This window comes from Enterobacter sp. 118C5, from assembly GCF_034107645.1.
GTDB classification, from domain to species: domain Bacteria; phylum Pseudomonadota; class Gammaproteobacteria; order Enterobacterales; family Enterobacteriaceae; genus Enterobacter; species Enterobacter nematophilus.
Map to the genome: position 1 here is coordinate 1 of NZ_JAWNEU010000002.1, position 115,343 is coordinate 115,343.

104 protein-coding genes, 5 tRNA genes and 1 pseudogene (1 of these 110 running past the window's edge) are annotated in these 115,343 nt (G+C 58.8%); 56 read left to right on the forward strand and 54 right to left on the reverse strand.

The features are described 5' to 3' along the window. Positions 1-128 precede the first annotated feature (128 nt). A pseudogene (locus UTO39_RS22320) lies at positions 129-236 on the forward strand (hypothetical protein); the annotation flags it as partial. 434 nt (positions 237-670) lie between these two features. Here the strand turns inward: UTO39_RS22320 and UTO39_RS05240 are convergent. From UTO39_RS05240 to UTO39_RS05250, 3 genes are all read right to left on the reverse strand, one after another. Continuing rightward, the gene (locus UTO39_RS05240) at positions 671-1,717 is read right to left on the reverse strand and encodes a methylated-DNA--[protein]-cysteine S-methyltransferase (protein ID WP_320726867.1); all 1,047 of its coding nucleotides are present in this window, start codon (positions 1,715-1,717) and stop codon (positions 671-673) included. After that, positions 1,701-2,477 (reverse strand): isocitrate lyase/phosphoenolpyruvate mutase family protein, encoded by a 777-nt coding sequence (locus tag UTO39_RS05245; RefSeq protein ID WP_266179967.1) that lies wholly within the window; start codon positions 2,475-2,477, stop codon positions 1,701-1,703. Before UTO39_RS05245 ends, UTO39_RS05240 begins: the two co-directional genes overlap by 17 nt. A gap of 254 nt (positions 2,478-2,731) precedes the next feature. Then, positions 2,732-3,493 carry a LysR family transcriptional regulator gene (locus UTO39_RS05250; RefSeq protein ID WP_320726658.1) on the reverse strand — a complete coding sequence of 254 codons (762 nt, stop codon included), beginning with the start codon at positions 3,491-3,493 and terminating at the stop codon, positions 2,732-2,734. A 59-nt stretch (positions 3,494-3,552) separates the two neighbouring features. Between UTO39_RS05250 and UTO39_RS05255 the strand changes: the two genes are divergently transcribed. The 3 genes from UTO39_RS05255 (at position 3,553) to UTO39_RS05265 (ending at position 5,966) form a co-directional block, all read left to right on the forward strand. Continuing rightward, the gene (locus UTO39_RS05255) at positions 3,553-4,218 is read left to right on the forward strand and encodes an NADPH-dependent F420 reductase (protein ID WP_266180008.1); all 666 of its coding nucleotides are present in this window, start codon (positions 3,553-3,555) and stop codon (positions 4,216-4,218) included. A gap of 18 nt (positions 4,219-4,236) precedes the next feature. Then, entirely contained in the window at positions 4,237-5,118 is an 882-nt protein-coding gene (locus tag UTO39_RS05260) for a helix-turn-helix domain-containing protein (protein WP_061097332.1), read from the forward strand. Positions 5,119-5,219: 101 nt separating this feature from the next. After that, positions 5,220-5,966, forward strand: coding sequence for an SDR family oxidoreductase (locus tag UTO39_RS05265; protein WP_320726659.1), 747 nt, complete (start codon positions 5,220-5,222; stop codon positions 5,964-5,966). Positions 5,967-6,018: 52 nt separating this feature from the next. Here UTO39_RS05265 and UTO39_RS05270 read toward each other — a convergent pair whose 3' ends face one another. After that, a complete protein-coding gene (locus UTO39_RS05270) occupies positions 6,019-6,741 on the reverse strand; it encodes an SDR family oxidoreductase (protein WP_061097330.1) in 723 nt (240 codons plus the stop codon). A 98-nt stretch (positions 6,742-6,839) separates the two neighbouring features. On the opposite strand from UTO39_RS05270, the gene UTO39_RS05275 reads away from it, so the two are divergent. The 7 genes from UTO39_RS05275 to UTO39_RS05305 all read left to right on the forward strand — a co-directional run bounded on the left by UTO39_RS05275 (position 6,840) and on the right by UTO39_RS05305 (position 24,814). Then, positions 6,840-7,757 carry a LysR family transcriptional regulator gene (locus UTO39_RS05275; protein WP_320726660.1) on the forward strand — a complete coding sequence of 306 codons (918 nt, stop codon included), beginning with the start codon at positions 6,840-6,842 and terminating at the stop codon, positions 7,755-7,757. Positions 7,758-7,961: 204 nt separating this feature from the next. Then, positions 7,962-8,318 carry a hypothetical protein gene (locus UTO39_RS05280; protein WP_028014145.1) on the forward strand — a complete coding sequence of 119 codons (357 nt, stop codon included), beginning with the start codon at positions 7,962-7,964 and terminating at the stop codon, positions 8,316-8,318. Positions 8,319-9,084: 766 nt separating this feature from the next. Then, positions 9,085-19,191, forward strand: coding sequence for a BapA/Bap/LapF family large adhesin (locus UTO39_RS05285; RefSeq protein ID WP_320726661.1), 10,107 nt, complete (start codon positions 9,085-9,087; stop codon positions 19,189-19,191). A gap of 82 nt (positions 19,192-19,273) precedes the next feature. Beyond that, positions 19,274-20,677 carry a TolC family outer membrane protein gene (locus tag UTO39_RS05290; protein ID WP_253543121.1) on the forward strand — a complete coding sequence of 468 codons (1,404 nt, stop codon included), beginning with the start codon at positions 19,274-19,276 and terminating at the stop codon, positions 20,675-20,677. After that, positions 20,674-22,869: a type I secretion system permease/ATPase gene (locus UTO39_RS05295; protein WP_320726662.1), complete on the forward strand. Its 2,196-nt coding sequence runs from the start codon at positions 20,674-20,676 to the stop codon at positions 22,867-22,869. The genes UTO39_RS05290 and UTO39_RS05295 overlap by 4 nt, the downstream gene beginning before the upstream one ends. 10 nt (positions 22,870-22,879) lie before the next feature. Further along, positions 22,880-24,049: an HlyD family efflux transporter periplasmic adaptor subunit gene (locus tag UTO39_RS05300; protein WP_151412901.1), complete on the forward strand. Its 1,170-nt coding sequence runs from the start codon at positions 22,880-22,882 to the stop codon at positions 24,047-24,049. Positions 24,050-24,376: 327 nt separating this feature from the next. Beyond that, positions 24,377-24,814, forward strand: a complete 438-nt coding sequence (locus tag UTO39_RS05305) for a hypothetical protein (protein WP_061097324.1) — start codon at positions 24,377-24,379, stop codon at positions 24,812-24,814. Positions 24,815-24,952: 138 nt separating this feature from the next. On the opposite strand, the gene UTO39_RS05310 is transcribed toward UTO39_RS05305, so the two are convergent. Continuing rightward, positions 24,953-26,134, reverse strand: a complete 1,182-nt coding sequence (locus tag UTO39_RS05310; protein WP_266179977.1) for a PLP-dependent aminotransferase family protein — start codon at positions 26,132-26,134, stop codon at positions 24,953-24,955. A gap of 20 nt (positions 26,135-26,154) precedes the next feature. Continuing rightward, positions 26,155-27,042 carry a LysR family transcriptional regulator gene (locus UTO39_RS05315; RefSeq protein WP_320726663.1) on the reverse strand — a complete coding sequence of 296 codons (888 nt, stop codon included), beginning with the start codon at positions 27,040-27,042 and terminating at the stop codon, positions 26,155-26,157. Between the two features lie 97 nt (positions 27,043-27,139). Between UTO39_RS05315 and UTO39_RS05320 the strand changes: the two genes are divergently transcribed. Then, on the forward strand, positions 27,140-27,742 hold the full coding sequence (locus UTO39_RS05320) for a short chain dehydrogenase (protein ID WP_266179980.1): 603 nt from the start codon (positions 27,140-27,142) through the stop codon (positions 27,740-27,742). Here the strand turns inward: UTO39_RS05320 and UTO39_RS05325 are convergent. The 5 genes from UTO39_RS05325 to UTO39_RS05345 all read right to left on the reverse strand — a co-directional run bounded on the left by UTO39_RS05325 (position 27,736) and on the right by UTO39_RS05345 (position 32,519). Then, positions 27,736-28,470 (reverse strand): class I SAM-dependent methyltransferase, encoded by a 735-nt coding sequence (locus tag UTO39_RS05325; protein WP_320726664.1) that lies wholly within the window; start codon positions 28,468-28,470, stop codon positions 27,736-27,738. The genes UTO39_RS05320 and UTO39_RS05325 overlap by 7 nt on opposite strands. A 75-nt stretch (positions 28,471-28,545) precedes the next feature. Next, positions 28,546-29,544 (reverse strand): transketolase family protein, encoded by a 999-nt coding sequence (locus UTO39_RS05330; protein ID WP_151412877.1) that lies wholly within the window; start codon positions 29,542-29,544, stop codon positions 28,546-28,548. Continuing rightward, positions 29,544-30,389, reverse strand: a complete 846-nt coding sequence (locus UTO39_RS05335) for a transketolase (protein ID WP_048957980.1) — start codon at positions 30,387-30,389, stop codon at positions 29,544-29,546. The genes UTO39_RS05330 and UTO39_RS05335 overlap by 1 nt, the downstream gene beginning before the upstream one ends. A 12-nt stretch (positions 30,390-30,401) precedes the next feature. Next, the gene (locus UTO39_RS05340) at positions 30,402-31,151 is read right to left on the reverse strand and encodes a glucose 1-dehydrogenase (protein WP_253543136.1); all 750 of its coding nucleotides are present in this window, start codon (positions 31,149-31,151) and stop codon (positions 30,402-30,404) included. Between the two features lie 36 nt (positions 31,152-31,187). Continuing rightward, on the reverse strand, positions 31,188-32,519 hold the full coding sequence (locus UTO39_RS05345; RefSeq protein WP_320726665.1) for an MFS transporter: 1,332 nt from the start codon (positions 32,517-32,519) through the stop codon (positions 31,188-31,190). Between the two features lie 215 nt (positions 32,520-32,734). On the opposite strand from UTO39_RS05345, the gene UTO39_RS05350 reads away from it, so the two are divergent. Then, on the forward strand, positions 32,735-33,655 hold the full coding sequence (locus UTO39_RS05350) for a LysR substrate-binding domain-containing protein (protein ID WP_151412879.1): 921 nt from the start codon (positions 32,735-32,737) through the stop codon (positions 33,653-33,655). Positions 33,656-33,673: 18 nt separating this feature from the next. Here the strand turns inward: UTO39_RS05350 and UTO39_RS05355 are convergent, their stop codons facing one another. From UTO39_RS05355 to UTO39_RS05380, 6 genes are all read right to left on the reverse strand, one after another. Then, on the reverse strand, positions 33,674-35,053 hold the full coding sequence (locus tag UTO39_RS05355; RefSeq protein WP_320726666.1) for an amidohydrolase family protein: 1,380 nt from the start codon (positions 35,051-35,053) through the stop codon (positions 33,674-33,676). A 1-nt stretch (position 35,054) separates the two neighbouring features. Continuing rightward, positions 35,055-36,011 (reverse strand): carbamate kinase family protein, encoded by a 957-nt coding sequence (locus tag UTO39_RS05360; protein ID WP_320726667.1) that lies wholly within the window; start codon positions 36,009-36,011, stop codon positions 35,055-35,057. Beyond that, positions 36,008-37,558 carry a xanthine permease gene (locus tag UTO39_RS05365; RefSeq protein WP_320726668.1) on the reverse strand — a complete coding sequence of 517 codons (1,551 nt, stop codon included), beginning with the start codon at positions 37,556-37,558 and terminating at the stop codon, positions 36,008-36,010. Before UTO39_RS05365 ends, UTO39_RS05360 begins: the two co-directional genes overlap by 4 nt. A gap of 11 nt (positions 37,559-37,569) precedes the next feature. Further along, a complete protein-coding gene (locus tag UTO39_RS05370) occupies positions 37,570-38,985 on the reverse strand; it encodes a DUF1116 domain-containing protein (protein WP_061097311.1) in 1,416 nt (471 codons plus the stop codon). Next, the gene (gene fdrA, locus UTO39_RS05375; protein ID WP_320726669.1) at positions 38,985-40,526 is read right to left on the reverse strand and encodes an acyl-CoA synthetase FdrA; all 1,542 of its coding nucleotides are present in this window, start codon (positions 40,524-40,526) and stop codon (positions 38,985-38,987) included. Before fdrA ends, UTO39_RS05370 begins: the two co-directional genes overlap by 1 nt. 108 nt (positions 40,527-40,634) lie before the next feature. Next, positions 40,635-41,240 (reverse strand): ankyrin repeat domain-containing protein, encoded by a 606-nt coding sequence (locus UTO39_RS05380; RefSeq protein WP_041908539.1) that lies wholly within the window; start codon positions 41,238-41,240, stop codon positions 40,635-40,637. A gap of 319 nt (positions 41,241-41,559) precedes the next feature. Here UTO39_RS05380 and UTO39_RS05385 point away from each other — a divergent pair, with 319 nt between their 5' ends. Next, positions 41,560-42,489, forward strand: a complete 930-nt coding sequence (locus UTO39_RS05385) for a LysR substrate-binding domain-containing protein (RefSeq protein ID WP_320726670.1) — start codon at positions 41,560-41,562, stop codon at positions 42,487-42,489. Here UTO39_RS05385 and UTO39_RS05390 read toward each other — a convergent pair. Then, complete coding sequence (locus UTO39_RS05390; RefSeq protein WP_014884952.1) at positions 42,486-42,644, reverse strand: YqaE/Pmp3 family membrane protein; 159 nt, start codon at positions 42,642-42,644, stop codon at positions 42,486-42,488. The genes UTO39_RS05385 and UTO39_RS05390 overlap by 4 nt on opposite strands. Positions 42,645-42,823: 179 nt before the next feature. Here UTO39_RS05390 and UTO39_RS05395 point away from each other — a divergent pair, with 179 nt between their 5' ends. The 3 genes from UTO39_RS05395 (at position 42,824) to UTO39_RS05405 (ending at position 43,913) form a co-directional block, all read left to right on the forward strand. After that, the gene (locus UTO39_RS05395; RefSeq protein ID WP_320726671.1) at positions 42,824-43,123 is read left to right on the forward strand and encodes a metalloregulator ArsR/SmtB family transcription factor; all 300 of its coding nucleotides are present in this window, start codon (positions 42,824-42,826) and stop codon (positions 43,121-43,123) included. A gap of 9 nt (positions 43,124-43,132) precedes the next feature. Continuing rightward, positions 43,133-43,654: a rhodanese family protein gene (locus UTO39_RS05400; RefSeq protein WP_320726672.1), complete on the forward strand. Its 522-nt coding sequence runs from the start codon at positions 43,133-43,135 to the stop codon at positions 43,652-43,654. Between the two features lie 79 nt (positions 43,655-43,733). After that, on the forward strand, positions 43,734-43,913 hold the full coding sequence (locus UTO39_RS05405) for a hypothetical protein (protein WP_320726673.1): 180 nt from the start codon (positions 43,734-43,736) through the stop codon (positions 43,911-43,913). 38 nt (positions 43,914-43,951) lie between these two features. Here UTO39_RS05405 and stpA read toward each other — a convergent pair whose 3' ends face one another. Then, positions 43,952-44,356, reverse strand: a complete 405-nt coding sequence (gene stpA, locus UTO39_RS05410) for a DNA-binding protein StpA (RefSeq protein WP_061099627.1) — start codon at positions 44,354-44,356, stop codon at positions 43,952-43,954. 493 nt (positions 44,357-44,849) lie between these two features. On the opposite strand from stpA, the gene alaE reads away from it, so the two are divergent. Then, the gene (alaE, locus tag UTO39_RS05415; RefSeq protein ID WP_028014172.1) at positions 44,850-45,299 is read left to right on the forward strand and encodes an L-alanine exporter AlaE; all 450 of its coding nucleotides are present in this window, start codon (positions 44,850-44,852) and stop codon (positions 45,297-45,299) included. Between the two features lie 32 nt (positions 45,300-45,331). Here alaE and UTO39_RS05420 read toward each other — a convergent pair whose 3' ends face one another. Further along, a complete protein-coding gene (locus tag UTO39_RS05420; protein ID WP_023308923.1) occupies positions 45,332-45,676 on the reverse strand; it encodes a DUF2002 family protein in 345 nt (114 codons plus the stop codon). A 160-nt stretch (positions 45,677-45,836) separates the two neighbouring features. Here UTO39_RS05420 and UTO39_RS05425 point away from each other — a divergent pair, with 160 nt between their 5' ends. The 13 genes from UTO39_RS05425 to leuA all read left to right on the forward strand — a co-directional run bounded on the left by UTO39_RS05425 (position 45,837) and on the right by leuA (position 60,573). Further along, on the forward strand, positions 45,837-46,163 hold the full coding sequence (locus tag UTO39_RS05425; RefSeq protein WP_023308924.1) for a DUF883 domain-containing protein: 327 nt from the start codon (positions 45,837-45,839) through the stop codon (positions 46,161-46,163). Between the two features lie 243 nt (positions 46,164-46,406). Continuing rightward, a complete protein-coding gene (gene nrdH, locus UTO39_RS05430) occupies positions 46,407-46,646 on the forward strand; it encodes a glutaredoxin-like protein NrdH (RefSeq protein ID WP_080441995.1) in 240 nt (79 codons plus the stop codon). Continuing rightward, positions 46,643-47,053, forward strand: coding sequence for a class Ib ribonucleoside-diphosphate reductase assembly flavoprotein NrdI (gene nrdI / locus UTO39_RS05435; RefSeq protein WP_151412882.1), 411 nt, complete (start codon positions 46,643-46,645; stop codon positions 47,051-47,053). Before nrdH ends, nrdI begins: the two co-directional genes overlap by 4 nt. Next, positions 47,026-49,170, forward strand: a complete 2,145-nt coding sequence (gene nrdE / locus UTO39_RS05440; protein ID WP_320726674.1) for a class 1b ribonucleoside-diphosphate reductase subunit alpha — start codon at positions 47,026-47,028, stop codon at positions 49,168-49,170. Before nrdI ends, nrdE begins: the two co-directional genes overlap by 28 nt. Positions 49,171-49,179: 9 nt before the next feature. Continuing rightward, positions 49,180-50,139: a class 1b ribonucleoside-diphosphate reductase subunit beta gene (gene nrdF, locus UTO39_RS05445; RefSeq protein WP_320726675.1), complete on the forward strand. Its 960-nt coding sequence runs from the start codon at positions 49,180-49,182 to the stop codon at positions 50,137-50,139. Between the two features lie 332 nt (positions 50,140-50,471). Further along, positions 50,472-51,674 carry a glycine betaine/L-proline ABC transporter ATP-binding protein ProV gene (gene proV / locus UTO39_RS05450; RefSeq protein ID WP_320726676.1) on the forward strand — a complete coding sequence of 401 codons (1,203 nt, stop codon included), beginning with the start codon at positions 50,472-50,474 and terminating at the stop codon, positions 51,672-51,674. Then, entirely contained in the window at positions 51,667-52,728 is a 1,062-nt protein-coding gene (gene proW, locus UTO39_RS05455) for a glycine betaine/L-proline ABC transporter permease ProW (RefSeq protein WP_320726677.1), read from the forward strand. Before proV ends, proW begins: the two co-directional genes overlap by 8 nt. A 9-nt stretch (positions 52,729-52,737) precedes the next feature. After that, the gene (gene proX, locus UTO39_RS05460) at positions 52,738-53,733 is read left to right on the forward strand and encodes a glycine betaine/L-proline ABC transporter substrate-binding protein ProX (protein WP_320726678.1); all 996 of its coding nucleotides are present in this window, start codon (positions 52,738-52,740) and stop codon (positions 53,731-53,733) included. 192 nt (positions 53,734-53,925) lie between these two features. Beyond that, complete coding sequence (locus UTO39_RS05465) at positions 53,926-55,110, forward strand: MFS transporter (protein ID WP_151412884.1); 1,185 nt, start codon at positions 53,926-53,928, stop codon at positions 55,108-55,110. A gap of 315 nt (positions 55,111-55,425) precedes the next feature. Next, positions 55,426-55,956, forward strand: coding sequence for a transcriptional repressor MprA (gene mprA, locus UTO39_RS05470; RefSeq protein WP_061099626.1), 531 nt, complete (start codon positions 55,426-55,428; stop codon positions 55,954-55,956). Positions 55,957-56,084: 128 nt separating this feature from the next. Beyond that, the gene (gene emrA / locus UTO39_RS05475; RefSeq protein ID WP_061097297.1) at positions 56,085-57,257 is read left to right on the forward strand and encodes a multidrug efflux MFS transporter periplasmic adaptor subunit EmrA; all 1,173 of its coding nucleotides are present in this window, start codon (positions 56,085-56,087) and stop codon (positions 57,255-57,257) included. A gap of 16 nt (positions 57,258-57,273) precedes the next feature. Beyond that, positions 57,274-58,821: a multidrug efflux MFS transporter permease subunit EmrB gene (gene emrB, locus UTO39_RS05480; protein ID WP_028014182.1), complete on the forward strand. Its 1,548-nt coding sequence runs from the start codon at positions 57,274-57,276 to the stop codon at positions 58,819-58,821. Positions 58,822-58,917: 96 nt separating this feature from the next. Continuing rightward, positions 58,918-60,573, forward strand: a complete 1,656-nt coding sequence (gene leuA / locus UTO39_RS05485; protein ID WP_320726679.1) for a 2-isopropylmalate synthase — start codon at positions 58,918-58,920, stop codon at positions 60,571-60,573. Here the strand turns inward: leuA and UTO39_RS05490 are convergent. From UTO39_RS05490 to mltB, 19 genes are all read right to left on the reverse strand, one after another. Then, complete coding sequence (locus tag UTO39_RS05490) at positions 60,560-61,324, reverse strand: helix-turn-helix transcriptional regulator (protein WP_320726680.1); 765 nt, start codon at positions 61,322-61,324, stop codon at positions 60,560-60,562. The two genes, leuA and UTO39_RS05490, sit on opposite strands and share 14 nt — an antisense overlap. Positions 61,325-61,378: 54 nt before the next feature. Next, positions 61,379-61,894 carry an S-ribosylhomocysteine lyase gene (gene luxS / locus UTO39_RS05495; protein ID WP_008499539.1) on the reverse strand — a complete coding sequence of 172 codons (516 nt, stop codon included), beginning with the start codon at positions 61,892-61,894 and terminating at the stop codon, positions 61,379-61,381. A gap of 153 nt (positions 61,895-62,047) precedes the next feature. Then, on the reverse strand, positions 62,048-63,592 hold the full coding sequence (gene gshA / locus UTO39_RS05500) for a glutamate--cysteine ligase (RefSeq protein WP_320726681.1): 1,545 nt from the start codon (positions 63,590-63,592) through the stop codon (positions 62,048-62,050). 83 nt (positions 63,593-63,675) lie between these two features. Then, entirely contained in the window at positions 63,676-64,104 is a 429-nt protein-coding gene (locus UTO39_RS05505; protein ID WP_008499541.1) for a YqaA family protein, read from the reverse strand. Beyond that, positions 64,101-64,667: a fructose-1-phosphate/6-phosphogluconate phosphatase gene (gene yqaB / locus UTO39_RS05510; protein WP_320726682.1), complete on the reverse strand. Its 567-nt coding sequence runs from the start codon at positions 64,665-64,667 to the stop codon at positions 64,101-64,103. Before yqaB ends, UTO39_RS05505 begins: the two co-directional genes overlap by 4 nt. 125 nt (positions 64,668-64,792) lie before the next feature. Beyond that, positions 64,793-64,869 (reverse strand) — tRNA-Arg (locus UTO39_RS05515). 160 nt (positions 64,870-65,029) lie between these two features. Then, positions 65,030-65,106 (reverse strand) — tRNA-Arg (locus UTO39_RS05520). A 64-nt stretch (positions 65,107-65,170) separates the two neighbouring features. After that, positions 65,171-65,247: transfer RNA gene (locus UTO39_RS05525), tRNA-Arg, on the reverse strand. 64 nt (positions 65,248-65,311) lie between these two features. Continuing rightward, positions 65,312-65,388: transfer RNA gene (locus tag UTO39_RS05530), tRNA-Arg, on the reverse strand. A 4-nt stretch (positions 65,389-65,392) separates the two neighbouring features. After that, positions 65,393-65,485 (reverse strand) — tRNA-Ser (locus tag UTO39_RS05535). Between the two features lie 342 nt (positions 65,486-65,827). After that, positions 65,828-66,013, reverse strand: a complete 186-nt coding sequence (gene csrA / locus UTO39_RS05540; RefSeq protein WP_000906486.1) for a carbon storage regulator CsrA — start codon at positions 66,011-66,013, stop codon at positions 65,828-65,830. A 241-nt stretch (positions 66,014-66,254) separates the two neighbouring features. Then, the gene (gene alaS / locus UTO39_RS05545) at positions 66,255-68,882 is read right to left on the reverse strand and encodes an alanine--tRNA ligase (protein WP_048957171.1); all 2,628 of its coding nucleotides are present in this window, start codon (positions 68,880-68,882) and stop codon (positions 66,255-66,257) included. A gap of 131 nt (positions 68,883-69,013) precedes the next feature. Continuing rightward, positions 69,014-69,514 (reverse strand): recombination regulator RecX, encoded by a 501-nt coding sequence (gene recX / locus UTO39_RS05550; RefSeq protein ID WP_028014188.1) that lies wholly within the window; start codon positions 69,512-69,514, stop codon positions 69,014-69,016. Between the two features lie 68 nt (positions 69,515-69,582). Beyond that, complete coding sequence (recA, locus tag UTO39_RS05555; RefSeq protein WP_028014189.1) at positions 69,583-70,641, reverse strand: recombinase RecA; 1,059 nt, start codon at positions 70,639-70,641, stop codon at positions 69,583-69,585. Between the two features lie 89 nt (positions 70,642-70,730). Continuing rightward, positions 70,731-71,228 carry a nicotinamide-nucleotide amidase gene (gene pncC, locus UTO39_RS05560; protein ID WP_061097290.1) on the reverse strand — a complete coding sequence of 166 codons (498 nt, stop codon included), beginning with the start codon at positions 71,226-71,228 and terminating at the stop codon, positions 70,731-70,733. A 129-nt stretch (positions 71,229-71,357) separates the two neighbouring features. Then, positions 71,358-72,236, reverse strand: coding sequence for a metal ABC transporter substrate-binding protein (locus UTO39_RS05565; protein ID WP_061097289.1), 879 nt, complete (start codon positions 72,234-72,236; stop codon positions 71,358-71,360). A 14-nt stretch (positions 72,237-72,250) separates the two neighbouring features. Continuing rightward, entirely contained in the window at positions 72,251-73,111 is an 861-nt protein-coding gene (locus tag UTO39_RS05570) for a metal ABC transporter permease (protein ID WP_151412891.1), read from the reverse strand. Then, positions 73,108-73,761, reverse strand: a complete 654-nt coding sequence (locus UTO39_RS05575; RefSeq protein WP_320726683.1) for an ATP-binding cassette domain-containing protein — start codon at positions 73,759-73,761, stop codon at positions 73,108-73,110. The genes UTO39_RS05570 and UTO39_RS05575 overlap by 4 nt, the downstream gene beginning before the upstream one ends. A 256-nt stretch (positions 73,762-74,017) precedes the next feature. Next, positions 74,018-75,118, reverse strand: coding sequence for a lytic murein transglycosylase B (gene mltB, locus UTO39_RS05580; RefSeq protein WP_266179204.1), 1,101 nt, complete (start codon positions 75,116-75,118; stop codon positions 74,018-74,020). A 253-nt stretch (positions 75,119-75,371) separates the two neighbouring features. Here mltB and srlA point away from each other — a divergent pair, with 253 nt between their 5' ends. The 7 genes from srlA (at position 75,372) to gutQ (ending at position 80,300) form a co-directional block, all read left to right on the forward strand. Beyond that, positions 75,372-75,935: a PTS glucitol/sorbitol transporter subunit IIC gene (gene srlA / locus UTO39_RS05585; RefSeq protein WP_032648017.1), complete on the forward strand. Its 564-nt coding sequence runs from the start codon at positions 75,372-75,374 to the stop codon at positions 75,933-75,935. Further along, positions 75,932-76,891 (forward strand): PTS glucitol/sorbitol transporter subunit IIB, encoded by a 960-nt coding sequence (locus tag UTO39_RS05590; protein WP_320726684.1) that lies wholly within the window; start codon positions 75,932-75,934, stop codon positions 76,889-76,891. The genes srlA and UTO39_RS05590 overlap by 4 nt, the downstream gene beginning before the upstream one ends. Before the next feature lie 12 nt (positions 76,892-76,903). After that, positions 76,904-77,266, forward strand: a complete 363-nt coding sequence (srlB, locus tag UTO39_RS05595) for a PTS glucitol/sorbitol transporter subunit IIA (protein WP_045261263.1) — start codon at positions 76,904-76,906, stop codon at positions 77,264-77,266. 14 nt (positions 77,267-77,280) lie between these two features. Beyond that, positions 77,281-78,060 carry a sorbitol-6-phosphate dehydrogenase gene (gene srlD / locus UTO39_RS05600; protein ID WP_320726685.1) on the forward strand — a complete coding sequence of 260 codons (780 nt, stop codon included), beginning with the start codon at positions 77,281-77,283 and terminating at the stop codon, positions 78,058-78,060. A gap of 85 nt (positions 78,061-78,145) precedes the next feature. Further along, entirely contained in the window at positions 78,146-78,505 is a 360-nt protein-coding gene (gene gutM / locus UTO39_RS05605) for a transcriptional regulator GutM (RefSeq protein WP_320726686.1), read from the forward strand. Between the two features lie 63 nt (positions 78,506-78,568). Continuing rightward, positions 78,569-79,342: a DNA-binding transcriptional repressor gene (locus UTO39_RS05610; protein WP_010434430.1), complete on the forward strand. Its 774-nt coding sequence runs from the start codon at positions 78,569-78,571 to the stop codon at positions 79,340-79,342. Then, a complete protein-coding gene (gene gutQ / locus UTO39_RS05615; RefSeq protein WP_151412896.1) occupies positions 79,335-80,300 on the forward strand; it encodes an arabinose-5-phosphate isomerase GutQ in 966 nt (321 codons plus the stop codon). Before UTO39_RS05610 ends, gutQ begins: the two co-directional genes overlap by 8 nt. Here gutQ and norR read toward each other — a convergent pair. Then, positions 80,297-81,811 (reverse strand): nitric oxide reductase transcriptional regulator NorR, encoded by a 1,515-nt coding sequence (gene norR, locus UTO39_RS05620; protein ID WP_320726687.1) that lies wholly within the window; start codon positions 81,809-81,811, stop codon positions 80,297-80,299. The genes gutQ and norR overlap by 4 nt on opposite strands. 187 nt (positions 81,812-81,998) lie before the next feature. Here norR and norV point away from each other — a divergent pair, with 187 nt between their 5' ends. The 4 genes from norV to UTO39_RS05640 all read left to right on the forward strand — a co-directional run bounded on the left by norV (position 81,999) and on the right by UTO39_RS05640 (position 86,738). Further along, positions 81,999-83,441: an anaerobic nitric oxide reductase flavorubredoxin gene (gene norV / locus UTO39_RS05625; RefSeq protein ID WP_320726688.1), complete on the forward strand. Its 1,443-nt coding sequence runs from the start codon at positions 81,999-82,001 to the stop codon at positions 83,439-83,441. Then, the gene (gene norW, locus UTO39_RS05630) at positions 83,438-84,571 is read left to right on the forward strand and encodes an NADH:flavorubredoxin reductase NorW (protein ID WP_061097279.1); all 1,134 of its coding nucleotides are present in this window, start codon (positions 83,438-83,440) and stop codon (positions 84,569-84,571) included. Before norV ends, norW begins: the two co-directional genes overlap by 4 nt. Before the next feature lie 245 nt (positions 84,572-84,816). Beyond that, on the forward strand, positions 84,817-84,975 hold the full coding sequence (locus UTO39_RS05635) for a hypothetical protein (RefSeq protein WP_320726689.1): 159 nt from the start codon (positions 84,817-84,819) through the stop codon (positions 84,973-84,975). Between the two features lie 98 nt (positions 84,976-85,073). Then, positions 85,074-86,738, forward strand: coding sequence for an SgrR family transcriptional regulator (locus tag UTO39_RS05640; protein WP_320726690.1), 1,665 nt, complete (start codon positions 85,074-85,076; stop codon positions 86,736-86,738). Here UTO39_RS05640 and UTO39_RS05645 read toward each other — a convergent pair. From UTO39_RS05645 to UTO39_RS05660, 4 genes are all read right to left on the reverse strand, one after another. Beyond that, on the reverse strand, positions 86,711-87,733 hold the full coding sequence (locus UTO39_RS05645; protein ID WP_320726691.1) for a HoxN/HupN/NixA family nickel/cobalt transporter: 1,023 nt from the start codon (positions 87,731-87,733) through the stop codon (positions 86,711-86,713). The two genes, UTO39_RS05640 and UTO39_RS05645, sit on opposite strands and share 28 nt — an antisense overlap. Position 87,734: 1 nt before the next feature. Beyond that, the gene (gene hypF, locus UTO39_RS05650) at positions 87,735-89,951 is read right to left on the reverse strand and encodes a carbamoyltransferase HypF (RefSeq protein ID WP_320726692.1); all 2,217 of its coding nucleotides are present in this window, start codon (positions 89,949-89,951) and stop codon (positions 87,735-87,737) included. Positions 89,952-89,957: 6 nt separating this feature from the next. Then, positions 89,958-90,503 (reverse strand): electron transport protein HydN, encoded by a 546-nt coding sequence (hydN, locus tag UTO39_RS05655; RefSeq protein WP_008499565.1) that lies wholly within the window; start codon positions 90,501-90,503, stop codon positions 89,958-89,960. 132 nt (positions 90,504-90,635) lie between these two features. Continuing rightward, positions 90,636-91,649, reverse strand: coding sequence for a LacI family DNA-binding transcriptional regulator (locus UTO39_RS05660; RefSeq protein WP_320726693.1), 1,014 nt, complete (start codon positions 91,647-91,649; stop codon positions 90,636-90,638). 213 nt (positions 91,650-91,862) lie between these two features. Here UTO39_RS05660 and ascF point away from each other — a divergent pair, with 213 nt between their 5' ends. Together ascF and UTO39_RS05670 are read left to right on the forward strand one after the other, a co-directional pair. Continuing rightward, complete coding sequence (ascF, locus tag UTO39_RS05665) at positions 91,863-93,314, forward strand: PTS cellobiose/arbutin/salicin transporter subunit IIBC (RefSeq protein WP_320726694.1); 1,452 nt, start codon at positions 91,863-91,865, stop codon at positions 93,312-93,314. An 18-nt stretch (positions 93,315-93,332) separates the two neighbouring features. After that, positions 93,333-94,757, forward strand: coding sequence for a 6-phospho-beta-glucosidase (locus tag UTO39_RS05670; RefSeq protein ID WP_320726695.1), 1,425 nt, complete (start codon positions 93,333-93,335; stop codon positions 94,755-94,757). Between the two features lie 55 nt (positions 94,758-94,812). On the opposite strand, the gene hycI is transcribed toward UTO39_RS05670, so the two are convergent. The 9 genes from hycI to hycA form a co-directional block, all read right to left on the reverse strand. Continuing rightward, the gene (gene hycI, locus UTO39_RS05675; RefSeq protein ID WP_266179192.1) at positions 94,813-95,286 is read right to left on the reverse strand and encodes a hydrogenase maturation peptidase HycI; all 474 of its coding nucleotides are present in this window, start codon (positions 95,284-95,286) and stop codon (positions 94,813-94,815) included. Then, positions 95,279-95,689, reverse strand: a complete 411-nt coding sequence (locus UTO39_RS05680; protein WP_320726696.1) for a formate hydrogenlyase maturation HycH family protein — start codon at positions 95,687-95,689, stop codon at positions 95,279-95,281. The genes hycI and UTO39_RS05680 overlap by 8 nt, the downstream gene beginning before the upstream one ends. After that, positions 95,686-96,453, reverse strand: coding sequence for an NADH-quinone oxidoreductase subunit B family protein (locus UTO39_RS05685; RefSeq protein ID WP_320726697.1), 768 nt, complete (start codon positions 96,451-96,453; stop codon positions 95,686-95,688). Before UTO39_RS05685 ends, UTO39_RS05680 begins: the two co-directional genes overlap by 4 nt. Beyond that, on the reverse strand, positions 96,453-96,995 hold the full coding sequence (locus tag UTO39_RS05690) for a formate hydrogenlyase complex iron-sulfur subunit (protein WP_061097268.1): 543 nt from the start codon (positions 96,993-96,995) through the stop codon (positions 96,453-96,455). The genes UTO39_RS05685 and UTO39_RS05690 overlap by 1 nt, the downstream gene beginning before the upstream one ends. A 9-nt stretch (positions 96,996-97,004) precedes the next feature. After that, complete coding sequence (gene hycE / locus UTO39_RS05695; RefSeq protein ID WP_061097267.1) at positions 97,005-98,714, reverse strand: formate hydrogenlyase subunit HycE; 1,710 nt, start codon at positions 98,712-98,714, stop codon at positions 97,005-97,007. Between the two features lie 15 nt (positions 98,715-98,729). Next, entirely contained in the window at positions 98,730-99,653 is a 924-nt protein-coding gene (locus UTO39_RS05700) for a respiratory chain complex I subunit 1 family protein (protein WP_266179187.1), read from the reverse strand. 1 nt (position 99,654) lies between these two features. Then, positions 99,655-101,469, reverse strand: a complete 1,815-nt coding sequence (gene hycC / locus UTO39_RS05705; protein WP_266179186.1) for a formate hydrogenlyase subunit 3 — start codon at positions 101,467-101,469, stop codon at positions 99,655-99,657. Then, positions 101,466-102,074, reverse strand: coding sequence for a 4Fe-4S dicluster domain-containing protein (locus tag UTO39_RS05710; protein WP_151412407.1), 609 nt, complete (start codon positions 102,072-102,074; stop codon positions 101,466-101,468). The genes hycC and UTO39_RS05710 overlap by 4 nt, the downstream gene beginning before the upstream one ends. 73 nt (positions 102,075-102,147) lie before the next feature. Then, on the reverse strand, positions 102,148-102,612 hold the full coding sequence (hycA, locus tag UTO39_RS05715) for a formate hydrogenlyase regulator HycA (RefSeq protein ID WP_151412406.1): 465 nt from the start codon (positions 102,610-102,612) through the stop codon (positions 102,148-102,150). Positions 102,613-102,823: 211 nt separating this feature from the next. Between hycA and hypA the strand changes: the two genes are divergently transcribed. From hypA to UTO39_RS05765, 10 genes are all read left to right on the forward strand, one after another. After that, positions 102,824-103,174 carry a hydrogenase maturation nickel metallochaperone HypA gene (gene hypA / locus UTO39_RS05720; RefSeq protein WP_080330160.1) on the forward strand — a complete coding sequence of 117 codons (351 nt, stop codon included), beginning with the start codon at positions 102,824-102,826 and terminating at the stop codon, positions 103,172-103,174. Between the two features lie 3 nt (positions 103,175-103,177). Next, the gene (gene hypB / locus UTO39_RS05725; protein WP_320726698.1) at positions 103,178-104,041 is read left to right on the forward strand and encodes a hydrogenase nickel incorporation protein HypB; all 864 of its coding nucleotides are present in this window, start codon (positions 103,178-103,180) and stop codon (positions 104,039-104,041) included. Further along, the gene (locus tag UTO39_RS05730; RefSeq protein ID WP_061097260.1) at positions 104,032-104,304 is read left to right on the forward strand and encodes a HypC/HybG/HupF family hydrogenase formation chaperone; all 273 of its coding nucleotides are present in this window, start codon (positions 104,032-104,034) and stop codon (positions 104,302-104,304) included. Before hypB ends, UTO39_RS05730 begins: the two co-directional genes overlap by 10 nt. Positions 104,305-104,307: 3 nt before the next feature. Further along, a complete protein-coding gene (hypD, locus tag UTO39_RS05735) occupies positions 104,308-105,429 on the forward strand; it encodes a hydrogenase formation protein HypD (RefSeq protein WP_320726699.1) in 1,122 nt (373 codons plus the stop codon). Continuing rightward, positions 105,426-106,436 carry a hydrogenase expression/formation protein HypE gene (gene hypE / locus UTO39_RS05740; protein WP_320726700.1) on the forward strand — a complete coding sequence of 337 codons (1,011 nt, stop codon included), beginning with the start codon at positions 105,426-105,428 and terminating at the stop codon, positions 106,434-106,436. The genes hypD and hypE overlap by 4 nt, the downstream gene beginning before the upstream one ends. 64 nt (positions 106,437-106,500) lie before the next feature. Beyond that, positions 106,501-108,573 carry a formate hydrogenlyase transcriptional activator FlhA gene (flhA, locus tag UTO39_RS05745; protein WP_061097257.1) on the forward strand — a complete coding sequence of 691 codons (2,073 nt, stop codon included), beginning with the start codon at positions 106,501-106,503 and terminating at the stop codon, positions 108,571-108,573. Positions 108,574-108,723: 150 nt separating this feature from the next. Further along, the gene (locus UTO39_RS05750; protein ID WP_061097256.1) at positions 108,724-109,722 is read left to right on the forward strand and encodes an ABC transporter substrate-binding protein; all 999 of its coding nucleotides are present in this window, start codon (positions 108,724-108,726) and stop codon (positions 109,720-109,722) included. After that, positions 109,722-110,759: an iron ABC transporter permease gene (locus UTO39_RS05755; protein ID WP_061097255.1), complete on the forward strand. Its 1,038-nt coding sequence runs from the start codon at positions 109,722-109,724 to the stop codon at positions 110,757-110,759. Before UTO39_RS05750 ends, UTO39_RS05755 begins: the two co-directional genes overlap by 1 nt. Further along, the gene (locus UTO39_RS05760) at positions 110,759-111,520 is read left to right on the forward strand and encodes an ABC transporter ATP-binding protein (RefSeq protein ID WP_320726701.1); all 762 of its coding nucleotides are present in this window, start codon (positions 110,759-110,761) and stop codon (positions 111,518-111,520) included. Before UTO39_RS05755 ends, UTO39_RS05760 begins: the two co-directional genes overlap by 1 nt. 16 nt (positions 111,521-111,536) lie before the next feature. Next, on the forward strand, positions 111,537-112,757 hold the full coding sequence (locus tag UTO39_RS05765) for an MFS transporter (RefSeq protein ID WP_320726702.1): 1,221 nt from the start codon (positions 111,537-111,539) through the stop codon (positions 112,755-112,757). Between the two features lie 5 nt (positions 112,758-112,762). Here UTO39_RS05765 and UTO39_RS05770 read toward each other — a convergent pair whose 3' ends face one another. Then, positions 112,763-113,107 carry a nitrous oxide-stimulated promoter family protein gene (locus tag UTO39_RS05770; RefSeq protein WP_061097252.1) on the reverse strand — a complete coding sequence of 115 codons (345 nt, stop codon included), beginning with the start codon at positions 113,105-113,107 and terminating at the stop codon, positions 112,763-112,765. 175 nt (positions 113,108-113,282) lie between these two features. On the opposite strand from UTO39_RS05770, the gene UTO39_RS05775 reads away from it, so the two are divergent. Further along, positions 113,283-113,513 carry a SymE family type I addiction module toxin gene (locus UTO39_RS05775; protein WP_061097251.1) on the forward strand — a complete coding sequence of 77 codons (231 nt, stop codon included), beginning with the start codon at positions 113,283-113,285 and terminating at the stop codon, positions 113,511-113,513. Positions 113,514-113,626: 113 nt separating this feature from the next. Beyond that, on the forward strand, positions 113,627-115,343 hold the 5' portion of the coding sequence (gene mutS / locus UTO39_RS05780; RefSeq protein WP_320726703.1) for a DNA mismatch repair protein MutS. The gene runs 845 nt beyond the window's last position; only the first 1,717 of its 2,562 coding nucleotides appear in the window; the start codon lies at positions 113,627-113,629; its stop codon lies beyond the right edge, outside the window.

Genomic DNA, 115,343 nt, shown 5'->3' on the forward strand with positions numbered 1-115,343 from the left:
GTACTGTATTTATATACAGAAAAAATCAATCCAATTTAATAACTACTAAAACTCAACAGGACTTTTCTCATTATTAATACCTGTCTACATCTTTTGCAATCTTTGTTTCTAGCTATTCCGCACGCCAGCAGTACGAGAAGCAGCGGACTAATCAGGGAATGCAGATTAACCTAGCCCTCAGTGAGGAAAGCAATTCTGACTGGCTTCCCAAATGTGGGGATATTGGAGATAAGTAGATGCAATCAGCCCGGCCTTCGCCGGTTTTTTTTCATTTAGTACAGCAATGTAGACTTTACTATTTACTCTTCACAAAGAGATAACTTAACAACATACTGATTTTATTAAATAAACCGTGAGCGACCACTGTGAACCATAATCCAAATAAAAGTATTTTCTGGGCTTTATGAGATAACCTGACAGTTGTTGTTAATTCATGTTCTAGTTTTTGGGGATTAACATCAGCAATTGGTATACGCCCAACAACGAAAATAAAAATTAACAATAAAAATCAATAGATTAAAAAAAGACAGACTCCGCCAACCCAAAATTCTCCATCAGTGATTACTAGAGTCATCCGATGAAGTCCTGAAAGCCCTGCGGGCTTTTTTGTGCCTGCAATTTCCCCCGCGAAGTTCGTAAAATATTCCGGCTACACTGGAACATTACGCCATCAAACATTGTTTCGCTCATGCTCAATGAGCCATTCTTTGCGCGAAATACCGCCGCCGTAACCCGTCATCTTTCCATCTTTGCCAATTATCCTGTGGCAAGGGATCACAATGGCAATCCGGTTTGCGCCATTTGCAGCAGCGACGGCGCGCACAGCATTGGGCTTATTCATCCCTAGCGAAATGGCCTGATAGTGCGAAGTCTGTCCATAGGGAACTGCACGCAACTCATGCCAGACGGATTGCTGAAAATCACTGCCCGGGGCATCCACAGAGAGATCAAACTGTCGGCGAGTTCCAGCAAAATACTCGCTGATTTCTTTTACTGCTTGTCGGGTATGGCTGTTTTCACCGGTGACAATTCTGGCGTTAAACAAACGCTGGATATCGCGGAATTCTGTTTCTAACATCCGGCGATCGGTAAACTCCAGCAGACAGACTCCCCGCTCTGTCGCACAGACAAACATAGGCCCAAGCGTAGTGGTAAACCGATGAATGACAATCACCTCGGTTGCCTGAGTTGGCGCTGCGCCAGTAATCCGCTTGTAGGTGTAACCAAACCCGCTCAGGGATTCATAGCCATTGTCCAGCGCAACGTCAGTAGCCGCTCGCCCGCTTTTCAGCTCCTGCAAGGCTACGTTCACCCGCTGCATTCGCTGGAAAGCCTGAAAAGTGATGCCGTGATGTTGCAGGAACCAACGCCTTACCCGCTCCGGACCGATCCCCTGCTGACGAAGTTCCGCGTCTGTTACGCGGGATTTTATATCGCGCCTGACAAGCGCAAGCGCCTGTTCAACAAATAATGGCGCGCTGTGCGCATTTTCAGCGGGTCTGCAGACCTTACAGGGACGAAAGCCGTCCGCCAGGGCAGATTTGGCATCTTTATAAAATTCAACATTTTCGCGTCTGGGCTTTCGCGCCCGGCATACCGAAATGCAGAATACGCCAGTGGTTTTGACGCCAACAAAAAATACGCCGGTATATTCTGAATCTCGTTCGAGTAATGCCTGATACCAGATATCACACAAATTCTTATCGGTTATTTTCATCGCTAAAAAGTCCTGCAAACGTCTGACGAGTTCGAATCGCATGCATTACATCACTCAGCGTTGACTGCATGGCTGAATGAACAAAATTGCCCATTGAAATGCGGTTTACCCCGGCCCGTTTCAGCCTGTCGAACGACGGAAGATCGGGCATACACATGACGTTCAGGGGCAGACCCGTTGCCTCTGCAATGAGGCTGATGTCTTTCTCTGACGTCAGACAGGGAACAAAAAGGCCATCGGCACCTGCAGCTTTATAGCGCTGACCCCGCAATATCGTCTGCTGCAATGCATCTTCATGCCCGAGCAGGTAAGCGTCAGTCCGGATGTTCAGAAACAGGCTGCAGTTTTCTCTTCTCAGCGCATTGCTTACTGTTCTCAGATTACGGGAAAAATCAGAGACATCGTCAAGCTGACGCCCCCCGTTAATGACTCTGCTGTCTTCGAGGTTGACGCCTGATACGCCTGTCTGAGCAAGGCGTCTGAGATGGGCGACTATCTCTTCGGCTGAATCGCCATATCCTGCTTCCATATCAACGCTCAATGGCAGGCTGCTGACAGCCCGGATACGGGTGACCACATAAAATAATTCGTTAAACGGCATTCCCTGCCCGTCTTCATATCCCAGCGTGGACGCTATTGCCGCGCTGGACGTTCCCAGTGCCTGATAGCCTGCTTCTTGCGCTGCGACAGCGCTGGCGGCGTCCCAAACGTTGGCGATCAGCAGGGGCTCATGCTGGTTGTGGAGTTCTGCAAAATTCATATTCATTTCCTCTCAACAGATTGAAAATGAATCTAAGCATTCAGTAAAAACGTCACAACCGAAATTCAGACGACCATTTTTTAGCAAGCGTAGTCTGGATTCGCAGACCGGTCAGATCTGTTGTAAACCAGACGCGCCAGCCTGCATTTTGAGCTTATTAATGAACCAGCGTCCGGCCGGACCCGGAGGATGTTCTTCTAAATGCACGGCCTGCATGGCAAAACCCGGTCCGACGTCAGGCTGTATCTGCAAATTCAACGCGACCAGCTTACCCGTCGCAAGGTCCTCCTCCACCACTGCAGCGGCATATAGCCCCAACCAAGCCCGGCGCGCAGGAAGGCGTGCTTCGCGCCCATATCGGCCAAATGCCAGGTTTTTGACGACATCACGCCAAAGCTCCGGCCCACGGTAAGCGACGAACGATCGGCCAGCACCAGCTGAACGTGTTCCGCTAAAAGCGAGCGGAGGATCGGCCCTGGCAGGTTAGCCAGCGGATGTTCAGGTGAGACAACGGCCACGGCCGGCACGCTGAGAAGAAATTCTGAGGTGCATCCAGCCGGAATATGCGGCAGCGAGCCGATAATCGCCACCCGACAGTGGCCGTCCAGCAGAGGCTGGAGCACCGCCCCTAACGCTTCCACATACAAACGCAGCGGCGTGTCGGGAAATACCTGATGAAACGCCTGCACCGCAGCGGTGAGCTGCGCAACGGGAAACATCACATCGACGGAGACCGCCAGTTCAGGCTCAAGGCCTTCGGCTAAGGTGCGCGCCTTAGCCTTAAAGGCGTCCATTCCGGCAGCGGCAAGGCGCGCCGCTTCCAGCATCGCGACGCCCGCCTCCGTCAGTTTCGGATATCGCCCGGAGCGATCGAATAATGGAAATCCGACCTGCGCCTCAAGATTGGCCAGCGTCGCGCTGACAACCGACTGCGCGCGCCGCAGTTTACGACCGGCGGCCGAAAAACTTCCCTCATCAACGGCGGCAATGAATGTGCGCAGTTGATCAACAGACATACCGTCCAGCATGTATCGCTCCGGCAGATGGAACCCATCTAATTATATAGGCTATTCAGATAGGTCGAAGATTACTACTCTCTACGCATGTTCACTACTCTTCCAGAAGGAAATTAAGCATGAAAACAAAAACTGTAGGTATTATCGGCGCTGGTGCAATCGGGCAAGCCTTTGCGAAACAGCTGGTAAATGCGGGCATGAACGTTATTCTGAGCAACAGCCGCGGGCCGGAAAGCCTGTCTGACGTGGTTGAAGGATTGGGCCGCGGGGCTCGCGCCGGCACCGCACAGCAGGCCGCTGAAGCCGACATCGTTTTTGTCAGCACTAACTGGGACAAAACCGAAGCCGCGTTAAGCGGAATTACCTGGAATGGACGCATCCTGATTGACGCCACAAACCCGGTACTTTTGCCAGGCTATAAGCTGGCAGAACTGGGCGGAAAAAACTCAAGCCAGGTGGTGACCCAGTGGGCGCCGGGGGCTCGCGTCGTCAAAGCCTTCAATACCCTTCTTGCAGGGGTGCTGGCTCAGGATCCGGCGCAAGCGGGTGGCCGTCGTGTCGTCTTTATCTCCGGAGACGATGCAGATGCGAAGGCGGAAGTGAAAGCGTTAGCCGGGCAGCTGGGCTTCGCAAGCATTGATTTAGGCAGTCTTGAGATCGGCGGGACGCTCCAACAATTCCCTGGAGGGCCTCTTCCGGCGGTTAATCTGGTGCAACTGGCATAGCAAAAGGCAACGATAACGATGACTCAGCGAACTTCCGCAGAGACGTTTGAAGAATACCTTCCCGGCAAGCTGCTCCGGGAGCATCGGGCACAATCTTCCCGGGATGTATTCGTTCAAATTCTGGCCCGCAGACAAGTCCAGGAAAACGTCATTATTCCGGCGGTTCCGGAGCCCTTTATCGTCTGGATCCTCTCTGGTCAAGCCGTTGTTGAGGAGCGTTCCCCCGGCGAGGCGTGGTTAGCAAACCGCGTTACCGCAGGCGATTTCTTTCTCACGACGGCGCCCTCTCCCACTGAAATGCGGTGGCAAGCCGAGCCAGATATACCGTTCATCGTCATGCATGTGTATATCGGCGTGGCCATGATGCAGGAGTGTGAACTGCGGGAGGTCTCCGGCGCGCGCGACGAAACGCTATCCGCCCTGCTGGAACAGATACGCCAGGAGCTGTATCTGCATACTCCCCCAAGCGGCCCCTTTATCCAGGGGATTGCCCAGGCGCTGGCGGTACACCTGGTTCGCACCTACGGCACGCACACGAAACGACACCGTGGTGGGCTACAGGCATTTAAACTGCACCGGGTCTTCACGGCAATGCGAGAAGGGTTGGCCCAGCCGTTTGACCTGGCACGGCTGGCTAAGCTGACCGATCTCAGCGAATACCATTTTAGCCGTGCCTTCAAACAGTCGACCGGGCTTTCGCCCTCCCACTATTTTATCCGGCTACGCATGGAGGAAGCGCGCCGCATGCTGTCGGAAACCAATGATTCCATTATCAATATTGCCCTGAACGTGGGATACACCAGCCCCAGCCACTTTGCTGCCGTCTTCCTCAGGCATAACGGCGTGACGCCCTCGCACTATCGCAGCGATATCGTTCGCAGCAAAAGTCCGACAGTTTGAGCAAAAGCCCGCGCGAAGCCACCGCCTGAAACATCCATTATTGACCCGTACTTCAGACGTTCTTTCTGAAGCGTTGAAATTAACTCTCACGAGGATCAGTTATGGAACTTAAAGATAAAGTCGCTCTCATCACCGGTGCTTCAAGCGGGATTGGTGCCGCCACGGCAAAAAAATTAGCGGAACAGGGCGTCAGGGTCGGTCTCGCCGCTCGCCGCCTGGATCGCCTGCAGGCGCTGGTCTCTGAAATTGAGGCTGACGGCGGTGAAGCCATGGCGCTGGTTATGGACGTCACTGACCCGGCCTCGGTTAATGAAGGGGTCGCGACACTGCACAAACGCTATGGCCATATTGATATAGCCTTCAATAACGCCGGGCTGATGCCGATCTCGGATATTGCCAGCCTCAAAGTCGATGAATGGCACCGAATGGTAGACGTGAACGTAAAAGGCCTGTTTAACACCGTAGCGGCCGTGCTGCCGATTATGCAGTCGCAGCGGTCTGGTCACATCATCAATACCTCGTCGATCGCCGGGCGCAAAACGTTCCCCGGGCTTGGGGTGTACTGTGCAACGAAGCACGCCGTTGCCGCCTTCTCGGATATTTTGCGTATGGAGCTGGCGCCGCAGTTCAACATTCGCGTCACCTCGCTCCAGCCGGGAGCCGTAGAAAGTGAATTATTCGAGCATATCAGTGACGACAATTATCGCGCGCAGATGGAACAGCTGAAGGAGAAGATGACGTTCCTGAAAGCCGACGATATCGCCGACTCGATTGTTTACGTGCTGCAGGCACCGGAACATGTGGACATGGCAGAGCTGTTTATTATGCCGACCGAGCAGCCCTGGTAAGAAAGTAAAGCGGGTCAGGCAATGCCTGACCCGCTAATTTTCATCCGCGACGTTAGTTCGCAGATGCCGTCGGTCTGATCGTGATTTCTGTTGTATCGACACTCTCAGGCGCCTCGATGATGTGGCGCACGGCGCGGGCGATATCAGCAGGTTTGAGGGCAATAGCACGATACGCGTCCATCGCCGCCATGGTTTCCGGGTGCGTAATGGTCGAGGCCAGTTCGCTTTCCACTACTCCAGGGTTAACGCAGGTCACGCGGATATTCGAACTTTCCTGACGTAAACCATCCGAAATCGCCCGTACGGCGAATTTGGTCGCACAGTAGACGGCAGCCGTGGGCACAACGGACAAGGCACCAATCGAGCCGATATTAATGATTTGTCCCGAGCCCTGGGCTTCCATAATCGGCAGAACGGCGCCTATTCCCCACAGCACGCCCTTGATATTGACGTCAATGGTGCGCTCCCACTCATCCTGCTTGCCTGCCGAAAGCGGAGAAAGGGGCATGATGCCCGCGTTGTTAATCAGCACGTCAATGCGGCCCCATTTTTCACGCGCTGCCTGCACGAAGTCAGCCATCGACTGGCGGCTGGTAACGTCTAAGACTGCGGCCTCTGCTTCCCCCCCTGCACTGCGGATTTCAGCAGCCAGGGCGTTGATGCGATCCAGCCTGCGAGCGCCCAGGAAAACCTTCGCGCCTGCCTTGCCCAGCTCTCTGGCAATACCTTCTCCGATACCGCTTGATGCACCGGTAATTAAGATGACTTTGTTCATGTTTTGCTCCTTCAGTTGAGTTCAACGAGATAATAGATACTCATCATTGTTTCTTGTATCCTGCCTTTACTGGACTCACTGGTTAGCCATGTTAAACAATGAAAATCGATCTCAATCTGTTACCCGTTTTTCTGGCGGTCGCCGAGGAGCGCAGCTTCAGCGCTGCCGCCGTGCGGCTGGGCATAACCCGCTCCGCTGTCAGTCAGGGGATTAGGCGCCTTGAAGATGGTTTTCAAACCCTGCTGGTGATGCGCACCACGCGCTCGGTAAGCCTCACTGAAGCAGGTGAACGGCTGCGTAAATCGTTGCAGGGCCCCGTCGCCAATATTGAAGCGGCCTTTGAAGACGTCGCGTCGGACACCACACCGCGCGGCCAGCTCAGAATCGCGGTCACCTCAATTGCGGAAGCGTTTCTCTCTGGCCCGCTGCTCGCGTCGTTTGCGGCTGCGCATCCTGCAGTATCGCTTGATATCTTCGTGTCGGATGAGGAGTTCGATATCGTGGCGGCGGGCTATGACGCTGGGGTAAGGCTGGGTGAAGTTATCGAAAAAGACATGATCGCCGTTCCCCTTACGGGCCAGCAGCGTGAGAGGGTGGTGGCTTCGCCGTCCTATCTGGCGGCTCACGGCATACCTGAGCACCCCCGGGAGCTGGTTACTCACCGGTGTATCGGCTGGCGCCCTGCCCCGGACGTTGCCCCCTATCGTTGGGAATTTGTGGAGGCGGGCGTTCCCTTCGATGTGGCGATTGAACCGCAGATCACCACCAACGATCTGCGCCTCATGCTCAGCCTGGCACTGGCCGGCGGTGGCATAACCCTGGCCACGGAGGATACATTCACACCGTATATTGAAACGGGGCAGCTTGTTGCCCTGCTGGATACGTTTCTTCCCTCTTTTCCCGGCTTTTATCTCTATTTTCCCCAGCGTCACAATATGGCACCCAAGCTAAGAGCCCTGATCGAGCACGTCCGTCAGTGGCGACAGCCAGCGGCAGCGCAAACTGTTCAAAGCTAACAGGGCGCAGACCCTTCCGTGCAGATTTTCCTTACCCTGCCACCGCCGTTTGATAAACATCAACGACACCGCCCTCCTCCCATGGAAAAGTAAAAACGGACACAAGATACTTTGATCTCATTACAGTTTTTTCCTAAAGCCACCCCGCTTCGTCTGTGCCATGCTGAATCACGCTCATAACCGATAACGTTAAATGAGGATATTATGAAAAAAACAATTATCGCATTATCTGCCGTTCTGCTGGCTTCCCCAGTATTTGCTGCGACCACACATGCAACTGACGATACCGTCGCTGCGGCGAACGCAAACGCCAACGAAGCGAAGCAAAAACTGCACGAAGAGCAGAACAAAGGCGAAGAGCTGAAGCTGAAACAGCAGCATGCTGCGGAAGGCAAGAGCGAAAGCTTTGGCAGCAAAGTCAGCGAAGATTCCCAGAAAGCCTGGCATAAAACCAAAGAAGGCACCGAGAAAGGGTGGGATGCCACTAAAGAAGGCGCTGAGAAAGGCTGGAACAAAACCAAAGAAGGTGCCAGCGAGCTGGAAAAGAAAGTCACTGAATAACCGACACACTCACCTCAGGGCCGCGCTAGCGGCCCTTTTTATTGCTTCGAACAAAGGGTCTTATTGCAAACGTCCGGTTGCCCATCCCCGTGGTCATATTTTTTCGACCTCAGCATCAGGTTAATGAATGAACCGCATTGAAAATAAAGCAGGTTATTATATTTCCGTTCGCAGTAGCAGAATTCCAACGCCCTATAAGAATATATTTTAAATTACTATTAATATAATATATCCTACATCAAAAATGTTACCCTAACTTAAACGACGTTTAAGCAGATTTAAATAATAACATTTTTAATTACGTCAATAAACGTCACTACCAATTATTGAATTACATCTAAAGCATAAATAAAAAACGTAAATCTAAAACAGAAAAGGCAATAAAAACAATAATATAATAAAAGCAACACATAATTCCCATCAATAAATTAATGCCCTCTTTACGACTTACCCCTTTATTTACGAAAGCTTAATTTGCACATTCACCGTTTTCTGGCTATATCATTTTTATATCCTCAAAACCAAATCCTCTATTAATTACAGGGTTTTATAAGGCACAAAATACGCATAGCAAACATTCTTTTTGATAAGTAATTACATTCGCTCTGATGTTGCCACTCTGAATCCTGGCGGGCATCGTTCGCTCTAAAAAAGACGGTGAGTACTGTTTAATAAACAGCAACTCCGCCGGGGGCGCCCTTTACCTTCTCCAGAGATGGCTCGTCTTGCTCGTCGTTCACGATAACTCTGCTGGAGTAATACCTAAATGAGCCAAATCTCTGTTATATCAAAACTCACTGGCGTGGAAACGACCACGGAAGGCACACAGGTTACGCTGAGCCATTCCTCTATCGTTGAGCTTCATGTAGAGCGAGCCGATGTCTCCCACTTCGCGCGAAGCGGTAACGATCTGGTGGTGACCCTGCACTCAGGGGAAGTGATCACTCTTAAAAATTTCTACGTCACCGATGCGCAGGGCGTGAGCCAGCTGGTGCTCCAGGAGAGTGACGGTGCGTTATGGTGGATTGAAGATCCAACCGGGGCCGCCACGTACGAGTCCATCGCGTCTACGGACGCGTTGCTGGCCGCATCCGGGAGTGATGCCGGTGGTGCCGCCATCTGGCCATGGGCGCTGGGCGGCATTGTCGCGGCTGGCGCCATCGCGGCGGTGGCGAGCTCCAGTGGCGGCGGCGGTGGGGATGACGACGACGATGGAGATAACAGCAGCCCTCCTCCCGGCACGCCGGTCGATCCGTCCAACCCGGATACAACACCGCCGAATGCACCATCCAGCCTTCAGTTCTCGTCGGACGGTAAAAGCGTCACCGGTACCGCCGAGCCCGGCAGTACCATCACGCTGAAAGACGCGAACGGCAACGTCATTGGCACCGGGAAAACCGGCAGTGACGGCAACTTTACCGTGTCTCTCGGCACTCCGCTGACCAACGGCGAACAGGTGACCGCCACCGCGACGGATGCGGCCGGGAATACCAGCCAGGGCACAACGATTACGGCGCCGGATCTCACCGCACCCGATGCTCCGACAATCGGCAGCGTGACGGACGATGTCGCCCCACTAACGGGGTCGGTCACTAACGGCGGCAGCACCAACGATCCACGCCCGCAGCTCAGCGGCACCGCGGAGGCGGGGTCCACCGTGACCATCTATGACGGCGGAGTCGCAATCGGTACGGCGCTCGTCGCCAGCAACGGCACCTGGACATTCACGCCGTCAGCTGACCTGACTGAAAGCACCCACCAGATTACCGTGCGGGCAACCGACGCCGCCGGCAATCTCGGACCGGCCTCGCCGGTATTTACCCTCACCGTGGATCTGACCCCGCCGACCACGCCAACCGCGATTGTGCTGACCGACGACACGGGTGCGATCAGAGGGACCATAACCGCAGGCACGCCTACCGACGCTTCAAAGCCAATCCTGGCGGGAACGGGCGAGCCAGGTGGCACAATCACTATCTACGATAACGGTGTGGTGGTTGGCACCACGACGGTGCTGCCGAACGGCACCTGGAGCGTCACGCCGAACGGCCCGCTCCCGGACGGGACGCACTCGATAACCGTCGTTGAAACCGATGCCGCCGGAAACCAGAGTGCGGCCTCAGAGCCGATCATCTTCACCGTGGACACCACGCCGCCGCTGGCCCCCGGCGACCTCGTCGTGTCGAACGATGGCGGCACCATCACCGGCACCGCCGAGCCTGGCAGCACGGTAACCATCCGTGAAGGCGACGCTATCCTGGGCACCCCGGTGGCCGACAGCGAGGGCAACTTTAGCCTGACGCTGACCCCGCCTAAGCTCAACGGCGAAGTCCTGACCGCAGTCGCCACCGACGCGGCGGGCAACACGGGGCCAGCAACCTCCGCGGCGGCGCCGGATGTCACCCCGCCGCAGGCTCCGGTTATCGTGTCGGTGATTGACGACGTGCTGAACACAACCGGTCCCGTGGACCAGAATGGGCTGACCAACGACCGGGCGCCAACCCTGAACGGCACGGGCGAACCCGGTTCGACCATCACGATTTTCAACGGCAGCGATATTATCGGCACGGTGGCCGTCCCCTCATCCGGCCTGTGGAGCTTTACGCCGCCCTCACCGCTGGCCGATGGTACGTACGTGCTGACGGCGACGGCAACGGATGCCGCCGGTAACCCGAGCGGACAATCGAACGCGTGGACCATTATCGTCGACGGGACTGCGCCGGAAGCCCCGGTCATTACGCAGGTCGTTGACGATGTTCCCGGACGTACCGGCTCCCTCGACCTCAATGAGACCACCAATGATTCAACCCCGACGCTCAGCGGCACCGCCGCCGCAAATGCCACGGTGACCATCCGCGTGGACGGCGTTGATATTGGTACGACCGTCGCCGATGGCCTCGGCGCGTGGAGCTTTACTCCGGATACCCCCATCGCCGAGGGCCCGCATACTCTGACCGCCGTCGCGACTGACGCGGCGGGCAACATCAGCGGCGTCTCCAACAGCTGGGGCATCATCATTGACAGCGTTGCCCCGGATGCGCCGGTCATTACCCAGGTAGTGGATGATGTGCCAGAGCGCCTCGGCGCGCTCAATCCTGGCGACAGCACCAACGACACCACGCCGACGATCAACGGCACCGCTGAGCCGGGCTCAACCGTCACCATCCGCCAGGACGGCGTCGATCTCATCACGGTTCCGGTCGACAGCAACGGCACGTGGACCTTTACCCCCGCCACGCCGCTTGGCAACGGGACCTATACCTTTACCGCCGTCACCACCGACGGAGCGGGTAATACCAGCCAGGCATCAGGCAGCTTTACCCTTACCGTCGATACCACGCCGCCAGCGGCGGCCACTATCGCCACCGTAACCGATGACGTCGGCGGCGTTAACGGGCCGCTCACCAGCGGCGACACCACCGACGACACCCAGCCGCTGCTGCAGGGCACCGCGCCGGCAGATACGGTGATCACCGTCTATGACGGCACCACCCTGCTCGGCACCGCGACCCTCGACGGCAGCGGCGGCTGGAGCTTTACCCCCGTTATTCCGCTCACCGACGGGCAGCACACGCTGACGGTGCATGCCACGGATGCCGCAGGCAATACCACCATCTCAACGCCGTTTGAACTGACGGTAGATACCGTTCCGCCAGCCACGCCGGATATTCCGGCAATCACCGTCAATCCTGACGGCACAGAAACGCCGCTGAACCCGGGAGAAACCACCCGCGACACCACGCCAACCCTGAGCGGCACCGGCAATCCGGGCGATACCGTGACCATCTACAACGGCGGCACCAAGCTTGATGATGTGCTCGTGGACGGCACCGGCAACTGGACCTGGACGCCCGCCACCCCGCTGCCTAACGGCACCTATGACATTACCCTGACCGTCACCAACATGGACGGCACGGGCAACGAAAGCGCCCCGTCCCAGCCGGTCACCATCACCATTGATACCGATGCGCCAGTCGCACCTGCAGCACCGGTGATTACCGACAGCGTCAGCCAGATAACCGGCCCCGTTCCCGACGGCGGAACCACCAACGATCCGCGCCCGGTCCTCAGCGGCACCGGTACGGCGAATGACGTTATCAACATCACTGATACCGTTAACGGCACCCCGACCATCGTGGGCACCGTCACGGTAGACAGCAACGGCAACTGGAGCTGGCGTCCTGACAGTAATATTGGCGATGGCAGCCACGTCTATACCGCCACCGCCACCGATGAAGCGGGCAACGTCTCTGACGCTTCGCCGGCGATTACGATCAATGTGGATACCGTTGCACCGGTTACGCCAGTATTTGACGCCGTCGGAGGTCAGCCAAACGGTGGCGTTATCACCGATGCGACGCCAACTGTCGGAGGAACCGGCACGACTGGCGACACGGTCATCGTCTACAACAACGGCGTTGAGTTGGGCCGTGTCGATGTCGTTAACGGAGAATGGAGTTTTGTTCTGCCACAACAAACGGATGGCCTGCTGAACATCACCGTTGCGGGCGTAGACGCGGCGGGTAACGTCAGCGCGCCGAGCCCGGTCATTAGCGTCACGCTCGATACCGTTGCGCCTGAAATCCCCGTCATTAACGCCGTTGCTGACAGCCTGCTGTCCAACAACGTGCTGTATACGAAGGACGGCACGCCGACCCTTACCGGCACCGGTGAACCGGGCACTACCGTTATCGTCTCCGTAGACGGCACGCCATCTGCCGTGCCGGTAACGGTGCAGTCAGATGGCACCTGGAGCTGGACTGCCGACGCGACGCTGGCGGAGGGTCCGCATAGCTTCACCGTCTCCTCCAGCGATCCGGCGGGTAATTCCTCCGGGGATTCAGCGCCGCTGAGCGTGACGGTCGATACCGTTGCACCGGCCGATCCGGGCAACATGAGCCTGCCTGAAACAGGAACACCGCTGACCGGTACCGGCGAAGAGGGAAGTACCATCACCGTGAAAGACAGCGGTGGCACGGTCATTGGTACCGGCGTTGTCGGCAGCGACGGCAGCTTCTCCATTGCGCTGAGCCCGGCGCAGCTGGATCCAACCACGCTGACCGTGACCGCCACGGACGCCGCAGGCAATCCAAGCGCCGATGTGCCTTTTATCGTCACCGACTCGCCGCTTGAGCTGCCGCAGGTGCCCGTCATTACGGCCATCGTCGATGACGTGGACCCGGTCATTGGCGATGTGAAAGGCAAAACCACCAACGACACCACGCCAACGCTTACCGGTACGGCCGAAGCGGGCAGCGTGATTACTATCTATCAGGACGGTAGCACGACGCCATTGACAACGGTGACCGCCGACGGCAGCGGCAGCTGGAGCTATACGCCAGCCGCGCTTGGCGAAGGGCTGCACACCTTCGAGGTGACCGCGACCCTCAACGGTGCCACCAGCGGCCGCTCTCCGGCGGCCAGCGTCACCGTCGACCTTACCGCCCCGGGTACGCCAACCATTGGCTCGGTCATTGACGACGTTGGTCCTGTCACCGGGCCGCTGACCAGCGGCCAGACCACCAACGACAGCCAGCCGACCCTCTCCGGCACCGGCGCGGTGGGGGATACCATCTCCATCTACAACAACGGCGTGCTGCTGGACAGCGTGGTGGTCGGCAATACCGGCACCTGGAGCTACACCACGCCCGTCCTGCCAGAAGGCAATAACGTTCTGACCATCCGCGAGACCGATCCGGCCGGGAACCAGAGCGGTCTTTCGGCGGACTTCACCCTCGTGGTGGATTCCGTTTCCACCACGCCGGTCATCACCAGCGTAACGGATAATGTAGGCAATGCTGCGACCCCGGTAGCCAGCGGCAGCGAAACGAACGACGCCACGCCAACCCTTTCGGGGACGGCGGACGCGAACAGCGTGGTGACCATTTTCGATGGCGCTACCCAGATTGGCGTGGTTACGGCTGATGGCACCGGCGCGTGGAGCTTTACGCCAGAGACCGCTCTTGTCGAAGGGCCACACGCGTTCACGGTTCAGGCAACCGATCCGCAGGGTAACCTGAGCCTGGTCTCAGCCCCGTGGAGCGTGGTGGTTGACCTGACGGCGCCGACGGTTCCAACGCTGGATACGGTGAGTGATAACGTCCCTGGCGGCGCCACGGGCAACCTCACCAGCGGGCAGGCGACCAACGACACCACCCCAACGATTAGCGGCACCGGACAGGCAGGCAGCACCATCTACATCATGAATAACGGTACGCAGTTGGGTACGGCGATCGTCGACGGAACCGGCAACTGGTCCTTCACCCCGACCACGCCGCTGGACGACGGCAGCTACTCCCTGCGCGCGTACGCAACGGATGCCGCGGGCAATGCCTCGGCTAACTCGTCGGTCTTCGCCTTCACCGTCGATACCGCAGGCCCCGGCGTGCCGGTGGTGACCAGCGTGATTGACGATGTCGCACCGACCACGGGAACGCTCGCGTCGGGTAACAGCACCAACGACGCGCGTCCGACCTTCAACGGCACGGGCGACGTGGGCTCTACGGTGCACGTGATTGTTGATGGCAACGAAATTGGCACCGCCGTGGTCAATGCCCAGGGCATCTGGACCTTCACGCCGGGTACCGATCTGCCCGACGGACCGCACGCCATCACCTTCAACGCCACCGACGCGGCGGGCAACGCGGGCACCGCAACGGCACCGTTTAACCTGACGGTGGATACGGGCGTGCCGTCTGCGCCGGTCATTTCAGCCGCGGCAGATAACGTGGGCAGTATCCAGACCCCGCTCACTTCCGGGCAGAGCACCGACGACACCACGCCAACGCTGAGCGGCACCGCGACGGCCAACGCCACGGTCACTATCTATGAAAACGGTCAGCCGGTCGGCACCGCGCTGGCGGACGGTACCGGCGCATGGAGCTTTACGCCGTCCACGCCGCTGGCCGCGGGCAGCCACACCTGGACCGCCACGGTGACCGATGAGGCAGGGAACATCAGCCCCGCCTCGCCCGGCTTTACGCTGGTTGTCGATACCACGGCCCCTACCGCGCCGGTTATCAGCCAGGCGATTGACGATGTGGGAACCCTTACCGGGCCGCTCACGTCCGGGCAGACGACCGACGACACCGTACCGCGGCTGGTCGGCACCAGCGAACCGTTTGCCACCGTGAATATCTATGAGGGAACCACGCTGGTCGGAACGGGCACCGCTGACGGCAGCGGCAGCTGGAATATCTTACTCAATACCACGCTGACAGAGGGGGCGCACAGCTTCACCGCGCAGGCCACGGATGCCGCAGGCAACATCAGCACGTCGTCCGCAAGCTTCAGCCTGACGATTGACACCGCGCCGCCAGCGCTGCCGGTGCTCACCAGCATCCTGGATGACGTCGGCAACGCGGCAACGCCAGTCGCCGACGGTGGAACAACCAACGACGCGCAGCCAACCCTCAGCGGTACGGCAGAAGCCGGTTCGACGGTGAAAATCTTCGATAACGGCGTGCAGATCGGCAGCGTGACGGCCACCGGTGGGGCATGGAGCTTTACGCCTTCTCCGGCGCTGGGCAACGGCCCGCACACGTTGACCTTTACCGCCACCGATACCGCAGGCAATGCCAGCGCGCCAACCGCCGGGTACACGATTAACGTCGATACCCTTGCCCCGGCAGCGCCAGTCATCAGCTCGGTAATTGATGATGTCGGCAGCGTCATCGGCCCGGTAACCGGCGCCAACCCGACCAACGACACGCGTCCAGCGCTGAGCGGAACCGCCGAAGCGAATGCGACGGTACGGATCTACGATGGCATCACGCTGGTGGGCACCGTCACCGCCGATGCCAACGGCAACTGGACGCTGCCAGAAACCACCACGCTGACGCAGGGCACACACAACTTCACCGCCACGGCCACCGATGCCGCAGGCAATACCAGCCCGGCATCGGCCGTGACGACGATTATCGTCGATCTTACCGCCCCAACGGCCCCGACCGGGACCTTTAACGCCGACGGTAGCGTATTAACCGGCAATGCTGAAGCTGGCAGCACCGTCACTATCCGCCTCGCGGACGGCTCGACGGTGACCACCACAGCGGGCAGCAACGGCACGTACAGCTACACCTTCGTCAACAAGCAGACCGAAGGCCAGACGCTGCAAATCACCGCCACCGACGCGGCGGGCAACGTCTCGCTGCCCGGCTCGGCGCTCGCGCCGGTGGTGCCGCTCTCCGCCAGCAATAACGTCGAAGAGCTGGAACTCGGCACCACGGCCACCGTCACCAACAGCCAGTACAGCGACTACGGCTTCCTGCTGGTCGGCGCCGTGGGCAACGTCCTGACGCTGCTCGGTAATGACACCGCTCAGGTGAACTTCACCGTGGGCAGCGGCGGCAGCGCGGATATCGTCGTGAACGCCAACGCCACGGGGGCCGTGCTCTCTCTGCTAAACACCCTTGAGCTGGTGGTACAGCGCTTTGACACCGTGAACAACACCTGGACTACCGTAGTCGATACCGGGCAACCGCAGTTTGCCGACCTGCTGACCCTGGGGGCGACAGGCGTTTCGCTGAACCTGACCGGGCTGGCGGACGGCAACTACCGCGTGCTGAGCTATAACACCAACCTGCTGGCGACCGGCTCCTACACCAGCCTCGACGTGGCGGTGAAAGAGACCGGACCGGGCACCGTCACGGGCGACACCAGCCTTGACGGTAACGTGATCACCGACGTTGACCCAACCGCGGGCAGCGACAACGCTCCGGCCGGGGCAACGGTCACGGCCGTCACTAACGCGCAGGGTGTCACCACCAGCGTCACCGCCGACGGCACGGTGATCCAGGGTCAGTACGGTACGCTGACCATTAACCGCGACGGCAGTTACACCTACGATCTGACCAACACCAGCGCAGCGGTGATTGGCCGGACGGAGAGCTTCAGCTACACCATCACCCATAACGGCGTCAGCGCGTCGGCAAACCTGGTGCTGGCGCTGGGCACCGGTACCGCCACCAGCGGTATTGTCGCGGTTGACGACACGAACTCGCTGACCTTCGATACCACCGTCAACGCGATTAACAACGGTACGTCCTCCCAGGGCGGCTTTACCCTGGTGGGAATCAATCTCGGCAACACGCTGGGGCTGAACCTGCTGGACGATATGACCAACCCCATCATCTATAACGTGGAGGAAGGCACCACCCGCACCATGACCATCCAGGCTTCCGTTGGCGGCGTGGCCCTGGCATCGGTGTTCGACCTGTACATCTACAAGTTCAACAACGCGACGCAGACCTTCGAGCAGATGCGCGTTGAACCAGGCTGGCTGCGCGCGCCGCTGCTGGGCGGCACCTCGCCTCAGCTGACGCTGCAGCTGCCGGCCGGTGAGTACCTGTTCCTGCTGAATACGGCAGCGGGGATCACCGCCCTGACGGCCTACACGCTGGACGTGCTGCAGGATCATGTCTACAGCGTGGCGAGCGTCAGCGCGAGCACCTCCGGGGATGTTCTGACGGATGATATTGCGCCAGTCGGCACGCTGGTGACGGAAGTTAACGGCGTAGCGGTGAACAGCAGCGGTCTGACGAACATTACCGGCGAGTACGGTACGCTGAGCATCAACGCGGCCGGGGAGTACACCTACACCCTGAACAGCGGCGTCGGCGTTGACCACATCAGCACGCCGGATACCTTCGTCTACACCATTACCGCGCCGGACGGCACGAAAGACACGGCTTCGCTCAACATCACCCCAACCGCGAAGCCGATGGATGCGGTGAATGATGTCAGTACCGTGATGGACGTGACGTCGGTACACCACACCGCCGCGTACTCGGATACTACCGTCGGGTCGGCGAGCTGGAACGCCGCGCTGCTCACTTCAACCCAGGGCTCCGGCACCGGTACCTTCGTGGTGGATGCCAATACCGCGCTGCACAACGTGGTGCTGACGTTTAACGTCGCCTCGCTGCTCTCACTCGGCGGGTTAACGGTGGACTGGACGCTGACCAATGGCGCCACCACCGTGAGAACCGGCTCGTTCAACGGCGGGCTGCTGCTGGGCGGCACGGCGACGATCAACCTGACGGGTCTCGATCTGGAGGCGGGGACCTACACCCTGAACTATACCGGCAGAATGGGGCCGCTGGCTGCAGGAAATATCACCATTACCCCAAGCGTCACCGGCACCAGCTACTCGCTGTCGCAGTTCGACGCCACGGGCACCCACACCGTTGACGGCAACATTTTCGACGGCACCGGTTCCGCAGGGACACTGGATCAGCTGCACTCGGTCGATACCCGCGTGAGCATTACCGGCTACGACGGCGTCACCACCACGCTGGATCCGTACACCGGCAGCACGCAGGTGAATATTACGGGCCACTACGGCACGCTGGCGATTGCCGCAGACGGCAGCTACACCTACACGCTCAACCCGGGGATATCGCTCTCGACCATTACCAGCAAGGAGGTCTTTAACTACACCCTGACCGATGCCAACGGCACCACGGACACCGCGTCGCTGACCATCAACATGGCGCCGAAATTTATCAGTTCGGAGCATAACGATGTGGTTAGCGGTACGGCCTACGGCGACACGCTGATTTATCAGGTGCTGAACAGCACGGCGGGCAACGCGACGGGGGGCAACATCACCACCGCCGGCGGCGACCACTGGACGAACTTCTCCCTGGCGCAGGGAGACAAGATCGACATTGGCGATCTGCTGGTGGGCTGGGACGGAAATACCGCCTCGCTGGGGAATTATATCAATGTCACGCAAAGCGGTAGCAACACTGTGATCTCCATCGACCGTGACGGTGCAGGGAGCACCTACACTAATACTGCACTCGTTACGCTTGATAACGTGCAGACCACCTACGACGAGCTTGTGAACCAGCAACACATCATTACCTGATAGCACCTGCACGAGATGACCCGGGCGCGCACAGCGCCCGGGCATAAATAATAAAGCTGTACTTTTTTATTAGGGACAAGACATGGGAATAAAGATGCCTTACTGGTGGCTCTCGTGCTGCCTGATATCTGTACCCGCCATCGCGGCAAACCCGGCGGCAACCATCAATACCGGACAGCTCCGCGAAACGCAGGAACTCCCCTCACTGAATGGCCGCGTCGCCCCGCTGACAGGCAAAGCCGCTCCCGGTTCACTACAGCTTGGCGAGGCCGTCAACCGCGCCGTCACCTGGCACCCGGCGATCGCGGAAGCCGTGGGCAAACTCTACGAACAGAACGAAGAGGTCGACGTCGCAAAATCGAAATACTATCCGCAAATTAACGCCGGCATGGACAACGGGTATTCCCACGATGGCGATCAGAACGGCTTCACGCCGTCGCTGGTGCTCTCTCTTTCACAGATGCTCTACGACTTCGGCAAAGTGGCAAGCCAGGTGCGGGCCGAAAACGCCGGGGTCGCCCAGCAGCAGGCCAACGTGCTGGTCAGCATCGACACCATCGCCCACGATACCGCCATCGCTATGGTGCAGGTGCAAACCCTTCAGCAGATGGTCGACACCGCCAAAGAGCAGCTCGACGCCCTCTCCTCAATTGGCAAGCTGACCCGCCTGCGTAACGACGAAGGGGCCACCTCGCTCTCTGACGTGGTGCAGACCGACGCGCGCATTGAAGGCGCGCGCGCCCAGCTGATGCAGTATCAGGCCAGCCTCGACAGCGCCCGCGCCACGCTGATGAGCTTTCTCGGCTGGAACAGCCTGAACGAAATCAGCAATGATTTTCCGCAGAAGCTGGCCCGCAGCTGCGATATCGCCGAGCCGGACGATCGTCTGGTGCCTGCGGTCCTCGCCGCCTGGGCACAGGCGAACGTCGCGCAGGCCAACCTCGACTACGCCGACGCGCAGATGACGCCAACCGTCTCGCTGGAGCCGGAAGTCCGTCACTACCTGAACGATAGCTACGCGGGCAACGAAACGCGGGATCGCACCCAGTATTCCGCCTGGGTGAAAGTCCAGATGCCGCTCTACCAGGGCGGTGGGCTCACCGCCCGACGCAACGCCGCCGGGCACGCGGTGGAAGCGGCGCAGTCGACCATTCAGCGCACGCGCCTCGATGTCCGCCAGAAGCTGCTGGAGGCCCGCAGTCAGGTGATGAGCCTGCAAAGCACGCTGCAAATTCAGGGCCGCCAGGAGGCGCTCAGCGCCCGCACCCGCGAGCTCTATCAGCAACAGTATCTCGATCTCGGCTCGCGCCCGCTGCTTGACGTGCTTAACGCCGAGCAGGAGGTCTATCAGGCACGCTTTACCCAGCAGCAGACCCTCGGTCAGCTGCACCAGCTGCAGCTCAACTGCCTCTATAACACCGGGCAATTGCGTCATGCGTTCGATCTTGATAACCGCACCATCCAGACCGTGGAGATCCAGCCATGAAGCAACGCGACATCCCGCAGGGGGAAACGATGACGGATGAGGCGCTGGAGCAGTGGGCTCAGGCGTTTGGCTTTGTTGCCACGCGCTACCGCGTTGCCTGTTCGCCAGGCTCGCTCGTCGCGGGCGCGCCGTGGCTGAAAGGCAAACCGATGGTCCCCGCCCTGACTCAGCTTGCCCGTGAAGCCGGGCTGACGTTCCAGCTGCTGACGGCCGATCAGCAGTCGATCAACAGCTGGCGTCTGCCGGTGGTGGTGGCGCTGAACGATGGAAAAATCGGCGTGATTGAAAATTTCGACGGAGAGGACACGCTTGAGGTCAGCTTTTTCGACGACAAGACGTACACCAACCGCCTGTCGATGAGCGCGATGTTGCCCGCCATCCACCACGTTATCGCCCTGCGTCCGCTGGCGGCGCTCAAGGACAGCCGCGTGGACGCCTACATCTCAAAGTACCGTCCGGACTGGCTCTACCGGCTGGTGATGCGCGACCTGCGCCCCTACAGCTGGGTGATGCTGGCGGCGCTGTTTATCAACGTGCTCTCCCTCTCCGGCATTGTCTTTTCCATGCAGGTGTATGACCGGGTGATCCCCGCCCAGTCCTACCCGACGCTCTACGTGCTGACCATCGGGGTGCTGATCGCCACCCTGTTTGGCTTTGTGCTGCGCGTCGCGCGCGGGCACATTATGGATCTGCTGGGCAAACGCTCGGATCTGCGCGTCTCGGATCGCGTGTTTGGGCACGCGTTGCGGCTGCGCCACAGCGCCATTCCGCGCTCCACCGGCAGCTTTATCTCCCAGCTGCGCGAGCTGGAGCAGATCCGCGAGATGGTCACCTCCTCCACCATCTCGACGATTGTCGATCTGCCCTTCTTCTTCCTGTTTGTGGTGGTGCTGGCGATCATCGCGCCGCAGCTGGCATGGATCGCCCCGGTGGCGGCGGCGATCATGGTCCTGCCCGGCCTGCTGCTGCAAAAGAAGCTGGCGGAGCTGGCGAAGCAGTCGGCCCATGAATCAACCCTGCGCAACGCGGTGCTGGTGGAGAGCGTGCAGGGGCTGGAGGACATCAAGCTGATGCAGGCGGAGAACCGCTTTTTGCAGCAGTGGAACAGCTATATCCAGATCACCGCGGAATCCGGCCTGCGCACCCGCGAGCTCACGCAGAACCTGATCAGCTGGGGGATGACCGTCCAGAGCCTGGTCTACGCCGCCGTGATCGTGGTCGGCGCGCCGATGGTGATTGACGGCACGCTGACCACCGGTTCGGTAGTGGCCGCCTCAATGCTGGCCTCGCGGATGATCGCGCCAATGGCGACGCTGTGTGGGGTGCTGGCCCGCTGGCAGCAGGTAAAGGCCGCCAAAGAGGGGCTGGACAGCATTATGCAGCTGCCGACCGAGAACCAGCGCGAAGAGACGCCGATCCGCCAGGACGTGCTGCGCGGACACTATCTTTTCGAGCAGGCGCAGTTCCGCTACCACCCGGAAGATCCGCGCATGGCGCTGCGCATTAACCGTCTGGAGATCAGGCCGGGCGAGAAAGTGGCGATCCTCGGGCGCAACGGCGCGGGCAAATCCACCCTGCTGCAGGCGATGGCGGGCGGAATGGATCTGGCGGGCGGCGAGCTGCGGCTCGACAACCTCAGCCTGCCGCATCTCGACGTGGCGGACGTGCGGCGCAACGTCGGCTTTATGACCCAGAACGCGCGGCTGTTTTACGGCACCCTGCGCGAGAACATCACCCTCGGCATGCCGCGCGCCACCGATGAAGAGATTTTCGAGGTGCTGGAGATGTGCGGTGCGGCCAGCTTTGTGCAGAAGCTGCCGAAGGGGCTGGACTACCCGATTATGGAGAACGGCGTGGGATTGTCCGGCGGGCAGCGGCAGTCAATCCTGCTGGCGCGGATGCTGCTGCGCGATCCGAATATCGTGCTGATGGACGAGCCAACAGCCTCCCTTGATGAGCACACCGAGCGGGAATTTATCCAGCGCCTGGGGGCGTGGCTCGGCAACCGGACGCTGGTTGTCGCCACCCACCGCGTGCCGGTGCTGGAGCTGGTGGAGCGCGTGGTCGTGCTGAAAGATGGGATGCTGGTCATGGACGCGCCAAAGGCGCAGGCGCTGAACAACAGCCGCATGCAGCAACAGCAGCAGGCAGCAACCGGACGGGAGTGGAAAAATGAAAATCAGTCAGCGTGACGTGGCCGCGATGGACGATCTGGACAATGCGCTCGACTCCGAAAGCGGCTATACCGGCGCGCGGCGGATCGTGATCTTCTCGTTGCTGATGTTTGTGGCGCTGGGCGTCTGGGCGTGGTTTGGGATGCTGGATGAAGTCTCAACGGGAACCGGAAAAGTGATCCCCAGCTCGCGCGAGCAGGTATTGCAGTCGCTGGACGGGGGGATCCTCACCGAGCTGAACGTTCACGAGGGCGATCAGGTGCAGGCCGGACAGGTGCTGGCGCGGCTGGATCCGACGCGTTCCGAATCGAACGTCGGCGAAAGCGCGGCGCGCTACCGTGCGTCGCTGGCCTCCAGCGCGCGTCTGTACGCCGAGGTCAACGATCTGCCGCTGAAGTTCCCGCCTTCGCTGGAGAAATGGACCGAACTGACCGCCGCCGAAACGCGGCTCTACAATTCCCGCCGCGCGCAGCTTGAGGACACGCAGCGTGAACTGCGTGCAGCGCTGGATCTCGCAAACAAAGAGCTGGCGATCACCCAGCGGCTGGTAAAAACCGGCGCCGCCAGCCACGTGGAAGTGCTGCGCCTGCAGCGGCAGAAAAGCGACCTGGAGCTGAAGCTCACCGACGTGCGTTCCCAGTATTACGTTCAGGCGCGCGAGGCGTTATCCAAAGCCAACGCCGAGGTGGATATGGTCTCAGCGATCCTGAAAGGCCGCGAGGATTCCGTCACCCGCCTGACGGTAAAATCCCCGGTGCGCGGGATCGTGAAAAACATCAAGGTCACCACCATCGGCGGCGTGATCCCGCCCAACGGCGAGCTGATGGAGATTGTGCCGGTTGACGATCATTTGCTGATTGAAACCCGCCTCTCCCCGCGCGATATCGCCTTTATCCACCCGAACCAGGAGGCGCTGGTGAAGATCACCGCCTACGATTACGCCATCTACGGCGGGCTGCACGGGGTGGTGGAGACCATTTCGCCGGACACCATTCAGGACGAAGCCAAGCCGGAGGTGTTCTATTACCGGGTGTTTATCCGCACCAGCCAGGATTACCTGGTGAATAAGGCGGGCAGGCATTTCTCGATCGTGCCGGGGATGATTGCCACTGTGGACATCAAGACCGGTGAGAAAACGGTGCTGGATTATCTGATCAAGCCGTTTAACCGGGCGAAGGAGGCGCTGAGGGAGCGATGATGAAACGCCTTACATCATTTTCTGAAGCCGCCTCGCAGGATTTAACTTCTCCTGGGTAACCTGCTTTTTATTAGGGGTAATCGGGCGTATGGTCCTTCCACGCCAGCAAAATCTGGCGTCGGGATTGGCATCCCGGTTAAACTTAATGGCGGCGTAAGCTCTTGTTGCGCCGTGCGTCTGGCTACATTTCAATGGTGGGCTGGGCGGGGGCGTCGCAAGACGCGCCGGTGTCCATTAAGGCCGGTAATGCCAACTCCGTTCAGTCCTGCCACCCGGGAAATTGGCATTTCTCTGGCAGTGTCTTAATCACTTAATGGAAACTGTCATATGACCACCAGTAACGCACTTTTCACTACCCCCTTCGACCACAATACCGACTTCACTGAACTTGCCGACAACTGCCAACGCTATTGCGAAGCATTGGTGGAAGAGACCGATCCTGCAAGAAAAATAGCGCTCTGCGGTCGTCTTGCATCGACCCTCGCCCTGCTCCGCCCGATGCTGCTGGAGCCGCTCTCTGAGCACTTACAGGAACGTCTTACCGTCGATGTGTTCCCCGAACATGAACCTGCATTCAACGCTGAATCCGATCAGCTCTGTCGCTACTGCGAGGAAATTACGCAACTGTTGATGGGGGGCGCGCTCGCCCCTGAATCCGCTCGTGTGATGGGAGATTTACTCTTTGAACTGACGGGATATTTTGCCGACCAGTTAAAAGCCCCTCGCTGGCTAAGAACGGAGGCTGGCGTAGCGTTGTTGGGTTGACGTGGTTTTCTCCCTCTCCCTGTGGGAGAGGGCCGGGGTGAGGGCATCAAACCGTACTCATTTTAAATTTATAAACAGGACGTTAATAGAGGTCGTTTTCCCCGGTACGATATTGACCGCACCGGGTTTCACTCGTAATTACAGCGAGATCTTCAAACGTCGAACCGCTTCTTTCAGCTGCTCATCCGTTGGAGTGACGAATGACATGCGCAGCGTTGTCTGGTCCGGTTCGTTGCAGTAGAAGAACTCGCCCGGTACAAACACCACGCCGTTGCTTAAGGTTTTTTCCAGCCATTTCGTCGTGTTCATGCCGTTGTTCATTTTTGCCCACAGGAACATGCCGCCCTTCGGCTTGTGGAACGACATCACATCGCCCAGCTCGGCTTCCAGTTCCGTTGCAAACGTCTGGTATTTCTGGCGATAGGCCTCGCGGATCGTTTTAATCTGGTTCGCCAGACGCCCGGTTTTCAGATACTCGTAGGTCATCAGCTGGGACAGCGTGCTGGTGTGCAGATCGGTGGTTTGCTTGAGGTTCACCACCGCGCGCTTCAGCCACTCCGGCACCAGCACCCAGCCCACGCGGGTGCCCGGCGCGAGGATTTTGGAGAAGGTAGAGGTATACACCACGTTATCTTCATTGCCGATATCTTTCGCATGGGCAATCAGCGGGCGGAACACGTCGTCGGTGTAGTTAATTTCGCTGTACGGATCGTCTTCGATAATCACGAAATCATAGCGCTTTGATAATTCCACCAGCTGTTTACGGCGCGCTTCGGAAAGCGTTACGCCGCCGGGGTTACCAAAGGTTGGAACGATATAAACCGCCTTGATGGTTTTCTTTGCCACCAGCGCTTCAAGCTCATCGACCTTCATGCCGTCGCCGTCGGTGCCGACGGATTCAAAATTCGCCTGCGCCAGGCCAAAGACCTGCAGCGCGGCGAGATAGGTTGGACGTTCAACGACAACCGTATCGCCAGGATTGATTAACGCGCGCGCCAGCACGTCCAGAGATTGTTGAGAGCCGGAAGTAATGACCACGTCATCGGCCTTACAGGCGATGCCGCGCCCCTCGCAAATGCGTTTAATTTCCTCGCGCAGCCCCGGTACGCCTTCCGTCAGACCATACTGGAACGCCTCGCCAAAATGCTGTGACAACACGGCATCGGCGGCAATTTTAAGCCCTTCGCGATCGAACAGGTCCGGATTGGGAATACCGCCGCCCAGCGAAATCACGCCCGCCATTTTGCTATGTTTTAATAATTCTCGGATGGCAGATGATTGCAGGCCCTGCGCGCTGCTGGCGAGTTTGTTTGCAGACATTCTTTGATTACCTTCTTTTTTTATATTGTGCCCAATCTTAGCAGAATATGAGCAATAAATTCCGTTAGCTTAGGGAGGGGACGTAAATCCTGTCGCCACAGTAAATGCACCGGCCTCGGCGCGGGCGTGAACGGCTCCAGCACCCGCACCAGCCTGCCGCTTGCCAGCTCTTCCGCCACCAGCACCTCCGGCTGCAGCAGCAGCCCTGCTCCGGCTCGCGCCGCCATGCGTAAACCGTAGCCGTCGTTGCATCTTAAGATCGCATCCCGCTTCCAGCGCACCTCCCCTTCCGCACCCGGCAGCCGCCACTCGTTGCGCGCGGTCCACACCGTGTGCGACAGGCACAGATGATCCACCAGATCGGCGGGCGTCTGCGGCGTGCCGTGTCGCGCCAGATAATCCGGCGCGGCGCAGATCGCCATGTTGTAGGGACACAGATATTTCGCCACCAGATCGTCATTGCGGATATCGCCAATGCGAATGGCCAGATCGACCCCCTCTTCCACCAGATCGACCATTCGATTGGTGAGATCCAGTTCGATACGCACTTCCGGATAGCGCTGCAAAAATGAGGCCGTCAGAGGAGCGATCGCGCAGCCGCCAAACGACGTAGGGGCCGTGACGCGCAGGGTGCCGGCGGGCGCCGCGCGCAGCCGCTCAACCGCGCTTTCGGCAATCGAGACCTGCTCCAGCACCCGCCTGGCCTCTTCGAAATAAACGCGTCCTGCATCGGTCAGGCTCTGGCGACGGGTATTGCGCTCCAGCAGCCGCGTTCCGAGCTGCGATTCCAGCAGCGCAATATATTTCCCGACCATGACCGCCGACATCTCCAGCCGTGCCGCCGCGCCGGTAAAGCTGCCGCTCTCAACCACCGCGATAAACGTCTCCATGCCGCGAAGCTTATCCATATTCCAAACCCCTGGTTAGCAATCATCTAACTTTAGCCCAGTTTATCTGATTTTTTATTTATTAAAGAATGAGGGCTCACAACATAAGGAGTCTGCTATGAAAATCGTCATTATTGGTGCCAGCGGTACGGTCGGTCGTGCCGTAACCGAAGAGTTAAGCCGTCGTCACGAGGTCATCCGTGTCGGTCGCACGCAGGGCGACTACCAGGTGGATATCACCTCGCAGGCGAGCGTACAGGCGCTGTTTGAGAAAATCGGCCATGTGGATGCGATTGTCTCCGCCAGCGGTGGCCTCTACTTTGGCCCGCTCGCGACCATGAAGGACAGCGACTTCAACCAGGGCCTGCAGGACAAGCTGCTGGGGCAGGTGCGCCTGGCGCTGACCGGCCAGCATTATCTGAACGAAGGCGGCTCAATTACGCTGATAAGCGGGATTGTGGCGCACGAGCCCATCGCGCAGGGCGTCAATGCCACCACGGTGAATGCCGCGCTGGAAGGGTTTGTTCGCGCTGCCGCCTGCGAACTGCCGCGCGGGATCCGCATTAACCTGATAAGCCCGACGGTGCTGACCGAATCCGCCGAAGCGTATGACGGGTTCTTCCCCGGCTTTGAAAGCGTTCCCGCCGCGACCGTGGCGCAGGCCTACCGTCGCAGCGTGGAAGGGGTGCAGAGCGGGCGGGTGTATAAGGTCGGTTACTGAGCCTTACGGGCGGAAATCAGCACCAGCATCGGGCGCTCCGCCTCTTCGGCCAGTGCAGGCCAGGCGTCAATCTGCGCCTGCGTTGGCCCCCACTCATTGACTTCACTTATCGTTAACCCGGCCCCGATCAGCGCGTTAAGCGTGGTGCCCAGCGTGCGGTGGTATTTAATCACCCCGTCCGCCAGCCAGTTGCTGACGCGCTGGCTTTCGTCCTGATAACGGTTCACGCCCCAGAACCGCTCGCCGCTGTCGTCGGTCAGCCAGCCCTGACGGGAGGCGCAGGTGTAAATCGGGTGTTCCATCGAGAAGACCAGGCTACCGCCCGGTTTTAGCGCGCGCTGAACGTTGGCGAATAGCGTGTCCAGTTCCGGCAGGTAGTGCAGCGCCAGCGAGCTGTAGACCAGATCGAGGCTATTCTCGTTGAGCGTAAGAGACTCCAGATCGCTACGCTGATAGTGAATCCGATTGTCATCAGTCAGTTCAGCCGCGCGGGCGAGCATCTTTTCTGAGATATCGACACCCGTGACGTCAGACGCGCCCTGCTCGCGCGCCGCGCGGCAGAACCAGCCGTAGCCGCAGCCGAGATCGATAACCGATTTGCCGGTTAGATCCGGCAGCATTTTTTTCAAGGCAGGCCACTCCGGCGCGCCGTCCAGGCCCTGCACCGAGCGGGGAAGCTGTGCGTAGCCTTCAAAAAACGCCGGGTTGTCGTAGATGTTTTGTGCCATGACGGACTCCTGTTATCGCAACAGAGGCGAGGGTAAAATACCCCTCGCCCGTTGGCAACGTATCCGTCTGATAAATCAGAGCCTGCGCCGGATCTTCTCTACCATGGCGGCGGTCGAAATCCCGTAGCGGTCGTGCAGGGTGGGCAGCGCGCCCGCATCAAGGAACGCGTCCGGCAGCGCGACGGTATCGAAATCCACGTTAACGCGGTTGCGCATCAGCAGCGACGCGACGGCTTCGCACAGCCCGCCCACGCTGCTGTGGTTTTCCGCCACAATGACCAGCCGTCCCGGCTTTGCGGCCTGGGCCAGGATCGTCTCTTCGTCCAGCGGCTTAATGGTGGGCGAGTGCAGCACCGCCACGCTGACGTTATCCTTACGCAGCTGCTTCGCCGCCTCCAGCGCGCGCATGGTCATCAGGCCTGAGGCGACGATCAGGACATCGCTCCCCTCTTCAAGCAGCACGGCTTTGCCAATCTTAAACTGGTAGTTGTACTGGTCCAGCACCACCGGCACCTTGCCGCGCAGCAGGCGCATATAGACCGGGCCGTCGTGCGCTGCCATCGCCGGCACCGCCTGTTCCGTGTCAATTGCGTCACAGGGATCGATAATCGTCATGCCCGGAATACCGCGCATAATCGCAATATCTTCCGTCGCCTGGTGGCTCGGCCCGTAACCGGTGGTTAGCCCCGGCAGCGCCGCGCAGATCTTCACGTTCAGGTGCTCTTCAGCAATCACCTGATGGATAAAATCGTAGGCGCGGCGGGTGGCGAAGACGGCATAGGTGGTGGCGAAAGGAATAAAACCCTCTTTCGCCATGCCGCCCGCCGCCCCCATTAAAAGCTGTTCAGCCATGCCCATCTGGAAGAAGCGTTCCGGGTAGGCCTGGGCAAAAATGTGTAGATCGGTGTACTTCGACAGATCCGCCGTCATGCCGACGACCTCCGGTCGCTGTTCCGCCAGCTTCACCAGCGCGTGGCCGAACGGCGCGGCGCGCGTCTCCTGGCCCTCTTCCGCGATAGAGGCAATCATCGCCGACGTGGTTAAACGCGGCTTTTTCTCCGTGGTCTGGCTCATTACAGCACTCCTTCAGGTTTGTTGGCATCCAGCACGGCGAGTGCCTTTTGCCACTCGTCAGCATCTACGCGAATAAAATGGTTCTTGTCACGCTTTTCGAGGAACGGCACGCCCTTGCCCATCAGCGTGTCGCACAAAATGACGCGCGGCTGGTTTTCCGGGTAGCGTTTGGCGTTATCAAAGGCCGTCACCAGCGCAGGAACATCGTTGCCGTTTACGCGCTGCACGTACCAGCCGAAGGAGGTCCATTTATCCTCCAGCGGCTCAAAGCCGAGGATCGCGTGCGAGTTGCCATCCGCCTGCTGGCGGTTAATGTCCACCAGCACGATCAGGTTCGACAGGCCGTGATGTGCCGCCGACATCGCCGCTTCCCAGGTTGACCCTTCGTCCAGCTCGCCGTCCGACATGGAGTTAACGACCCACGCCGCGCTCTGCTTATGCTTCAGCCCCAGCGCCATGCCAACGCCAATGCTTAAGCCCTGCCCCAGCGAACCGCCGGAGATCTCCATGCCCGGCGTGTAGGTTGCCATACCGGACATCGGCAGGCGGCTGTCGTCCGCGCCGTAGGTCTCCAGCTCCTCTTCAGGAACGATCCCGGCTTCAATCAGGGCCGCGTAGCAGGCAATGGCGTAATGGCCGTGGGAGAGCAGAAAACGGTCGCGCCCTTCCCACTCCGGCTCGCCCGGCTTAAGGTTCATCCCGTGGGTAAACGCGGTGGCCAGCACGTCGGCATAGCCCAGCGCCTGCCCGATGTAGCCCTGCCCCTGCACTTCGCCCATGCGCAGCGCGTAGCGGCGAATGCGCCAGGCCGCGGCGGCAACCTGTTGAACTGTGGTATCCGTCATCGTCGTATCTCCTTAATGGATCAGCATCCCGCCGTTCACGTCGAGCGTGATACCGGTGGAGTAAGAAGAGAGGTCGCTGCCGAGGAACAGCGCGGCGCGGGCAATATCCTGCGCGTCTCCGAGGCGGTTAAGCGGAATGCCCGCCAGAATGGACGTTTTCATCTCATCGCTCAGCTTGCCTGCGGTGATGTCCGTCTGGATAAGCCCCGGCGTGATGCAGTTTACGCGCACGTTGTCTGGCCCGAGCTCGCGCGCCATGGCTTTTGCCAGCCCCAGCACACCCGCTTTTGCAGCGCTGTAGTGTGGGCCACCGAAGATGCCGCCGCCGCGCTGGGCGGAGACCGATGAAATGCAGACGATGCTGCCCGACTTTTGCGCGCGCATAGTGGGAATAACCGCCTGGGACATTAGCAGCGTGCCGCGCAGGCTGACGTCCAGCACCGCATCGTAATTTTCGCGTTTGATATCCATCAGCCTGATCGGCTGAGTAATGCCGGCGTTATTCACCAGAATATCGATGCGCCCGTATTTCCCCAGCACCTGCTCAATGGCGGCATTAACCTGTAATTCATTGCTGACGTTCGCCGCAAGGCCCAGATGTTCGTCGCCCAGGCTCGCGGCGGCAGCCCGGCTGGCTTCGGCATCTAAATCAATAATGACCACTTTCGCGCCCTGTTCGGCATATAATTTCGCCGTGGCGAAACCCAAACCGCGTACGGAAGCCGCGCCGGTAATAACGGCGACTTTATTTTTCAGTAGCATATATTTACTCCATTCGGACAAGAGGGATTTAATGTTTTATTTCGGCTCTTCCAGTAGCGTAATCATAATTAAGCCAATGGCTGCGCAAATACCGAAATAAATAAACACGGAATTAAAACTGCCTGTTTTATCCAGCAGATAACCTGCCAGCATTGGGGAAACAAATCCGCCGAGATTACCGCCGCTATTGATGATGGACGCGGCAATGGGATAGGTTTTACTGTCCGCAACAGCCATGCCATAAGCCGTAAAAGCGGGCCAGCCAATATTCAGACAGAGGCCGACAAAAAATAGCCCGACGCAAACCGCCACGGTGCTTTGCGGAATATTCAGCATAATGACCATCATTAAAACGGTGCTGATGGCGGTAAACATCATGGTCGGTTTACGTCGGCGGCCGAGCAGCCTGTCGGAGACGTAGCCGCCAAAAATCGCACCGATAAACCCGCCGATGCACGGCATGCTGGCGACCAGCCCCATGCTCATAAACGTAAAGCCTTTCTCTTTCACCAGATAGAGCGGGATCCACGTCAACAGTCCGTACAGCACGCTGACCATCATAAAATAGGCCAGGCAGTCGCCGAGAATATTCTTCGAGGTAAACAGCCCTTTCACCGTGCTTACCGGGGCTAACTCCCGCACGCGGATTAGCCGATCGAGGCGTGCAAAGCCCGGTGAAATCACGATGTTTTCCCGTCTGGCGTCCGGCGTCTCCTGACCGGCGGTAATGGTCTCCAGCTCCGCTTTAGAGACGAATGCGCTCTCGGACGGCTTCGTACGTACCAGCAGATACCACAGGACGGCAATGACCAGGCCTGGGATCGCAAAGGAGAAGAAGACCCAGCGCCAGCCCCAGGTCATGGCGATCCACACGGCCAGCGGCGGCACGAGGATGGGCGCGAACATGGTGGCGGCGATGTAGACGCCCGTGGCCGTGGCCTTCTCCTTTGGCGGAAACCAGTTGTTGATGGTGGAGGCCAGCCCGACCGGGCACGGCCCCTCTGTTAACCCCAGCCCCAGGCGGATACACTTCAGGCCCAGAACCGAGGTTGCGGTGCCCATCAGCCAGGTAAAGGCAGAGAAGCCGAATATCGACAGCGCCACCATGCCGCGAATTCCCTTTTTGGCAATAAAAAAGCCCGCAGGAATTTGGCTCAGGGCGTATCCCAAAAAAAACATGCTGGCGATGGCACCGGCTTCGAAATTATTGATATGAAATTCGTCAATGATAAACGGCAGTACCGCACCAATATTTGTTCGGTCAGCATAGTTAATGGCATAAACAATAAAAATTAATGCCAGCACAACGAAACGGTAATTGGTTTTTTTAGTCTTTATGTAGGGGACAGCTTGTTCTATACGAGACATAACTTACCTCATTATTCGAACACCGTGAGTCGTTTTATTATTGCGTTCAACGTCAATATATCGGCTCACCCATGAAACGCCATTCAATAAAGCTCATTTATTGCTGAGATAAATTTGATTCGCGATACAGCTCAAAAAAATAACATCGGGATAAAATTGCCCGCTCGCAGTCTCAATGTTATGTTTTTTATCAATTATCGTGTAAGGAGTAGGCCATGCCCGCGCAGGATCGCCAGACGTTATCTCTGCCCTCGCTCAGAAATTTGCAGGCGTTTATCGCCGTTGCCAACGCCCTGAGCATCCATCAGGCGGCGGAACAGCTCAACGTCACGCCGTCGGCGGTAAGCCACCAGATCGCGTCGCTGGAATCGTGGCTGGGCAAGAAATTATTCATCCGCAGCGGCAAAGGGGTTCAACTCACCCCGACGGGAGAAAAATATCTGCGGGAGGTCTCGGCGGCGATGAGCGCCATCGGGCGCGCCACCGATCAGATCGTGAAAGAAAAAGACAATGCCGTGCTTCGCGTGCACTCTTCCCCCACCTTCGGGCTGTCATGGCTGCTGCGCCGTCTGGGCAGATTCCGCGCCGAATATCCTGATATCACCATCAACCTCACCTGCTCCTATGAGAACCTGCAGTTCGCCAGAGATAATATCGACATTGATATCCGTCACGGTATTCCGGACTGGGACGCCTACCGGGTGATGACCATTAAAAACGACACGCTGGTGGTATTGGCCTCGCCGGGCTATGCAGAAGAACATCCCATCAGCACGCCCGCCGATCTGCTGCAACAGTCGCTTATCTCATCCACCAGCACTCTGGTGAACTGGGAAAAATGGTTCGCCTGGCACAATATCGACAGGCCCTGGCTCAATTTCAGCCTCAGCTTCGACCGTTCCTACATGAGCTTTGAAGCGGCGCGCATGGGGCTGGGGTTTATTCTGGAGAGCAAAATGATGGCTACCGATCACCTGAAGGATGGCTCGCTGGTGCAGGTGCTGCCGGATGAGATGGGGATCGCCATTAACGCGCATCATCTGGTGATGCCGCACATGAACGAACGCGCGTGGAAGATCCAGCAGTTCGTCGAGTGGATCGATCGGGAGTTGCAATTGTCGGGGTATCACCTGTAGCGATACCCCAACGTGGCGTCAGGCGACCGTGCCCCAGACGAGGTTGCCCTTGTGGAACGTCGCGGTGCGCGGTGAAATGCGCGCCACCGCCTCGGCGGAGCAGGAGGCATCCACCAGCACAAAGCTCGCGTCGTCCTGCGCTTTCGGCCACACGCGTTCGCCTTTATCGTTCAGCGGCAGCACGTCGCCGGTGGCGATGCCGAGCGCGCGGGAGAGCGTCTGCTCGTTCGGGCGAATATAGAGCTGGGCGTAGAGATTGGCTTTTTCCAGCATGTCCCCTGAACCGTACGGCGACCAGTGGTCGATCACGCTGTCGGTTCCCGTCATCACGAACACGCCCTTCTCCCGCAGCTGCTTCAGCGGCATGTGCAGGGTACCAATCGGCACGGTGGAGGCGATGGTCACCTGCTGCGCCGCCATGCGGGTGGCAATCTCATCCACCTGCTGCTCGTTGAGCGTCGCCAGCGCGAAGGCGTGGCTGATGGTCAGCTTGCCCTTCAGCGCCGGCGTTTTCTCCACGGTTTCCACCATATAGTTCACCGCCGCCACGCCCGCCGGGCTGGTTTCGTGCAGGTGAATGTCCACCCCTTTGTCGTAATCCAGCGCAATCTGGAACATCAGATCGAGGGATTTCTCCATCGCGCCGTCAACGCTGGTTGGGTCCAGCCCGCCCACGTAGTGCGCCCCGGCCTGCATCGCCTCGCGCATCAGCTTTTCAGCGTTGGAGAGCAGCAGGCCGTGCTGCGGGAAGGCGACGATTTCGCAGTCAAAGCCTGCGGCCCGGCGCGCCAGCACCGCCTGCAGATTTTCCAGGTTTTTCAGGCCGGAAACCGGCTCTATATTGCAGTGGCTGCGGGCGATGGTGGAACCTTTCGACTGGATCAGGTCGATAAGCGCCTCCGCGCGCTCCTGGGTGTAGGGCTGTAGCTCCGGCAGCAGCTTCTGTTCAAGGCGGATCATGTCCTGAATGGTGGTGCCTGCCGGGCGGTTCAGCGAGCACCACGGACCGCCGTAGAAGGTTTTATCCAGGTGAATGTGCATGTCGCGCATCGCCGGAAGCATCAGCTTTTTACCCGCGTCGTAGTGCGGCAGGGTCGCGTCGGCGTGGCTGCCGTTGTCGCGCAGGGCAACGATCTTCCCGTCTTTGATCTCCAGCGTTTTCAGCTCGGTGCGGGTGCTCGTCGCCACGCTGCCGTCGAAGTTGAATCCGGCCTCCAGCAGCACGTTGTCGAGGTAGTAGTGTTTTGCGGTGATGTTCATCGGTTTGCCCGTCTCGCAGGTTGGCTTTGCGGTATCCGCAGCATACGCGACGGAGCCGGTGGCGCCAAACAGCGCGCAGGCGGTGACCATTTTGCCGCTCTGGCTGATAAACTCGCGGCGGCTTTTATTCTCATTCATCTTATCTTCCTTCATTAACAATATGGGTACCCGTTTCACCTCGCAGCGCCGCGGGCAGGCAGTCCGGCGAAGTGATGATCACTCGCCTGCCGCCGTGGCGTAAAAACTCCAGCGACGCGACGATTTTGGGCAGCATGCTGCCCGCCGGGAAGTGGCCTTCGTCCATGTAGCGCGTCATCTGCGCCACGCTGACGGTGCCCAGCGCCTGCTGGTTCGGCTTGCCGAAGTTAACGCACACCTTCTCCACGCCGGTGGTGATCGCCAGCACGTCGGCGCGGATCTCGCGCGCCAGCAGCGCGGTGGAGAGATCTTTATCAATTACCGCATCGACGCTCTGGTAGTCGCCCTGTTCGCTGCGTACGACCGGAATACCGCCCCCGCCCGCGCCGATCACCACAAAACCTTTCTGCGTGAGGGTCTTGATGGCATCCGCCTCAACGATGCAGAGCGGCTGCGGCGAGGCCACCACGCGGCGATAGCCGCGGCCTGAGTCCTCGACAAAATGCCAGTCCGGATACGCCTGCAGCAGCTCATCGCGCTGCGCCTCGCTAAAGAACGCGCCGATCGGTTTCGTCGGGTGCGTAAAGGCGGGATCGTTTTTATCCACCTCCACCTGGGTAACGACCGTGACCGCCTTTTGCTCCCCGCGCGCCGCCAGGCGGTTGTTGAGCGCCTGCTGGATGAGGTAGCCGATGCCGCCCTGGGTGTCCGCCACGCAGTTGGCCAGCGGGGTCAGCGGCAGCCCCTCCCGCTCGTGGGCGATTTCGGCACGGCGCAGATCCAGCCCCACCTGGGGGCCGTTACCGTGGGTGAGCACAATGTCATAGTCCGAGGCCAGCATTTCCAGCACCGACTCTGCCACCGCTTTCACCGCCTGCGCCTGATGTTCAACCGACTGGCTGGCGTTGTCTTTGATAATGCTGTTGCCGCCGATGGCGACGACCATAAGCTCTTTCATACGTTTTCCTTCACAACGGTAACTTCAGCGCTCGCAACTTCCCGGCTGTCGAGGAAATGCTTCACCACAAACATGCCGCCCATCATCAGGTAGGCCGTGACGAACATTAGCGAACTGCCCTCGGCGAAGCCCACCACCGGGGCGTGGATCACCCCAAACAGCGCCAGCAATGCTCCACCCGCCGCCGCAACGGCCCCGCGCAGCGGCTTGTTGATGATGGCGAAGATGGCGATACAGCCCCAGAGCATGCTGGCGAGCGGCGCGCCGTTACCGAGGTGCACCAGGCCTTCGTAGTAAATCCCCTTGCTGTGCAGCACGTCGGTGCCGATTTTCGCCGCGCTGGTGCCCGCCGCTCCCATCACGCTGTTCATCATGGTCAGCGCCCAGTTGGCGATCCACGGGAACAGGCAGATGAAGATCACCGGCACCTCCACTTTGGGCGTCTCCCTCACCACCTGGTTGGCGGTGACGACGCCGATAAACACCAGAATCGGCACGATGGCGGTCATCGGAATGATGGCGAGCATAAACGCCCCCAGCCCGAACAGCGGCACGATGAACATGGTCACCCCGGAGGCCAGCGTGTAGCCGATGCTGGCGCCCATCGCTTTCCAGCCCGGGTGGCCGACGTAGACCGTGACCGGGAACGGGTTGCCCATCAGGCAGCCGAGCATCGACGCCAGGCCGTTCGCCAGCATTATCTTGCGGGTCGGGTACTCATCCCCCGCCGCGTGGGCGCTTTCAATGTTCTCCAGGTCAAAGATGTAGTTAGCCAGCCCCAGCGGCACGGCGGACGCCAGATACGGCAGCGCGTGCGGCAGCCCCTGCATAAAGCTGTCCACGTGCACCTGCGGCGGGTTAAAGCCGAAGGAGGACATAGACGCTTTGATGGCTTCCGGGCTTTGCAGGCCGGAGATCCACGCTAATGCCGTACCGGCAATCAGCAACAGCAGACCTGTCGGGATTTTGGCGAAAATCGGCTTTTTACCGAACCAGTTGATAAAGATCAGCAGCAGGACGATGAACGACACGGTAGGCGCCTCGAACGCCTGCAGCATCGGGTTCATCGCCAGCAGCAGCAGGCCAAGCCCGGACAGGCACGACAGCAGCACGGTGCGCGGGATCATCTTGCGGATGGTCTCCCCCAGGAACGAGCCGCCCGCGAGGATCATCGCTTCCACGAAGCACCACACCAGGCCAATCTGGATCGCGAAATCCGCATCGCCGGTTTGCTGGTAGACGGGCATCAGCACCAGGAAGGTCACGGTGAAAATCGACGGCGCGCTCGGGCCGGACGGCAGCGCGGTGACGTCCTTTCGTCCGGTGGCGCGCGCCATCTGCAGGCCAAACCAGGCGTAGCAGATACTCGCCACCAGTACCGCCAGCCCGAAGGCCGGCGCGATGCGTCCATAAACAATCTCCTTCGGGATGCCGACGACAAAAATGAGCAGCCCCATCATGGTCAGCAAATTCGTTAAGTTGTTGGTCATCAACCCGAAATATGCCGCCCAGTCACCTCTTTTCCACTCCAGTTTCATGTTTTTCATGGATGCATGCCTTATAAAAAGTAGCGATCGCGGAAGGTCAACAGCGCCTTTTCAAAACAGCTAAACGGCGGGTGAACGATGCCCGCCCCAATCATGCCGATGCCCGCGTCCTTGTGGGCAATGGCGGTGTTAATGACCGGCAAAATGCCGCTGCCCGCAACCTTCGTGATGTCGATGGCGGTTGGAATGCCCATAAACGAGAGCAGCGGAATAGTGACGTTCGGGTTTTCGCCGAGGGTGATCTCGCGCATCTGGCGGGAGAAGTCGATCGCTTCCTCCACCGTGCCGCCCACCAGCGCAACGATCGCCGGGGCCGTCGCCATCGCAAAGCCGCCGATGCCGTAGGTTTCGGTGATGGCGCTGTCGCCGATGTCCAGCCCGGAGTCTTCCGGCCTGTAGCCCGCGAACATCGGGCCAATCACCTGCTGCGCCGGGCCGGTGAACCACTGCCCCGGCAGGCCGGAGACGCGCAGGCCGAACTCGTAGCCGTTGCGCGCCATAGTGGTGACGACGGTGCTGTACTCAATGCCGTGGGCGGCGTCCAGCGCGGCTTTACACATCGCCATCCACGTCGGGCCAGAGAAGTAGTCGCTGCTGGCGACAAACTCGAACACCTCGCGCTGCTGCTCCACCGGATAGCCCGCCTGGATCAGCCCCGGCGTCAGGGCCTGGATCAGCAGCGTGGTGCCCGCGTTGTTGCGGTTGTGGCACTCGTCGCCCATGTGCAGCGCCTGGGCCAGCATCAGGCGCAGGTCGATTTCGCCGATAATCTTCATCGCGTCGCGCAGCATCGGGCCGAGCACGTCGCGCATCCAGTTCAGGCGGTCGATCACGCTCTGGTCGTTGGCGCCCATGCGCAGGATTTTCGCCATCTGCTCACTGAGGTTGGTGAACGCGCGGTTGCCGTAGGTTTTGTTCTCAACGATGTGCATAAACATCGACGCGGAGGTGACGCCCGCCATCGAGCCCACGCAGTCGTGCTCGTGGCACGGCGAGAAGGTGATATCGCCTGAAGCCGCCAGCCTTGCGGCATCCTCCAGATCCGTCGCCAGCCCTTCAAACACCAGCGCCCCGGTGACCGCGCCCTTCATCGCCCCGCACATGTTCTCCCAGGAAACCGGCGGACCGGCGTGCAGAATGGTGGTGCGGGTCATGCCCGGCACCACGTTAATCGCCTGGTCATAGCCCACCAGCACCGGATGGGACTGAATAATGCGCTCAAGGGCGATTTTGTTCGCGGCGGCGATCTTCTCCGCCAGCGGTTTTTCCGCCAGCTGGTCGAGCGCCTCCACCACCTGCATATTGCCCTGCCCCGGCGGCGTCCAGTCCAGCCGGGTGACGGGAACGTGCTGTTTTTTGAGGTCGTCGCTGAACATCGCAATGCCGACGTTAATCACGTTCAGCGGCTGGTTGAATAAGGTCGTCATTATGCTTTCTCCCCTTTGCAGACAAATTCGCGTGCCAGTAATCCGGTATTGGTGCTGCTGCTGGCCCAGATCACGCCTGCGTCCGTCAACAGCTGGCACTGCTGCGCCAGGGACTGCGGATCCTGGTCGGTGCCGAGCACGTAGCCGAGGATCTCCAGCGGACGGTTATCGGCCTTCGCGATCGCCTGCGCCTCTTTAATAGCGTCGAGCATCACGCCGACCGGATCCTCGTGCGCGCCGAAGCCGAGCACGAAGTCCATCACGATGACGCCCACCTCCGGATCGCGCGCCTCCTGCAGCAGGCGGCTGATGCGGTTGGTCGGGTCGATCATCGGGTGCGGCTTGCCGTTGGTGAAGTCGTCGTCGCCAAAGTCGAGGAAGGTGTGGGCCTGGCTAACGCTGATGTCTTTCAGACGCTTAGCCGGATCCGGCTGGATGTTGCTGTAGACATCGTCGAATTTCGCAAGCGCCGCGAACATCGCCTCATCGCACAGGGTGCCGCCGCAGAACAGGCCGCGAATGTACTTCTGCTGTGGGGTCAGGCGGGCGCGCACCTCTTCAATCAGCGGCCAGTTGAGCGGGTGTAAATCCAGCGACTCTTTTTTAACGCCGGTGAGCAGCACCGCCTTCAGCGCCGCCTCTTTGGTGCCGCGGGCAAACTGCAGGCCGTCTTCATCGGCGGGCGGTTCGCTGCGGCCGAGGAAACAGACAACCACCGGCTTGCGGCAGGCGCGCGCGCGGGCCAGCACCTTCTCCGCCACGGCAGGGGCCGGCGGCTTAGAGATCAGCGCGATGACCTGGCTGCCCTCGTCGGCTTCGAGCATGTCGATAGCGTCGAGCATCATCAGGCCGCCGATTTTTTCGCTGAGATCGCGCCCGCCGGTGCCGATCAGCTGCGACACGCCGCCGCCGAATTCATGGATGCGCACGCTCAGCTCCTGGCTGCCGGTGCCGGAGGCGCCGACGATACCAATCGCCCCGCGGCGCACCGCGTTGGCGAAGCACAGTCCCGCGCCGTTGATAATGGCGGTGCCGCAGTCCGGCCCCATCATCAGCAGCCCTTTCTGGTGCGCCAGCTGCTTCAGCGCCAGCTCGTCGTCGAGCGACACGTTATCGGAAAAGAGCATGACGTTAAGATCGTTTTCCAGCGCCTGGCGCGCTTCGCGTGCGGCAAAGGTGCCGTTAACGGAAATCACCGCAAGGTTGCTGTCCGGGCGATGGGTTTTGGCGCTGGCAATCGTCGCGTAGCGTGCTTCGTGGGTGCCGCCGCTCTCTTTACGCGTGAATAACGCCTCAATAGCGGCCAGGGTTTCATCATTCGCCGCGTCGCCTTTAATCACGATCATCAGGTCGCCGTTTTTGGCGTCGGCTAATTCCGGCGTTAATAGCCCGAGGTTTTTTAATACGCCTTTGTTCATTTCCGTCGCCATGGCGACAAAGGCCTGCTCGACGCCCGGCAATTTATTGGCTTTGGTGGAAACGGACATCAACGACACCGAATCAAAGTACGTGTTCTTTTTTATGACGATTTTGGTTGGCATTGTTTTCTCCTGAATGCGGATAAAAGGGGGCCGCCGTCGCGCAGAATGCACGTCGGTAGAAATACTTTTTTGAATTAACGGCCAGCCGGACGTGGCTGGCCGAATGCGTTATGCGCCCGCCGCCAGCAGCAGGTCGGCTATTGCATCGAAGCCTTTTTCCCGCGCCAGTTCGAGCGGGGTTTTACCGTATTTATCGGTCATGTGCGGGTTCGCACCGTGGTCCAGCAGCAGCTTGACGATCTCCTGCTGCTTAGCGCCGCCGTCATTCAGCACGATGGCTTCCAGCAGCGGCGTCCAGCCGACAAAGTTGGTGTGGTTGACGTTAATATCGGTTTTTTCCAGCAGCTCGCGGACGATTTCAACGTGGCCTTTTTCACTGGCAGGGGTAATGCCCACGCCGCCAAAGCGCGTCAGGCGGTCAAGATCCGGATTCGCCGGAAGAACGATGCGCAGCAGGGTTAAATCATTAGTCAGGCAGCTAATCAGGAAGGGGTTAAAACAGGTCTGGTCCTGTTTATCAATATCCGCGCCGGCGGCAATTAAAAACTCCACGCAGGCGTAATGCTTTTTCAGGCTGGCAATAATAATGGCGGTTCTTTTCTGGCGGTTGGTGGCGTTAATATCCACGCCGTTATCCAGGCAGGCTTTTAGCGCGTCGATGTTGCCCTCTTCTGCCGCCAGCAGAAATTCCGTAACGAGTGCGTTTGCAGACATATTCAGTCTCCCAATGTTTCACTTCTGATGACCTGAGAATAGCAACAGCCTGGTCACAAAAGAATCCGCTTAAAAATGATTCATCGACACGCAATTCATTGTTGAGTTAAATTCAACAGTCAGGCTAAAACGTGCGTCTGTGCAACCTTTTTCTTATGGTTTACCGCTTTTTAGCGCCTCAGGCAGCATTATCCTTATGGTTTAAAAAGCCTTGCATGACGCGGCTTCGCGTAAATAGTCAGAACTGTGACCCACTTCAAATGTGATGTAACGGCGCTGTTAAAATATGTTCAAAACTGATGGCTGAGGACGCCGTGATATGAATTCCATCTTTACCGAAGAGAATCTGCTGGCCTTCACCACCGCGGCACGCTTCGGCAGCTTCAGCAAAGCCGCCGCCGAGCTGGGCGTGACGACCTCCGCCATCAGCTACACCATCAAGCGCATGGAGACCGGGCTGGACGTGGTGCTGTTTGTGCGCAACACGCGCAGCATCGAGCTGACGGAGTCCGGCTTTTACTTTTACCGTAAAGCCACCGACCTGCTGAACGATTTTCACGCCATCAAGCGCGGGATTGATACCATTTCACAGGGCATTGAGGCGCGGGTGCGCATCTGCATTAATCAGCTCCTCTATACGCCACGCCATACCGCAAGGCTGCTGCAGGTGCTGAAAAAGCAGTTTCCCACCTGCCAGATCACGGTGACGACCGAGGTGTATAACGGCGTCTGGGACTCGATCATCAACAATCAGGCCAACATTGCGATTGGCGCGCCGGACACCCTGCTGGACGGCGGCGGGATTGATTACACCGAAATTGGCGCCATTCGCTGGGTGTTTGCCATCGCGCCGGAACATCCCCTCGCCTTTGTTCCCGAACCGATAGCGGAGAGCCAGCTGCGCCTGTACCCCAACATCATGGTGGAAGACACCGCGCATACCATCAACAAGAAGGTCGGCTGGCTGCTGCACGGACAGGAGGCGATTCTGGTGCCGGATTTCAACACCAAATGCCAGTGTCAGATTCTGGGGGAAGGGATTGGCTTTTTGCCGGAATACATGGCGAGGGAGGCGGTGGAAGACGGTCTGCTCATTACGCGGCGCATCAACAACCCGCGTCAGGACTCGCGCATGCTGCTCGCCACGCAGCATGCGGCGACCGGCCAGGTGACGCGCTGGATTAAACAGCAGTTTGGTCCAGCGGGCGTGCTGACGAGCATCTATAGCGATTTACTGTGGCGCACTTAGCTTTTGGTCTGGACCCAGAACGCGTGGATAAGACCAGGAATGTAGCCCAGTAGGGTCAGAAGAATATTCAGGATAAACGCCCAGCCAAACCCTTTGCCAAGCAGCACGCCCAGTGGAGGAAGAATAATCGTAAAGACAATACGCCAAAAACCCATAAAGACTCCCTGCAAGCTAACCAGTTGAAAATAAAAAAGAGTATCTACTTTAAGCGTAGCCAGTTTATCGGCTTATGCCATAGTGCTCCCTCCCTTTTACCCTCTTTTACGCTTTTGACACTGGTTTAACAGGCGCATTTAGTTTAGCATTTACTTAATTAAGCAAATACTAAACTAACATGACCGAACTCGAACAACTTCAGGCCAGCGCCGGGCAGGCCGCCGCCCTTTTGAAAGCGATGAGCAATCCGCGTCGGCTGCTAATCCTGTGCACATTGTGTGGCGCACCAGGCACCAGCGCGGGCGATCTGGCGCGCGCCACGGGGCTTAGCCCCTCCGCCACGTCGCAGCATCTGGCGCGTATGCGTGAGGAAGGGCTCATCGACAACACCCGCGAGGCGCAGCGCATTCTCTATTTCATTAAAAACGATGCGGTGCATCAGCTCATCAGCACCCTGAAAACCCTTTATTGCCCGTAAGGAGCCGCTATGTCACTTCCACTGATTACCCCACAACAGGCCCACGCCCGCGTGGCTGAGGGGGCGAGAATGATCGATATTCGTGATGCCGACGAATATGCCCGCGAGCATATTTCCGGGGCACAGTCGGTGCCGCTGGATAAGCTACCCGGCGGGCTTAACGCGAGGGCTGGTGAAACGGTGATTTTCCACTGTCAGTCCGGGGCACGGACATCAAACAATGCTGCGCGACTTGCGCAGGCAGCGTTGCCGGCTCAGGCCTTCGTGGTTGAGGGTGGCCTTCAGGGCTGGAAGCAGGCCGGATTGCTGACAGTTGAAGATAAAACCCAGCCGCTCCCGCTGATGCGGCAGGTACAAATTGCCGCCGGGCTGCTGATCCTCTGCGGCGTGGTGCTGGGTTATAGCGTCTCCAGCGGCTTTTTCCTGCTGAGCGGTTTCGTCGGTGCCGGGCTGCTGTTCGCCGGTGTGACAGGTTTTTGCGGTATGGCACGGTTGCTGAAAGTGATGCCGTGGAACCGTCATACCTCATAAGCAGTAATCAATGAATTACGCTGTACCCGGCATCAGACGTCGGCTAAGGTGAAGATCGCTTAAACGATGAGGAGGTTATATGTTTTCTGTCGGTGATTATGTGCAACCACTTAAAGGCGGCCCAAAGCTGAAAGTGCTCGAAGTGAACGGTGAAAGCGTGGTGGCGGTACAGGCCAGCAATGAACAGGGCGAGAAATATACGCTGAAAGCGGCCGATTTGGCGCCGTATACCGAGGATGGTGATTTCGGCGTCTGCTGAACAGACGACCGGGCGGCGTGTTCCGCCCGGTCCGCGTATTAGATCAGAAAATCATCCAGTGATTTACCCTCTGCCAGCGCGCTGGCAATAGGCTTCGGCGTGCGGCCCTGGCCGGTCCACGTTTTCTCTTCACCGTTCTGGTCAATAAAGCGATATTTCGCTTCACGCGGTTTACGCTTTTTAGTCGGTTTACCCGCCTGCGCCAGTTCTGAACCCAGCAGGTCAGTCGGAGAAATACCGTCGGCTTTCATCAGTTCCAGCAGGGCATTAATTTTTTCCTGCTGTTCAGCGCGCTGCTGCTCTAATTCCGCCAGCTCATTGCGTTTTTCTTCAGTAACGACCCTGACCTTTTCCAGCATTTCCTCAAGAACGTCCAGGGATAATTCACGCGCCATCGCGCGCAGGGTTCGGATATTATTAAGATTCTGTAACGTCAAAGACATATTATTGAAAACCTTTTCTTTGGGGTAAATAGATAAATCGCCAACAGAATAATTCATTTCAGTTGAAATATCTACCCAAGGGGCCGTACGGGCATAAATGTAAATATATTTAAATATCGCCGTTAATAATAGCGTAGAGCATTTGCGGGAAACATGTTGATCCAATCACCGTATCAATATAAATGGTCAACTTTAATCCAAATCACAGCATACTGCGCTCCCATCAGGGGAGCGGATTTTTGCGTCAGCAGCGAAAACCTTAACTTCTTGATTTATAAAGATAACATCTTGAATGAGACAGATTATAACGAACCGAACAAAAAACAATCAACTTTAGAGAATTTTGTGGACAAAAAGCGATTAAATAAAAATTAATCACTAGTTGTTAGTTCAAAGATAGAGATATACGCTATACAGCTCAAACAAACCAACCTAAAGCACTAACCGCTGAAGGAAAACCGATTCCACTGCGTTCTTCTCAAGGAGTTCAGACATGTTCTCGCCGCAATCTCGCCTGCGCCATGCGGTGGCGGATACTTTCGCGATGGTTGTCTACTGTTCCGTTGTGAACATGCTGATTGAAATATTCCTCTCCGGAATGACCTTCGAGCAGTCACTTTCCTCTCGTCTGGTGGCGATCCCGGTCAATATTATTATCGCCTGGCCTTACGGGCTATACCGCGATGCCGTTATGCGTTTCGCGCGCCGTATCAGCCCGGCGGGCTGGATGAAAAACCTTGCCGACGTGCTGGCGTACGTCACGTTCCAGTCTCCGGTCTACGTGGCTATTCTCCTGACAGTGGGCGCGGACTGGCACCAGATCGCCGCAGCGGTCAGTTCGAATATCGTGGTATCAATGCTGATGGGTGCGGTATACGGCTATTTCCTCGACTACTGCCGCCGCCTGTTTAAGGTCAGCCAGTACGGCCAGGTAAAAGCGTAATGTGAAGCGACTGGCGAAAGCCAGTCGCAGATTTACTGTACGTCGCCAAACAGTCCCTTCAGAAACCGCTCCAGCGCCATACGCGAACTGAAACCGTGCGGAATACCATAATGCTCATGCCGTTCACCGCCTAAATAGAGCGGAAATTGCTGATAGTGATCGCAGGTTTTAATATCCGAGGCAGGCTCAGCAAATGACAGACTTCTGTCTTTCAGCGTCGGGTGAATAATGAGAGCGGTACGTCCCATCCTGGCTTCACGATTAACATAAACATAATTCTCGCCGCGGCGATATCCATACGCTTTTGGCGTCACCTCATCCATGGTGAATCCCTCTTTTTCAAGAACGCGTGCCACCTCGTCAGGTCGTAAATACATATCTTTTCCTCGTTATCTTTTCCTGCCCGGCAACCTTACAGTAATCAGCATTAGCAGGGCTTTCAGAATAGTCCATAAACTGGCGGATAACGCGTGACGCGCTTCAGATATTAAATTTCTGAACTAAACTAAACGGGAACACAAAATTACGGAGGATCGTATGTTTAACAGACCGAACCGAAACGATATTAACGACGACGCGCAGGATATTCGTAATGATGTCAGCCAATTAGCGGACACGCTTGAGGAAGTGCTGAAATCCTGGGGATCGGATGCGAAGGATGAAGCAGATGCAGCGAAACGTAAGGCTCAGTCTCTGCTCCGTGAAACCCGCGCCCGTATGAACGGACGTTCACGCGCTACGCAGGCTGCTTGCGACATGGCAAGCTGTGCTACGACCTTCGTACGTGAAAAACCGCTTTGTACGCTGGGCACCGTCGCGGCGGTCGGCATTTTTGTCGGAGCCCTGCTCAGCCTGCGTAAGTAAACCCGCGTTCTCAACCCCGGTAGCCTCAGGCGCCGGGGCTTTTTTATGCCCATAAGCCTGAAAAACCCGTACAGCCAGCCCTGCCCCGCTGTGCTCATCATCAGGGCAACATCAATCTGAATTTCCCATATCTTGTATGGTTGAATCTTTTATCAACTACATCTAGTATTCCCTTTAGAAAGACACATACTCTATGATGCGTTAACTCGCGCCGTTTTCTCATTCTAAATGGAAATACGAATCATGAGCATTATTATTTACACTCGTAACGATTGCGTTCAGTGCCACGCCACCAAACGGGCGATGGAGAGCCGCGGCGTGGCGTTTGAGATGGTGAATATCGACCTGGTGCCCGAGGCCGCGGATACCCTGCGCGAACAGGGATTTCGTCAGCTTCCGGTGGTGGTTGCCGGTGATACCAGCTGGTCTGGCTTTCGCCCGGACATGATTAACCGCCTGAGCGCTCAGGCCACGCGTGCATGAGTGGGCTGGTCTTCTTCTCCAGCAGCTCAGAAAACACGCTCCGCTTTATTGAGCGCCTCGGGCTGCCTGCGGTGCGTATTCCGCTCAACGAGCGGGAGCGCATTCAGGTGGACGAACCTTACATTCTGGTGGTGCCCAGCTATGGCGGGGGCGGTACGGCAGGAGCGGTACCTCGCCAGGTGATCCGTTTCCTGAACGATCCTCATAACCGGGAACTGATTCGGGGCGTGATCGCGGCGGGCAATCGTAATTTTGGCGATGCCTTTGGCCGCGCCGGGGATGTCATCTCTCAAAAATGCGGCGTGCCGTATCTCTATCGCTTTGAGCTGATGGGGACACAGCAGGACGTAGAAAACGTGCGTAAAGGAGTGAACGAATTTTGGCAACGACAACCGCAGAACGGGTAATTCAGGCTACGCCGGACTACCACGCATTAAACGCGATGCTTAACCTCTATGACCGGGAGGGGCATATTCAGTTTGGCAAAGATCGCGAGGCGGTAGAGGCCTTTTTCGCCGCCCACGTCCGTCCGAACAGCATTGCTTTTGGCAGCCAGCAGGAACGTCTCGACTATCTGGTTAACGAAGGTTATTACGAGGAGCGCGTGCTGACCCGCTACGACCGCGCATTCGTGGTGAAACTGTTTGAACGCGCCCATGCCAGCGGTTTTCGTTTCCAGACCTTCCTCGGCGCATGGAAGTTCTACACCAGCTACACCCTGAAAACCTTCGACGGCAAACGCTACCTGGAAAGCTTTGAAGATCGCACCGTGATGGTGGCGCTGACGCTGGCCCAGGGCGATGAAGCGCTGGCTGAACGGCTGACGGAGGAGATCCTCTCCGGCCGCTTCCAGCCCGCCACGCCGACGTTTCTCAACTGCGGTAAAGCCCAGCGCGGCGAGCTGGTCTCCTGCTTCCTGCTGCGCATCGAAGACAATATGGAGTCGATTGGTCGCGCGGTAAACTCGGCGCTGCAGCTTTCCAAACGCGGCGGCGGCGTGGCGTTTCTGCTCTCGAACCTGCGTGAAGCGGGCGCGCCAATCAAGCGCATCGAAAACCAGTCCTCCGGCGTGATCCCGGTGATGAAGATGCTGGAAGATGCGTTCTCCTATGCCAACCAGCTTGGCGCACGCCAGGGCGCGGGAGCGGTTTACCTGCACGCGCATCACCCGGACATTCTGCGTTTTCTCGATACCAAGCGCGAAAACGCAGACGAAAAAATCCGCATCAAAACCCTGTCGCTCGGCGTGACGATCCCGGACATCACCTTTAAACTGGCCAAAGAGAATGCCGACATGGCGCTTTTCTCGCCGTATGACGTGGAGCGAATTTACGGCAAAGCCTTTGGCGACGTGGCCATCAGCGAGCTGTACGACGAGCTGGTAGCCGACAATCGCATTCGCAAGAAGTACATCAACGCCCGCGATTTCTTCCAGACGCTGGCCGAAATTCAGTTTGAATCCGGCTATCCGTACATCATGTACGAAGACACGGTAAACCGCGCCAACCCGATTGCCGGGCGCATCAACATGAGCAACCTGTGCTCGGAAATTTTGCAGGTCAACAGCGCGTCCAGCTACGACGAGAACCTGGACTACGCGGAGATCGGCAAAGATATCTCCTGCAACCTCGGCTCGCTCAATATTGCCCACACCATGGATTCGCCAGATTTTGGCCGCACGGTGGAGACCGCCATTCGCGGGCTGACGGCGGTCTCCGACATGAGCCACATCCGCAGCGTGCCGTCCATTGAGGCGGGCAACGCCGCGTCGCACGCCATCGGCCTTGGGCAGATGAACCTGCACGGGTATCTGGCGCGCGAGGGCATCGCCTACGGCAGTCCGGAGGGGCTGGACTTCACCAACCTCTATTTCTACACCGTCACCTGGCATGCGCTGCACACCTCAATGATGCTGGCGCGCGAGCGCAGCCAGCGGTTCGCAGGCTTTGAGCAGTCGCGCTACGCCAGCGGGGCGTATTTCAGCCAGTATCTGGAAGGCGAGTGGCAGCCGAAAACCAAAAAAGTGCGCGAACTGTTCGCCCGCGCGGGGATTACCCTGCCGACGCGCGAGATGTGGCAGCAACTGCGCGACGACGTGATGCGCTACGGCATCTATAACCAGAACCTGCAGGCCGTGCCGCCAACCGGTTCGATTTCCTACATCAACCACGCCACGTCAAGCATTCATCCGATCGTGTCGAAGATTGAAATTCGTAAAGAAGGCAAAACCGGACGCGTCTACTACCCTGCCCCGTTTATGACCAACGAGAACCTGGCGCTGTACCAGGACGCGTACGAAATCGGCCCGGAGAAAATCATTGATACCTACGCCGAGGCGACAAAGCACGTGGATCAGGGGCTGTCGCTGACGCTCTTCTTCCCGGACACCGCCACCACGCGGGACATCAATAAAGCGCAGATCTACGCCTGGAAGAAAGGCATCAAAACGCTGTACTACATTCGCCTGCGCCAGCTTGCGCTGGAAGGCACCGAAATCGAAGGCTGCGTGTCCTGCGCGCTGTAAGGAGAAAGGATGAAACTGTCACGCGTGAGTGCCGTTAACTGGAACAAAATCCAGGACGATAAAGACCTGGAGGTGTGGAACCGCCTGACCAGCAACTTCTGGCTGCCGGAAAAGGTGCCGCTCTCCAACGATATTCCGGCCTGGCAGACGCTGAGCCACGCCGAACAGCAGCTGACGATCCGCGTCTTTACCGGCCTGACGCTGCTGGACACCATTCAGAATACCGTCGGTGCCCCCGCACTGATGAGCGATGCGCTGACGCCGCACGAAGAGGCGGTGATGTCGAACATCAGCTTTATGGAGGCGGTGCACGCCCGCTCCTACAGCTCGATTTTCTCGACGCTGTGCCAGACCAAAGACGTTGAAGCGGCCTACGCCTGGAGCGAAGAGAGCGAGTCATTGCAGCGCAAGGCGGAGCTGGTGCTGGAATATTACCGCGCCGACGAGCCGCTGAAGAAGAAGATCGCCAGCGTGTTTCTGGAATCCTTCCTCTTCTATTCCGGCTTCTGGCTGCCGATGTACTGGTCGAGCCGGGGCAAGCTCACCAACACCGCCGATTTGATTCGCCTCATCATTCGTGACGAGGCGGTGCACGGCTATTACATCGGCTATAAGTACCAGAAAGGGCTGGAGAAAGTCAGCCCGGAAAAACGCGAGGAACTCAAAGGTTTCGCCCTCGATTTGCTGATGGATCTGTACGACAACGAGCTGAGCTATACCGAAGAACTGTACGCCGGAACGGGCTGGGAAGAGGACGTAAAAGCGTTCCTCTGCTACAACGCGAACAAAGCGCTGATGAACCTGGGCTACGACGCGCTATTCCCGCCGGAGATGGCGGAGGTAAACCCGGCTATTCTGGCGGCGCTGTCGCCGAATGCCGATGAAAACCACGATTTCTTCTCCGGGTCCGGATCGTCGTACGTGATGGGTAAAGCGGTGGAGACAGAAGATGAGGACTGGGATTTTTAATGTATGAATTAACGTTCATTAATTAAATATAAATCACATTATTTCGACACCACTATTTCCCCAGGCACTACACTGTAATTTCCCCGTCATATTCGCCTGAATCACACCGTTTCAGGCGAATTTCCCGACGCAGCAGCAAAAAATTGAGAAAAATTCAAACCGCCCTCAGCCCTTTATTCATGGGAAATTCAGCCGTTTCGCTTATCGCAAAATTACGGCATCAGGCCAACTCAGGGTTGTCTCAGATTCTGAGTATGTTAGGGTTATGCCCGTTAACAATTTACCATGGTAATCATATCGACATAAACAAATAACAGGACACTCTCTATTGCATGGCAATTAAATTAGAAGTGAAAAATCTTTATAAAATATTTGGCGAGCACCCGCAGCGCGCATTCAAATATATTGAGAAAGGCCTTTCGAAAGAGCAAATTCTGGAAAAAACCGGGCTATCGCTTGGCGTTAAAGACGCCAGTCTGGCCATTGAAGAAGGCGAGATTTTTGTCATCATGGGGTTATCCGGTTCGGGTAAATCCACTATGGTTCGCCTTCTCAATCGCCTGATTGAACCCACCCGCGGACAGGTGCTGATTGACGGCGTGGATATCGCCAGAATATCAGACGCAGAGCTTCGCGAGGTGCGCAGAAAGAAGATCGCAATGGTGTTTCAGTCATTCGCGCTGATGCCACACATGACGGTGCTGAATAATACCGCCTTCGGCATGGAATTAGCCGGTATGCCCGCTCAGGAACGTCAGGAAAAAGCCCTGGATGCCCTGCGTCAGGTGGGGCTCGAAAATTATGCTCACGCGTATCCGGATGAACTTTCCGGCGGGATGCGTCAGCGCGTCGGATTAGCCCGCGCGTTAGCCATTAATCCAGACATATTATTAATGGATGAAGCCTTCTCCGCCCTCGATCCGTTAATTCGCACCGAGATGCAGGATGAGCTGGTAAAATTACAGGCTAAACATCAGCGAACGATTGTCTTTATTTCCCACGATTTAGATGAAGCCATGCGTATTGGCGACCGTATTGCCATTATGCAAAACGGAGAGGTGGTGCAGGTCGGCACGCCGGATGAAATTCTCAATAATCCGGCGAATGATTACGTGCGCACCTTCTTCCGCGGCGTGGATATTAGCCAGGTGTTTAGCGCCAAAGATATTGCCCGCCGAACGCCGAACGGCATTATCCGTAAAACGCCAGGCTTCGGCCCGCGCTCCGCGCTTAAGCTGCTGCAGGACGAAGACCGTGAATATGGTTATCTGGTTGAACGCGGCAATAAGTTTGTCGGCGTTGTCTCCATCGACTCCCTGAAAACCGCGCTTAACGAAAGTCAGGGCATCGATGCGGCGTTAATTGACGCTCCGCTTGCCGTGGACGCCGAAACGCCGCTCAGCGAGTTGCTCTCTCACGTGGGCCAGGCGCCGTGCGCCGTGCCGGTCGTGGGGGAGGAACAACAGTACGTTGGCATCATCTCCAAACGGATGCTGCTGCAGGCTTTAGATCGCGAGGGGGCAAACAATGGCTGACCAAACTAACCCGTGGGGCACCGCTGAGGCAGCGGACGGCGCTGCGCAATCCGCCGACGCGTGGGGCTCCACACCTGCACCTGCCGACGGCGGCGGCGCGGACTGGCTGAACAGCGGGCCCGCGCCTGCGCCAGAACACTTCAACATCATGGATCCGTTTCATAAAACGCTGATCCCGCTGGACAGCTGGGTCACGGAGGGGATCGACTGGGTGGTCACCCACTTCCGCCCGGTCTTCCAGGGGATCCGCGTCCCGGTGGATTACATCCTGAACGGCTTCCAGCAGCTGATGCTCGGCATGCCTGCGCCGGTAGCCATTATCCTGTTCTCTCTGATCGCATGGCAGTTCGGCAGCGCGGGGATGGGCATCGCCACGCTGATCTCCCTGATCGCCATCGGCGCGATTGGCGCGTGGTCGCAGGCGATGATCACCCTGGCATTGGTGCTGACCGCCCTGCTCTTCTGCATCGTCATCGGGCTACCGATGGGGATCTGGCTGGCGCGCAGCCCGCGGGCGGCGAAGATTATTCGTCCCCTGCTGGATGCGATGCAGACCACGCCGGCGTTCGTCTATCTGGTGCCTATCGTGATGCTGTTCGGCATCGGTAACGTGCCGGGCGTGGTGGTGACCATTATCTTCGCCCTGCCGCCGATTATCCGTCTGACCATCCTGGGGATTAACCAGGTGCCGGCGGATCTGATTGAGGCCTCGCGCTCGTTCGGCGCCAGCCCGCGCCAGATGCTGTTTAAGGTTCAGCTTCCGCTGGCGATGCCGACCATTATGGCGGGCGTTAACCAGACGCTGATGCTGGCCCTGTCGATGGTGGTGATCGCCTCGATGATTGCCGTTGGCGGGTTAGGTCAGATGGTACTGCGCGGCATTGGCCGTCTCGACATGGGGCTGGCCACCGTCGGCGGCGTCGGGATTGTGATCCTCGCCATTATTCTTGACCGCCTGACCCAGGCTGTCGGTCGTGATTCACGCAGTCGCGGCAACCGTCGCTGGTACACCACCGGCCCTGTCGGGTTACTGACCCGCCCATTTACAAAATAAGGAACAACGATGCGACAGAGCGTACTTTTTGCTACCGCGTTTGCCACCCTTGTCTCCACCAGCGCGTTTGCCGCTGACCTGCCGGGCAAAGGCATTACCGTGCAGCCGGTGCAGAGCACCATTTCGGAAGAGAGCTTCCAGACCCTGATCGTCAGCCGCGCGCTGGAGAAGCTGGGCTATACGGTCAACACGCCGAGCGAAGTGGATTACAACGTGGGTTACACCTCGATTGCCTCCGGCGACGCTACCTTTACCGCCGTGAACTGGCAGCCGCTGCACGACGACATGTATGCCGCCGCCGGTGGGGATAAGAAATTCTATCGCGAAGGGACCTTCGTGACGGGTGCGGCTCAGGGTTATCTGATCGACAAGAAAACCGCGGATAAGTACCACATCACCAATATTGAGCAGCTGAAAGATCCGAAGATCGCCCGACTGTTCGACACCAACGGTGACGGCAAGGCCGACATGATGGGCTGCTCGCCGGGCTGGGGCTGTGAAGCGGTGATTAACCACCAGAACAAAGCCTTCGACCTGGCAAAGACCGTCGACGTAAGCCACGGCAACTACTCGGCGATGATGGCCGACACCATTGCCCGCTTTAAAGAGGGCAAGCCGGTGATCTACTACACCTGGACTCCGTACTGGGTGAGCGACGTGCTGAAGCCGGGTAAAGACGTGGTGTGGCTGCAGGTGCCGTTCTCCTCCCTGCCGGGCGAGCAGAAAGATATCGACACCAGGCTGCCGAACGGCATGAACTATGGCTTCCCGGTGAACACCATGCACATTGTGGCTAACAAAGCCTGGGCCGAGAAAAACCCGGCGGCGGCGAAGCTGTTCTCGGTGATGAAGCTGCCGCTGGCGGACATCAACGCCCAGAATGCGATGATGCACGCGGGCAAATCCTCTGAGACGGATGTCAAAGGCCACGTGGACGGCTGGATCAAAGCCCACCAGCAGCAGTTCGACGGCTGGGTAAAAGAGGCGCTTGAGGCGCAGAAGTAAAACCCCCCCTCACCCTAACCCTCTCCCCAAAGGGGAGAGGGAACTTTATACACCCTCTCCCCTTTGGGGAGAGGGCTGGGGTGAGGGGCATTAACCGCACAATCCAGCACGTAACAATCCCCCAACATTCACAATCATTGGTTATTATGGTTTCCGGAAAAATAATCACTTAACTAACGATTCCTGAAACCAATGACGAAAACAACTCAAGGGCTTAGCCCCGCACTTATCCTTTTAATGTCCGTGGCAACGGGTCTGGCGGTCGCCAGCAACTATTACGCGCAGCCTCTGCTCGACACTATCGCCCGCGCGTTCAATCTCTCTGCCAGCTCCGCTGGCTTCATCGTGACGGCAGCACAGCTTGGCTACGCCGCCGGGCTGCTGTTCCTGGTGCCGCTCGGCGATATGTTTGAGCGCCGGATGCTGATCGTTTCGATGACGCTTCTGGCGGCAGGCGGCATGCTGATCACCGCCAGCAGCCAGTCGCTGACGATGATGATCGTCGGTACCGCGCTAACGGGGCTTTTCTCCGTCGTCGCGCAAATCCTGGTGCCTCTCGCCGCAACGCTCGCCTCGCCGGAAAAACGCGGCAAGGTGGTCGGCACCATTATGAGCGGCCTGCTGCTCGGGATCCTACTGGCGCGTACCGTCGCGGGGCTGCTGGCAAGCCTCGGCGGCTGGCGCACCGTTTACTGGGTGGCGAGCGTATTGATGGTGGTGATGGCGCTGGCGCTGTGGCGCGGCCTGCCGAAGGTGAAGCAGGAGAACCACCTGAATTACCCGCAGCTTCTGGCCTCCGTGTTTAGCCTGTTCACGCAGGATAAACTGCTGCGCACCCGCGCCCTGCTGGGATGTTTAACCTTCGCTAACTTCAGCATTCTCTGGACGTCGATGGCGTTTCTGCTGGCCGCGCCGCCGTTCAATTATTCCGAAGGGGTGATTGGTCTGTTCGGCCTGGCCGGTGCTGCAGGCGCGCTGGGCGCTCGCCCGGCAGGCGGGCTGGCTGATAAAGGCAAATCGCACATGACCACGACAGCCGGACTGATTTTGCTCCTGCTCTCCTGGGCGGCCATCTGGTATGGGCACGTCTCGGTGCTGGCGCTGATCGTCGGTATTCTGGTGCTCGACCTCACCGTACAGGGCGTTCATATCACCAACCAGACCGTGATTTACCGCGTGAAGCCCGAGGCGCGTAACCGCCTCACGGCCGGTTACATGACCAGCTACTTCATTGGGGGTGCGGCGGGTTCGTTAATTTCAGCGTCGGCGTGGCAGCATGCCGGCTGGTCAGGCGTGTGCGGGATAGGGGCAATCGTCGCCGCGCTTAACCTGGTTGTATGGTGGCGCGGCTACCATCGTCAGGAAGCAATTCATTAAGTTTTACATTGCTTTGGGCCTCTTAGGGTGTAAAGGGGCCCGGCAGTCTGTTAATGTAAACGTAATCATTTATCCCAGAAATTTTAATGTGGGTGACATATCTACAATTGGCATGAATAGTTCAGACCCCCGTCCCCACATCCTCTCTTCAGCGGGTTTATACCCTACGCTTTCTGTGCTCACCGGGTCACGGACTTACCCGGCGCTTTCTGATGGTGGCATTCGTTTGGCGGATATAACCGCACAAATAATTCATTTACATTATTTGTCACCATCGTTACTATATCGGCTGTAATTAATGAGGTTATGCCCAAAATGGATAGTTCGTTTACGCCCATTGAACAAATGCTTAAATTCCGCGCCAGTCGTCATGAGGACTTCCCGTATCAGGAAATCCTGCTGACCCGCCTGTGCATGCACATGCAGGGTAAGCTGCTGGAAAATCGTAATAAAATGCTGAAAGCTCAAGGGATTAACGAGACGTTGTTTATGGCGTTGATTACGCTGGAGTCTCAGGAAAACCACAGCATTCAGCCTTCTGAGCTGAGCTGCGCGCTGGGATCGTCCCGTACCAATGCGACCCGTATTGCCGATGAGCTGGAAAAGCGCGGCTGGATTGAGCGCCGTGAAAGCGATAACGATCGCCGCTGCCTGCATCTGCAATTGACCGATAAAGGTCACCAGTTCCTGCGCGAGGTGCTGCCACCTCAGCACAATTGCCTGCACAAACTCTGGTCTGCCCTCAGCACCGCCGAGCGCGACCAGCTTGAGCACATCACTCGCAAGCTGCTCACCCGTCTGGACCAGATGGATGAAGAAGGCGCCGTTCTTGAGGCGCTGCGCTAACGCGACGACACGCTCAACAATCCAGATTTATAAAAGAAAACCGACAGGCCAGCACGTCACACTGCTGGCCTTTCTGACAACAGGTCGGCTCAGCCGATGTGAAAATAAGAAGATCGTGGAGAACAACAATGAGCGCAAATGCGGAGAGCACTACCCCGCAGCAACCGGCCAATAAGAAAGGCAAACGTAAAAGTGCCCTTCTTCTGTTGACCTTGCTCTTTATTATTATTGCCGTGGCATATGGGATCTATTGGTTTTTAGTATTGCGTCATGCAGAAGAGACTGACGACGCATACGTGGCAGGGAACCAGGTACAGATTATGGCGCAGGTGTCGGGCAGCGTGACGAAAGTCTGGGCTGACAATACCGACTTTGTGCAAAAAGGCGATGTGTTGGTGACCCTCGATCCGACCGACGCCCAGCAGGCTTTTGAGAAAGCCCAGACCGCGCTGGCCTCCAGCGTCCGTCAGACCCGCCAGCTGATGATCAACAGTAAACAGCTGCAGGCCAACATCGACGTGCAGAAAACCGCACTCGCTCAGGCGCAGAGCGACCTGAACCGCCGTGTACCGCTCGGCACCGCTAACCTGATTGGCCGTGAAGAGCTGCAGCACGCGCGCGACGCGGTTGCCAGCGCACAGGCACAGCTGGACGTGGCGATTCAACAGTACAACGCCAACCAGGCGATGGTGCTCGGCACCAGCCTCGAAAACCAGCCCGCCGTACAGCAGGCGGCGACCGAAGTACGCAACGCATGGCTTGCCCTGCAGCGTACTAAAATCGTCAGCCCGATGACCGGCTACGTCTCCCGCCGTTCCGTCCAGCCAGGGGCGCAGATTAGCCCAACCACGCCGCTGATGGCGGTTGTGCCGGCAGACAACCTGTGGGTAGACGCCAACTTTAAAGAGACGCAGCTTGCCCATATGCGTATCGGCCAGACCGCGACGGTCGTCAGCGACATCTACGGCGATGACGTGAAGTACACGGGGAAAGTGGTGGGTCTGGATATGGGGACCGGCAGCGCCTTCTCCCTGCTGCCTGCGCAAAACGCCACCGGTAACTGGATCAAAGTGGTTCAGCGTCTGCCCGTGCGTATCGAGCTGGATGCCAAACAGCTGGCGGATCACCCGCTGCGTATCGGCCTCTCAACGCTTGTGACGGTGGATACCGCCAACCGCGACGGTCAGATCCTCGCAAGCCAGGTGCGAAGCACGCCAGCTTATGAAAGTAACGCCCGTGAAATTAGCCTCGATCCGGTCAACAAGCTGATCGATGACATCGTGAAGGCAAACGCCGGTTAATCCGAAGGTGAGCGTTATGCAACAGCAAAAGCCGCAAAAACCGCTGGAAGGCGCGCAGCTGGTCATTATGACCATTGCGCTGTCGCTGGCGACATTCATGCAGGTGCTGGACTCCACCATCGCAAACGTGGCGATCCCAACCATCGCCGGTAACCTTGGCTCGTCGCTGAGCCAGGGGACCTGGGTCATTACTTCGTTTGGGGTGGCAAACGCCATCTCCATCCCTATCACCGGCTGGCTGGCGAAGCGCGTCGGTGAGGTGAAGCTGTTCCTCTGGTCCACGGTGGCGTTTGTTCTTGCCTCCTGGGCGTGCGGCATGTCCAGCAGCCTGACGATGCTGATTTTCTTCCGCGTCATTCAGGGGATTGTCGCCGGGCCGCTGATCCCCCTCTCGCAGAGTTTGCTGCTGAGCAACTACCCCCCTGCAAAACGTTCGGTCGCGCTGGCGCTGTGGTCTATGACCGTTATCGTCGCGCCTATCTGCGGACCGATTCTGGGCGGGTACATCAGCGATAATTATCACTGGGGCTGGATCTTCTTCATCAACGTACCGATTGGCGCCGTCGTGGTATTGATGACGCTGCAATCGCTGCGGGGACGAGAGACGCGGACCGAACAGCGACGTATCGACAGCATCGGGCTGGCGCTGCTGATCCTGGGCATCGGCAGCCTGCAGATCATGCTCGACCGCGGTAAAGAGCTCGACTGGTTCAACTCGCAGGAAATCATCATCCTGACCATTGTCGCGGTGGTGTCGATAAGCTTCCTGATTGTCTGGGAGCTGACGGACGACAACCCGATTGTCGATCTCTCGCTCTTCAAATCGCGAAACTTTACCATCGGCTGCCTGTGTATCAGCCTCGCCTATATGCTCTACTTCGGCGCGATTGTTCTGCTGCCGCAGCTGTTGCAGGAGGTGTATGGCTATACTGCGACCTGGGCGGGCCTGGCCTCGGCGCCCGTTGGGGTGATCCCGGTCCTGCTGTCGCCGATTATTGGCCGCTTCGCCCACAAGCTCGACATGCGTCGGCTGGTGACGTTCAGCTTCATTATGTACGCCGTGTGCTTCTACTGGCGCGCGTATACCTTTGAGCCGGGAATGGACTTTGGCGCCTCGGCGTGGCCGCAGTTCATTCAGGGCTTTGCGGTGGCGTGCTTCTTTATGCCGCTGACCACCATTACGCTCTCTGGGCTGCCGCCTGAGCGTCTGGCGGCGGCGTCGAGCCTGTCGAACTTCACCCGTACGCTGGCGGGCTCCATCGGGACGTCAATCACCACCACCCTGTGGACCAACCGTGAATCGATGCACCACGCTCAGCTGACCGAAGCGGTGAACCCGTACAATCCGAATGCCCAGCAGATGTACAGTCAGCTTCAGGGCATGGGGATGACGGAGCAGCAGGCATCCGGCTGGATTGCCCAGCAGATCACCAACCAGGGGCTGATTATCTCGGCAAACGAGATTTTCTGGATATCGGCGGGGATCTTCATCGTCCTGCTGGGGCTGGTGTGGTTTGCCAGACCGCCGTTTGGCGCCGGCGGTGGCGGCGGTGGCGCGCACTAATTCGTGTTGTCCAGTACGCGACAGCGATTGTCAGTTTCGATAAAGCAGCGCTCCTGAAATCAATTCACGATAGTGAAAAGACAACAGGAGCGCATCATGCTGAGCACACCCGCCGACAAATACCAGCCTTATCCCACCGTTTCATTGCCCGACCGCCGCTGGCCGGAGCAGACCATCACCCGCGCGCCGCGCTGGCTCTCGACCGACTTACGCGACGGCAACCAGGCGCTTGCCGAGCCGATGGACAGCGCGCGCAAGCTGCAGTTTTGGGATCTGCTGCTGGGCTGCGGATTTAAAGAGATTGAGGTCGCCTTCCCGTCCGCCTCGCAAACCGACTTCAACTTTGTCCGCCAGCTTATCGAAGAGAACCGCATCCCGGATGACGTCACGATTCAGGTGTTAACTCAGGCGCGGGAAGATCTCATTCATCGCACTTTCGAATCCCTGCGCGGCGCAAAGCAGGCCACCGTCCATCTCTATAACGCCACCGCCCCGCTGTTCCGCCGCCTGGTGTTCGGCATGGAGAAAGCGCAGATCGTCGAGCTGGCCACCCGCGCCACGCGGCTTATCCGCCAGCTGTGTGAAGAGAATCCTGAAACCCGCTGGCAGTACGAGTACTCCCCGGAAACCTTCTGCTTTACCGAGCCGGAGTTTGCGCTGGAGATTTGTGAAGCCGTGGCGGAGATCTGGCAGCCGTGCGACGCGCGGCCCATGGTGATCAACTTACCCGCTACCGTCGAGGTCAACACGCCCAACGTCTACGCCGACCAGATCGAGTATTTCTGCCGCCACTTTAGCCGCCGCCGCGACGTGTGCATCAGCGTGCATCCGCATAACGACCGCGGCACCGGCGTCGCCAGCGCCGAGCTGGCCGTGATGGCGGGCGCGGACCGCGTGGAGGGCTGCCTGTTCGGCAACGGCGAGCGCACGGGCAACGTCTGTCTGGTGACGCTGGCGATGAATCTCTACAGCCAGGGCATTAGCCCGAACCTGGACTTTAGCGACATGAACCGGGTGGTCGAAGTGGTGGAAGCCTGCAATCAGCTGCCGGTGCACCCGCGCCATCCGTGGGCGGGACGGCTGGCCTATACAGCCTTCTCCGGCTCGCACCAGGATGCCATCAAGAAAGGCTTTGATGCCCGCAGGCCTGGCGATCGCTGGGAGATGCCCTATCTGCCCGTCGATCCGCAGGATATCGGCTGCACCTACGAAGCGGTGATCCGCGTAAACAGCCAGTCGGGGAAAAGCGGCAGCGCGTGGCTTATCGAGCAAAATCATGGGCTGAAACTGCCCCGTGCCCTGCAGCAGGATTTCAGCCAGCACGTGCAGCAGGAAACCGATCGCCACGGAAAAGAGATGACGCAGAACGCGCTGTGGCAGCTGTTCCGCACCCGCTATGGGCTGGTAACCACGCCGCAGCTGGCGCTGCAATCCTACCGCAGCGACGGCCAGCAGGATGGGCAACTGCGGCTGACGGCAAGCATCTATACGCAGGGGGGAACGCGCCAGCTTGAAGGTCAGGGCAACGGGCTGCTTTCCGCTGCCGCGCAGGGTTTGAGCCGCTGGGTCAACGCGCCGTTTGTGATTAAGGACTATCACGAGCATACGTTAGGCGAACGCAGCGACAGCCGCTCGGTGGCGTATATTCGCTGCCTGTTCCAGGACGGAACCAGCAGCTGGGGCGTGGGCATTGACAGCGACGTGGCGCGCGCGTCGCTTCAGGCGCTGCTTAACGCGGTCAGTCGTTCTTAAAGTAATCGCTGGGGGAGACGCCCATCGCCCGGCGGAACATCGCGGTAAAGGCGCTGTGGCTACCATAACCCAGGTCCAGCGCCACGCGCAGCACCGGCTGGCCCTGCGCCAGCCGCACTAAGGCTTCCAGCAGGCGCGCCCTTCTCACCCATTCTCCGTAGCTTAACCCGGTCTGATGCTGAAAATGGCGGTTCAGCGTGCGCTCGCTCATGTTCGTCATGCTAGCGGCCTGCGCGCTGCTCCAGCTTTCCCCCGCGTTTTGCCGGATTTGCAGACACAGGTGACGTAACGCCTCACTTTCCGGCTCCGGCAGATGAAACGGCAGCACCGGCATAATGCGAATTTCATCCAGAATGAGTTCATATACGCGCTCGTCACGGCTTCCCGGCGAGTACGACTCCGGCAGCGTCAGGGAGGTAAGGATCAGCTCGCGCAACAGCGGGGAGATCTGCACGATCTGGCAGGTCGCCGGGAGATCGGCCCGCGCCAGCGGATCGATAAACAGCGTGCGGGCTGCAACGTTGCCGGTGATGCGAAGCGAGTGCTGCGTTCCCGCAGGTAGCCAGACGCCGCGCCCGGGCGGCACTACCCAGCAGCCGGATGCGGTATCGACCCGCACGACGCCCGTCAGGCTGTGCAGCAGCTGCGCGCAGTCGTGCTCATGCCACGGCTCGCTGTCGCCGTGAACGTAATCATGGGCAAACGGAACGAGGGGACGATGGGTAAAGGAGAAGGTTGCGGTTGTGGTCATGGGGTTAAACCACCCTCACCCTACCCTCTCCCTGAGGGAGAGGGAAAAGATGTACTAGATGTGCAGTTCCTGCAGTTTTTCTTTTGGCAGGGCCAGCTCTTCGTTGCTGTTTACGCGAACGTCACGCTCGATGATGTGACGGGCGATTTCCTGCGCTTCTTCCAGAGAGTGCATCTGGTAAGTTCCGCACTGGTAAACGTTCAACTCAGGGATCTGGTTCTGCTCTTTCACCTTCAGCACGTCTTCCATCGCCGCTTTCCACGCATCGGCGACGCGTTTCTCTTCCGGCTGACCAATCAGGCTCATGTAGAAGCCGGTACGGCAGCCCATCGGAGAGATGTCGATGATCTCAACGCCGTTGCCGTTCAGGTGGTCACGCATGAAACCGGCGAACAGGTGTTCCAGGGTGTGAATGCCTTTCTCCGGCATCACTTCTTTATTCGGCACGCAGAAGCGCAGATCGAAGACGGTGATCGTGTCGCCGTGCGGGGTGTGCATGGTCTTCGCCACGCGGACTGCAGGTGCTTCCATACGGGTATGGTCGACAGTAAAGCTATCTAATAACGGCATACGTCACCTCCGATAGTGATTTTTTTTAAAATAAACTGAACTCTTCTACAGAATGCACGTCTGAGTATATGAAAGACGCGCATTTGTTATCATCATCCCTGAATTCAGAGATGTATATTTTGGCCACAGCGATGTGGCCTTTTTCTTTTCTGCTTAAGCCTGCTTCGCCAGAAACGCCTCAAACGACTCCGTATCCGCCGCTTCAACCTCTTTCTGACGCACCACGGACGCATCGCGCTCCGCGACAAAATCCGCCTCGCTCAGGATTTCTAACGGCTCCTGCATCAGGATCTCACGGTACTCCGCTGAGAGTGAACGCCCCGTGCCGCCAATCCCCTGCTCGATCATTGAGCGCAGAATGCGCGCAGAGAACGTCAGTTCCGGGTTATCAAAGCATTCCACCAGCTGGTCGCAAATCCGTTGATACGCGTCGCCGCCGTCGATGCTGTCCATTGTCCGGGCAACACGCTTCAGGTCACGGAACAGATCCTTACCCACCTTAGCCAGCGGGAACTGCGCCGTTTCACAGCCAATGCCCAGCGTCAGACCCGGTTTACGGCCTTCCAGAATCACGCGATTCCAGTTCGTGCGCGTACAGAGCAGCTCGTCTGAACTCATTTCCGGCGCATCCGCCAGCGCGCACCAGACCATAAACAGATCCAGGAAGCGAACCTGCTGTTCGTCAACGCCAATCGGTGAGAACGGGTTGATGTCCAGCGAGCGCACTTCAATGTATTCAATGCCGCCGCGCTGCAGCGCATCCGACGGCGTTTCGCCGCTGCGCGTTACGCGCTTCGGACGAATTGGCGCATACAGTTCGTTTTCGATCTGCAGTACGTTACTGTTGATTTGCAGGCGCTTTCCGTCTTTTTCGAGGCCGATTTTCGCGTACTCTTCCGACGGAGTTTTAATCGCCCGCTTCAATCCTGCCACATATTCGTGCAATTCGTTAAACGTAATACCGAGATTGCTTTGCGATTTATTGGTATAGCCCAAATCGCTCATGCGCAGAGAAGTCGCGTACGGGAGATAGTACATTCCGCACTCCGTCTTTTCGAACGGCAGCGTGGTCGGTTTCCCCTGCAGGAACGATGAGCAAATGGCAGGCGATGCGCCAAACAGATACGGAATCACCCAGCCGAAACGGTAATAGTTGCGGATCAGACGGAAATAACCGGCGGAGATCGCTTCTTTATCCGTTTCTCCCCCCTTCGCCTGCCAGAACGCCATCGGCAAAGAGAAATTGTAGTGTACGCCAGAGATCGTCTGCATGAGTGCGCCGTAGCGATTTTTCAGACCTTCGCGATAGAGCGTTTTCAGCCGGCCAATGTTTGACGTGCCGTACTGCGCCAGCTCAATCTCCTGGCCCTGCTCGATATAGCACGGCATGCTGAGCGGCCACATACGCTCATCGCCGAGATTGCGCGCGGTGTAGCGATGGATGTCGCGCAGGATCGTCAGCATATGATCGATATCGCCGTCCACCGGCGTAATGAACTCCAGCAGCGCTTCAGCGAAATCGGTTGTGATCCATTTATGTGTCAGCGCCGAGCCTAACGCCTTCGGGTGACCCGTAGTCGCTAAGCTACCGTCCGCGTTAACGCGCAGCGTTTCACGCTCAAGACCACGCTGAATACCCTTCAGAGCCTGAGGGTGGTTTTCCAGCCAGGCCAGCGCCTGAGATACGTCCGGGATCAAATTGACCTCCCGCCTGTCAAAGTAATGTTACTCAGCATAATTGTAATGGTTGACGATTGAAGGTCGCGTATTCATTCCACCAATTAGTGCCACCACGTCATACCCTGTAGTGTTGCCCACGCCACGAGAACATAGCGCAACGCCTTGCCAAGGCACAAAAAAAAGAGCACCGGTCCCCAGGAGATGCGCATCCATCCCGCCAACAGACACAGTAAATCGCCTATTACAGGCATCCAGCTTAATAACAGCGTGGCAGCGCCATAGCGTTTTAGCCAGCCGACTGCCTTTTCCTGCCAGCGCGATTTTTCGCGCAGCGGAAAGAAACGCCCAAGAATAACGTTAGTCAGCCCTCCAAGGCTATTACCCATTGTTGCTATTAATACAAGCAGCCAGGGCTGACTAACGCCGGACAACAGCATCGCCACCAGCACCACTTCCGAATTTCCCGGTAACAGCGTGGCGCTTAGAAAACTGCTGGCGAATAATGAGGCGAGTGACAGCGCGTCACTCACAGTAAGCGCACATCCACCGCATCCATTCCGGCATCACGCGCGGCCTGAATACCGAAATCGGCATCTTCAAACACGACGCATTTTGCCGCCGGGACGCCCATTAATTCTGCGCAGAGCAGGAAGGTGTCCGGTGCGGGCTTGTGATTTTTAACATGATCGGCGGCCACTACGGCAAAAAAATAGTGGCGCAGGCCAAGATGGTTGAGCAACGCTTCTGCTATCGCGCTCTCGCTGCCCGTCCCGACAGACATCGGGCGACGCCCGTGCCACTCTTTTACCACATCAATCAGTGGCAGAGGGCGTACGGTATCTAAAAGCATGGCTTTTACCGCATCGGTTTTTTCACGCGCGAGAAAGTGTGGGTCGAGATCGGCCTGATTCAGTTCAATCACGGCCTGCGCAATACGCCAGGTTGGGGATCCGTTGAGGGCAATCATCGCCTGAAGGTCGAAACGCATGCCGTAGCGGCCAAGGACCTCGGTCCAGGCTTGACGATGCGTGGGTTCAGTATCGAGGATGGTGCCATCCATGTCGAAGATCAAACCGTCATACTGTGCGTACATCGTGCTCTCGCTAAACGATTAACAAAGCATTACTTTATCGTAAAAGGTGGTTTTTGTCGCTGATTGAGAAGTGATAACTACGAGAGTGATTAAGAACTAAACATCGAAGGGAATAACAGAAGGGATGGTGCATCCGGGAGGATTCGAACCTCCGACCGCTCGGTTCGTAGCCGAGTACTCTATCCAGCTGAGCTACGGATGCATCAGGGAAAGCTTTTAGAAACAGTAAATGGTGCATCCGGGAGGATTACTCGGCTGCGCCTCGCCCTTCGGGCCGTTGCTAAAGCAACGTTATCCTCCCTGGTGCTTGCGATTAACTCGCAGACCTTAAAACAACAGCATCGCTGTTATCTCGGAGAATATGGTGCATCCGGGAGGATTCGAACCTCCGACCGCTCGGTTCGTAGCCGAGTACTCTATCCAGCTGAGCTACGGATGCATCGGGATTTACTGCTGTACTGCTCGATACTCATATCGCTTCAAAAGCAATATGAAGTAATAAATGGTGCATCCGGGAGGATTCGAACCTCCGACCGCTCGGTTCGTAGCCGAGTACTCTATCCAGCTGAGCTACGGATGCATCGGGATTTACTACTGTACTGCTCGATATTCATATCACTTCGAAAGCAATATGAAGTAATAGATGGTGCATCCGGGAGGATTCGAACCTCCGACCGCTCGGTTCGTAGCCGAGTACTCTATCCAGCTGAGCTACGGATGCAAAATGGCGGTGAGGCGGGGATTCGAACCCCGGATGCAGCTTTTGACCGCATACTCCCTTAGCAGGGGAGCGCCTTCAGCCTCTCGGCCACCTCACCACACAACGCCTCTTTCGAGTGCTTCGAGTTACTCGTTAAGAGCTTCTCGTCGCTGCGTGGCGCATATATTACTTTCTGGGACTTATAAGTCAAACAATTTTCCAAAAGCTTTTATCGTTTGCACAAATCACACGCAATTCGCATGTAAAAGCCGCAAAGAGGGTGTTTTATAAGCGGATTTTGCAGGCAACACCACAGAAAACATCTGTCGAAATAGCGGTATTGAGACGAGTAAAGAGTAACGGAGTGGTTAAAAAGAGAGCGATTGAAATTAAACGGTAACTTTGAGCAGGAAAAATAGCGGGAGGGTTGCGTCTCGCCCGACAGCGAGACGCGACAATATCAGTAACTGGACTGCTGGGATTTTTCAGCCTGGATACGCTGGTAGATCTCTTCACGGTGGACAGATACTTCTTTAGGAGCGTTAACACCAATACGTACCTGGTTACCCTTTACCCCTAAAACTGTCACGGTGACCTCATCCCCAATCATGAGGGTCTCACCAACTCGACGAGTCAGAATCAGCATTCTTTGCTCCTTGAAAGATTAAAAGAGTCGGGTCTCTTGTATCCCGGCATTATCCATCATATAACGCCAAAAAGTAAGCGATGACAAACACGTAAAGTGTAAGCAGTCACGGCATCACATTCTGTTAAACGTAAGTTTAGCCGATATACACAAACTCAACCTGACTTTATCGTTATCGATAGCACAGTGAACAAGACGCCATAACGTTACCGCTATGGCGTCTGATTGTGCTTTGTAGTTATTACAGTTTCGCGCTCACCCAGCTTTCAACGCTGGCTAATGCTGCAGGAAGTGCCGCCGCATCCGTACCACCGGCTTGCGCCATGTCCGGACGACCGCCACCCTTACCGCCCACCTGCTGGGCGACCATACCAATCAGTTCCCCTGCTTTAACGCGGTCGGTCACATCCTTAGAGACGCCCGCAATCAGAGAAACCTTACCTTCTGCTACCGTCGCCAGCACGATAACCGTAGAACCAAGCTGGTTTTTCAGATCGTCGACCATAGTACGCAGCATCTTAGGCTCAACGCCCGCCAGATCGCTGACCAGCAGTTTGACGCCCTTAATGTCTACCGCCTTGCTGGAGAGGTTTGCACTCTCCTGCGCCGCAGCCTGTTCTTTCAGCTGCTGGAGTTCTTTTTCCAGCTGACGGGTACGATCCAGCGCAACGCGCACTTTCTCGCCCAGGTTCTGGCTATCGCCTTTCAGCAACTGCGCGATGTCGTGCAGCTGATCGCTCTGCGCATGCAGGCTGGCGATTGCGCCTTCACCGGTCACCGCTTCAATACGACGCACACCTGCCGCCGTACCGGATTCAGAAACGATGCGGAACAGGCCGATGTCACCGGTGCGCGAGGCGTGAGTACCGCCACACAGTTCGGTAGAGAAATCGCCCATGCTCAGCACGCGAACGCGCTCGTCATATTTCTCGCCAAACAGCGCCATCGCACCTTTTTTCTTCGCGTCCTCAAGATCCATGATGTGGGTCTCAATTGGCAGGTTACGACGGATCTGCGCGTTCACCAGGTCTTCCACCGCGCGGATTTCAGACGGCTTCATCGCTTCAAAATGCGAGAAGTCGAAGCGCAGCACTTTATCGTTAACCAGAGAGCCTTTCTGAGCAACGTGGGTACCCAGCACGTCGCGCAGGGCTGCGTGCATCAGGTGGGTTGCTGAGTGGTTCAGACGAATGCGTGCACGGCGTGCTTCATCAACGTTAGCCTGTACGCCCTCGCCCACTTTCAGAGAACCGGAAACCAGTTTGCCCTGGTGACCAATCGCCTGACCGTATTTCTGGGTGTCGCTTACGCTAAAGCTAAAGCCGTTACCTTTCAGTTCGCCTTTATCGCCAACCTGACCGCCAGATTCCGCATAGAACGGGGTTTTGTCCAGAATGACGACAGCTTCCTGGCCCGCGCTGATGCTGTCTACGGCTTTACCGTCAACAAACAGGGCGGTTACTTTGCCGGTCAGTTCCAGCGCTTCATAACCTTTGAATTCAGACGCGCTATCAACGCGGATCATCGCGTTGTAGTCGGCACCGAAACCGCTGGATTCACGCGCACGACGACGCTGCTCTTCCATCGCGGCTTCAAAACCGGCTTCATCAACCTTGATGTTGCGCTCGCGGCAAACGTCCGCCGTCAGGTCAACCGGGAAGCCGTAGGTGTCGTACAGGCGGAAAGCAGTTTCGCCATCCAGCGTGTCGCCCTTAAGCTTCGCCAGCTCTTCGTCCAGCAGCGCCAGACCACGCTCCAGCGTACGGGCAAACTGCTCTTCTTCGGTTTTCAGAACCTGCTCAACCTGCGCCTGCTGGCGTTTCAGCTCGTCACCGGCTGAACCCATCACGCCAATCAGTGGCCCAACGAGTTTATAGAAGAAGGTGTCCTTCGCGCCCAGCATGTTGCCGTGACGGATCGCACGGCGAATGATGCGACGCAGCACGTAGCCACGGTTTTCATTCGACGGAATGACGCCGTCAGCAATCAGGAACGCACAGGAACGAATATGGTCTGCAATAACGCGCAGCGATTTGTTGTTCAGATCGGTCGCGCCGGTCACTTCTGCAACGGCTTTGATCAGGGTGCTGAACAGGTCAATCTCGTAGTTGGAGTTAACGTGCTGCAGAACCGCGGCGATACGCTCCAGGCCCATACCGGTATCAACGGACGGCTTCGGCAGCGGCTCCATGGTGCCGTCAGCCTGACGGTTGAACTGCATGAAGACGATGTTCCAGATCTCAATATAGCGATCGCCGTCTTCTTCCGGGCTGCCTGGAGGGCCACCCCAGATGTGGTCGCCGTGATCGTAGAAGATCTCGGTGCACGGACCGCAAGGACCGGTATCACCCATCTGCCAGAAGTTATCAGACGCGTATGGCGCGCCTTTGTTATCGCCGATGCGAATAATACGCTCGCGCGGGATACCCACTTCTTTTTCCCAGATTTCAAACGCTTCGTCATCGGTTTCGTAGACGGTCACCCACAGACGCTCTTTCGGCAGGTTGAACCAGTTTTCACCGGTCAGCAGTTCCCACGCGTATTGAATGGCATCGTGTTTGAAGTAGTCGCCGAAGCTGAAGTTACCCAGCATTTCGAAGAAGGTGTGGTGGCGCGCGGTGTAACCGACGTTTTCCAGGTCGTTGTGTTTACCGCCCGCACGCACGCAACGCTGTGAGGTTGTGGCGCGGGAATAATTACGCTTGTCGAGACCAAGGAACACATCCTTGAACTGGTTCATCCCGGCGTTGGTAAACAGTAAAGTCGGGTCGTTGTTCGGTACCAGGGAGCTGCTGGCAACAACCTGGTGTCCCTTACTATGGAAAAAATCGAGAAACGCCTGACGGATCTCAGCGGTGCTCTTGCTCATAATTATCCTGAAATCAAGCTAACGAAATGTCGTAGCCAGCCTGTATCGGTAAACCGTTGGACAGACCAGCTACTGGAAAAAGTGGGAATAAGATAAGTTTTCTTTAGTGGGAAGTAAAATCCCGCATGCGTTCAATCGGCAAAATTACGCCAGATATCCTGAATATCTTCCATCAGAAAGCCGCGGTAGAGCAAAAAGCGCTGGATTTTGACTTTTTCTGAAAATTCACGCGGCAGCGGTTCGCCGTATTTACGAATAGCCTGCTCTTTTGCCAGCTCGCACCAGTCGGTGTCGCTTTCGCGCATCGCTTTTTCGATGGATTCCCTGGCTACCCCTTTCTGGTTCAGCTCCTGGCGGATGCGCGCAGGGCCGTAGCCCTTGCGGCCGCGGCTGGCGAGAAAACGCGAGGCAAAGCGGTCATCGTCCAGGTAATGATGCTCATAGCACCAAGCCACCACGCGGTCGTAGTCTTCCGCAGTGGCATCAATCTCTTCCGGCCCGTTTTTACTCATGACGGGCGCTGACAGCTTCCGCCGCAGCTCCTGTTCACTGTGGTCGCGCACGGCGAGAATGCGTACCGCACGATCCAGCAAGCGCGCGTAGGCGGGTCGGCGTGATGTCGGTTCACTCATAAAAAACCTGCAGAATCAGAAATGCAAAAAGGGCCGCGTCAGCAGCCCTTCATCTTTACACGAGAAACTTAAAAGTCTTCGTTGGTTTCTTCAGCATCCGCGGCATCCACCACGAAATCAGGTTTGGAGTCCTGGTTGTTCAGCAGAAGCTCACGCACCTTCTTCTCAATCTCTTTCGCCGCAGCCGGGTTCTCTTTCAGCCAGGAGATAGCATTCGCTTTACCCTGACCAATCTTGTCACCGTTGTAGCTGTACCAGGCGCCCGCTTTTTCAATCAGCTTCTCTTTCACGCCCAGGTCAACCAGCTCGCCGAGGAAGTTGATGCCTTCGCCGTAGAGGATCTGGAATTCAGCCTGTTTGAACGGTGCTGCGATTTTGTTCTTCACAACCTTCACGCGGGTTTCGCTACCGACCACGTTCTCGCCCTCTTTTACCGCGCCGATACGGCGGATATCCAGACGGACAGAAGCGTAGAATTTCAGCGCGTTACCACCGGTGGTAGTTTCCGGGTTACCGAACATCACACCAATTTTCATACGGATCTGGTTGATGAAGATCAGCAACGTGTTGGACTGCTTCAGGTTACCGGCCAGCTTACGCATCGCCTGGCTCATCATACGTGCCGCGAGGCCCATGTGAGAGTCACCGATTTCACCTTCGATTTCCGCTTTTGGCGTCAGCGCCGCAACGGAGTCGACGATGATCACGTCAACCGCACCGGAGCGTGCCAGCGCGTCACAAATTTCCAGCGCCTGCTCACCGGTGTCCGGCTGGGAACACAGCAGGTTGTCGATATCAACGCCCAGCTTACGGGCATACACTGGATCCAGCGCGTGCTCGGCATCGATAAACGCACAGGTTTTACCTTCGCGCTGCGCCGCTGCAACAACCTGCAGGGTCAGAGTCGTTTTACCTGAGGATTCCGGACCGTAGATTTCTACGATACGGCCCATCGGCAAACCGCCCGCGCCCAGTGCGATATCCAGAGAAAGCGAACCGGTGGAGATAGTTTCCACATCCATGGAACGGTCTTCACCCAGGCGCATGATGGAGCCTTTACCGAATTGCTTTTCGATCTGGCCCAGTGCTGCCGCCAACGCTTTCTGTTTGTTTTCGTCGATAGCCATTATTACTCCTGTCATGCCGGGAGAAGCAACTGCGCTTCACCATGGACTTCTGTTCTGTTGGTGCAATTATACTGTATAGTCATACAGTATCAAGTATTTTGTAGAAATTGTTGCCAGAGCGTTTTTAACGCATAAACGGTAGCCTGCCGCCGCACGCTTTCTCGATCGCCGCTGAAGCACTCCCGGCGGGTGATCCCTTCCCCTTTGGACGTGGCAAACCCGAACCAGACGGTGCCGACAGGCTTCACGTCGCTGCCGCCGTCCGGCCCCGCGATACCGCTAATGGAAACGGCGTAATCTGCCCGCGCCTCTTTCAGCGCGCCAATGGCCATTTCAATGACAACCGGTTCGCTGACCGCACCATGCTGTTCCAGCGTGGCTTCGCGCACGCCAATCATCTGCGCCTTAGCTTCGTTACTGTAGGTCACAAAGCCGCGTTCAAACCAGGCGGAACTGCCGGCGATATCGGTAATCGCTTTCGCCACCCAGCCGCCGGTGCAGGATTCCGCGGTAGTAATTGTCGCGCCACGCTGCTTCAGGGCAAGGCCAACGATCTCGCTAAGCTGCATCAATTCATGGTCAGTCATTCTTGCTCCAGGCTTGAGAAAAACGTGCAGCACAAGATAGCACTTTCTCGTCTAATATGGGGATGCGCTTCAGGTTTTACGAGGGGGCTTCAGAAAAAAGCCGGTACGGGCGCACCGGCTGGAGAAATGTTACTTCATGCTGCTCGCAATCGTATCGACATTATGGCGAAACGCCTTAACGTAGGTGTCTGCCACCCCACCTTTGGCCGACAGGGCTTCCGGGTAGAGTTCGCCGCCCGGCTGTGCGCCGGTCGCCGACGCAATCTGCTTCACCAGGCGCGGATCGAGCTGGTTTTCCATAAACCACGTTTTCACGCCGTCGGCTTTAATCTGCTTGATAATCTCCGCCACCTGCGCCGCGCTGGCTTCGCTCTCGGAAGAGAGTCCTTGAGGTGCCATGAAGGTTACGCCGTAAGCGCGGCCAAAATAGCCGAATGCGTCATGGCTGGTCAGCACTTTGCGTTTTTCCTGCGGGATCTGGCTAAAGCGCGTTTTGGCCCAGCTGTCCAGCTGAGTCAGTTGCGCAATGTACGGTTTTCCTGAAGCCTCCAGCGCCGCTTTGTCTTCCGGATCGGCTTTCACCAGCCCGTTCAGAATATTTTGTGCATACAGCGCACCGTTCGCCGCGCTGTTCCAGGCGTGCGGGTCGGTCACGGTCTTTCCATCTTCCTCAAGCGTGTGGGTTTTCACCCCGGTTGAGGCGACGACCAGCTGCCCTTTGAACCCGGAGGCTTTCACCAGGCGGTCGAGCCAGCCTTCCAGCCCCAGTCCGTTGACCACCACCACGTCAGCCTTGCTCAGCGCCGCGCTGTCTTTTGGTGACGGTTCGAAGGTGTGCGGATCGCCGTCCGGCCCCACCAGCGTCGTCACGTTCACGCGATCGCCCCCAACTTCCTGGGTGATATCCCCCAGTATCGAAAAGCTGGTGACCACATTCAGCGTTTTCGCCATCACGCTATGCGACATCATCCCCAGCGCAAGCGCCATAATTAATCCTGTACGTTTCATCGTTTCCCCTTGCGTTAAAAAAGCGCCCGCAGGCTGCCAGCCAGCCTGCTGCGCGTGCCAAATAAAACGGAAATAAAGAACAGCGCGCTGGCGGTCAGCACAATGGACGGCCCCGCGGGTAAACTTGCCGCCCAGGAGAGGCTTAGCCCCAGCCACGCGCAGAAAATACCGCTGATACCGGCCATCAGGAGTAATCCGGGTAAGGTGCGTACCCAACAGCGCGCCGCCACCGCCGGGAGCATCATCAGCCCGACGGCCATCAGCGTGCCGAGCACCTGAAAACCGGCCACCAGGTTAAGCACCAGCAGCGCCAGAAACAGGGCGTGCAACAGCCCGGGCAGCCAGCGGGCATTCACCTGCAGCCAGGCGGTGTCAAACGCCTCCGTCACCAGCCCGCGGTAAAAAAGGGCCAGCGTGATAAGGGTGAAGATGCACACGCCGGTCACAAACAGCGCGGCGTCGTTGTCCACCGCGAGGATTGAGCCAAACAGCAGATGCAGCAGATCGACATTCGAGCCGCGCAGCGATACCAGCGTGACGCCCAGCGCCAGTGAACCCAGGTAAAAGCCGGCAAAGCTGGCATCTTCTTTCAGCGGCGTGCGGCGGCTGACCAGCCCGGCCACCAGCGCGACGGCAATTCCGGCGATAAACCCGCCGACGGTCATTGCCAGTAGCGACATCCCGCTGAGCAAATACCCCACGGCGACGCCGGGCAAAATAGCGTGAGAAAGCGCATCGCCCATCAGGCTCATCCGGCGCAGCTGAAGAAACACGCCGAGCGCGGTGGTGCTGACGGAGAGCGCCAGGCAAACCACCAGCGCGCGGCGCATAAAGCCGAATTCGATAAACGGCTGGAAGAATGTGTGCCAGATCATGCCACCCTCACCCGTTCGGTTTTCCACTGGGGGACGTCAGCATCCAGCCGCAGCGTCTGCGGGAAGTGGCGCGCCACGCGCTCGCTGTCGTGCAGTACCGCGAGCAGCGTTTGCCCCTGCATATACATCTCCAGCATCAGATCCATCAGCACGTTGCAGGTCGCTTCATCAACGCCGGTAAAGGGCTCGTCGAGCATCACCAGCGGCGCCTGCTGCACTAACACGCGGGCAAACAGCATGCGCTGAAACTGGCCGCCGGAGAGCTCATCGATGGTGGAGAGCGCCATCGACTCCAGCCCCACGCGCTCAAGTGCGCCACTAATGCGCAGACGCGCTTCGCGGCGAAAACCGGCGAAAAGCGAAATTCCGGGCCAGCAGCCCATGCTCACCACGTCCTGCACGGTCAGCGGAAATTGCGCCTCCAGCGCGTGACGCTGCGCCAGCCAGCCGATTACCGGTCGTCTACCTTGCCAGCGGAAGCTACCGCTCACGGGCGGGATAAACCCGGCGAGGGTTTTCAGCAGCGTGGATTTGCCGCAGCCGTTGGCGCCGATAATGGCGGTCATGCTGCCGCGTTCAATCACGCCCGAAAGCGGACGCGTGACGGGCTGGCGGTCATAGCCCGCAATCAGTGCGTTCATCACGATCATGGCAACGCCACCGCCCAGCGCACGGCCAGCCCGAGAAGCAGAATGAGCACCATCGCCAGCAATAGCCGAACCGGGGATGAGAGAGAAAACAGGGACATGGACATCTCAATTCAAAAATAATGTTATAACATAACAATAATAAAAGGCGATGAAGATGTAAACGGCGGGAATGAAATGGGAGTGTGGCGAAATGTTTCTGCGGGAAACAGGTGCGGGCGGGTGCCCTCTCCCACGGGGAGAGGGGGAATAAGATGACTTACTGACTAAACGGCGAAGTCGCCGGGACGCGAGCCTGCGACACCGCCAGCCCCAGCTGCCACACCGCCATTGCATAGTGGGTGCTGTGGTTATAACGGGTGATGGTGTAGAAGTTCGGCATACCGTACCAGTACTGGTAGCCGGTTCCCACGTCCAGACGCAGCAGGCTCACCTGGTCAACGTTGCCCAGCGGCTGGGTTGGCGTTAAGCCTGCCGCCGTCAGCTGGGCAACGCTGTATTTGGTTTTGAAACCGTTTTCCAGACCAAACGCCTCGCCGTTGGCCTGCACGGCGACCTGGCCGCCCGGCGTCCAGCCGTGCGCTTTGAAGTAGTTCGCCACGCTGCCGATGGCATCCACCGGATCCCACAGGTTGATATGACCGTCCCCGTTAAAGTCGACGGCATACTGCTTATAGGAGGACGGCATAAACTGGCCGTAGCCCATCGCGCCGGCAAATGACCCTTTCAGATCGAGCGGATCGTCCTGCTCGCTGCGCGCCATCAGCAGGAAGGTTTCCAGCTCGGAAGAGAAGTATTCGGCGCGGCGCGGGTAGTTAAAGGAGAGCGTCGCCAGCGCGTCGAGGATGCGGGTTTTGCCCATCACGCGGCCCCAGCGGGTTTCCACGCCGATAATCCCGACGATGATTTCCGGCGGTACGCCGTAGACCTGCCACGCGCGGTTAAGCGCATCTTCATACTGATTCCAGAACGCCACGCCGTTTTGCACGTTGTCCGGGGTAATAAACTGTTTGCGGTAGCGCAGCCACGCGCCGTTCGGCCCGCTCGGCACCTGGGCGGACGGCGCCTGCCTGTCCATCAGGCGCAGCACGTAGTCCAGACGCTTCGCCTGAGACAGAATTTCATGCAGCTGCTGGCGGTCGAAACCGTGTTTACTCACCATTTTATCGATGAACTGCTCGGCCGCCGGGTTATTCGCGAAGTCGCCGCCCATCTGCATCATATTGTGCTGCGGCTCCAGCAGGAATCCCCCGGAAGGCGCGCCCGCCGTTTGCTGAACGGCTTCGGTCTTAGGTTTGCTGCTACAGGCAGACAGCAGGATAAGCGCAGGCAACAGCGCTGCATAACGACGCTTGAACATGAGACATCCATTTAACGGGTTCGATAAGAACCCAGTATGGTAAAGCATCCGCAACACCTCAAGGAAGCGGTACGCGCCTCCCCAACGCAAATCCGTGCTTTTTTCCACCGAAAATCATTCACCCCATCAATTAACTTTCAAAATAATCCATTTTTCTTTCATTGTGAGATCTAACTAACACTTTAAAACCTTTCAAAGTGATTATTATTAGACGCAGTTATACAAAAACAAAAAAGCCCCACAGGAGAGAAGAATGATAGAGACCATCACCCACAGCGCCGAGTGGTTCATCGGGCTGTTTCAGAAAGGCGGAGAAGTGTTCACCGGCATGGTGACCGGGATCCTGCCCCTGCTGATCAGCCTGCTGGTGATCATGAACGCGCTGATCAACTTTATCGGCCAGCAGCGCATCGAACGCTTTGCCCAGCGCTGCGCCGGTAACCCGCTGTCCCGCTACCTGATATTGCCCTTCATCGGCACCTTTGTTTTCTGTAACCCGATGACCTTAAGCCTCGGCCGCTTTATGCCAGAGAAGTACAAACCGAGCTACTACGCCGCCGCCTCCTACAGCTGCCATTCGATGAACGGCCTGTTTCCGCACATTAACCCCGGAGAGCTGTTTGTCTACCTCGGGATCGCCAGCGGCCTTACTACGCTTGGCCTGCCGCTCGGCCCGCTGGCGGTGAGCTACCTGCTGGTTGGCCTGGTGACCAACTTCTTCCGCGGCTGGGTGACTGACCTCACCACCGCCATTTTCGAGAAAAAAATGGGCATCCAGCTTGAACAGAAGGTCCATCTTTCAGGAGCGACAGCATGAACCGGATCCGCATTGAGAAAGGCACGGGCGGCTGGGGCGGCCCGCTGGAGTTCGACGCCGCCGAAGGCAAAAAGATCGTCTACATCACCGCGGGCACGCGCCCGGCGATTGTCGACAAGCTGCGCGAGCTGACCGGCTGGGAAGCGGTTGACGGCTTTAAAGAGGGCGAGCCGCCGGAAGCGGACATCGGCGTGGCGGTGATTGACTGCGGCGGCACGCTGCGCTGCGGCATCTATCCGAAGCGCCGCATTCCGACGGTGAATATTCACTCCACCGGAAAATCCGGCCCGCTGGCGCAGTACATCCTTGAGGACATTTATGTCTCGGGCGTGAAGGAGGACAACATCACTCTGGTGAATGGCACCCCCGCGCCGCAAAAAGCGGCCCCGCGCGAGTACGACACCAGCAAAAAAATCACCGAGCAGAGCGACGGCCTGCTGGCAAAGGTCGGGATGGGAATGGGCTCCGCCGTGGCGGTGCTGTTCCAGTCCGGGCGCGACACCATCGACACGGTGCTGAAAACCATTCTGCCGTTTATGGCGTTCGTCTCGGCGCTGATCGGTATCATCATGGCCTCCGGCCTGGGCGACTGGATTGCCCACGGCCTCGCCCCGCTCGCCAGCCACCCACTCGGGCTGGTGACGCTGGCGCTGATCTGCTCCTTCCCGCTGCTGTCGCCGTTCCTCGGCCCGGGCGCGGTGATTGCCCAGGTCATCGGCGTGCTGATTGGCGTACAGATTGGTCTGGGCAACATTCCCCCACACCTCGCCCTGCCCGCCCTGTTTGCCATTAACGCCCAGGCGGCGTGCGACTTCATCCCCGTGGGGCTGTCGCTGGCCGAAGCGCGCCAGGACACCGTGCGCGTGGGCGTGCCGTCCGTGCTGGTGAGCCGCTTCCTGACGGGCGCGCCGACGGTGCTGATTGCCTGGTTTGTCTCCGGCTTTATCTATCAATAAGAGGTTCCTGCAATGAACGTCATTTACCAGACCACCATTACCCGCATCGGCCAGAGCGCGGCAGACGCGCTCAGCGACCAGATGCTGATCACCTTCCGCGAGGGCGCTCCGGCGGATATCGAAGAGTTTTGCTTTATCCACTGCCACGGCGAGCTGAACGGCGAACTGAAGGCCGGAAGCCAGCTGGAGCTGGGCGAAGCGCGCTATGCCGTGACCGCCGTCGGCGACGTGGCCGAGCAAAACCTGCGCGAGCTGGGCCACATCACCCTGCGCTTCGACGGCCAGCCGCAGGCGGAATACCCCGGCACGGTTCATGTGGATGGCCCGGTTCCGCAGGCTGTCACCCCAGGCTGCACGTTAAAATTTGTTGCGTAATTAAGGAGAGTCACATGAGTCAGGTTGCCGTTGTCATTGGTGGGGGACAAACCTTAGGCGAGTTCCTCTGCCGTGGGCTTGCCGCAGAGGGCTACCGCGTGGCGGTAGTGGACATTCAGAGTGAGAAAGCCGCCCGCGTGGCGGACACCATCAACACCGAGTTTGGCGAAGGGATGGCGTACGGGTTTGGTGCCGACGCCACCAGCGAGCAGAGCGTGATGGCGCTGGCCCGCGGCGTGGACGAGATTTTTGGGCGCACCGACCTGCTGGTCTACAGCGCGGGGATTGCGAAAGCGGCGTTTATCAGCGATTTCGAGCTGGGTGATTTTGACCGCTCGCTGCAGGTGAATCTGGTGGGCTATTTCCTCTGCGCCCGGGAGTTTTCCCGCCTGATGATCCGCGACGGGATTCAGGGGCGCATTATTCAGATCAACTCAAAATCAGGGAAAGTGGGCAGCAAGCATAACTCCGGCTACAGCGCGGCGAAGTTTGGCGGCGTGGGGCTGACCCAGTCCCTGGCGCTGGATCTGGCCGAATACGGGATTACCGTGCACTCGCTGATGCTGGGTAACCTGCTGAAATCACCAATGTTCCAGTCCCTGCTGCCGCAGTACGCCACCAAGCTCGGCATCCGGGCTGAGGAAGTGGAGCAGTACTACATCGATAAAGTGCCGCTCAAGCGCGGATGTGATTATCAGGACGTGCTGAACATGCTGCTATTTTACGCCAGTCCGAAAGCGTCTTACTGCACCGGGCAGTCGATTAACGTCACCGGTGGGCAGGTGATGTTCTGATCGAGCGGTTTGTTTCCCCTCACCCCGGCCCTCTCCCCACAGGGGAGAGGGTTAGGGTGAGGGGTGAGGAAAATAAGGAGCGAATATGGTTACCGCATTAATCACCGTCGCCGCCCTCGCCTGGCTGTGCCAGATGGCGTTTGGCGGCTGGCAGATCCACCAGTTTAACCGCGCGTTTGACGCCCTGTGCCAGAAGGGCCGCGTCGGGGTCGGGCGTTCCGGCGGACGCTTTAAACCGCGCGTGGTCGTCGCCGTTGCGCTGGACGAGCATGACCGGGTGTGCGATTCCCTTATCATGCGCGGCATGACGGTGTTTGCCCGACCGGCCAAAATCCAGGCGATCAACGGCCTCCCGTTACAGGAATTGCAGCCTGATGTGATCTTTCCCCATGATCCACTCTGTCAGAATGCACTATCATTAGCGCTTAATCTGAAACATGGATAATTTCGTTGTGAAAGTTATAGACTTGCGAAATTATCATTTCGCAACCTAAGGAACGAAGCGCCTATGAAACCACGCCAGCGGCAGGCGGCCATTCTGGAGCATCTGCAAAAGCAGGGAAAATGTTCGGTAGAGGACCTGGCCCACTACTTTGACACCACCGGCACGACGATACGCAAGGACCTGGTATTGCTCGAAAACTCTGGCGCCGTTATTCGCACCTACGGTGGCGTGGTGCTCAACAAGGACGAAGCGGACCCGCCTATCGATCACAAAACGCTGATCAATACCCATCAGAAAGCGCTGATTGCCGAGGCCGCCGTCAAATTTATTCAGGACGGCGATTCCATCATCCTCGACGCAGGCAGTACCGTCCTGCAGATGATCCCCCTGCTCAGCCGCTTTAACAACATCACGGTAATGACCAACAGCCTGCACATCGTCAACGCCCTGTCGGAGTTTGACAGCGAGCAGACTATCCTGATGCCCGGTGGCACCTTCCGTAAAAAATCGGCGTCCTTTCACGGCCAGCTGGCGGAGAACGCCTTCGACCACTTCAGCTTCGATAAGCTGTTTATGGGCACCGACGGCATCGACCTGAACGCGGGCGTCACGACGTTTAATGAGGTCTTCAGCGTCAGCAAAGCGATGTGCAACGCCGCGCGGGAAGTGATTTTAATGGCCGACTCGTCGAAGTTTGGCCGCAAAAGCCCCAACATTGTCTGTAGCCTTGAAAGCGTTGATAAGCTGATTACCGACGCGGGTATCGATCCGGCGTTCAAAAAAGCGCTGGAAGAAAAAGGCATCGACGTGATCGTAACCGGAGAGAGAGATGAGTGATTTTCTGTTAGAAACGGGCCGCCAGACGCTGATGCTGGAGCTGCAGGAAGCCAGCCGCCTGCCGGAACGTCTGGGCGAGGATTTTGTCCGCGCCGCCAACACCATTATCCACTGCGAAGGCAAAGTGATCGTGGCGGGCATCGGTAAATCCGGCCATATCGGCAAGAAGATTGCCGCGACGCTCGCCAGCACCGGTACCCCAGCGTTCTTCGTGCATCCGGCAGAGGCGCTGCACGGGGATCTGGGGATGATCGAAAGCCGCGACGTGATGCTGTTTATCTCCTACTCCGGTTCGGCCAAAGAGCTGGACCTGATTATTCCGCGCCTGCAGGAAAAATCGGTCGCCCTGCTGGCGATGACCGGGAAACCCCGCTCGCCGCTGGCGCTGGCCGCCAAAGCGACGCTGGATATTTCCGTCGAGCGTGAAGCCTGCCCGATGCACCTCGCTCCGACCTCCAGCACCGTTAACACCCTGATGATGGGCGACGCGCTGGCGATGGCGGTGATGCAGGCGCGCGGATTCAATGAGGAAGATTTTGCCCGTTCGCATCCGGCAGGTGCGCTCGGCGCGCGCCTGCTCAACAAGGTTCACCATCTGATGCGCACCGACGACGCCATTCCGCAGGTCAAACTCGACACCAGCGTGATGGACGCGATGCTGGAGCTGAGCCGCACCGGCCTGGGTCTGGTGGCGGTATGCGATGACGGCGGAAACGTCAGGGGCGTGTTCACCGACGGCGACCTGCGACGCTGGCTGGTGGGCGGCGGCAGGCTGGAAACCAACGTGTCGGACGCCATGACCAAAGGCGGGCTGACGCTCAACGCCGACAGCCGCGCCATTGAGGCCAAAGAGGTGCTGATGAAGCGCAAAATCACCGCCGCACCGGTGGTGGACGAGCACGGCAGGCTGTGCGGCGCCATCAACCTGCAGGACTTCTACCAGGCCGGGATTATCTAACCCTTCAGCCCAAGACGCTTCGCCAGCCGGTGCAGGTTGGCGACGTCCATCTCAAGCGCCCGCGCGCACGCCGCCCAGCTGCGGTTGTTCTGCTCCAGCGCGCGGGTAATCATCTGACGCTGAAACTCTTCCGTCGCTTCGCGCAGGTTTTCGATTGCGCTCTCAGGCGCAGCAGGCTTCATGGTCGGAGCATTTTCCTCATGCAGCGCAAAATGGCGCGCATGAATCACCACTTCATCCCCCGAGCGCGTCGCTCTCGCCAGCACCACCGCGCGGTGAATCGCATGTTCCAGCTCGCGCACGTTGCCCGGCCAGCCGTAGCTCATAAGGTGCGTCCTCGCACCGGGGCTTAACACCACGCGGGAGAGCCCCATTTTGAGCCGGCACTGTTCGCAGAAATAACCCGCCAGCAGCACCACGTCGTCCCCGCGCTCGCGCAGCGGCGGCACGGACAGCGGGAACACGCTCAGGCGATGAAACAGGTCGGCGCGGAACTGCCCAGCCAGCACCGCTTCGCGCAGATCCCGGTTGGTCGCAGCGAGGACCCGCACGTCCACCCGCAGGCTGCGGTCATCCCCCACGCGCTGGATGTCGCCGTACTGCAATACGCGCAGCAGCTTGGCCTGAAGTGAAAGGGAAAGCTCGCCAATCTCATCAAGAAACAGCGTGCCGTTATCGGCCATTTCAAACTTGCCGCTGCGGTTGCTGATGGCCCCGGTAAACGCCCCTTTGACGTGACCGAACAGCTCGCTCTCCGCCACGCTTTCCGGCAGCGCGGCGCAGTTGAGGTACACCAGCGGGTTGACCGCGCGCGGCGACGCTTCGTGAATGGACTTCGCCACCAGCTCCTTACCGGTACCGGTCTCTCCGAAGATCAGCACGTTTAGATCGGACGCGGCAACAATCTCAATCTCTTTTTTGAGCTGCGCCATGCCGGGCGAAAGGCCGATCATCTCCGTGTGCGCCACCTGCTCAAACGCCGCCGGGCTGCCGGGAAGGATATTCTGGCTCTCCAGCTGTTCAATCAGCAGCGCGTTATTCAGCGCCCCGGCGGCCAGGGCCGCAATCAGGCGCAGCTCCTCGTCGCTGAAGGTGTCGAACTGGTCCGGAGACATGCCGTCGAGGGTCAGCGCGCCAATCAGATTTTGCCCGGCAAACAGCGGCAGGCCGATGCAGGCGTGCACCTTCAGGCTCTCCTGGCCTGGAATAAGCCCGTCGTACGGGTCGGGCAAGTCGCTGTCCGCCGGGAAGCGCACCACGTCACCCGCGCGGGCGATGGTCTCCAGCCGCGGATGGCCTTCCAGCGTAAAGCGTCGACCGAGCACGTCCTGCGCCAGCCCGTCGATAGCCAGCGGAATAAACTGCCGTCCCTCGTAGCGCAGCAGCGCGGACGCATCGCACTCAAGCACGTGGCGCAGCGTGGAGATCAGGCGCTGAAAGCGGTCCTGATGGCCGATGCCGGTTTGCAGTTCAATGGCGATCTTCGCCAGCACGTCTACGGAAAAGCTCATGTCTGCCTCACTGTCATTTTGACAATGCATAGTGTCATATTGACTCTTTTTTGGATAGTCATAATGACTACTCATTACTGGGCACAAAATCACAACCCATTGAATATTAATAAGTTAAAAAGTTGGCACGTAACTTGATATAAGCAAACCATCTTATTTGAAAACGCTGTATTAAGTTGAGGTTGCTATGTCTATTCTGGTTAAAAATAACATTCATTGGGTGGGTCAACGTGACTGGGAAGTGCGCGATTTCCACGGGACGGAATACAAAACGCTGCGCGGCAGCAGCTACAACAGCTATCTCATCCGCGAAGGTAAAAACGTGCTGATCGATACCGTCGATCATAAATTCAGCCGCGAGTTCGTGCAGAACCTGCGCAGTGAAATCGACCTGAATGACATCGACTACATCATCATCAACCATGCGGAAGAGGACCACGCCGGGGCGCTGACCGAGCTGATGTCCCACATTCCGAACACACCTATCTACTGCACCACCAACGCCATTGACTCCATCAACGGCCACCACCACCATCCGGAGTGGAACTTCCACACCGTGAAAACCGGCGACACGCTGGATATCGGCAACGGCAAGCAGCTGATCTTCGTTGAAACCCCGATGCTGCACTGGCCGGACAGCATGATGACCTACATGACCGGCGACGCGGTGCTGTTCAGCAACGACGCCTTCGGCCAGCACTACTGCGACGAACGCCTTTTTAATGACGAAGTGGATCAGACCGAGCTGTTCGAACAGTGCCAGCGCTACTACGCCAACATTCTGACCCCGTTCAGCCGCCTGGTGACGCCGAAAATCACCGAGATCCTCGGCTTCAACCTGCCGGTGGACATGATTGCCACCTCCCACGGCGTGGTATGGCGTGAAAACCCCACCCAGATCGTCGAGCTGTACCTGAAGTGGGCGGCGGACTATCAGGAAGACCGCATCACAATCTTCTACGACACCATGTCCAACAACACCCGCATGATGGCGGACGCGATTGCCCAGGGCATCAACGAAGTTGACCCGAACGTGGCGGTGAAAATCTTCAACGTGGCGCGCAGCGATAAGAACGAGGTATTGACCAACGTCTTCCGCTCTAAGGGCGTGCTGGTGGGAACCTCCACCATGAATAACGTGATGATGCCGAAGATTGCCGGCCTGGTAGAAGAGATGACCGGCCTGCGTTTTCGCAACAAGCGCGCCAGCGCCTTTGGTTCACACGGCTGGAGCGGCGGCGCGGTAGACCGTCTCTCCACCCGTTTACAGGATGCAGGCTTTGAGATGTCCATGAGCCTGAAGGCGAAATGGCGTCCGGATATCGACGCGCTGGAGATCTGCCGCCAGCACGGCCGCGACATTGCGCGCCAGTGGGCGCTCGCCCCGCTTCCTGACGTCACCGCAAAACCTGCGGAACAGCCGCAAACCTGTTCCGCGGCAGCCAGCGCCGATCTCGGCCCACGCATGCAGTGCAGCGTCTGCCAGTGGATCTACGATCCTGCGCTGGGCGAACCGCTGCAGGATGTCGCCCCGGGCACGCCATGGAGCGAGGTGCCGGACAACTTCCTCTGCCCGGAATGTTCCCTCGGCAAAGACGTCTTTGACGAACTGGCAGCGGAGGCAAAATGAACAACGGCATCGTTATCATCGGCTCGGGCTTTGCCGCCCGCCAGCTGGTGAAAAATATCCGCAAGCAGGACGCTAACGTGCCGCTGACGCTGATCGCCGCCGACAGCATGGACGAGTACAACAAGCCTGATTTAAGCCACGTCATTAGCCAGAATCAGCGCGCCGACGATCTCACCCGCCAGACGGCGGGGGAGTTCGCGGAGCAGTTCAACCTGCGTCTGTTTCCGTACACCTGGGTCACCGACATCGACGCCGACGCCCGCGTGGTGAAAGCGAAAGAGAAAGCCTGGCAGTACGACAGGCTGGTGCTGGCGACCGGAGCATCTGCGTTTGTGCCGCCGGTTGAGGGCCGCGAGCTGATGATTACCCTCAACAGCCAGCAGGAGTACCAGGCCAGCGAAACCCTGCTACGCGATGCGCAACGGGTGATGATCGTCGGCGGCGGGCTGATCGGCACCGAGCTGGCGATGGATTTCTGCCGCGCGGGGAAATCCGTGACCCTGGTTGACCACGCGGCGAGTATTCTGTCGGCGCTGATGCCCGCAGAAGTAAGCAGTCGCTTACAGCATCGTCTGACCGATATGGGCGTGCATCTGCTGTTAAAATCGCAGCTACAAAGCCTGAGCAAAACCGAAGGTGGTATTCGCGCCACGCTCGACCGCAGCCGCAGCGTTGAGGTGGATGCGGTGGTTGCCGCGACGGGGCTGCGCCCGGAAACCGCGCTGGCGCATCGCGCAGGGGCTGAAATTAACCGCGGCGTGAAGGTCAATAGCTACCTGCAAACCACGCGGCCGGATATTTATGCCCTGGGCGACTGCGCGGAAATTAACGGCCAGGTGCTTCCTTTCCTGCAGCCGATACAATTAAGCGCCATGTATCTGGCAAAAAACCTGCTCGGCGGCAGCGCGCCGCTGAAATTACCCGCCATGCTGGTGAAGGTCAAAACGCCGGAGTTGCCGCTGCACCTGGCGGGTGAAACGCAGCGTCAGGATCTGAACTGGCAAATAACCCTCGAAGCGCAGGGAATGGTCGCGCGCGGCGCGGATAACGAGGGTCAGATACGCGCCTTTGTCGTCAGTGAGGACCGGATGAAGGAGGCTTTCGCGCTGCTGAAATCGCTGCCCGCTTAACCCGTAATTTCCTGCCACGCTTACTTAACCTTTGGATTTTATTATCCGCCGCCCCGATGTCCCGGGGCTTTTTTTTTACGTATTCTATTCATCAAATAAATGCAAAGCAGGTATATCATCGCTATCAATCCTTTATTTATTATTTTCATAAATACTTAAAAGCGGAACAGCTGAAAAACATCACCCTGTTTTATTATTCTCGGCCGGGCTAGTCTGACAGGTAATTAATTAGCCGGAGATGAATCATGGCGACTTTTAATACAGAACTCAAATATCTTTCTCGTTATTTCAAACAAACGAAGCATGCAGAACGCATTTTATTTCGCTGGCTTTATTTGAGCCCGGAGGAGCGCATTGCGCGTCTGCGCGAGCTGATGATGCCGGTCAGTGAACATGAGCGGTAATTGACGGGTAAAACCGGAACACTTTACGTAAACCAACACTTTTTCTTCCGCAAAAAAAACCTACACTCTCAGCATCCCTTTTTCTTCGGTATGCCGCTATGCGCCAGCTTCAGAAAATCCGCCAGTATCAACGGCTTTATCAGCACTACGGCGCGGAGCCTACGCCCACGACCATCGCGGAAGTGGCGGAGGTTGCGCTGTGCAGCGAACGCCATGCGCGCACCCTGCTGCGCCAGCTCGCGCAAAGCGGCTGGCTAAGCTGGGACGCCCAGCCGGGACGCGGGCACCGCGCCACCCTGCACTGCCTGACCACCACCAGCGAGCTGAGCGCGCCGCTGATGCGCGCCTGTCTGGAAAAAGGGGATTACCAGAGCGCGCTGCAGCTGGCCGACGGCGATCCGGCCAGCCTGCACCACATCATCACCCCGTTCTTAGGCGGGAAATGGCTAAAGCACCAGCCGACGCTGCGCATTCCGTGGTATCGCCCGCTGACGTCGCTACATCCTGCCCTTTCGCGCCGCCGCGCCGAGCAGCATATTATCTGCGCGGTTCACGCGGGTCTGACGCGCTACGCCCCCGGCCGCCCGCAGCCGGTCGCGGATTTAGCCCATCACTGGGATATTCGTGACGACAATCGCCGCTGGCGCTTTTACCTGCGCAGCGGCGCGCACTGGCATAACGGGCAGGCCATTAGCGACGAAGATATGCTCAGCGCGATGCAGCAACTGCTGGCCGACCCGGCACGCCGCGCGGGGCTTGCGCACGTTCAAACGGTGTCGCTTGTCGCCCCCTGGTGTCTGGAGATCGCGCTTACGGCGCCCGATGCCATGCTGGCGCATCGACTCGCACACCATGCCTGTCGCCTTCCGCATCCGCAGCAGCCGGCTATCGGTGCGGGCCCCTTTGCTATTGCCCACCACCACTCGCACTATCTGCGCCTTGAGCGTCAGCCCTGGTACTTTGCCGCGCATCCGCTGCTGCATGCAATTGAGTTTTGGCGAACCCGCAGCGAGGCCGAAAAACCGGCGTGGATCACCGTCGGGAAAGGCAAAAACGCCCAGGGGGTCGTCACCTCCACCAGCGGCGGGTTTGCCTGGCTGATGCTGAACGCCACGCTGCCGCACCCGCTGGCCGCCTGGCTGCGTCAGGAAATACAGCATATTAATCAGCAGCACCTCCGCCGGGAGGATGTGGACACCCGCACGGAAATCCTGCCCGGCATCACCACGCCCGCACTGCCGGGTGCGTCCGAGGTGGCGCTTCCCGCTACCCTTTCGCTGGTCTGTTACGACACGCCGGGGCTGTGCGATCTGGCCAGCATGCTGCAGGCGCGTCTGAAAAAGCGCGGCTGTGACGTTACCCTCCAGCGCAAAGACCGCGAGGCGTGGCATGCCCCCGACGCGCTGGCGAAGGGGGATATCTTCCTGGGAGATTATCTGGCGGGTGAAGCAGCGGAGTTTGCGCTGGCAGAGTGGTTTATTGAAGAGCCCGCATGGGCCGCCGCGCTGGGGCAGCCCGCCTGGCAAAAAGCGAAACAGACGCTGATGGCGTACTGCGAAAGCGAAGAAAGCCTGCGAGAACGCCTGCCCGCCTTCTTTCAGCGCCTGCTGGAAAGCGGTGCCTGCACGCCGCTTTTCCACTACCGCTACCGTCTTAACACCCTGGAAAACGTGCAGGACATTGTGCTTACCGCCAGCGGCTGGCTTGATTTTACCCGCGCCTGGCTGCCTCCAGCTCAGGAGCGCACCACCAGCGCGTCGTAGCCGCGCCAGCGATAGTTGGCCACTGAGATGAGCCAGCAGGCAACGAACAGCCCGACCACCACAAACCCGGCGTTGCCCAGGTTGTCATTTACCGCGCCGATCAGATCCCAGACGCCGCCGCTGAGGGCAAATTTATCCATCATCAGGCCCAGCGCTTCCAGCCCGCCGATAAACAGCGCCACCACCACGGAGGTGCCGGTGATGGTCATGTTGTAGTAGAGCTTGCGCTGCGGTTTATCAAACGCCCAGCCGTAGGCGCCGACCATCAGCAGGTTATCGAGGGTATCCACCAGCGCCATGCCGCTGGCGAAGAGCGCCGGGAAAATCATGATTGACCACACCGACATCCCGCTGGACGCGCTGGCGGCAGAGATCCCCAGCACGCCGATTTCCGTGGCAGTATCAAACCCAAGGCCAAACAGAAAGCCTACCAGGTACATCTGCCAGCTTTTATTCACCAGGCGGAAGGTTTTACCGAACAGCCAGTTCATAACGCCACCCTGCGCAGGCAGCGTGACGTCGCCCTGCACCGGCTGGCCCTTTTTCAGCGCCTGGAAACTGCGCCAGACCCCGCGCAGGATCACCATATTCACCAGCGCCATTGCCAGCAGGAAGGTGGCGGAAACGGCGGTGCCAATCAGACTGCCGGTTTCGTGGAACCATTCCATGTTTTTCTGAAACGCCGTAGCGGTGGCGGCGATGGCAATGGAGGCCAGCACCACGATGGTGGAGTGCCCCAGCGAGAACCACGCCCCCACCCCGCACGGGCGTTTGCCCTGCTGCATCATCTTACGCGTCACGGTATCAATGGCCGCGATGTGGTCGGCATCTACCGCGTGACGCAGCCCGTAGCACCACGCCAGCAGGCTGGCGGCCATCAGCGCCGTACTGCCGCTAAAGGTGCGCCATGCCCATCCCCAGGCCAGCAGATTTGCCATTACCAGAGCCAGCAGCAGAAGCGCGGCGCGAGGTTCGTTGCGTAACAGTCGTAACATTTTAAATCCTTTTTGAACATGACCGGGCAGCGGCGACCACCGCCTGCCCGAAGGAGATCGCTCCGTCGCCTGCGGGCAGACGCGAAGGAAAAAGAAGCCTAAAATCAGAAAGATAATGACGCAGGCGCGCGCGCAGCAGGCGGTTGTGCAGCACGCCGCCGCTGAGGCAGATTGTCGAAATCGATAAGCGTCGGGCATGGCGCGCGGCGAGCTGGGCCAGCCCTTTTGCCAGCGCGTCGTGAAACGCCCACGCGCGCTCGCAGGGCTCCGCCTGCCAGTTCAGCCACCGCTGCCAGAACAGCGCAAGGTTATCCGCTTCCAGTATCACCGGATGGTCAACGCCCGCGCACTGCGATGCCAGCGCCTCCAGCCTGCACGCAGCCTCGCCTTCGTAGCGTTGCGCGTCGATGCCCAGCGCGCAGGCGACCGCGTCAAACAGGCGACCACAGGACGATGCCTGCGGTGCATTGATGCCACGCTGGATCGCCGTTGCCAGCAGCGGCCAGCTGTGCCGCTGAACCGCTTGCGTTTCCGGGTAGCGTTGCCAGTCCGGGACAAACGCCAGGCAGTGGGCGAGCAGATTACGCCACGGCTGCCGCGCCGCCAGATCGCCCCCCGGCAGCGCAACGGCAGGCAGGCCGCCAAGCCGTTCGCAGTCGAGATAGTTCACCCGCAGGCACTCTCCGCCCCACAGCGCGCCATTCTCGCCCATGCCGATCCCGTCCAGCGTCAGGGCGATAGCGTCACCGCCGTCGAGCGGCCAGCCGTTCTCCGCCAGGCACGCCGCCGCGTGAGCGTGATGATGCAGCACGGTTTCAACGGGCAGCGCCTGCTCCTGCGCCCACCGGCGGGCGTGATACGCCGGATGGGCATCGCACACCGCGCGCTCCGGCTGAAAGGCATACATGTCCTGCATCGTCGAGAGCGCGCTGCGCCACTGAGCTTCTACCCCCTCGTCGCTGAGATCGCCAAAGTGCTGGCTCAGCACCGCCTGGTTCCCGCGCACCAGGCAGAAGGTGTTTTTCATCTCTGCACCGGTGCACAGCATGGCGGGGATATTCTCAAAACCAGCGGGCAACGTGACGGCATCGGGCACAAAGCCGCGGGCGCGACGCAGGATAGCGCCATCCCGATCCATCACGGAATCGTCCATGCGTTGCAGAATGTCGCGGTTGTGCAGCAGGAAGCCGTCCGCAATGCCGCCGAGCTCCTCCAGCGCCTGCGCGTTGGTGACGGCAGGCGGTCTGCCGCTGAGGTTGCCGGAGGTCATCACCAGCGGGCGCCGGCAGTCCATCAGCAGAAGATGCTGGAGCGGGTTAGCGGGCAGCATCACGCCAACGCAGTCGAGCCCCGGCGCAATTTCCTCGGGGAACGCGGGAAGCGAGGCTTTTGGCGTCAGCACGATCGGTGCCGCGGGCGAGCGTAACATCGCCTGTATCGCCTCCGGCAGATCGTCCGCATCCGGGAGCATCACCGCCAGCGGCTTCGTCGGGCGCTGCTTGCGCATCCGCAGTTTCTGTATCGCCTGCGGATCCAGCGCGTCGCAAACGAGGTGGAAACCGCCGAGCCCTTTAACCGCGACGATGCCGCCGCCTTTCAGCATCGCCACCGCCGCGCGTAAAGCCGGCTCGCGGGTGGCAACAGCATCTCCGGCTCGCCATTCCAGCTGCGGCCCGCAGTCCGGGCAGGCCACCGGCTGGGCGTGGAAGCGGCGGTCGGCCGGGTTGCGGTACTCGGTTTCGCACGGCGCGCAGAGCGGGAATGCGGCCATCGACGTGGCCGGACGGTCGTACGGCATGGCGCGGATAATGGTAAACCGCGGCCCGCAGTGGGTGCAGTTGATAAACGGGTAACGGTAGCGGCGCTCGCGAGGATCGCGCATTTCAGCCAGGCACGCCGGACAGGTGGCGGCATCCGGCACGATTTGCGTATCCATCGTCCCGCGCTCGCTGTGGCGGATGGTAAAGTCCTCCGGCACGTGCGGCCAGGTGAACGGCTGCGTTTCAACGCGATCGATGCGCGCCAGCGGCGGGCAGTCCTGGCGCAGCCTCGCGGTAAAGTCCCCCCCATTACCCGCGAGACGCACCAGGACACCCTCTCCGTCGTTGCAGACATCGCCCACAAGCTTCAGCCGGTGCGCCAGCTGCCAGACGAAGGGCCGAAACCCCACGCCCTGCACTTTGCCGCGCACCCGAAGCTGGACGCCGTTAACGCTCATCGAAGCTTAAAACAGCAGCGATGACGAGGTGTCGAACGCCGCGCGACGGCGTTTTTCGGCGCTCATCTGCTCAAGCTTGTCACGATCCACGCAAACCAGCGCGTGCGTCGGGCAGGCCTCCATACAGGCCGGGCCGGCTTCGCGGTGGTAGCAAAGATCGCATTTATTGGCTTCGGCTTTCTCCGCCCGCACGCTCAGCCCCATGCCGCTGTTGCGCACCACCGGGCGGACAACCACCTCCATCGCGCCATACGGACACGCCACCACGCAGGTTTTGCAGCCGATGCAGCGCTCCTGCATCACGTGCACGAAGCCCTTCTCGCGCTTAATCGCCCCGTTCGGGCAGACGTTCGCGCACGGGGCGTCTTCGCACTGGCGACAGATGGCGGCGGTGGAAATATTCACGCCTTTAATGACGTGAATACGCGGCAGGAAAGTGTCGGGAGTGAGAGAGGCGCAGTCCTGCTCCGCCTGATGGGAAACCACGCACGCCACTTCACAGGTACGGCAACCAATGCACTTACTGGCATCGGCCATAATAAAACGGTTCATCTGCTTCTCCGGCATAACTGTTATGCGCGAAGCTATTCATAAACCGTGCCAATATTTAACGCTCTGATTTTTAAGGGGAATGAAAAGCAGAGTTTCTGTCATCGTCATTAGTGACGATGACAGATGTCGACGTCAGCGGTGCGGGCCATCGGTGACGGAGTCGCGCAGGACAAGCTCGCCGGAGAAGGTTTGCTGGTATTTGAACTCGCCGCCGTCGAGCATGAAAATCAGGCGGCTGACGATCTCCTGGATCATCGCCGTTACCGGAATACGCACGCTGGAGAGCGACGGCACGATGTAGGGCGCGATAGCCACGTCGTCAAAGCCGATGACCGACACCGCGTCCGGCGTGGCGACGCCGCTGTCGTGCAGCTGCTTGATGGCGCCGATCGCCATATCGTCGTTGCTCGCCACCAGCGCGGTAAAGCGTTCACCGCGAGCAAGCAGTTCGGAAACCGCCGCCGCGCCGCTGGCCGGGTTCCACTTCCCTTCGGCGATAAGCGCGTCACGCACCGCAATGCCGTGCTGCGCCAGCGCATCCCTGTAACCGGAAAGACGCTCGACCCCGGTGGGGGAATCCAGCGAACCGGTGATGAACGCAATCTCCCGGTGCCCTTTCGCAATCAGCTGAGACACCGCGTCCCGGCACGAGGCTTTATGATCCGACCAGACGCTGTGGCTGCTGTTTTTCCGCAGGCGGCGGTTAAGCACCATAATCGGCTGCTCGCATTTCTCGACCAGCTCGTCCAGCTCTTCCACGCTCAGAAAGCGCGGGTAGATAATCACCGCATCGCAGCGCATGTCGAGCAGATACTGGATCGCCTCACGTTCCTCATCGGCGCTATGCTTGCCGTCGGCGAGGATCAGCTGCCGCCCTTTTTCTTCCGTCATCCGCGCGGCGTTAAACAGCAGTTCACTAAAGTAGACGCCGTGATAAAGGGTGTTGGTCACCACCAGCCCAAGCGTTTGGGTGCGTTTGGTCGCCAGGTTTCGCGCCAGCAAATTCGGGCGATAGCCGCTCTCTTCAATGGCCTGAAAAACCCGGTCTTTGGTCTCCTGGCTAACGTAGCCGTTGCCCGACAACACCCGGGAAACCGTCGCTTTCGAAACGCCTGCCCGCTTCGCCACTTCCAGCATCGTGGTCATATTGTTCTTCCATCCGAAACTCATGCGGGCAGTGTACTGCACCGCGGAAAAATTGTCGCAGCGACGACGTCACGCTTTCTACACCCCACTGCGATCTGCATCACGAAAAGGAAAAATGTCCAAAAAGCAGTCTTGTTTCAGAAAAATAAACTCATGATGATTATGTGGAACCGGTTTCCTACATTTCACACAACGATAACAGGAACAGATCCGATGGCCAAAAATTACGCTGCGCTGGCAAACGACGTTATCAGCGCGCTGGGCGGCAAAGAGAACATCGTCGCCGTCACCCACTGCATGACGCGACTGCGTTTCGTTCTGAAAGACGAAAATCTTACCGACGTTGCGCGCCTGAAAAGCATCAGCGGCGTGCTTGGCGTGGTGCGTAACGACAACCAGTGCCAGGTGATTATTGGCAACACGGTTTCACAGGCGTACCGCGAAGTGGTGAGCCTGCTGCCCGTTGACCTGCAGCCCGCGGTACCGGAAGGCCCGCAGAAGCTGACGTTACGCCGCATTGGCGCCGGGATCCTCGACGCGCTGATCGGCACCATGTCGCCGCTGATCCCGGCGATCATCGGCGGTTCGATGGTCAAGCTGCTGGCGATGATCCTTGAGATGACCGGCGCACTGCCAAAAGGCGCGCCGACGCTCACCATTCTGACCGTCATCGGCGACGGCGCGTTCTTCTTCCTGCCGCTGATGGTGGCGGCCTCGGCGGCGGTGAAGTTTAAAACCAACATGTCGCTGGCGATTGCCATCGCGGGGGTGCTGGTGCACCCGAGCTTTATCGAGCTGATGGCGAAAGCCGCGCAGGGCGAGCACGTTGAGTTCGCCTTTATTCCGGTGACGGCGGTGAAATACACCTACACCGTCATCCCGGCGCTGGTCATGACCTGGTGCCTGTCGTACATCGAACGCTGGGTGGATCGCATCACCCCGGCGGTGACCAAAAACTTCCTCAAGCCGATGCTGATCGTGCTGATTGCCGCCCCGCTCGCCATCGTGCTGATTGGCCCGCTGGGGATCTGGATCGGCAGCGCCATCTCCGCGCTGGTCTACACCATTCACGGCTACCTGGGCTGGCTCTCCGTCGCCATCATGGGCGCGCTGTGGCCGCTGCTGGTGATGACCGGGATGCACCGCGTGTTTACGCCGACCATCATTCAGACCATTGCCGAAACGGGCAAAGAAGGGATGGTGATGCCGTCAGAGATCGGCGCCAACCTGTCGCTCGGCGGCTCGTCGCTGGCGGTGGCGTGGAAAACGAAAAACCCGGAGCTGCGCCAGACGGCGCTGGCCGCGGCGGCCTCCGCCATCATGGCGGGGATCTCTGAACCGGCGCTGTACGGCGTAGCGGTACGCCTGAAACGTCCGCTGATTGCGAGCCTGATCAGCGGCTTTATCTGCGGCGCGGTGGCCGGCATGGCCGGTCTTGCCAGCCACTCAATGGCGGCGCCGGGGCTGTTTACCAGCGTGCAGTTCTTCGACCCGGCCAACCCGATGACCATCGTCTGGGTGTTTGGCGTAATGGGGCTGGCGGTAGTGCTGTCGTTTGTTCTGACCCTGCTTTTAGGGTTTGAAGATATCCCGGTCGAAGACGAGGCTGAAAAAGCGCGGGCCCTGCACACCGCACCGGTACAGAACAACGCAGCAAAAGCATAATTTGAAAGCGAGGTAAGAATGTCTGTTTTTCCACAAGGATTTTTATGGGGCGGCGCGCTTGCCGCCAACCAGAGTGAAGGTGCTTACCGTGAAGGCGGCAAGGGACTGACCACGGTCGATATGATCCCCCACGGCGCGCATCGCCTGGCGGTGAAGGTCGGCCAGGAAAAGCGTTTTTCGCTGCGTGACGACGAGTTCTACCCGAGCCACGAGGCGATTGATTTTTACCATCGCTATAAAGAAGACATCGCCCTGATGGCGGAGATGGGCTTTACGGTGTTCCGCACCTCGATTGCCTGGAGCCGCCTCTATCCGAACGGCGACGAGCCCCTGCCGAACAAAGCGGGCATTGCCTTCTACCGCGCGGTGTTCGAGGAGTGCAAAAAGTACAACATCGAGCCGCTGGTAACGCTCTGCCACTTCGACGTGCCGATGCACCTGGTGACGGAGTACGGCTCCTGGCGCAACCGTAAGATGGTCGATTTCTTCGCCCGCTACGCCCGCACCTGCTTCGAGGAGTTTAACGGGCTGGTGAAATACTGGCTGACCTTCAACGAAATCAACATTATGCTGCACAGCCCGTTCTCCGGCGCGGGGCTGGTGTTTGAGGAAGGTGAAAACGAGGATCAGGTGAAATACCAGGCCGCGCACCACGAGCTGGTGGCAAGCGCGCTGGCGACCAAAATCGCCCACGAGGTGAACCCGGAAAACCAGGTCGGCTGCATGCTGGCGGGCGGTAACTTCTACCCTTACTCCTGCAAGCCGGAAGACGTGTGGATGGCGCTGGAGAAAGACCGCGAGAACCTGTTCTTTATCGACGTGCAGGCGCGCGGCAGCTATCCGGCCTACTCTGCCCGCGTATTCCGCGAGAAAGGCGTGGTGATTGTGAAAGATCCTGGCGACGACGAACTACTGAAAAACACCGTCGATTTTGTCTCGTTCAGCTATTACGCCTCGCGCTGCGCGTCGGCGGATATGAATGCGGGCAACACCAGCGCGGCGAACATCGTGAAGTCCCTGCGTAACCCGCACATTCAGGTGAGCGAGTGGGGCTGGGGCATCGACCCGCTCGGCCTGCGCATCACCATGAACATGATGTACGACCGCTACCAGAAGCCGCTGTTTCTGGTGGAAAACGGCCTGGGGGCGAAGGACGTCATTGATGAAAACGGCGAGATCAACGACGACTACCGCATCAGCTATCTGCGCGAGCATATCCGCGCGATGGGCGACGCGATTGAGGACGGCGTGCCGCTGATGGGCTACACCACCTGGGGCTGCATTGACCTGGTGTCGGCCTCAACGGGCGAGATGAGCAAGCGCTACGGGTTTGTGTACGTTGACCGGGACGACGCCGGCAACGGCACGCTGGACCGAAAGCGCAAGAAGTCGTTCTGGTGGTATAAAAAGGTGATTGCGAGTAACGGAGCGGACCTGGCGTAACCCCTCACCCTAACCCTCTCCCCATAGGGGAGAGGGGACAAAGCACACCCCTCCCCTATGGGGAGAGGGCCGGGGTGAGGGGTTCAAATCCACCATTGCCAACCCACTCCGCAAGCCTTGAATAGACCACCTCCACAGCCTCTTTCACCGGCGGCGTCATCGGGTAATAAAACCCAACGATGTCCGGCTGAATGCCCAAAAACAGCACCTCGCCCACGTCGTCTTTAATCTGATCGACCAGGTAGTTGAGCGGCATATTGTGCGTCGTCATCATAAACATCTCGGCGATATCGTCCGGGTCAATCAGGCGGATCTCGCCGGGGTTGAGCCCCATATCGGTGGCATCGACGATTAACAGCCTGTCCGGGCGCAGTTCGCGAATGGCAACCACGTCGTTTTCCGGCGCGCTGCCACCGTCGATAACCACCCAGGCGCCCTGCGGGTTCGCGGCGCACATCTCCGCCAGCAGCGGGCCCGCGCCGTCGTCGCCCATCATGCTGTTGCCGACACACAGTAAAACGTCAGTCACGTAATCTCCTTACCATCAGGTAGATGGCGTTCTCCTGATGAATATCGTGCAGCATGCCGAGCAGCGTTTTGCTCCACGCCTGCTGCGCCGGGGTTTGCCTGCTTAGCGCCGCGTCAAAGGCGTTGGCGAGCATCGCAATGTGGTTGGCGTCGATGACGATCTCGCCATACTTCGGCACGCCCTCCATCTTGCGCCGCGCCGGGCTGCCCTCCTCCAGCGTGGCGATCCACGCCAGGTACTCAGGCCACGGGCAGCTCAGCGCCGCCTCCAGGCAGTCGATCACCCCGAGGTGGTGCCCAATTGCCAGGCTGTAGTAGACCACCTGCTGCGCCGCATCCGGCGTGGCGTCGTTCTCATCAATAAACTTACGGCTCAGCTGGCTGAACACCACCGTCTCACTCATCGGATACGCGCCTCATCGACGATGCTGTTCAGGTTCGCCACAATCTCATTGAGACGCGGATCGTTCTCGGCCTCCAGCCAGCGCGCCACCTGATGGTCGCCCTGGCTCAGCAGGCGCAGGTAATCGTCGGCAATCTGGCGACCGTAGCGGTAGCCCGCCAGCCTGCGCGCCGTGCGGTCGACCTTCACCCGCAGCGGCTGCACCATGTCCGGATGCAGAATGGCGGCCGGCTGGTTGTCCAGCTCGCCAGGCTCGCGGGCGTGGATTTTCTGCTCCAGCAGGCCGAGCGCCATCGCAAAGCCGTACAGCGTGGCGGCGGGCGTTGGCGGGCAGCCTGGAATGTAGACGTCCACCGGCACGATTTTGTCGGTGCCGCCCCAGACGCAATAAAGGTCGTGGAAGATGCCGCCGCTGTTGCCGCAGGCCCCGTACGAGATGCAAATTTTCGGGTCCGGCGCAAACTGCCAGGCGCGCAGCGCGGGCGAGCGCATGGCGCGGGTGACGGCCCCGGTAAACAACAGAATGTCCGCATGGCGCGGAGACGGCACCACTTTGATGCCGAAGCGCTCGGCGTCAAACAGCGGTGACAGGGTGGCGAAGATCTCGATCTCGCAGCCGTTGCAGCCACCGCAGTCCACGCGGTAGACGTAGGCCGAGCGTTTGATTTTTTTCAGCAGCAACGCCTTCATGCTGGCGATAGATTCATCCACCGTCATCGGCACCGGAATGCCGTTGTCGTCGCGCGGGCCGAGTAAGTTTTCCATCAGCTGGCCTCTCTCATATGGCGGGTAATATCAATGCGGTCGGACGGCAGCAGGCATTTCTGACGCTTGCACTCCGGGCAGGTTTCGAAGCTTTCTCGGTGATGCTCCGCGCGGGCATCGCCGTTGTGCTGCAGCAGCGCGATGGCGTAGTCGATCTCTTTTTGCACGGCGAACGGACGCTTGCAGACGCGGCAATTGCACAGGGCAAAACGCGACTGCTGCAAAAAGTCCTCTTTCTTCCAGACCGCCAGCTCGTATTCCTGAGAAAGACGAATAGCCACCGTCGGGCAGACCTCCTCGCATCGGCCGCAGAAGATGCAGCGCCCGAGGTTAAACTGCCAGGCCAGCTCGCCGGTTTTGAGATCCGTTTCCACCGTTAAGGCGTTCGACGGGCAGGCGTTGACGCAGGCCGCGCAGCCGATGCACTGCTGCGGATTGTGCTCCGGCTTGCCGCGAAAGTTTTTATCCACCGGCATCGGCTCCAGCGGATAGCTGCTGGTCTGCACGCCGGTTTTGATGACTTTTTTGATAAAGGTAAACATGGCGAATCCTTATTTCAGCGGCGAGTTCTTACGCTCGATGCTGTAGCGCTCAAGCTCTTTGTACGGCACCACCTGGCTTTTCTTCTTGCGCACGTCCACCACGGTCATGCGGTCGGTGCAGGAGTAGCACGGGTCGAGGCTGCCGATGATCAGCGGCGCATCGGAAACCGTGTTGCCGCGCAGCATGTAGCGCAGGGTTGGCCAGTTGGCGTAGGTGGCCGCACGGCAGCGCCAGCGGTAGAGCTTCTGGTTGTCGCCGGTCATGCTCCAGTGGATGTCGTCCCCGCGCGGCGCTTCGGCAAAGCCGAGGGCAAAGCGGTTCGGGATGTAGGTGAAGCCCTCCACCATCAGCGGGCCGCCCGGCAGGTTGTCCAGACCAAAGTCGATCATGTTCAGCGCGGTGAACACCTCGTTGATGCGCACCTTCAGGCGCGAGATGACGTCGCAGCCCTGCTCGCTGTGTACGGTCATCGGCAGCAGGCCGTAGCCAACGAACGGATGATCGGCGCGGGTGTCGCGGGCGTGGCCGCTGGCGCGCACCATCGGGCCGACGTTGCTGAAGTCGCGGGCAATTTCCGGATCGAGGCGGCCAATTCCAACGGTGCGCTGTTCGATGTTTGGCGTGCTGAGCAGCATGTCCACCAGCTCCTGCACGTCGCGGCGCATCTGCTGCGCCAGCTGGCGGGTCTTGATCATGTCGTCCTTCAGCAGGTCGCGGCGGATCCCGCCAATCAGGTTCAGGCCGTAGGTTTTACGCGCCCCGGTGAGGATCTCCGCCATCTTCATCGACGCTTCGCGCACGCGGAAGAACTGCATAAACCCGGAGTCGAAGCCAACGAAGTGGCAGGCCAGGCCGAGGTTCAGCAGGTGCGAGTGCAGGCGTTCAACTTCCAGCAGAATGGCGCGGATCATCTGCGCGCGCTCCGGCACCACGATCCCCATGCCGTTCTCCACCGAGGTGGTGTAGGCGGTGCTGTGGGCGAAGCCGCAGATGCCGCACACGCGGTCAGAGAGGAACGTCACCTCGTTGTAGCCCATGCGGGTTTCCGCCAGCTTTTCCATGCCGCGATGGACGTAGAACAGGCGGTAGTCGGCGTCGATGATGTTCTCGCCGTCGACGAACAGGCGGAAGTGGCCCGGTTCGTCGGAGGTGACGTGCAGCGGGCCGATCGGCACCACGTTGTTCTTCTTGCTGCCGAGTTCGTTGATGAACTCATAGGTTTCGCTGTCGGTGGTCGGCGCCGGGCGCTGGCGGTAGTCCATGCTGTCCTTGCGCAGCGGATAGAGTTCGTCCGGCCAGTCGTCCGGCAGCACCAGGCGGCGCTCGTCCGGCAGGCCGACCGGCACCAGGCCATACATGTCGCGCACCTCGCGCTCGCCCCAGACGGCGGCGGGCACGCGCGGCGTGACGGACGGGTATTCCGGCTTAGCCGGGTCGACTTCGACGCGCACGGTGATCCAGCACTTCTCGCCCTGCTCCATCGACATCACGTAGTACACCGCGTAGCTGCCGCACAGCTGACGCTCGTCGTTACCGAACAGCACCGACAACCAGCCGCCCTGCCGGTAGTACAGAAACTCCACCACTTCCGGCAGGTAGTTCACCTTCACGGTGAGGGTGATCTGGTCTTTGGTTTGCCAGGACTCCTCCAGCACCACGCCGGGGAAAGCCTGATGCAACGCGGCGAGATACTGCTGACCTTTCTTTTCTTCAGACATAAATACTCTCTTTAATCACGCCACCAGCAAGGAGACGAACGCTAAAAATGCAAAACCAAAACCGGCCCAGGTGATGCGTGACGTTTCCACAAAGCGCAGGCGCGCCATGCTGTTTTCAAACAGGGCTATCACCAGCACGCCGACCAGCAGCTTGAGCGCAGCTACCGCCACGGCCAGCACCAGACCGCCCGCGGAGAAGTGCGTCATCTGCCCCCACGGGAAGAAGACGCCGACAAACATCTGTAGCACCACCAGCTGCTTGAGGCTGATGCCCCACTTCAGCACCGCGAAGCCGTAGCCGCTGTACTCGGTAAGCGGGCCTTCCTGCAGCTCCTGCTCCGCTTCCGCGAGATCAAACGGCAGTTTGCCCATCTCAATAAAGGTGGCGAACGCGCAGGCGCAGAGCGCCAGAATCAGCGGGATAGAGCGTGAAACCGGCCAGTGGTAAACGGTGTCGGTGATAAAGCTGATGTGGGTGGAGCCCGCCACCTGCGCGGCAACCCACAGCCCCAGCAGCAGGATCGGCTCCACCAGCACGCCAAGCATCGCCTCGCGGCTGGCGCCGATGCCGGTAAACGGGCTGCCGGTGTCCAGGCCCGCAATCGCAAAGAAGAAGCGGGCGATGGCGAAGAGGTAGATAAGCGTAATCAGATCGCCAAGCGCCGGCAGCGGCGAGCCCACCGTCACCACCGGCAGCGCGGTGGCGATGGTGAGCATCACGCCGACCATCACGAACGGCGTCAGGCGGAAGACCCAGCCTGCGGCGTCCGGGGCGACGCTCTGGCGAGAGAGCAGCTTGAAGAGATCGCGGTACTCCTGGAGCACGCCGGGCCCGCGACGGTTGTGCATCCGGGCGCGCGCCACGCGCGTAATGCCCGACAGCAGCGGCGCGGCGGCGAACAGCGCCAGCGCCTGAAGAATTGCCAGAAACAGACTCATGTCAGGCTCCTCGTGAAATCACAATTACCACCAGCACCGCCAGCTCGATCAGCGCCAGACGGCGGAACAGAGTGGGCGCGGCGGCGCTCTGCCAGCCGGGAACCCAGCCCTGCGGGTTCAGCCAGTGGCGCAGCTTCAGCACGGCGGCGAAGTTCTCCTTCACCGGCATGGCAAAACCGTGGGCGGTGATGACCATCGACTGCTCGTGTTCGTAGCCGCAGGCCCACGCCGCGCCGCGCGAGCGGGAGGCGAGACGGTCGCGCTTAAAGAACAGCATCAGCACGAACGGCAGCAGCGGTGCGGCAATCAGCAGCAGCGCCATCATCGGCTGGGAAACGACGGTATGCGCCGTCGCAAGCGGCAGCGGAACGGCGTGGCCCAGCAGCGGCAGCAGCCACGGCGCGGCCACCCCGCCCCCAATGCAGCACAGCGCCAGCGCGACCACGCTGGCACACATCAGTACCGGAGCGCAGCAGGCGTTCTCCGCTTCACGGGTGCGCGGTGCGCCGAGGAAGGTGACGCCGTAGACTTTCGCCATGCACATCACCGCCAGCGCCCCGGTAATCGCCAGCCCAACCGCCAGCAGCGGGCCTAACAGGCGCGCGATAAACGCGTCGCTCTGACCGAGCGCGAAGAACGACTGATAGATGACCCACTCCCCGGCAAAGCCGTTCAGCGGCGGCAGCGCGGCCATCGCCATCAGCCCCACCAGCATGGCGAGTGAAATCACCGGCATTTTTTTGCCAATCCCACCGAGCTTTTCGATATCGCGGTGGCCGGTGCGGAACCAGACGCTGCCCGCGCCGAGGAACAGGGTGCTTTTGAACAGGCTGTGGTTGACGAGGTGATACAGACCGCCGATAAACCCGGCGGCAATCAGCGCCGGCTGGTTAAGCGCCAGCCCGGTGACGCCCGCGCCGATGCCGAGCAGGATAATGCCGATATTTTCCAGGGTGTGGTACGCCAGCAGGCGCTGGATATTGTGCTCCATCAGGGCGTACAGGCCGCCGACAAAGGCGGTAATCATCCCCGCAATCAGCAGCGCCACGCCCCACCACAGCGGCGGCTGACCGCCCGTCAGGGTAATCGTCAGGATGCCGAACAGACCGACCTTCATTACCACCGTAGAAAACAGCGCGGCGGCGGGCGCAGAGGCATTCGCATGCGCCTGCGGGACCCAGCCGTGTAGCGGGATAATCCCGGCCAGCAGGCCAAAGCCGACGACGCCCAGCAGCCAGACATCGTTGCCCAGCGTCTGGCCGTTAAGCGCGGAAAAGTCCAGGGTGCCGAAACGCTGCCACACCAGCCAGCAGGCCAGCGCCAGCAGCAGCGTGCCGAGACGCCCAAGCGCAAACCACAGCTTGCCGGAGGCGCTGCAGCCGGTCAGGAACACGCCGCACAGGGCCATGATTTCGGCCATTACCACCAGCGCGCCGAGGTTGCTGGCGATAACCGTGCAGACCGCCGTCGCCATCAGCAGATTGACCAGCAGACCGTTGGCTTTGGTTTGCGGATGGCGGTGCCAGTCGATATTGAACAGGCTGATAAACAGCCCGCACAGGCCAAAGGTCACCAGCCAGATGGCGTTAAGCGGCGTAATCGCCACGGTGTGGCGAATCAGCGGCATGAGTGTTTCCACGGATTGTCCGCCGAGCAGGACGACGCCGCCCGCGGCCAGCGTCATCAGGCTGCCGACCGCCCCGCCGATACCGGCTATCCAGCCGCTCAGGGTTTTATGGAAAGAGAACACCAGCGCCAGCGCGGCGGCTGCGGCAAAGTACGCTACGGCGCTGTTAATCATAAATATCGCGTTCATTTCGCCCCCTCGTTAAGCGCCTGCAGAAGCGAAAGATCCCCGACGTCGGTATTAATGGTCAGCTCGCGCTTGCGCCTGCTGGTGCGGGCGATATCGCGGATGTTAACCAGGATCAGCGCTTTGGTCGGGCAGGTCCGCACGCAGGCCGGGCCCTGTTCGTCAAAGCTGCACAGGTCGCACTTGACCGCAACAGCGCGGATGCCGGGCACCCAGTCCAGCAGCGTGCTCACCTTCGCCGGCGCGGGTGGTGCAGGCGGCGCTTTGGGGGTATTGGCGTTCGCCGGGATATGCAGCGGGCGGCTGCCGGAGAATTCAATCGCGCCGAACGGGCAGGCGATGCCGCACAGCTTGCAGCTAACGCACAGGCTTTCGTTCAGCTGGACCGCGCCATCGACGCGGGTGATGGCGTTAACCGGGCATACGCCCGCGCAAGGGGCATCTTCACAGTGGTGGCAGAGCTGCGGGGCAGACTCTTTTTCATTACGCATGACGCGCAGGCGCGGCATGGACTGGAGCCCGTGCAGGCGGTGCGTTTCCGAACACGCCGCCTCACAGGTTCGACAGCCGATACAGACCGTCGAGTCAGCAATTACAAAACGGTTCACCGGGCAATCCTCAGGTGATGGTCATTTTTGACGACGAAAAACTGTCTCATCGACACTTTTCGACACTCGGTTATCAGGCAGGGTTTGCGGAAATCTTTCCCGCGACCAGCTGTTTCAGGTCGACCGGCAGGTCGTGTTCAACCGCGGCGTAGAGACCGTTATAAACCGGCGCGATTTTCTCCAGATAGTGCTCAAGCACCTGCTGGCGATCGCGGTTGCTGACGTAGCCGTCGACCATGCCGTCGGCCATCAGCTGCGCCTGCGCAATACGTTGTTTTTCACCCTCTTTATTCTCAACGTAGTACTCGATGGTGTGGCTGTTAAAACTGTCTGCCAGGGTCACAAAGACCGTGAAATGACCGAACAGGACAAAGCGCATATCCCCCTGCGCCGCACAGCTCATCGCATGATGCAGACGGGCTTTTGACAGGGTGATCCCCTGAACCAGAGAGTTGCAGTAGAGGTGCCACTGATCCTGAAGCTGCTGGTGGCGCTGCGCGATGTAATCCGCTTTTTCGCTAATTTCCCAAATAGTCATAGAAGGTATCCGGTTAATGGAGATAGCGGCTGTTAAGCAGATTCCGTGCCAGTTTTTAATTTGCTGATTTAAATGATTTTTATCGAAAAAACCACTGTCAACGCCGCCGTGTCGACGTGTCATTTCGACAGCGTTGACATCGTCACGCCGTAACGCAAATCAAGCTGGCACCGTTATTGCATTCACTGGCGCAAATCATTGAGGAGGCGTCATGCACGAAATCACCCTCTGCCAGCGGGCTCTGGAACTTATCGAACAGCAGGCAGTGCAAAACCACGCGAAGCGCGTCACCGGCGTCTGGCTGAAGGTCGGGGCGTTTTCCTGCGTCGAGACCAGCGCCCTGACCTTTTGTTTTGAGCTGGTGTGCCGCGGCACGCTGGCGGAAGGCTGCGCGCTGCATATCGACGAGCAGCAGGCGGAGTGCTGGTGCGAGCAGTGCCAGCAGTACGTCACCCTGCTCTCATCAAAGGTTCAGCGCTGCCCGCAGTGTCAGAGCACGGGTCTTCGCATCGTGGCGGATGACGGCATGCAGATCCAACGCCTCGAAATCGAGAAGGAGTAATGTATGTGTAGTACCTGCGGTTGCGCCGAAGGCAACCTCTATATAGAAGGGGACGAACACCGCCCCCACTCCGCGTTTCGCTCCGCGCCCTTTTCCCCTGCCCCGCGTCCTGCGGCGGCCCTGACCGGCATCACCTTTGCGCCGCTGCGTTCCGACGCGGGCGATCTGCATTACGGCCACGGCGAAGCGGGCACCCACGCGCCGGGCATGAGCCAGCGCCAGATGCTGGAGGTGGAGATCGACGTGCTGGACAAAAATAACCAGATCGCCGCCCGCAACCGCGCCCGCTTTGCCGCGCGTCAACAGCTGGTGCTGAACCTGGTCTCCAGCCCCGGCTCCGGCAAAACCACGCTGCTGACCGAAACGCTCAAGCGCCTGAACGAACGCGTCTCCTGCGCGGTTATCGAAGGCGACCAGCAAACCGTTAACGACGCGGCGCGCATCCGCGAAACCGGCACGCCCGCGATTCAGGTCAACACCGGCAAAGGCTGCCACCTGGATGCGCAGATGATTGCCGACGCCGCCCCGCGCCTGCCGCTGGCGGATAACGGCATCCTGTTTATTGAAAACGTCGGCAACCTGGTGTGTCCGGCCAGCTTTGACCTCGGCGAACGGCACAAGGTGGCGGTGCTCTCCGTCACCGAAGGGGAGGACAAGCCGCTGAAGTACCCGCACATGTTCGCCGCCGCCTCCCTCATGCTGCTGAACAAGGTCGACCTGCTGCCGTACCTGAACTTCGACGTGGAAAAGTGCCTTGCGTATGCCCGCGAGGTGAACCCGGACATTTGCATCCTGCTGGTTTCCGCCACGCGCGGCGACGGCATGGACGCCTGGCTGGACTGGCTGGAGAGCGAACGATGTGCATAGGCGTACCTGGACAAATCCACTCCATTGACGGCAACCAGGCCAAAGTGGAGGTTTGCGGCATCCTGCGCGACGTGGACCTGACGCTGGTGGGCAGCACCGATGAAACGGGCGCGTCGCGCCTCGGCCAGTGGGTGCTGGTCCACGTGGGGTTTGCGATGAGCGTGATTAACGAAGCGGAAGCCCGCGACACGCTCGATGCGCTGCAAAACATGTTTGACGTGGAGCCGGACGTGGGCGCGCTCCTGTACGGCGAGGAGCGCTAGCCTATGCGTTACGTTGATGAATACCGCGCGCCGGAACAGGTGATGCAGCTTATCGGGCATCTGAAAACGCGCGCTGCGCTTCTGGACTACACGAGAGAAAAACCGCTGCGGATCATGGAGGTGTGCGGCGGGCACACGCACGCCATCTTCAAGTTTGGCCTCGACCAGCTGCTGCCGGAGAACATCGAGTTTATCCACGGCCCAGGCTGCCCGGTGTGCGTCCTGCCGATGGGGCGCATCGACAGCTGTATTGAAATTGCCGGCCAGCCCGGCGTCATTTTCTGCACCTTTGGCGACGCGATGCGCGTGCCGGGGAAAAACGGCTCGCTGCTGCAGGCAAAGGCGCGCGGCGCGGACGTGCGGATCGTTTACTCGCCGATGGATGCCCTGACGCTGGCGATGGACAACCCTGAGCGCAAGGTCGTCTTTTTCGGGCTGGGTTTTGAAACCACCATGCCCGCGACGGCCATCACGCTGCAGCAGGCGAAAGCGCGCAACGTCACTAACTTTTTCTTTTTCTGCCAGCATATTACGCTCATTCCCACGCTGCGCAGCCTGCTCGAAGAGCCGGACAACGGCATCGACGCGTTTCTGGCACCGGGCCACGTCAGCATGGTGATTGGCACAGACGCCTACGGTTTTATCGCTGAGCAGTACAATCGTCCGTTAGTGGTGGCTGGTTTCGAACCGCTTGATCTACTGCAAGGCGTAGCCATGCTGGTTGAGCAGAAAATAGCGGCCCTGAGCGCGGTCGAAAACCAGTACCGCCGCGTGGTGCCCGATGCGGGAAATGAACGGGCGCAGCAGGCGATAGCCGACGTGTTTAGCGTTGAGGGCGACAGCGAGTGGCGCGGGCTGGGGCTGATTGCCGAGTCCGGCGTGCGCCTGACGCCTGCCTATCGCGAATTTGATGTCGAAGCGCACTTCCGTCCGCAGCCGCAGCAGGTGTGCGACGATCCCCGGGCACGCTGCGGCGAGGTGCTTACCGGCAAATGCAAACCTCATCACTGCCCGCTATTTGGCAACACCTGTAACCCGCAAACCGCGTTTGGCGCGCTGATGGTCTCCTCTGAAGGGGCATGCGCCGCGTGGTATCAGTATCGCAACCAGGAGTGTGAAGCATGAACACGGTGGAAATGGCGCACGGAAGCGGTGGACAGGCGATGCAGCAGCTGATTAACCGGCTGTTCATGGAGGCCTTTAATAACCCCTGGCTCGCGGAGCAGGAGGATCAGGCGCGCATTGACCTCGCGACGCTCACCGCACACGGCGACCGGCTGGCGTTCTCCACCGACAGCTACGTGATTGACCCGCTGTTCTTCCCGGGCGGCGATATCGGCAAGCTCGCCGTCTGCGGCACGGCCAACGACGTGGCCGTCAGCGGCGCCATTCCGCGCTACCTCTCCTGCGGGTTTATCCTTGAAGAGGGTCTGCCGATGGAAACCCTCACGGCGGTGGTGAACAGCATGGCGCATACCGCGCGCGAGGCGGGTATCGCTATCGTTACCGGGGACACCAAAGTGGTCCAGCGCGGCGCGGCCGATAAGCTCTTCATCAACACCGCCGGAATGGGGGCGATCCCCGCCGACGTTCACTGGGGTGCGCAACGCCTTAGCGCGGGCGACGTGCTGCTGGTGACCGGCACGCTGGGCTGCCACGGAGCGACTATTCTTAACCTGCGCGAAGGCTTAGGGCTGGACGGCGAGCTTCGCAGCGACTGCGCGGTGCTCACCCCGCTTATCCAGACGCTGCGCGACATGCCGGGCGTCAAAGCCCTGCGCGACGCCACCCGTGGCGGGGTGAATGCCGTCGTCCACGAGTTCGCCGCAAGCAGCGGGTGCGGGATTGAACTGATCGAGCGCGATCTGCCCCTTAAGCCTGCCGTGCGGGGGCTGTGTGAGCTTTTAGGGCTTGACCCGCTAAACTTTGCCAACGAGGGCAAGCTGGCGATCGGCGTGGAACGTTCGGCGGCAGAAGCCGTACTTGAACGGCTGAGAGCGCATCCCTTAGGGAAAGACGCGGCCATCATTGGCGACGTGGTTGAGCGCAAAGGGGTGCGCCTGGCCGGGCTTTACGGCGTGAAGCGCACGCTGGATCTGCCGCACGCTGAGCCGTTACCCCGAATTTGCTAGAACCGCGCCATAAGCGGTCAGCAGTGAATGTCTCTTTTTTGCCAGTTTCTATTGGAAAGCAATAATGCCGTATACACCGATGAGCGATCTTGGACAGCAGGGCCTGTTTGACATCACGCGCACACTTTTACAACAGCCCGATCTCGGCGCGCTGAGCGATGCCCTGACGCGGCTGGTCAGGCAATCAGCGCTGGCGGACAGCGCGGCGATTGTGCTCTGGCATAGCGGAACGCACCGCGCGAGCTACTACTCAACGCGCGATAATGGCAAAACGTTTGAATACGAAGACGAAACGTACCTCGCGCACGGCCCGGTGCGCCGCATTCTCTCCCGGCCTGAAGTGCTGCACTGCAATTTTGAAGAGTTTCGGATGGCATGGCCGCGGCTGGCAGAGAGCAATCTCTATCAGCCTTTCGGTCATTACGGCATGCTGCCGCTGGCGGCGGAGGGCCAAATTTTTGGCGGCTGCGAGTTTATCCGCAATACCGACCAGCCCTGGAGCGAGGCAGAGTACGAGCGTCTGCACACCTTTACCCAGATTGTGGCCGTCGTCGCGGAGCAGATCCAAAGCCGCGTCACCAATAACGTGGATTACGACCTGCTGAGCCGCGAGCGCGACAACTTCCGCATTCTGGTCGCCATCACCAACGCCGTGCTCTCAAGGCTCGACATGGACGAGCTGGTCAGCGAAGTCGCCAAGGAGATCCATCACTATTTCAGGATCGACGCCATCAGCATCGCGCTGCGCGGGAACCGCAAAGGCAAGCTGAACATCTACTCCACCCACTATCTTGATGAGGCCAACCCGGCGCACGAGCAGAGCGAGGTGGACGAAGCGGGCACCCTTTCTGAGCGGGTGTTTAAAAGCAAAGAGATCCTGCTGCTGAATCTCAGCGAGCAGGACCCGGTGGCGCCGTACGAGCGGATGCTGTTTAACACCTGGGGCAACAAAATTCAGACCCTGTGCCTGCTGCCGCTGATGTCCGGCAGCACCATGCTTGGGGTACTCAAACTGGCGCAATGCGATGAAGCGGTGTTTACCACCGCCAACCTGAAGCTGCTGCGCCAGATCGCCGAGCGTATTTCCATCGCGCTGGATAACGCCCTCGCCTACCAGGAGATCCACCGCCTGAAAGAGCGGCTGGTGGACGAGAACCTGGCCCTGACCGAGCAGCTCAACAACGTGGACAGCGAGTTTGGCGAAATCATCGGGCGCAGCGATGCCATGTACAGCGTTCTCAAGCAGGTGGAAATGGTGGCCCAGAGCGACAGCACGGTGCTGATCCTCGGTGAAACCGGCACCGGTAAAGAGCTGATTGCCCGCGCCATCCACAACCTGAGCAACCGCAACAGCCGGCGCATGGTGAAGATGAACTGCGCGGCGATGCCCGCGGGTCTGCTGGAAAGCGACCTCTTTGGCCACGAGCGCGGCGCGTTTACCGGGGCCAGCAGCCAGCGCCTGGGGCGTTTCGAGCTGGCAGACAAAAGCTCGCTGTTCCTCGACGAAGTGGGCGATATGCCGCTGGAGCTACAGCCCAAGCTGCTGCGCGTATTGCAGGAGCAGGAGTTTGAGCGCCTCGGCAGCAACAAGCTTATCCAGACCGACGTGCGGCTGATCGCCGCCACCAACCGCGACCTGAAAAAAATGGTCGCCGACCGCGAATTCAGAAGCGATCTCTACTATCGCCTGAACGTCTTCCCAATCTGCCTGCCGCCGCTGCGCGAGCGCCCGGAAGATATCCCCCTGCTGGTTAAAGCCTTTACCGCGAAGATCGCGCGCCGGATGGGGCGAAACATCGACAGCATTCCCGCCGAGACGCTGCGGACCCTCTCGTCGATGGAGTGGCCGGGCAACGTGCGCGAGCTGGAAAACGTCATTGAGCGCGCGGTGCTGCTGACGCGCGGGAACGTGCTGCAGCTCTCCCTGCCGGAGATTGCCCTTCCTGACGTGGCCGTACCCGCAGCCGAAATCGCGAAAGAGGGAGAAGATGAATATCAGCTCATTCTGCGCGTGCTGAAAGAGACCAACGGCGTGGTGGCCGGGCCGAAAGGGGCGGCCCAGCGGTTGGGGTTAAAACGCACCACTCTGCTGTCGCGCATGAAGCGTCTCGGGATTGATAAAGAAAATCTGGTTTAACTCCCATCAGGCGGTGTTTTCCTGCATCGCCTTTCGTCACCCTGCGTTATTGTCCCTCATTGACACAAAATCGTTTCCTCTGTATAAAATTCCGCCTTAATAATGCGTTTCATTTGCATCAAAAATAATTTTAATGAAGGGTAGCGTTTCATGAAGAAGGTCATCTGCGCGTTAGGCCTGGCGATTGCGTCGGTCAGTTCTGCTCTGGCAACCACATATCCCCTGACGATTGAAAACTGTGGCTACAAAGAGACATTCACCAAAGCGCCGGAACGCGTTGTGGCCCTGGGCCAGAACACCGTGGAAATTTTGCTCCTGCTGGGGCTGGAAGATAAGGTCAAAGCCAGCGCCTTCTGGCCGACCAAAGTCTTGCCGCAGCTGGCGGAACAGAACGCAAAAATCAAAACCCTGACTGTCGAAATTCCTACCCTTGAGTCCGTTCTTGCGCAAAATCCCGACTTTGTCCCCGCTCAGACGCCGCTGCTGCTGGGGCCTGAAAGTAAGGTCGCAAAACGCGAAGACCTGATGACCCTCGGCGTGAACAGCTATGTGTCACCGGGCATGTGCGCGACCAAAAAAGCCACCGGCGATATGTACGGCAGCCGCCAGAAGCTATGGGATATGACCTATCTCTATAAAGAGATTGAGGATTTCGCCAAAATCTTTAACGTTGAAGATCGCGGCCAGGCCGTCATTGCCGATTTCAAAAAACGCGAGGCTGACCTGCGCAAAGAATTCGGCAAGAATAAAAAAGACCTTTCGTTTGTCTTCTGGTTCTCCAGCTCATCCCCTTCTGCAGACGCCTACGTAGGCGGTAAAAATAGCCCCTCTGGGTTTATCGCCAGCCTGATGGGCGGCCATAACGCCATTACGTCCGAGACTGAGTGGCCAACCGTAGGCTGGGAAAGCATTATTGCCGCGAACCCGGACGTGATTGTGGTCTCCAGCCTGGATCGTAACCGCTGGGCGCTGGATAACGCGGAAGAGAAAATCAAATTCCTGAAAAGCGATCCGGCCGTGAGCCAGCTTGATGCCGTTAAAAAAGGCCATATCGTGGTGATGGACGGTCAGGCGATGAACCCGACGATTCGTACGATTTACGGTGCCGAACAGGTGGGTGAACAGCTCAGAAAGCTGGGGCTGAACTGATGACAGTTGCCGTACTTCAGGCCCGCCAGGGCCTGATTCTGACCACTTCCGCTCTGCTTGCTGTTGTCCTGCTGTTTCTGGTGATTGCCCTTGGCGTCAGCGTCGGCGAGCTGTCGATTCCGCTGTCCAACGTCTTTTACGCTATCGGTAATAAGCTGGGGCTGACCGACGTTCCGCTCAACCGCATCTATGAAAGCGTTATCTGGGACTTTCGCCTGAGCCGCGCGCTGGTGGCGGCATGCTGCGGGGCAGGTTTAGCCATCTGCGGCGCCGTGCTGCAAAGCCTGCTGAAGAACGCGCTGGCGGAACCCTACGTGCTCGGCGTGTCGGCAGGGGCCTCAACCGGGGCGGTGTCGGTCGTTGTCCTGGGCATCGGCACCGGCGCGGTGTCGCTCTCCGCGGGCGCGTTTGCCGGGGCGTTCGCCGCCTTTGCGTTTGTCGCCTTTCTGACGAACGGTGCGCGCGGCGGCAATGAGCGCACCATTCTGGCAGGCGTTGCTGCATCTCAGCTTTTCAACGCCATTACCGCCTACACCATCAGCACCTCCGCCAGCGCGCAGCAGGCGCGCGACGTGATGTTCTGGCTGCTGGGCAGCTTTAGCGGCGTGCGCTGGCCGGAATTCCAGCTGGCGCTGGTTGTCGTGCTGGCGGGCCTTGCCGTCTGCCTCTACTATTCCCGGGCGCTGGACGCCTTTACCTTTGGCGATGACGCCGCGGCCTCGTTAGGCATTGCCGTACCCTGGGTGCGCCTTGCCCTGTTCACCACCACGGCCCTGATCACCGCCACCATCGTCAGCATGGCGGGCTCAATCGGCTTTGTGGGGCTGGTGGTGCCGCACGTTATGCGCTTCCTGTTCGGGCCGCTGCACCGCACGCTGCTGATTGCCAGCGCCCTGGCCGGGGCGATCCTGATGGTGCTGGCCGACATCGCCTCGCGGATGCTGATTGCGCCGCAAAGCCTGCCCGTTGGCGTCGTCACCGCGCTGGTGGGCGTGCCTTTCTTTGCCGTGATTATTTACCGTTCAAGGAATAAGTGATGAGTATCTGCGCTGAAAATATTACCTGGAAGGTCGGCAAAAAAGTTATCGTCAATGACGTCTCGCTGAAGGTTTCCCGGGGCGAAACCGTGGGTCTGCTTGGTCCTAACGGCTGCGGCAAATCATCGCTTCTGCGCATTCTGGCAGGCCTGCGTCGCCCGGATGCGGGCAGCGTGACCCTGGACGGGCAGGACATTTCCCGCATCGCCAAAAAGCAGCTGGCCCGCCGGGTGGCGTTCGTTGAGCAGCACGGCATGACGGACGCCAATATGCGCGTGCGCGACGTGGTCAAGCTCGGGCGTATTCCGCACCACTCTCCTTTTTCCAACTGGAGCGCGCAGGATGACGACACCGTCACCGCGGCTCTGCAGCGTGTCGATATGCTGGACCGCAGCGAGCAGGGCTGGCTGAGCCTTTCCGGCGGCGAGCGTCAGCGGGTGCATATTGCCCGCGCGCTGGCGCAAACGCCAACCGAAATCCTGCTGGATGAACCGACCAACCACCTGGACATCCACCATCAGATGCAGCTGATGCAGTTGATCAGCGAATTACCCGTCACCAGCATTGTCGCCATCCACGATCTCAACCACGCCGCAATGTTCTGCGACTCGCTGATTGTGATGCAGAAAGGGCAAATCGTGGCGACCGGAACACCGCACGACATCTTATCCGAGTCGTTGCTCTGGGATGTCTTCCGGGTGAAAACTAAAATTGAGATCTCGCCGTTTCATGGCAAAAAGCACATTCATTTTATCGTTTAGGGACGAGTGATCGACAATGTCCCTTCGCCCCGCCACCACGCTCTGGCCGCCCGTTTTACTGGGTAGCCAGTTTGTTTTTAACATTGGGTTTTACGCCGTCGTTCCCTTTCTGGCGATATTTCTGCGCGACGACATGCTGCTCTCCGGCGGGATTATCGGGCTGATCCTGGGCCTGCGCACGTTCTCGCAGCAGGGGATGTTTATCGTTGGCGGAGCGCTCTCGGACCGGTTTGGGGCGAAAGTGGTTATCCTCAGCGGCTGTATCGTTCGTGTTTCAGGCTATCTGCTGCTGGCCTTCGGGGGATCGCTGTGGCCGATTATTCTGGGCGCGTGTCTGACGGGCGTCGGCGGCGCGTTATTTTCTCCGTCTATTGAGTCATTGCTGGCGAAAGCGGGGACGAACAGCGAGGCGAAGGGGAAACGAAGCCGGGCGGAGTGGTTTGCGCTCTTTGCCGTCTGCGGGGAGCTCGGCGCGGTACTGGGCCCGGTTGCTGGCGCCCTGCTAACGGGGCTTGGCTTCCGCCAGGTGGCGCTGGCGGGTGCTGGCGTCTTTATCATTGCGCTAGTGGTGCTTTACTTCTGTCTGCCTGCTGCCGGGCACCGTTCACAGAAGATAAAAATAGTGCCCTGGTGGACGACGTTCCGCCAGCCGCGCTTTGTCGCCTTTATCATTGCCTACAGCTCCTGGCTGTTAAGCTATAACCAGCTCTATCTGGCGCTGCCGGTGGAGATCCAGCGCTCCGGCGGTAACGAGAAAGATCTTGGCCCGCTTTTTATGCTGGCCTCCGTTCTGATCATTACCTTACAGCTGCCGCTGGCGCGTTTCGCCCGACGCGTGGGCGCGGTGAACATTCTGCCGGTGGGCTTTTTGCTGCTTTCCGCCGCCTTTGCGAGCGTGGCGGCGTTTGCAGCAACAGAACCGCCTGAAGGCTGGCTGCGGCTTCTGCCCTCGGTCTCGTTTGTCACGCTGCTGACGCTGGGGCAGATGCTGCTGGTGCCCTCGGCAAAAGATCTCATTCCGCGGTTCGCCGATGAATCCACGCTGGGCGCGCACTACGGCGCACTCTCCACCGCCGGAGGCATTGCGGTACTGGCCGGAAACTTGCTTTTTGGCAGCCTGCTGGATCGCGCGCTGGTGCCTTCAACGCAGGCGATTTACCCGTGGCTGCTGCTGGCGCTCTTTCCACTCTGCAGCGCGCTGGCCCTGAACGTGATTTGCCGCCCGCTACGAAGCTGAACGGCTTACTTTTTCGGGCGATACTTCTCCGGCAGCTCCGGCACCGGACGACGGTCATCCATCAGATGACGGACGGTCAGAATGGGGTGTCGCCATAACATACGCGGGCCTGCCCAGCGCATAATCTGCTTCATCTCTTCACGTCTGGCAGGCTGGTAGCAGTGCACCGGGCATTGTTTGCAGGCGGGCTTTTCTTCACCAAAAACGCACTTATCCAGGCGCTTATCGGCGTACGCGTTGAGCGCCTGATAATGCCCCGCTTCCTGAGAAGCCTCTGGACACTGCTTTGCGTACAACGCGATCATTTTCGCGATGGTCTCTTTTTCTCGTGATATGCGTTTACCGGTCATAGCGACTTACCGAACAATAAGATGCATCAATAATACACTTTTATACTGTGGATTTCAGGTGTTGCATTCCGTTTTCTGAAGCCTGATTCCACTATTAACCCTGCACCTCCTGAAAATGACTGGTATTTTATACAGGCATCAGGAATGACCGTTGTCCGTATAGTCTGGAGACCCTATGAAAGAGATCGCGTTCGGCAAACCCTACCGCCATTTAAAAGTGGGATATTTCAGAAAACGTCACGAGGATCGAAAAACGAAGATACCAAAGCGATACAGCGTGCATGCAGCGCTGAGCTTAAAAGGAGACTGGCTTGAGAAAGCGGGCTTTACCACCAACTCCCAGGTCAGGGTGGGCGTTGAGCATGGAAAAATCGTCATTGAGTTAATGTCAGAAGGCGCCTCGTAAAGCCGCCACATTTTTCTGCGCCGTACCTTTTTTTCATGCGACAATAGAAGGAACTAACGGCCACTGAGCCGCTCAAAACGGTTTATTTTCAAAGAAATGGACATCATAACTCCATGAGCACAATCGACAATTTCGACGCACATACGCCAATGATGCAGCAGTATCTGAAGCTGAAGGCACAGCATCCGGAAATCCTGCTGTTTTACCGTATGGGCGATTTTTACGAGCTGTTTTATGACGATGCTAAGCGTGCGTCGCAGTTGCTCGACATCTCGCTAACCAAACGTGGCGCATCCGCAGGCGAGCCCATCCCGATGGCCGGTATCCCGCACCACGCGGTTGAAAACTATCTGGCTAAGCTGGTGAATCAGGGCGAGTCCGTTGCCATCTGCGAGCAGATCGGCGATCCGGCAACCTCGAAAGGCCCGGTTGAGCGCAAAGTCGTACGCATCGTCACGCCAGGCACCATCAGTGATGAAGCCCTACTTCAGGAGCGCCAGGATAACCTGCTGGCGGCGCTGTGGCAGGACGGCAAGGGTTTTGGCTACGCCACGCTGGACATCAGCTCCGGGCGTTTTCGCCTGAGTGAGCCGGCTGACCGCGAAACGATGGCTGCCGAACTGCAGCGCACCAACCCGGCAGAATTGCTCTACGCCGAAGATTTCGCCGAAATGGCGCTGATTGAAGGCCGTCGCGGATTGCGCCGCCGCCCGCTGTGGGAATTCGAAATTGATACCGCGCGCCAGCAGCTGAACCTGCAGTTTGGCACCCGCGATCTGATTGGCTTTGGCGTGGAAAATGCTCCGCGCGGGCTGTGTGCCGCAGGTTGCCTCCTGCAGTACGTGAAAGACACCCAGCGCACCGCCCTGCCGCATATCCGCTCTATCACCATGGAGCGCCAGCAGGACAGCATCATCATGGATGCCGCCACGCGACGTAACCTGGAGATCACCCATAACCTGGCGGGTGGCGTTGAAAACACGCTCGCGTCGGTGCTCGACAGCACGGTAACGCCAATGGGCAGCCGCATGCTGAAACGCTGGCTGCATATGCCGATTCGCGATACGGATACGCTTGTCTGCCGTCAGCAGACCATTGCCGCCCTGCAGGATCGCTATACCGAGCTGCAGCCGGTCCTGCGCCAGGTGGGCGATCTGGAGCGTATCCTGGCTCGTCTGGCTCTGCGCACCGCGCGCCCGCGCGACCTTGCGCGTATGCGTCATGCTTTCCAGCAGCTGCCGGAACTGCGAGCGCAGCTGAGCGACGTTGACAGCGCGCCGGTACAGAAACTCCGCGAAACGATGGGCGAATTCACCGAGCTTCGCGAGCTGCTGGAGCGCGCCATTATTGATGCCCCTCCGGTTCTGGTACGTGACGGCGGGGTGATTGCCCCTGGATACAACGAGGAGCTGGACGAATGGCGCGCGCTGGCTGACGGCGCGACGGACTACCTCGATAAGCTGGAAATCCGAGAACGCGAGCGTCTTGGACTCGACACCCTGAAAGTGGGGTATAACGCGGTACACGGTTACTACATTCAGATCAGCCGCGGGCAGAGCCATCTGGCGCCGATTCACTACGTCCGCCGCCAGACATTGAAAAACGCCGAGCGCTACATCATTCCCGAGCTGAAAGAGTACGAAGACAAAGTGCTCACCTCGAAAGGTAAAGCCCTGGCGCTGGAAAAACAGCTGTATGACGAGCTGTTTGATATGCTGATGCCGCACCTTGCTGACCTGCAGCTGAGCGCCAGCGCGCTGGCGGAGCTGGACGTGCTGGTAAACCTGGCAGAACGGGCTGAAACGCTGAACTATACCTGCCCGACCTTTA

Coding starts and splice junctions, on each gene's coding strand:
- UTO39_RS05240 (WP_320726867.1), bottom strand. CDS start 1,717: ATGAAAATAACCGATAAGAATTTGTGTGATATCTGGTATCAGGCATTA.
- UTO39_RS05245 (WP_266179967.1), bottom strand. CDS start 2,477: ATGAATTTTGCAGAACTCCACAACCAGCATGAGCCCCTGCTGATCGCC.
- UTO39_RS05250 (WP_320726658.1), bottom strand. CDS start 3,493: ATGTCTGTTGATCAACTGCGCACATTCATTGCCGCCGTTGATGAGGGA.
- UTO39_RS05260 (WP_061097332.1), top strand. CDS start 4,237: ATGACTCAGCGAACTTCCGCAGAGACGTTTGAAGAATACCTTCCCGGC.
- UTO39_RS05265 (WP_320726659.1), top strand. CDS start 5,220: ATGGAACTTAAAGATAAAGTCGCTCTCATCACCGGTGCTTCAAGCGGG.
- UTO39_RS05270 (WP_061097330.1), bottom strand. CDS start 6,741: ATGAACAAAGTCATCTTAATTACCGGTGCATCAAGCGGTATCGGAGAA.
- UTO39_RS05275 (WP_320726660.1), top strand. CDS start 6,840: ATGAAAATCGATCTCAATCTGTTACCCGTTTTTCTGGCGGTCGCCGAG.
- UTO39_RS05280 (WP_028014145.1), top strand. CDS start 7,962: ATGAAAAAAACAATTATCGCATTATCTGCCGTTCTGCTGGCTTCCCCA.
- UTO39_RS05285 (WP_320726661.1), top strand. CDS start 9,085: ATGAGCCAAATCTCTGTTATATCAAAACTCACTGGCGTGGAAACGACC.
- UTO39_RS05290 (WP_253543121.1), top strand. CDS start 19,274: ATGGGAATAAAGATGCCTTACTGGTGGCTCTCGTGCTGCCTGATATCT.
- UTO39_RS05295 (WP_320726662.1), top strand. CDS start 20,674: ATGAAGCAACGCGACATCCCGCAGGGGGAAACGATGACGGATGAGGCG.
- UTO39_RS05300 (WP_151412901.1), top strand. CDS start 22,880: ATGGACGATCTGGACAATGCGCTCGACTCCGAAAGCGGCTATACCGGC.
- UTO39_RS05305 (WP_061097324.1), top strand. CDS start 24,377: ATGACCACCAGTAACGCACTTTTCACTACCCCCTTCGACCACAATACC.
- UTO39_RS05310 (WP_266179977.1), bottom strand. CDS start 26,134: ATGTCTGCAAACAAACTCGCCAGCAGCGCGCAGGGCCTGCAATCATCT.
- UTO39_RS05315 (WP_320726663.1), bottom strand. CDS start 27,042: ATGGATAAGCTTCGCGGCATGGAGACGTTTATCGCGGTGGTTGAGAGC.
- UTO39_RS05320 (WP_266179980.1), top strand. CDS start 27,140: ATGAAAATCGTCATTATTGGTGCCAGCGGTACGGTCGGTCGTGCCGTA.
- UTO39_RS05325 (WP_320726664.1), bottom strand. CDS start 28,470: ATGGCACAAAACATCTACGACAACCCGGCGTTTTTTGAAGGCTACGCA.
- UTO39_RS05330 (WP_151412877.1), bottom strand. CDS start 29,544: ATGAGCCAGACCACGGAGAAAAAGCCGCGTTTAACCACGTCGGCGATG.
- UTO39_RS05335 (WP_048957980.1), bottom strand. CDS start 30,389: ATGACGGATACCACAGTTCAACAGGTTGCCGCCGCGGCCTGGCGCATT.
- UTO39_RS05340 (WP_253543136.1), bottom strand. CDS start 31,151: ATGCTACTGAAAAATAAAGTCGCCGTTATTACCGGCGCGGCTTCCGTA.
- UTO39_RS05345 (WP_320726665.1), bottom strand. CDS start 32,519: ATGTCTCGTATAGAACAAGCTGTCCCCTACATAAAGACTAAAAAAACC.
- UTO39_RS05350 (WP_151412879.1), top strand. CDS start 32,735: ATGCCCGCGCAGGATCGCCAGACGTTATCTCTGCCCTCGCTCAGAAAT.
- UTO39_RS05355 (WP_320726666.1), bottom strand. CDS start 35,053: ATGAATGAGAATAAAAGCCGCCGCGAGTTTATCAGCCAGAGCGGCAAA.
- UTO39_RS05360 (WP_320726667.1), bottom strand. CDS start 36,011: ATGAAAGAGCTTATGGTCGTCGCCATCGGCGGCAACAGCATTATCAAA.
- UTO39_RS05365 (WP_320726668.1), bottom strand. CDS start 37,558: ATGAAAAACATGAAACTGGAGTGGAAAAGAGGTGACTGGGCGGCATAT.
- UTO39_RS05370 (WP_061097311.1), bottom strand. CDS start 38,985: ATGACGACCTTATTCAACCAGCCGCTGAACGTGATTAACGTCGGCATT.
- fdrA (WP_320726669.1), bottom strand. CDS start 40,526: ATGCCAACCAAAATCGTCATAAAAAAGAACACGTACTTTGATTCGGTG.
- UTO39_RS05380 (WP_041908539.1), bottom strand. CDS start 41,240: ATGTCTGCAAACGCACTCGTTACGGAATTTCTGCTGGCGGCAGAAGAG.
- UTO39_RS05385 (WP_320726670.1), top strand. CDS start 41,560: ATGAATTCCATCTTTACCGAAGAGAATCTGCTGGCCTTCACCACCGCG.
- UTO39_RS05390 (WP_014884952.1), bottom strand. CDS start 42,644: ATGGGTTTTTGGCGTATTGTCTTTACGATTATTCTTCCTCCACTGGGC.
- UTO39_RS05395 (WP_320726671.1), top strand. CDS start 42,824: ATGACCGAACTCGAACAACTTCAGGCCAGCGCCGGGCAGGCCGCCGCC.
- UTO39_RS05400 (WP_320726672.1), top strand. CDS start 43,133: ATGTCACTTCCACTGATTACCCCACAACAGGCCCACGCCCGCGTGGCT.
- UTO39_RS05405 (WP_320726673.1), top strand. CDS start 43,734: ATGTTTTCTGTCGGTGATTATGTGCAACCACTTAAAGGCGGCCCAAAG.
- stpA (WP_061099627.1), bottom strand. CDS start 44,356: ATGTCTTTGACGTTACAGAATCTTAATAATATCCGAACCCTGCGCGCG.
- alaE (WP_028014172.1), top strand. CDS start 44,850: ATGTTCTCGCCGCAATCTCGCCTGCGCCATGCGGTGGCGGATACTTTC.
- UTO39_RS05420 (WP_023308923.1), bottom strand. CDS start 45,676: ATGTATTTACGACCTGACGAGGTGGCACGCGTTCTTGAAAAAGAGGGA.
- UTO39_RS05425 (WP_023308924.1), top strand. CDS start 45,837: ATGTTTAACAGACCGAACCGAAACGATATTAACGACGACGCGCAGGAT.
- nrdH (WP_080441995.1), top strand. CDS start 46,407: ATGAGCATTATTATTTACACTCGTAACGATTGCGTTCAGTGCCACGCC.
- nrdI (WP_151412882.1), top strand. CDS start 46,643: ATGAGTGGGCTGGTCTTCTTCTCCAGCAGCTCAGAAAACACGCTCCGC.
- nrdF (WP_320726675.1), top strand. CDS start 49,180: ATGAAACTGTCACGCGTGAGTGCCGTTAACTGGAACAAAATCCAGGAC.
- proV (WP_320726676.1), top strand. CDS start 50,472: ATGGCAATTAAATTAGAAGTGAAAAATCTTTATAAAATATTTGGCGAG.
- proW (WP_320726677.1), top strand. CDS start 51,667: ATGGCTGACCAAACTAACCCGTGGGGCACCGCTGAGGCAGCGGACGGC.
- proX (WP_320726678.1), top strand. CDS start 52,738: ATGCGACAGAGCGTACTTTTTGCTACCGCGTTTGCCACCCTTGTCTCC.
- UTO39_RS05465 (WP_151412884.1), top strand. CDS start 53,926: ATGACGAAAACAACTCAAGGGCTTAGCCCCGCACTTATCCTTTTAATG.
- mprA (WP_061099626.1), top strand. CDS start 55,426: ATGGATAGTTCGTTTACGCCCATTGAACAAATGCTTAAATTCCGCGCC.
- emrA (WP_061097297.1), top strand. CDS start 56,085: ATGAGCGCAAATGCGGAGAGCACTACCCCGCAGCAACCGGCCAATAAG.
- emrB (WP_028014182.1), top strand. CDS start 57,274: ATGCAACAGCAAAAGCCGCAAAAACCGCTGGAAGGCGCGCAGCTGGTC.
- leuA (WP_320726679.1), top strand. CDS start 58,918: ATGCTGAGCACACCCGCCGACAAATACCAGCCTTATCCCACCGTTTCA.
- UTO39_RS05490 (WP_320726680.1), bottom strand. CDS start 61,324: ATGACCACAACCGCAACCTTCTCCTTTACCCATCGTCCCCTCGTTCCG.
- luxS (WP_008499539.1), bottom strand. CDS start 61,894: ATGCCGTTATTAGATAGCTTTACTGTCGACCATACCCGTATGGAAGCA.
- yqaB (WP_320726682.1), bottom strand. CDS start 64,667: ATGTACGCACAGTATGACGGTTTGATCTTCGACATGGATGGCACCATC.
- csrA (WP_000906486.1), bottom strand. CDS start 66,013: ATGCTGATTCTGACTCGTCGAGTTGGTGAGACCCTCATGATTGGGGAT.
- alaS (WP_048957171.1), bottom strand. CDS start 68,882: ATGAGCAAGAGCACCGCTGAGATCCGTCAGGCGTTTCTCGATTTTTTC.
- recX (WP_028014188.1), bottom strand. CDS start 69,514: ATGAGTGAACCGACATCACGCCGACCCGCCTACGCGCGCTTGCTGGAT.
- recA (WP_028014189.1), bottom strand. CDS start 70,641: ATGGCTATCGACGAAAACAAACAGAAAGCGTTGGCGGCAGCACTGGGC.
- pncC (WP_061097290.1), bottom strand. CDS start 71,228: ATGACTGACCATGAATTGATGCAGCTTAGCGAGATCGTTGGCCTTGCC.
- UTO39_RS05565 (WP_061097289.1), bottom strand. CDS start 72,236: ATGAAACGTACAGGATTAATTATGGCGCTTGCGCTGGGGATGATGTCG.
- UTO39_RS05570 (WP_151412891.1), bottom strand. CDS start 73,111: ATGATCTGGCACACATTCTTCCAGCCGTTTATCGAATTCGGCTTTATG.
- UTO39_RS05575 (WP_320726683.1), bottom strand. CDS start 73,761: ATGATCGTGATGAACGCACTGATTGCGGGCTATGACCGCCAGCCCGTC.
- mltB (WP_266179204.1), bottom strand. CDS start 75,118: ATGTTCAAGCGTCGTTATGCAGCGCTGTTGCCTGCGCTTATCCTGCTG.
- srlA (WP_032648017.1), top strand. CDS start 75,372: ATGATAGAGACCATCACCCACAGCGCCGAGTGGTTCATCGGGCTGTTT.
- UTO39_RS05590 (WP_320726684.1), top strand. CDS start 75,932: ATGAACCGGATCCGCATTGAGAAAGGCACGGGCGGCTGGGGCGGCCCG.
- srlB (WP_045261263.1), top strand. CDS start 76,904: ATGAACGTCATTTACCAGACCACCATTACCCGCATCGGCCAGAGCGCG.
- srlD (WP_320726685.1), top strand. CDS start 77,281: ATGAGTCAGGTTGCCGTTGTCATTGGTGGGGGACAAACCTTAGGCGAG.
- gutM (WP_320726686.1), top strand. CDS start 78,146: ATGGTTACCGCATTAATCACCGTCGCCGCCCTCGCCTGGCTGTGCCAG.
- UTO39_RS05610 (WP_010434430.1), top strand. CDS start 78,569: ATGAAACCACGCCAGCGGCAGGCGGCCATTCTGGAGCATCTGCAAAAG.
- gutQ (WP_151412896.1), top strand. CDS start 79,335: ATGAGTGATTTTCTGTTAGAAACGGGCCGCCAGACGCTGATGCTGGAG.
- norR (WP_320726687.1), bottom strand. CDS start 81,811: ATGAGCTTTTCCGTAGACGTGCTGGCGAAGATCGCCATTGAACTGCAA.
- norV (WP_320726688.1), top strand. CDS start 81,999: ATGTCTATTCTGGTTAAAAATAACATTCATTGGGTGGGTCAACGTGAC.
- norW (WP_061097279.1), top strand. CDS start 83,438: ATGAACAACGGCATCGTTATCATCGGCTCGGGCTTTGCCGCCCGCCAG.
- UTO39_RS05635 (WP_320726689.1), top strand. CDS start 84,817: ATGGCGACTTTTAATACAGAACTCAAATATCTTTCTCGTTATTTCAAA.
- UTO39_RS05640 (WP_320726690.1), top strand. CDS start 85,074: ATGCGCCAGCTTCAGAAAATCCGCCAGTATCAACGGCTTTATCAGCAC.
- UTO39_RS05645 (WP_320726691.1), bottom strand. CDS start 87,733: ATGTTACGACTGTTACGCAACGAACCTCGCGCCGCGCTTCTGCTGCTG.
- hypF (WP_320726692.1), bottom strand. CDS start 89,951: ATGAGCGTTAACGGCGTCCAGCTTCGGGTGCGCGGCAAAGTGCAGGGC.
- hydN (WP_008499565.1), bottom strand. CDS start 90,503: ATGAACCGTTTTATTATGGCCGATGCCAGTAAGTGCATTGGTTGCCGT.
- UTO39_RS05660 (WP_320726693.1), bottom strand. CDS start 91,649: ATGACCACGATGCTGGAAGTGGCGAAGCGGGCAGGCGTTTCGAAAGCG.
- ascF (WP_320726694.1), top strand. CDS start 91,863: ATGGCCAAAAATTACGCTGCGCTGGCAAACGACGTTATCAGCGCGCTG.
- UTO39_RS05670 (WP_320726695.1), top strand. CDS start 93,333: ATGTCTGTTTTTCCACAAGGATTTTTATGGGGCGGCGCGCTTGCCGCC.
- UTO39_RS05680 (WP_320726696.1), bottom strand. CDS start 95,689: ATGAGTGAGACGGTGGTGTTCAGCCAGCTGAGCCGTAAGTTTATTGAT.
- UTO39_RS05685 (WP_320726697.1), bottom strand. CDS start 96,453: ATGGAAAACTTACTCGGCCCGCGCGACGACAACGGCATTCCGGTGCCG.
- UTO39_RS05690 (WP_061097268.1), bottom strand. CDS start 96,995: ATGTTTACCTTTATCAAAAAAGTCATCAAAACCGGCGTGCAGACCAGC.
- hycE (WP_061097267.1), bottom strand. CDS start 98,714: ATGTCTGAAGAAAAGAAAGGTCAGCAGTATCTCGCCGCGTTGCATCAG.
- UTO39_RS05700 (WP_266179187.1), bottom strand. CDS start 99,653: ATGAGTCTGTTTCTGGCAATTCTTCAGGCGCTGGCGCTGTTCGCCGCC.
- hycC (WP_266179186.1), bottom strand. CDS start 101,469: ATGAACGCGATATTTATGATTAACAGCGCCGTAGCGTACTTTGCCGCA.
- hycA (WP_151412406.1), bottom strand. CDS start 102,612: ATGACTATTTGGGAAATTAGCGAAAAAGCGGATTACATCGCGCAGCGC.
- hypA (WP_080330160.1), top strand. CDS start 102,824: ATGCACGAAATCACCCTCTGCCAGCGGGCTCTGGAACTTATCGAACAG.
- hypB (WP_320726698.1), top strand. CDS start 103,178: ATGTGTAGTACCTGCGGTTGCGCCGAAGGCAACCTCTATATAGAAGGG.
- UTO39_RS05730 (WP_061097260.1), top strand. CDS start 104,032: ATGTGCATAGGCGTACCTGGACAAATCCACTCCATTGACGGCAACCAG.
- hypD (WP_320726699.1), top strand. CDS start 104,308: ATGCGTTACGTTGATGAATACCGCGCGCCGGAACAGGTGATGCAGCTT.
- hypE (WP_320726700.1), top strand. CDS start 105,426: ATGAACACGGTGGAAATGGCGCACGGAAGCGGTGGACAGGCGATGCAG.
- flhA (WP_061097257.1), top strand. CDS start 106,501: ATGCCGTATACACCGATGAGCGATCTTGGACAGCAGGGCCTGTTTGAC.
- UTO39_RS05750 (WP_061097256.1), top strand. CDS start 108,724: ATGAAGAAGGTCATCTGCGCGTTAGGCCTGGCGATTGCGTCGGTCAGT.
- UTO39_RS05755 (WP_061097255.1), top strand. CDS start 109,722: ATGACAGTTGCCGTACTTCAGGCCCGCCAGGGCCTGATTCTGACCACT.
- UTO39_RS05760 (WP_320726701.1), top strand. CDS start 110,759: ATGAGTATCTGCGCTGAAAATATTACCTGGAAGGTCGGCAAAAAAGTT.
- UTO39_RS05765 (WP_320726702.1), top strand. CDS start 111,537: ATGTCCCTTCGCCCCGCCACCACGCTCTGGCCGCCCGTTTTACTGGGT.
- UTO39_RS05770 (WP_061097252.1), bottom strand. CDS start 113,107: ATGACCGGTAAACGCATATCACGAGAAAAAGAGACCATCGCGAAAATG.
- UTO39_RS05775 (WP_061097251.1), top strand. CDS start 113,283: ATGAAAGAGATCGCGTTCGGCAAACCCTACCGCCATTTAAAAGTGGGA.